We start from the raw sequence: 84,123 nt of genomic DNA on the forward strand, positions 1-84,123 counted from the left end.
GACGCCGAGCGCCTCGGCCATGGCGGCGAGCCGCGCCGGCTCGACGCGGCCGAGCGCCTGGCCGATCTGGTGGTCAAAGTCGCGGGAATCTGAGGCGAAACGCCGGATTTCCATATTTTTACCGTCATGGCCGGGCTTGTCCCGGCCATCCACGTCTTGCAAGAAGTGGTAAGGATTCGTGGATGCCCGGGACAAGCCCGGCCATGACGACGGAACGACGGGATAGAGCATGAGACTGCCGCGCGAGATCGGACCCATCCACTTCGTCGGGATCGGCGGGATCGGCATGAGCGGCATCGCCGAGGTGCTGGTCAATCTCGGCTATGCCGTGCAGGGTTCGGACGCCGCGGACAATTACAATCTCGAACGGCTGCGCAAGAAGGGTGCGAAGGTCTCGGTCGGCCACAAGGCCGAGAACGTCGACGGTGCCGAGGTCGTCGTCGTCTCCTCGGCGATCAAGCGCGACAATCCGGAATTGATGGCGGCGCGGGCGCAGCGCATTCCCGTGGTTCGCCGCGCCGAGATGCTGGCCGAGCTGATGCGGCTGAAGAGCTGCGTCGCCATCGCCGGCACCCATGGCAAGACCACGACGACGACCATGGTCGCGACGCTGCTCGATGTCGGCGGTCTCGATCCCACCGTCATCAATGGCGGCATCATCAACGCCTACGGCTCCAACGCGCGGCTCGGCGCCGGCGAGTGGATGGTGGTGGAAGCCGACGAAAGCGACGGGACGTTCCTGAAGCTTCCGGCCGAGGTCGCGATCGTCACCAATGTCGATCCCGAACATCTCGATCACTTCAAGACCTTCGACGCCGTGCAGGACGCCTTCCGGCACTTCGTCGAGAACCTGCCGTTCTACGGCTTTGCCGTGATGTGCATCGATCACCCGGTGGTTCAGAACCTCGTCGGCAAGATCGAGGATCGCCGCATCATCACCTACGGCGAGAATCCGCAGGCCGATGCGCGGCTGGTCGATCTCACCGCCGGTGGCGGCGGCTCGAAATTCAAGGTCGTGATCCGCAACCGCAAGGCCGGCACCGCGCACGAGATCGCCGATCTCGCGCTGCCGATGCCGGGCCGGCACAACGCATCCAATGCGACGGCGGCGATTGCGGTGGCCCACACGCTCGGTATCTCCGACGACAAGATCCGCGCCGCCATCGCTGGCTTCGGCGGCGTGAAGCGGCGTTTCACCAAGACCGGCGAGTGGAACGGCGTCACGGTCATCGACGATTACGGGCACCATCCCGTCGAAATCGCGGCCGCGCTCAAGGCTGCGCGCGATTCCTACAACGGCAAGGTCATCGCGGTGGTGCAGCCGCATCGCTATACCCGCCTGCAATCGCTGTTCGAGGAGTTCTGCACCTGCTTCAACGATGCCGATGCGGTGGTCGTCGCGGAGGTCTACGCCGCGGGGGAAGCGCCGATCGAGGGCATCGATCGTGATCATTTCGTCGCGGGGCTGCGCGCCCACGGCCATCGCCAGGTGATCCCGCTGCCGGGAGCGGCGGATCTCGCCGGAATCGTCAGGGGCATCGCGAAGCCGGGCGATCTCGTCGTGTGCCTCGGCGCCGGCAACATCACGCAATGGGCTTATGCGCTGCCGGACGAGCTGAAGGCGCTGGGATGACCATGCGCGCGTGTCATTCCCTTCCACATGCGATGGGCTCCTGCCGGGGCGGCATCCTCACATGAACTTTCCGGACATCACGCCCTCGCTCAAATCTGCGATGCCTGATCTCCGCGGCCGGTTGCTCGCCAACCAGTCGCTGGCCGAGCTCACCTGGTTTCGCGTCGGCGGTCCCGCGCAGGTGCTGTTCACGCCGGCGGACGAGGACGATCTCGCCTATTTTCTCGCGCATCTCGACGGCGACATTCCCGTCCATGTCGTCGGCGTCGGCTCCAACCTGATCGTGCGCGACGGCGGCCTGTTCGGCGTGGTGATCCGGCTTGCGCCGCGCGCCTTCGGCGATGCGACCGCGAGCGGCGATGTCGTCACCGCCGGCGCGGCCGCGCTGGACAAGCGCGTGGCGGAAGTCGCGGCCTCAGCCCATATCGGCGGGCTCGAATTCTTTTTCGGCATTCCCGGCACCATCGGCGGCGCGCTGCGCATGAATGCGGGCGCCAATGGCGGCGAGACCAAGGATGTGCTGGTCGAGGCGAGCGGCGTCGGCCGCGACGGCAGCAAGCACGTCTTCGCAAACGCCGACATGAAATTCGTCTACCGCAGCAGCGGCGTCGATCCCTCCATCATCTTCACGTCGGCGCGCTTTCGCGGCGAGATCCGGGACGCGGAAACGATCCGTGCGCGCATGGCGGAGGTGCAGGCTCATCGCGAGACCGCACAGCCGATCCGCGAGAAGACGGGCGGCTCGACCTTCAAGAATCCGCCCGGCCATTCCGCCTGGAAGCTGATCGACGCGGCGGGTTGCCGCGGCCTTCGCGTCGGCGGCGCGCAGGTCTCCGAGATGCACTGCAATTTCCTGATCAACACGGGCGATGCGACCGCGCACGACATCGAGACGCTGGGCGAGACCGTGCGCGAGCGGGTGAAGGCGAATTCCGGAATTGAGCTACACTGGGAAATCAAGCGGATCGGGATTTCCCTTAACAATCCTTCCGGGGCGACGCGTTAGCATCGGACCCGAATTCTCGAGCTTGCGGGTTCGCGCCTTGCGCGATCCGGAATGACCAAACGCGAGGCAGCGAATGCGCATCACCATCCTCTTCGGCGGCTCCAACCGCGAACGTCTGGTTTCGGTCGCCTCGGCCCAGGCGCTGCATCAGGCGCTGCCGGAGGCCGATCTGTGGTGGTGGGACGTCGAAGACAACGTGCACACCGTCCAGTCGAAGCAGCTCCTCGAGCACGCGCGTCCCTTCGAGGACGAGTTCAAGCCGGGCACGCGCGGCATTCCGCTCGCGCAGGCGCTGGACCAGGCCAAGGCGGAAGGGCGCCTTCTGGTGCTCGGCCTGCATGGCGGACGTGCCGAGAACGGCGAATTGCAGCTGATGTGCGAAGCGCGCGGCGTGCCGTTCACCGGTTCGGGCTCGGCCTCCTCGCATCTCGCCTTCGACAAGATCGCGGCGAAGCATTTCGCCGCGCTCGGCGGCGTGACGCCGCCGGCGAACATCGCGCTGGACCAGATCGACGCGGCCTTCGCCGAATACGGCCGCCTGATCGCCAAGCCCGCGCGCGACGGATCGAGCTACGGCCTGATCTTCGTCAATGCGAAGCAGGATCTCGTCGCGGTCCGCAATGCCGCCAGGCACGAAGACTATGTGATCGAGCCCTACATCGCCGGCGTCGAGGCGACCTGCGGCGTGCTGGAGCGGCCGGACGGTTCGATCGTCTCGCTGCCACCGATCGAGATCATTCCGGGCGAGGGCAATTTCGACTACGCCGCGAAATATCTCCTCAAGTCGACCCAGGAGATCTGCCCCGGCCGGTTCACACCCGAGGTCACCGCGACGCTGATGGATCACGCGATGCGGGCGCATCGTGCGATGTCCTGCACCGGCTATTCCCGCTCGGACTTCATCGTCTCGCCGAAGGGCCTGGTCTATCTTGAGACCAACACGCTGCCGGGGCTGACGAAATCCTCGCTCTATCCGAAGGCGCTGAAGGTCGAGGGCATCGCCTTCGTCGCTTTCCTGCACGGCCTGATCGAGCTCGCCGAGGCGCGGGTCCGGAAATAATTAGGATTGGTTAACGGCCGGACGGGCGAAACCGGGCACTTTGGTGGCCGAAACCGGTAAAATGCCAGACATCGCGGCATAAAGGCCTCACAAGACGGGGCAAAAAGCATCTCCCGTTAACGAATTTTACCTTTTGTTTACCAGGAAGGCCGAAGGTTAACGCTGGCGGCGCATATGGCGCTTTGGCTGCCGGCGCGTGAGCTGTCGCGGGTGTTCCCGCCGTCAGCAAGCGCTTGGAGGGGAGAGGCTTCTTCTGCTGAAGACCAAAACCCGGCCCGGCAAGTCCGAGACGTCATGTTCGCCAGGTCCCGCGTGGTGTTGCGGGCAAACTGTTGACGAGCTCGTGCAATGGATGGTGCAGGAAGCCTCACCCGGTCGCTTTTCAGATCGCTGAGGCCCCAAGCTGATCTGAAGGCGGCCGCTGTCGGAGCGGTCGTGCTTCTGCGCGAGTGGGCGCAGGACAGGCGCGAGGCCGCCAGGGAAAAGACCAGGATCAGGGCGAGGGCGAAAGCCGTCGTCGAACGTGAGCCGCAGCCGCGCGTGGTCGCGCTGGTCGAGCGCTATATGCCGCGCCGGGTCGGGATCAGCATGACCGTGCTGCTCCTGGTCGGAAGCTGCGGCCTCGGCATCGTCAAGGGCGGCCATCTCCAGGACTTCATCACTGCCGTCAGCGATGCCCGCAATGCCCTGGCCAATTCGGCCGGGTTCCGCATCACCTCGGTCGTGATCAACGGCCGCAAGCAGCTCAGCCAGGACGAGATCCTCGCGATCGGCGGCGTCAGCGGCCGGTCGTCGCTGCTGTTCCTCGACGCCGACGACGTCCGCGACAAGCTCAAGGCCAATCCCTGGATCGCCGACGCAACCGTGCTGAAGCTCTATCCGGGCCAGCTCATGATCGACATCACGGAGCGCAAGGCGTTCGCGCTGTGGCAGGAGGCCGGGCGGCTCTCCGTCATCGCCGACGACGGCGCGGTGCTCGAGCCTTATGTCTCGCGACGGTTCCTGTCGCTGCCGCTCGTGGTCGGCAAGGGCGCCGATACCCAGGCCCGTGATTTCCTGGCGCTGCTCGCGCGCTATCCGCAGGTGAATGCGGTGACGAAGGCCGTGATCTTCGTCGGCGAGCGCCGCTGGAACCTCAGGCTCAAGGACGGCCTCGACGTCCGCCTGCCCGAGCAGGACGTCGGCAACGCGCTGGCCGCGCTCTCCAGGCTCGACAAGGAAGACAAGCTGTTCTCCCGCGACATCGTCGCCGTCGACATGCGCCTGCCCGATCGCCTGATCGTGCAGTTGTCCGACGACGCGGCGAAGGCGCGCGAGGAACAGTTCAAGGACAAGAAGTCCAAGAAGAAGGCCGGAGATTCCGCATGACCGGCCTCGATCGCACCCAGACGCCGAAAACGCGCCCGATGCCGCACAAGCGTGGCGGCCTCGTCGCCTGCCTCGACATCGGTACCAGCAAGATCGCCTGCATGATCGCGCGGCTGAAGCCGTCGGCGCCGAGCGAGGCGCTGCGCGGCCGCACCCACGCGGTGGAACTGATCGGTTACAGCCAGATCCAGGCGCGCGGCATGAAGGCCGGTGCGGTCGTCGATCTCGGCGAATGCGAGCAGGCGGTGCGCCAGGCCGTCGCGCTCGCCGAGAAGATGGCCAAGGTGCGGGTCGAGTCCGTGCTGCTGTCGGTGTCCGGGGGCAGGCTGTCCGGCCAGCTCGTCGAAGCCGCGGCCGACATTCGCGGCGGCGCGGTGACGCCCGCCGACGTCAGCCGCGTCACCTCCACCGGCATGCGCCACGCCACCGGCGATGGCCGCACGGTGCTGCATGCGCTTCCGGTCGGCTACACGCTCGACGGCGTCAAGGGCATCCGCGATCCCCGCGGCATGGTCGCGCGCCAGTTCGGCGTCGACATGAACGTCGTCACCTGCGACGCCACGGTGGCGCGGAACCTGATGCTGGCGGTGGAACGCTGCCACCTCAACGTCGAGGCGATGGCTGCGAGCCCTTACGTGGCCGGCCTGTCGGTGCTCACCGACGACGAGGCCGATCTCGGCGCCGCCGTGGTCGAGATGGGCGCGGGCACCACCACGATCGCGGTCTATGCCGGCGGCCGTTTCGTGCACGCGGCCGGTTTTGCGGTCGGCGGGCAACACATCACGATGGATCTCGCGCGCGGACTCTCGGCGACCATTGCCGATGCCGAGCGAATCAAGACGTTATATGGGACCGTCATCACCGGCGGTTCGGACTCGCGTGAGCTGATGTCTGTGCCGACAGCCGGTGACGAGCAGGATCTGCCGCAGATCGTCTCTCGCGCCACAATCGCCAACATCGTCAAGCATCGTGCCGAGGAAGTCTTCGAGATGGTTCGGGACAAGTTGAAGGATTCGCCCTTCGCGGCAGAGCCCAAGGGCCGTGTCGTGCTCTCGGGTGGCGCCTCCCAGCTCACCGGCCTCGTCGAACTCGGAACGCAGATTCTCGGCCGGCCGGTACGGGTCGGACGTCCGCTCGGCTTCGGCCGGCTGCCCAACGAGGCGAAGAACGCCGCGTTCGCTGTGCCGGCCGGACTACTGGTCTACCCGCAATATGTTCATCACGAACATGTCGAACCGCGGCATACGCGGCAGCAGGTCAAGACAGGGACCGGCGGTTATTTCGGAAAGGTCGGACGATGGCTACGCGAGGGCTTCTGATGACTGCATTTCCGCAATCCCGATTTTCACCAACTCCCGCGGCCGCCGGCCGGGGCGAACCCACGCGCGCGTGATCGAGAGGCAACCATGACCATCAGCATCAATGTTCCTGATATTCACGAACTGAAGCCCCGGATCACCGTGTTCGGCGTCGGCGGCGCCGGCGGCAATGCCGTCAACAACATGATCACGGCGGGCCTGCAGGGCGTCGATTTCGTGGTCGCCAACACCGACGCGCAGGCGCTGACGATGTCGAAGGCGCAGCGCATCGTGCAGATGGGCACGGCGGTCACGCAGGGCCTCGGCGCGGGTTCGCAGCCGAACGTCGGCGCGGCGGCGGCGGAAGAGGTGATCGACGAACTGCGCGACCATCTCTCGGGCGCCAACATGGTGTTCGTCACCGCCGGCATGGGCGGCGGCACCGGCACCGGTGCGGCTCCGGTGATCGCCAAGACCGCGCGCGACATGGGCATCCTCACCGTCGGCGTCGTCACCAAGCCCTTCCACTTCGAGGGCGGCCGCCGCATGCGCACCGCTGAAGCCGGCATCAACGAGCTTCACAAGGTGGTCGACACGCTGCTGATCATCCCGAACCAGAACCTGTTCCGGGTCGCCAACGAGAAGACCACCTTCGCCGACGCCTTCGCGATGGCCGACCAGGTGCTCTATTCGGGCGTTGCCTGCATCACCGACCTGATGGTCAAGGAAGGCCTGATCAACCTCGACTTCGCCGACGTCCGCGCCGTCATGCGCGAGATGGGCAAGGCGATGATGGGCACGGGCGAAGCCTCCGGCGACAAGCGCGCGCTGACCGCCGCCGAAGCCGCGATCGCCAACCCGCTGATCGACGACTCCTCGATGAAGGGCGCCAAGGGCCTCCTCATCTCCATCACCGGCGGCAAGGATCTCACCCTGTTCGAGGTCGACGAAGCCGCGACCCGTATCCGCGAGGAAGTCGACCAGGACGCCAACATCATCGTCGGCGCGACCTTCGACGAAGCGCTGGACGGCCTGATCCGCGTCTCGGTCGTTGCCACCGGCATCGAGCAGGCCGCGATCGCCCGCAACAGCCAGGCCTCGAGCGCCCCGGTCGCGAACGCCGCACCGCAGGTGCAGCAGGCTCCCGCCGTTCCGGCCGCCGCTGCCGAGAGCCGTCTCGCCGACCTGACCGCGCGGCTCCGCGCCGACAACCAGCGTCTGGCCGAGCGCGCCCAGAAGCTGGAAGCCCAGGTCCCGGCCGCCGCGCCGGCCCAGGCGGCGCCGATCGCGCCGCGTCCCAATGTCGAGCGCGCCGCCCTTGCGGCCATCGCCGCGGCTGTTGCCCCGGAAGTGCCGCAGGCGCAGGCGCCGGTGCAGCCGGCCTCCTACGGCGACGTCACCGTGCGCCCGATCGCGCAGAAGCCCACGCTGTTCCCGGAGCCTGAGCAGGCCCCGATCGCGATGCACGAGCCGATGACGCCCGAAACCTTCATTCCCCCGCAGGCCGAGCGTCCTCCGGTCCGCGCGCCGCGGATGCCGCGAATCGAGGAACTGCCGATGCCGGCCCAGGCCGAGTTGCGCCAGGCCCGCGGCGAGGTCGAGGAGGAGACGCCCCAGAAGAGCCGGCTGTCGCTGCTGCAGCGACTCGCCAATGTCGGCCTCGGCCGTCGCGACGAGGAGAGCGAGCCGCCGATCGCCGCCCGCACCGCAGGTCCCGCGATGCCGGCACTGCCGGAGCGCAAGCCGCAGAAGACCGTGGCGCAGCAGATCGCGGCCAGCGAGCCGGTATCCGAGTATGCCCGCCGTCCGGCGCCGCAGGGTCTCGACATGCACGGACGTCCCGCGCCTGTTGCCCCGGCGCCACAGGGAGACGACCATCTTGATATCCCGGCCTTCCTGCGGCGGCAGGCGACCTGAGGATTGTTACAATAAGGCAGATGCAAAAGGTCCCGGCGGGAAGCTCGCCGGGACCTTTTCTTTTCCGGTTCCATCTGACGGGATCGTGTCGTCAAGCGACTGATTTTAAATCATTAATTATGTATTCGGTGGTTCAGTAAAGCTACGGATAACGGCTTCAAACACCGGCGCAATTTGGTTAAGCCTTGGCGCGAATACGGCAGGTTTGGGGTAACAATCGGTAAAAAAGCGTGAGTTGGCGCTGTTTGAGGCAGTGACTATGGTTCGCCGTGACTTGGGGATACGGAGATTCGGGCGGTCGATTTCGGTCGATGCGTCGGGTCTTGTAGAAGTCGCAGTGGGTCGTAGTGGGGCGGGTTCCTGATGAAATTTAGCCGGCAAACAACGCTTCGTGCGCAAGCCTCCGTGGCAGGCGTAGGCGTTCACTCCGGTCTTCCCGTCACTCTTACCCTCGGACCTGCGCCTGTCGACGCGGGTCTTGTTTTTGTCCGCACCGGGCTCGAGGGAAGCGACCGGGAAGTTCAGGCGACTGCCGACCAGGTGATCGCGACCGATTTCGCCACCGTTCTCGGTGATCGCAACGGCCCGCTGGTCTCCACCGCCGAGCATGTGCTTGCTGCACTGCGGGGCATGGGCGTGGACAACGCCACCATCGAGATCGACGGTCCGGAAGTCCCGATCATGGACGGCAGCGCCGCGGCCTTCATCGCGGCGATCGAGCAGGCCGGCATCGTCACCCAGTCGGCGCAGCGCCGCTTCATCCAGGTTCTGAAGCCGATCTCGATCAAGCTCGGCGATTCCTTCGGCGAGATCCGGCCCTACGCCAACGGGTTCCGCGTCGAGGTCGAGATCGATTTCACCAATCCCGTGATCGGCCAGCAGAGCTACGCTTTCGACCTGAACCCGGAACGGTTCCGTCGTGAAGTCGGCCGCGCCCGGACCTTCGGCCAGATGTGCGATGTCGCGCGTCTCTGGAGCGCGGGCTATGCGCTCGGTGCCTCCTTCGACAACACCGTCGTGTTCGACGACGAGCGCCTGCTCAACACCGAAGGCCTGCGCTACGCCGATGAGTGCGCCCGCCACAAGGTTCTGGATGTGATCGGCGATCTCGCGCTGGCCGGCCTGCCTCTGCTCGGCGCCTACCGCTCGATTCGCGGTGGCCACAAGCTCAATCACGCCGTGCTGACCGCACTGCTCGCCGACCGTACCGCCTGGCGGGTGGTCGAGGGTGAAGCGGCCCGCCGCACCACGCGCCCCGTCGTCGAGGTCGGCAGCGGTATCGTCGGCGGACGGATCGCCGCGGCCTACGGGCCGGACGTCTCCTGAGAGACCTGTTGTCGCAGGCGTTCTCCCCTGGAAACTCCTGGTAACCATGATCGACTAGCATTGCGGCACGTTCGCCTTAATCCGGGCGAAATGCCTGCCTATCCGGTTGGTTAACGATCGTTTTTCGGTTACACCGGCGTGGTCGCATGGCAGGCACCACGGTCACATTTCGCGCCCATGACGGGGTTCATGGGCTGGCGAGCCACCGCATCACAGGGCGTCAGGTCTCAAATTCATGTCGGCACAGCGTATGACGCGCGGATATTTCGCAGGTTCGCCCCAGGCCCGTGGGCTGCTTCAGGCTGCCACCTTGTTGATGCTCGCGCTGCCGCTTGCCGGCTGCGGCACCGGCGACCTCTGGGACAAGTTCACCTCCAAGGACGACACCTTCGTCGAGGAGCCCGCCGACAAGCTCTATAATGAGGGCCTGTACCTCATGAACGAGAAGAAGGACATGAAGGCGGCGAACAAGAAGTTCGAAGAGGTCGACCGCCAGCATCCCTATTCCGACTGGGCGCGCAAATCGCTGCTGATGTCGGCTTATTCGGCCTATCAGGGCGGCGACTATGACGGTTGCATCGGTGCGGCCACCCGCTACGTCACCCTGCATCCGGGAAGCCCGGACGCGGCCTATGCGCAGTACCTGATCGCAGCTTCGCATTACGACCAGATCCCGGACATCAGCCGCGACCAGGCCCGGACCGAGAAGGCGATCGCCGCGCTCGAAGAGGTGGTGCGCAAATATCCGACGTCCGAATACGCGACCTCCGCCAAGGCCAAGATCGAAGGTGCCCGCGACCAGCTGGCCGGCAAGGAAATGAATGTCGGCCGCTACTACATGCAGAAGCGCGACTACACGGCCGCCATCAACCGCTACAAGGCGGTGGTGACCCAGTATCAGACCACGCGCCACGTCGAGGAGGCGCTGTTCCGGCTCACCGAGGCCTATATGGCGATCGGCATCGTCGGCGAGGCGCAAACCGCCGCTGCCGTGCTTGGGCACAATTTTCCCGACAGCCGCTGGTACAAGGACGCATATAATCTTGTAAAATCCGGCGGTCTCGAACCGAGCGAGAATCAGGGGTCCTGGATCAGCAGGTCCTTCAAGAAGTTGGGCCTCGGCTAGGAAATCTGGTTCCATGCTGGCGCGTCTGTCGATCCGTGACATCGTCCTGATCGAACGGCTCGATATCGAATTCGCAACCGGCCTCGCGGTTTTGACCGGCGAGACCGGTGCGGGCAAATCCATCCTGCTCGATGCCTTTGCGCTGGCGCTCGGCGGCCGCGGCGATGCCGGCCTCGTGCGCCACGGCGCGGAGCAGGGACAGGTCACCGCCGTTTTCGATATCCCCAAGAATCACCCTGCCGCGAAGATCCTGGCCGAGAATGGCCTGGACGACACCGGGGAGATGATCCTGCGCCGGGTTCAGCTCGCCGACGGCCGCACCCGTGCCTTCATCAACGACCAGTCGATCAGCGTGCAGACGTTGAAGTCGGTCGGCGCCGCGCTGGTCGAGATCCACGGCCAGCACGACGAGCGCGCCCTGGTCGATGCCGCCACCCACCGCCGCCTGCTCGATGCCTTCGCCGGCCTGGAAAAGGACGTCGTCGCCGTTGAGACGCTGTGGGAGACGCGCCGCACCGCGAACACCGCGCTGGAGGAGCATCGCGCCGGCATGGAACGCGCCGCGCGCGAGGCCGACTATCTGCGCCATGCCTCCGACGAGCTGAAGCAGCTCGCGCCCAAGGACGGTGAAGAGACCTCGCTCGCCTCGCGCCGGACCACCATGATGCAGGGCGAGAAGATCGCTTCCGACCTGCGTGAGGCCCAGGAAGCGGTCGGCGGCAACCATTCGCCGGTCGCAACGCTCTCGGCCGCGGTTCGCCGGTTGGAGCGGCGCGGCGTCAACTCGCCGGCGCTGGTCGAGCCGGCGGTGAGGGCGATCGACACGGCGATCAACGCGCTGGAGGAGGCCGACCAGCATCTCCAGGCCGCCCTCGCGGCAACCGACTTCGACCCGGCCGAGCTCGAACGTATCGAGGAGCGGTTGTTCAGCCTGCGTGCCGCGTCCCGCAAATATTCGACGCCGGTGGATGGCCTCGCCGCGCTCGCCGCCAGATATGCCGCCGACGTGGTGCTGATCGATGCCGGCGCCACGCAGTTGAAGAAGCTGGAGCAGGCCGCCATCGAGGCCGATGCGCGCTATGCGACCGCGGCCAAGAAACTGTCGCTGGTGCGGCAGAAATCGGCGGAGAAGCTCAACAAGGCGGTCAACGCCGAGCTGGCGCCGCTCAAGCTCGAACGCGCGAAGTTCATGACCCAGGTCGAAACCGACGAGAGCGTACCGGGGCCGCAGGGCTTCGATCGCGTCGAGTTCTGGGTGCAGACCAATCCGGGCACCAAGCCGGGGCCGCTGATGAAGGTTGCCTCCGGCGGCGAGCTGTCGCGCTTCCTGCTGGCGCTGAAGGTCGTGCTGTCCGACCGCGGCTCGGCACCGACCCTGGTGTTCGACGAAATCGACACCGGCGTCGGCGGCGCCGTGGCGGATGCCATCGGTGCGCGGCTGGCGCGCCTCGCCGGCAAGGTGCAGGTGATGGCCGTGACCCACGCCCCGCAGGTCGCCGCGCGCGCCGACCAGCATCTGTTGATCTCCAAGGATGCCCTCGACAAGGGCAAGCGCGTCGCCACGCGCGTCAACGCGCTCGCCGCCGACCACCGCCGCGAGGAGATCGCCCGTATGCTCGCCGGCGCCGAGATCACGGCCGAGGCAAGAGCCGCCGCGGACCGACTGCTGCGGGCGGCGACGGCTTAGCCCTGCATCGTCATTCCGGGGCGATGCGAAGCATCGAGCCCGGAATCTCGAGATTCGAGGCTAGGGTCTCGAATCCGTGCCAGAGCAGCCTTCTCACCGGCGGATCGACTCGTACAGATCGGCCCAGTTCGGATTATCCTCCTCGATCAACTGGGTTTTCCAGGTCCGTCTCCACGTCTTGAGCTCCTTCTCGCGTGATATCGCCGAGATTGGATCGTCATAGGCTTCGAACCAGACCAGCCGCATAATGTTGTATCTGGCTGTAAAGCCGGGGACTGCCTTGATTCGATGCTCGTGGATGCGCGTGCGAGGTCCCTGGTGACGCCGACGTAGATTGCCCCATCGCGGCGGCTTGCTAGAATATAGACGTAATGGGCCATGAGCCCCCGCCCGAACGATTTCGTCATTCCGGGGCGCACGAGGTGCGAACCCGGAATCTCGAGGTTCCTGGTCTGGTCCTTCGGACCATCCCGGAACGACGAGCTATAACTTTAAGTATGATGGCAAGAGCAGCAAAATCCAAAGCAAAGCCGCTTCGCGACGTCGCCGATCTCACCAAGGCGCAGGCCAAGGTCGAGCACATGCGGCTCACCCTCGAACTCGAGGGCCATGATCGGCGCTACTATCAGGACGATGCGCCGACGGTCACCGACGCCGAATACGATGCGCTGCGCCAGCGCTTCAACGCGATCGAGAAGCGCTTTCCTGAATTCGTCAGCGCGGACTCGCCTTCGCAGAAGGTCGGCGCCGCGCCATCGGGGCGTTTCAGGAAGGTCCGGCATGCCGTTCCCATGCTGTCGCTCGACAATGCCTTCGCCGACGAGGACGTCCGCGACTTCGCCGGCCGTATCGCGCGCTTCCTCAAGCTCGCCGACGACAAGATCGATTTCTCCGCCGAGCCGAAGATCGATGGCCTCTCGATGTCGCTGCGTTACGAGGGCGGCGAACTCGTGACCGCGGCGACGCGCGGCGACGGCGCGGAGGGCGAGGATGTCACCGCAAACATCCGCACGCTCGAAGACGTGCCGCAAAAGCTGAAGGGCCGTAACGTCCCCGAGATATGCGAGGTGCGCGGCGAGGTCTACATGACCAAGAAGGCGTTCCTCGCGCTGAACGAGCGCCAGAAGGCGGCCGGAGACACCATCTTCGCCAATCCGCGCAATTCGGCGGCGGGCTCGCTCCGGCAGAAGGACCCGGCCATCACCGCCTCGCGTCCGCTGGGCTTCTTCGCCTATGCCTGGGGCGAGATGAGCGCGATGCCCGAAGGCACGCAGAGCGGCATGATCCACTGGTTCGAGCGCTGCGGCTTCCGGACCAATCCGTTGACGAAGCTCTGTCACTCCGTCGAGGAGCTGCTCGCCTTCCATCATGCGATCGAGGAGCAGCGCGCCGAGCTCGACTACGACATCGACGGCGTCGTCTACAAGGTCGACCGCATCGACTGGCAGGAACGGCTCGGCTTCGTGTCGCGCACGCCGCGCTGGGGCATCGCGCACAAATTCCCGGCCGAGCGCGCCATGACAGTGCTGCGCGACATCGAGATCCAGGTCGGCCGCACCGGCTCGTTCACGCCCGTCGGCAAGCTGGAGCCGGTCGGCGTCGGCGGCGTGATCGTGCAGAACGTGACGCTGCACAACGAGGACTACATCAAGGGCATCGGCAACAAGGGCGAGGTCCTGCGCGAAGGACGCGACATCAGGATCGGCGATACCGTCGTGATCCAGCGCGCCGGCGATGTCATCCCGCAGATCGTCGACGTCGTCCTCGACAAGCGGCCCAAGGCTGCGAAGGAATTCCACTTCCCGAAGAAGTGCCCGTGCCCGCTGCACACCGACGTCACGCGGGGAGAGACGGCCGCTGGCGAGGAGGAATCCCGCGCCCGCTGCACCGGCGAGTTCGCCTGCCCCTATCAGAAGATCGAGCACCTCAAGCTGTTCGTGTCGCGGCGTGCCTTCGACATCGACGGCCTGGGCGAGAAGCAGCTTCAGTATTTCTTCGACGAAGGCTGGGTGAAGGAGCCCGCCGACATCTTCACGCTGGAGAAGCGCAATTCGAAGCTCAAGCTCGAGGACATCGAAGGTTACGGCGCGACCTCGGTGCGCAATCTGTTCGGCGCCATCGAGAGCCGGCGCAAAATCGCGCTGGAGCGTTTCGTCTATGCGCTCGGCATGCGTCATGTTGGTGAGACCACGGCGCTGGCGCTCGCCCGCGGCTACGGCTCCTGGGACGCCTTCCATGACGCCTGCCTGAAGGTCGCCAAGGGTGACGAGGAGGCGATGGCCGAGATGGACGCGCTCGACCAGATCGGCGACACCGTGATCAAGAGCATCGCCGACTATTTCGGCGAGAGCCACAATCGTGGCATCGTCGAGCGCCTGACCAAGGAAGTCGAGATCGTCGACGCCGAGAAGCCGAAGAGCAACTCGGCCGTCGCCGGCAAGACCGTGGTGTTCACGGGATCGCTGGAGAAGATGACGCGCGACGAGGCCAAGGCGACTGCCGAGCGGCTCGGCGCGAAGGTTTCGGGATCGGTGTCGAAGAAGACCGACCTCGTCGTCGCCGGTCCCGGCGCGGGCTCGAAGCTCGCGGACGCCAACAAGCACGGAGTCCAGGTGCTGACCGAGGACGAGTGGCTGAAGCTGATCGAAGAGTGAGGCGCGCTTCGGTTTCCACGGCCTCGCCGTGATCATCCGCGAGCGCGGATGATCCAGTATTCCAAAGACGGCGCGAGGATGCGGAGTAGGTGCGGTATGACGGACGCCTCGCTTTCGCGGGCGATGACACCGAGCGTGTTGTGACGGCGGACGCGCACAGCCCTCACATCATTCCGGTCTCTTCCTCCTCCGCCTGCTCGATCAGTTCCTCGCTCACCACCAGTTCGCGGCGGGGGACGACGAAGATCATCATGCAGGCGCAGAGCAGCGAGATGGCGAGGACCGCCGAGGTCAGCGGCAGGGTCGTAGTGGAGTGGCCGCCGAGATAGGCGCCGAATTGCGACATCAGCGCGCCGATGCCTTGCTGCAGGAAGCCCATTGCGCCTGACGCGGTGCCGGCGGCTTCGGGACGGATGCTGATGGCGCCGGCGGCGGAGTTCGCCATCACGAAGGCGTTGCCGACCATCACGATCATCTGCGTGCCGAACAGCCAGGCGGGTGCCTCGTTCCAGCCGGTAAAGCTCCAGAGCAGGTTCAAGAGGCTGCCGCAGAGCTGCAGACCAAGCCCGAACCAGATCAGCTTCTCCAGCGAATGCCGCGGCGCGAAGCGCACGCAGAGGAGATTGCCGACGAGATACGCAAAGCCGGTCGTCGCGAACCACGCGCCGTATTCGGCGCTGGTCCGTCCCATCTGCGTGACGACGATGTAGGGGCCGCCGCCGGCGAAGGTGAAGATGATCTGGGACGCCAGTACCTGGCACATCACATAGCCGATAAAGGCGCGGCTCTTGATCAGCGTGCCGACGTCGCTGCGAAAGCCGCCGCTGCCGACGGCACGGTCCCGGCGTGTCTCGGGTAAGGCGATCGCGATGCCGACCGCGACCGCGATCGCGGCGAATGTGACGGCATAGAAGATCGCGCGCCAACCGAACGCGGTTTCAATGAGACCGCCCGTGAGCGGCGACACCATCTGGCCGATCATCAGGGCGGCGACCACGAGGCTGATCATGGAGGCGACGCGGTCGCGCTCGTAGATGTCGCGGATGATGGCGCGGCTGACCACCATGCCGGAGGCGCCACCGAGCGCCTGGAAGAAGCGCGCGGCGATCAGTTGCGGCAGCGTCTCCGCGAAGATGCAGGCGACACTCGCCGCCACCATCAGCGCGAGACCCGAGAGAAGCACTGGGCGCCGGCCGAACTTGTCCGACAGCGGCCCCATGGTGAGCTGCGAGAGTGCGATGCCGACCATGTAGAGCGACACCGTCATCTGCGCGATCGAGATATCGCTGCCGAAACTGGTCGCCAGGATGGGTAGGGCCGGAACCAGAATGTAGAGCGAGATCGGCGCGATCCCGGTCATGACGACGAGCAGCAGCAACACCACGCGCGAAGTCGCGATGTTCCGTGTTGCCGCGTCCGGCGGCCTGCTGATCATGCCGTGCATGCGTGTCCGTCTCTCGAAGTCGAATCGGACTGTAGCTTGCTCGCACAAGACGAATATCGGCGTTTCGGAATGCGGCTATACCGATTCCGGGACTGTTATCATATCAGTGCGCAGGAAGCCGTCATTTGACGGACAAGCGTGGCTGGGAATGCGCCAAGTCGCTAAGATCGCGGGCAAAAGGCGGTTGAGCCTTGCGCCAACCGCGTAGTGCCATGCGAGGGCCGTTTAGGCCTTCAGCTCCGCCGTCGCCTGGTCCAGCCACGCCTTCGTCGCCTCGTCCAGCGCCGGCCGCACCTCGGCCCTGACGCGGGCGTGGTAGGCATTGAGCCAGTCGAGCTCGTCGCGGTTCAGCATCCCGACCTCGATCAGCCGGCGGTCGATCGGCGCCAAGGTCAGCGCCTCGAACGCGTTCATCGATTTCTCGGCGCCCGGAATGTCGGCGGCGACCACCAGTTCGAGGTTCTCGATGCGGATGCCGAAACCGTCTGTCTTGTAGTAGCCGGGTTCGTTGGAGAGGATCATGCCGCGCTTGAGCGGCGTGGTGCCGAGCTTCGAAATGCGGGCCGGTCCTTCGTGCACGCTGAGATAGCTGCCGACGCCGTGGCCGGTGCCGTGCTCGAAATCGACGCCGGCGGCCCAGAGATATTGCCGCGCCAGCGTGTCGAGCTGCGCGCCCGTGGTGCCGTCCGGAAACACCGCGCGCGCGATCGCGATGTGGCCGCGCAGCACGCGGGTGAAACGGTCGCGCATCTCCTCCGTCGGCTCGCCCACCGCCATGGTGCGGGTGACGTCCGTGGTGCCGTCTTCATATTGCGCGCCGGAATCGATCAGCAGCAGGTCGCCGCGTGCGATCCGCCGGTTGCTCTTGCGGGTGACGCGGTAGTGCACGATGGCGCCGTTCGGTCCGGTGCCGGAGATGGTCGGAAACGACACGTCCTTCAGGGCGCCGGTGTCGCGGCGGAACGTTTCCAGTGCTTCGACCGCGTCGATCTCGGTGAGCTTGCCGGTCGGCGCTTCGCGGTCCACCCAGGCCAGGAAGCGCGCCAGCGCCACGGCGTCGCGCCGGTGCGCCGTCTTCGTGCCCGTGATCTCGGTCGCGTTCTTGACCGCCTTCAGCAGCGCGATCGGATCGCTGCCGCGCACCGGCTTGCCGCCGGCGCCTGCGATCAGCCGGCTGAGCGCGTCGGCCGCGGTGGCGTTGTCGAGCGCGATCGCGGCCCCGCTCCTGGCGAGCGCCATCAGGGTCGGCGCCATCGCGTCGGGCTCGCGCACGTCGGCGGATTGCTCGAGATGATCGCGCGTCAGGTTGGAGAGCTTGCGGTGGTCGATGAACACGGTCGGCCGGCCGTCCTTCGGCACCAGCGCGTAGGACAGCGGCAACGGCGTGTGCGCGACGTCGGCGCCGCGGATGTTGAAGGTCCAGGCCACGGCATGGCTGTCGGACAGCACCAGCGCGTCGACGCCCAGCCTTCCGATCTCGGTCCGGATCTGCGCCAGCTTGTCGGCCTCGGCGACCCCCGCATATTGCAGGCCGTGCACGGCGACCGGCGCGACCGGCGGCGGCGGCCGATCCGGCCAGACGGCGTCGACCGGATTGCTCTCGACCGCGACCAGTTCGGCGCCGGCCTTGGCGCAGGCGGCTGACAGGCGCTCGGCTGCCGAAAAAGTGTGCAGCCACGGGTCAAATCCTAGGCGGTCGCCGGGCTTCAGGTGCGCCGACACCCAGCTCTCCGGCGGCGGATCGATCAGCGATTCGACGGCCCAGGCCCTGGTGTCGACCTGCTTGGACGCCTGAAGCGTGTAGCGGCCGTCGACGAACACGGCGGCCTCCCGGACGAGAACCACCGCAAGTCCCGCCGATCCCATGAAGCCGGTCAGCCAGGCGAGCCTCTCTTCCGACGGCGCCACATATTCGTTCTGCTGCTGGTCGGCGCGCGGAATGACGAAACCGGTCAGCTTGCGGCGGGCGAGCTCTTCACGGAGCGCGGCAAGACGCGCCGTCAGTGCGACGCCGGCCTCGGGCTCCTCGAACGTCTGGAAGTGCGCTTCGAACATGGTGGATCCAATCTAGGACCGTGGGGATGAGTCCGCAATGTAGACGCATTCGCGGCGCATCTGGCATGGACTGTGCTTGAAAAAGTTCCGCTTGAGTCGAGTGGAGCGTAAGGGATGCGGCAGTTGCGCTTCGTCCTGATAACAGGGAAATTCGAGCAAGTGTTTCTACTCAACGACGAGGGGATACACGATGCCTGCGTTCATGTTTGAGAAGATCTCGCCGCCGGTCCGCCGCGTCCCGGCCGCCACGACACCGAAGAAGCCGCGCGGCGTCATCAGCCAGATGATCGACCGCTTTTCCGAGCGCCGCGCCCGTCGTGCCTTGCAGGGCGAGCGTCTGCCGATCCGAAGGGACGACAACAAGCCGTCAGAGTAGGCGTCCTCTGTCTCAATCTTCGCGTTGAGTCGCTTGCCGCGCAAGCGTCCCGAAGGGCGAGGCCATGATCGGGGCTGCATGTTCGAGACGGCGTTTGCGCGCCTTTCCACCATGAGGACCGGAAGCCGCAGGGCTGCGGCGCCGAAGCGGTTTAGCTCCTCAGTTCATCCCACCTTGCGCAGCAACAGGCTGCTCCACCCCTCGATCCGCAGGTGCCGCACCGGCACGAGGCCGCGCGCGCGATAGGCGGCGATCACGGCGGGCGCCTGGTGCGTCAAAAGGCCCGAGAGAATGACGCGTGCGCCCGGCGCCAGGTGACGCGCCATCGGGGTCGCCAATAGCCGTAACGGATTGGCAAGGATGTTGGCCAGCACCAGGTCGAACGGACCGGCCTTTCCAAAATCCGGTGCGGCGAAACCTGTGGCGCGGATTACCCGGACATGGTTGCCGGTTTCGTTCAGCGTCGCGTTCTCGGCGGCCACGCGCACCGAGGGCGGATCGATGTCGGAGGCCAGCACCGCGCGGTGCAGAGCCTTCGCCGCCGCGATCGCCAGCACGCCGGTTCCCGTGCCGAGGTCGAGCACGCGTCTGGGCCGCGCGCATTTCAGGACATGGTCAAGCAGGAGTAAACAGCCACGCGTCGTACCGTGGTGTCCGGTGCCGAACGCGAGGGCCGCCTCGATCTCGATTCTGAGCTTGTTCGGCGCCACACGGTCGCGGTCGTGGCTGCCGTGCACGACGAAGCGGCCGGCTGGAACCGGCACGAGATCCTCGAGGCTCGCGCGGACCCAGTCCTTGGCTTCGACCGTGTCGAAGACGAGCGTCGCGGCGATCTCGTTTCCTGCTGAAGTTGCAACGAGTTCGCGCAGCAATCCCTGGTCCGGCGCTTCGGCGAAATGCAGCGTCACGTCCCATTGTCCGTCCGGTCGCTCGAAGGCTGCGACCGCAGCATCGCCCTCGAAGAAGATCTCGGTGAGCACGTCGACGACACGCTTGGACTCGGCTTCGTTGCCGATCGAAAAGCTGGCGCGGTGGGTGGGAGAAGGCTCCATCTAGGCGGCTCGCTGCATCGAATTTCCGGGATTTTTACCTTTAACTTTCCGCATAACTTGCACCCTCCCAGTTAACCAGACCGTAGGTTGTACCCCGTAATTTCCCGGCCGTTGGAAACAACCAACACAACTTGAAATGAAAATGGAGGCGAGTCTTGAAGCGCATGGTTAAGAAGTTCTGGTCCGATGAGTCCGGTGCGACCGCGATCGAATACGGTCTGATCGCAGCCGGTATTGCTCTGGCGATCATCACCGTCGTCAACAGCCTGGGCACCACGCTGAACGAGAAGTTTGGTTCGATTAGCACCTCCTTGAAGTAATTTCCGCCCCGCATTCCCAGCGGGACTATTTTCTTCTTATTTGGCTGCTTTCCGACGGACGCCCGCAGGGGGGATGAGCCCCCTGCGGGCGACGTCGTTTCTGGGAGGGGGTAGGCGGTCCGTCCACAGGCTGTCCGCCGCCTGTCCTGATGCTCTCCACCGGCTTGTCCCGGCGTTGATCCCGGGTTTCCCACCGCTTTTCCGCAGGCAGTTCAGGCCCGCCGGGCCCGGACCTCCACCGTCTCTTCACAGCTTTTCCGACAGGCTCGCCCACAGCCCATCCACAGGCCTATCCACGGCCGGTGAACAGGGCGCGGTGATCGCGCAGAATGACCTGCGCCGCGTTGTGGCCGGGCGCGCCGGTGACGCCGCCGCCGGGATGGGCGCCGGAGCCGCAGTGGTAGAGGCCCTTCACCGGCCCGCGATAGTCGGCATGTCCCAGCATCGGCCGCGCCGAGAACAACTGGTTCAGGGTCAGGGCGCCGTGGAAAATGTCGCCGCCGAGCAGGCCGAATTGTCGTTCGAGGTCGAGCGGGGACAGGATCTGGCGGCAGAGCACGCTCGCGGCAAAGCCCGGCGCGTACCCGTCGACCGTCGCGATCATGAGATCGGCGACCTCCTCGCGGTGATCGTCCCAGGACCTTCCGCCCGGCAGTTCGGGCGCGACATGCTGGCAGAACAGGCTCGCGACGTGTTTGCCGTCCGGCGCCAGCGTGGCGTCGAGCGTGGATGGAATCAGCATCTCGACGACGGGTGAACTGCTCCAGCCCCGTGCGCGCGCATCGAGCCAGGCGCGGTCCATATAGCCGAGGCTCGGCGCCAGGATGATGCCCGAGGTGAGGTGATCGCCGTCGCCCGGCAACGCCGTGAAGGAGGGCAGGCGATCCAGCGCCACGTTCATGCGGAAGGTGCCCGAGCCGTTCTTCCAGTTGCGGATGCGGGCGAGGAAATCCGCGGGCAGGGCATCGGCCGCGACCAGCCGGGTGTAGAGCAGCTTCGGATTGACGTTGGCCACGACATATTTCGCGCGATGGGTCGTGCCGCTGTCGAGGACCACGCCCACGGCGCGGTCGCGTTCGACGATCACTTCGCGCACGCCCGCATCGGTGTCGATCGCCACACCCCGATCGCGCGCGGCGCGCGCCATCGCCTGCGTGATCGCGCCCATGCCGCCGATGGCGTGACCCCAGACGCCCTTCTTGCCGTTCACTTCGCCGAAGGCGTGATGCAGCATCACATAGGCCGAGCCCGCCGCGTAGGGGCTGGCATAGTTGCCGACGATGGCGTCGAAGCCGAACAGTGCCTTGACCAGATCGTGCTCGAAGCGCTCATCCAGCATCTCGCCGGCCGAGCGCGTGAACAGATCGAGCAGGCTGCGGCTCTGCTCCAGCGTGAGGCCGCGCAGGATGCTGCCCGTCTTCCACGCATTGACGCCCTCGCGGATCGCGGCCGTGCCGAAGCCCTCGACGAGGTTCGGCGGCGCGCGCAGGACGAACTGCCGCAGCACGTCCGCGATGTCCTCAAGCTCGCGCGAGAAGCCGTCCAGCGCGGCGGCGTCGTGCGCGCTGAGCCGCGCGACGGAGGCTTTCGTTCGCCCTTCGCCGGTGAGGAGATAGCTGCCGTCGGGGGCAGGAAGGAAATTCTGCGCGCGCCGCTCGACGATCCGCAGGCCGTGCTCGGCCAGCTTGAGGTCGCGGACCACCTGCGGATTGAGCAGGCTCACGGTGTAGGCCGCGACCGAATTGCGGAAGCCGGGGTGGAATTCCTCCGTCACGGCCGCGCCGCCGACCTCCTTGCGGCGCTCGACCACGCGTACGCGCAGGCCCGCCATCGCGAGATAGGCGGCGCAGGTGAGGCCGTTATGGCCAGCGCCGATGATGATGACGTCGGTTTCGGTCATGAAAGGTTCAAGGTCCAACTCACCGTCATTCCGGGACGTGCGAAGCGCGAATGATGGAGCGCCATCGCCCGCCGGAGAATCAAGAGGTTCCGGGTTCGATGCTTCACATCGTCCCGGAACGACGTTCTATATCAAGCATTCCTCGCTGCAACATCACGACAGCCTTTATTGCCCGTTCAGGCGCCTTGTGCTCCATTGCGCGCGTCCGGCGCCCGCCGGGGGAATTATCCGACGCGTTGGCCCGCGCGGACCGGTGCCCAACTCGCCGGAAACGCTTTCGCTGGAGCATCCATGGACTCGATCGTGCAACCCGCCGCCACGGAGCAGCCGTCCTCGTCGCGCAACCGGCTGCTGCTGACGGTCTACACGGCCGCGATCTTCGTCAGCGCCCTGCTGCTGTTCTCGGTACAGCCGCTGTTCACGAAAATGGTGCTGCCGCGTCTCGGCGGCTCGCCGGCGGTGTGGTCGGTGGCGATGGTATTCTTCCAGTCGCTGCTGCTGGCGGGCTACGCCTATGCCCATCTGCTCATGCAGGTGAAGAACCGCGTCGTCCCGGTCGTGGTGCATCTGGTGCTGCTGATCGCCGCCTTCGTCACGTTGCCGCTCGGTATCGCCGGCGCCTATGGCGAGCCGCCGGCCTCCGGCTATGCGTTCTGGCTGCTCGGCCTGTTCGTGGTCTCGATCGGGCTGCCGTTCTTCGCGCTCGCCGCCAACAATCCGCTGCTGCAGGCCTGGTTCGTCCGCACCGGCCATCCCGATGGGCGCGACCCCTATTTCCTCTACGCTTCCTCCAACATCGGCAGCTTTCTCGCGCTGTTGTCCTATCCGTTCCTGCTCGAGCCGATGTTCACGCTGCATACGCAGAATCGGCTCTGGACCGGCGGCTATGGCCTTCTGATCCTCCTGATCGCGGCCTGCGGCGTCCTGCTGTTGCGCTCGCCCAGATCCGCGGCGGCCGTGGTGCAGACCGAGGATGCGAATGCGCCGGCTCCCGGTGTCGTGACGCGCCTGCGCTGGATCTTCCTCGCCGCGGTGCCGTCCGGCCTGCTGATCGCGGTGACCGCGCACATCTCGACCGACGTCGCCGCGGCGCCGCTGCTCTGGGTGCTGCCGCTGTCGCTGTACCTCCTGACCTGGGTGGTGGTGTTCCAGTCGCGCCCGCTGCTGCCGCACAAATGGATGCTGATGCTGCAGCCGGTGGCGATTGCCGGCGTCATCGTCCTGCTGGCGTTCGGCGGCGAGCAGAATCTGTTGCTGACGCTGGGCGGTCATCAATTGTGCTTCTTCGTCATTGCCATGGCCTGCCACGGCGAGTTGGCGCGGACCCGGCCGGCGGCCAGATATCTCACCGGCTTCTATGTCGCGCTGTCGTTCGGCGGCATGGTCGGAGGGCTGTTCGCGGGGCTGGTCGCGCCCTTCACCTTCTCCTGGATCGCTGAATATCCGATCCTGATCGCCCTTGCCGCGCTGTGCCGGCCTGCGGCGAACGAGCGCCTCGCCGGTGTCGTCAAATGGTACTGGCTGGCGCTCGCCGCGCTCGCGATCGCTCTGGTTGCGCCGTCCTACACCACAGGTGAACTGTCGGCCTGGTTCGAGGATCACCGCGTCTGGATTGCCGGCGCGGTCGGCGTGCTCGCCGCGCTGCTGGCATTGGCGCTCAATGCCGGCCGATGGAAGATCTTCGCGACCGTCGCGCTCGCGCTGGCATTGATCCGCGTCTATCCGGCGGACGAAGGCCGGGTCGTTACAGTGCGCAGCTTCTTCGGCGTCCACAAGATCGTGGTCACGCCGGGCGGCTATTTCCACGTTCTGATGCACGGCACCACCATTCACGGCGCCGAGCGCTTCCGCAACAATGACGGGACGCCGGTCGCCGGCCGGCCGGAGCCGATCACCTACTACCACAAGGACGGCGGTATCGGTCAGGCCATCACGGCGATCCGCGAGCGCAAGGGCGCGCCGCTCAAGGTCGCCGCGATCGGTGTCGGGTCGGGCACGCTCGCCTGCGCCGCCGAGCCGGGCGAGAGCTGGAAGTTCTTCGAGATCGACCAGTCCATGGTCGACGCCGCGCGTGACCCGAAGAACTTCCGCTACATCTCGAGCTGCATGCCTGACCTGAAACCGGTGATCGGCGATGCGCGGCTGACGTTCGCCAAGGAGCCCGACGGCGTCTACGACCTCATCATCGTCGATGCCTATTCGTCGGATGCGATCCCGATCCACCTCGCCACGGAAGAGGCGATGAAGATCTACAAGGACAAGCTCGCCCCGCATGGCGCCGTCGTGATGCACGTCTCCAACAGGCACCTCGATCTCGAGCCCGTGGTGGTCGGCATTGCCGACGCCAACGATCTGAAGAGCTGGGTCTACAACGAGGATTCGGGCCGGGACGCCGACTACATCTTCTCCACCGACGTGGTCATCTCCGCGCGGGAGGCGGCCGATGTCGGCAGCATCGCCTCGTCCAAGGTGTGGGAGGAGACCGACGCCGACGAGAAGGTGCGGGTCTGGACCGACGATTATTCCAACATTCTGGGCGCGCTGTACCGGCGCCTCAAGAATGGAGAGTAGGACGGTCCCGCAGCGCGCGGCCTCGAGCCAAGAGATCCTACGGCGCGACCGGCGTCCCCGCCGGCAACGCAATTCCCTTCTCGCCCGCGACCTGTCGCAGCAAATCGGGCCGGTCCGATATGATGCCGTCGACGCCGAGCTCGATCATGCGTGCGATGTCGTCGCGCTTGTTGACCGTCCACACCACGACGCGCAGTCCGAACGTATGGGCTTCGGACACCAGCGCCGCGTTGACGTCGCCGAAATAGGGTGACCAGATCGCGCCGCCCGCGTCCTTGATCGTGCGCGGCAGCGAGCCGCCGTGGTCGGCCGGATTGAAACCGGCGGTCCAGCTGGTGGCCTTGTCGAGCGCAATCGTCGGCTCGGTCCCTCGCTGCAGCGTCAGGTACACGGTCGGAATCGTCGGCGCCCGTTGCTGGACCAGAAGCAGAGTTCGCCAATCGAACGACTGGATCGTGACGCGGCCGGAAAATCCCTCGGCCTCGATCAATCCCAGCAGCCTGGTAACGAAGTCTTGCGGGGGAAGCGACTCGTCCGGACGGTTCGGATCGATCTTGGTCTCGATGTTGAAGCGGATCTGGCTGTTGCCGGACTTGCGCACAAGCGCGAACAGCTCTTTCAATGTCGGGATGCGCGTCCCCGGCACCGCGCGTTGATCCGGAAATTGTCGTGCATAGGCACTGCCGGGCCGGATCTGGCCGACATCGTAGGTTCTGACGTCGGCGAAACGCAGTTTCACGAAAGGCGTGCCGGGCGCGCTGACGTACGCACCGCTTGCATCCCGCGCCAGATCCGGGTTGAGCCCGCGCTCGTGCGACACGACGACCTCGCCGTCGGCGGTGATGCCGACGTCGAGCTCCAGCGTGTCCACGCCCATCGACAGCGCATTGGCGAAGGCGGGCAGCGTATTTTCCGGCATCAGCGCACGCCCGCCGCGATGGGCCTCGATATCAAATCCCTTATCCGGTCTCATATCCGATCCCATGGCGTTTCCCGCAGTGAGAACCGAGATCACAGTCAAGATGGTCGCAGCACGTGACGGCATGGCGGGTCTCGGGGCAAGTCCAAAGGCGGGATGTTCAGCGCGTTCATGTGCAGATTGGCACGAATTCCCGCGGTCGACAGCGGCAATCGCCGCCCGTATCCTGCCAAAATTGCCATTTGACGCGTGTGACGGGATTTTTGCATGAGCCGCGCCCGCCTATCTGCCCTGATTGTTGTTGTCCTGCTGGCCAGCGCGCCGGCCGCCGCCCAGCGCGGCAACGATTTCGATTCGCTGCTCGCCCAGATGAATGCGGCCACGCAGACCGGCCGATGGGCCGACGGGCTGGTCGCCGCGCAGACGCTCGAGAACCTGGTGCGCCGACGGCAGGGCGCGGACAACATGAACTATGCCGGCGTGCTGCATAACGAGGGAATGTTCCTGCACAATCTCGGCCGCTACCCGGAAGCCGTCGACAAGCTCAACGCCGCGCTCGCCATCAAGCTCCGCAGCAACGACGTCGCCTCGGCGTTGCGCACCTCCAACGTTTTGGTCGGGGCGCTCGGCATGCTCGACCGCCGGGCCGAGGCCACGACGGTGGCGGAGCGGGCGCTGGCACTCGGCACCGGGGCGTTCGGCGCCAACGACGTCCGCCTCTCCGACACGCTCGCCGCGCTCGGCGGATTGGCGCGGGACAAGGAAAATTACAGGGAAGCGGCCGGCTATTTCGAGCGCGTCCTCGCCGGATTGCAGGGGGCGAATGCGCCGCCGGCCGAAATCGCGTCCGCGATGGACAATCTCGGCGACGTCTACGGCTTGCAAGGCCGCTTCGACGATGGCGAGCGCCTGTTGAAGCAGGGGATCGAACTGCTCGACCGCAGTTTTGGCAGCAATGCGGAGGGGGCGCCGAACTACGACAAGATGCTCAACGACCTCGGCAACCTCTATCTGGATGCGGGGCGTCTGGCCGACGCCGAAGCCACCATGCGGCGCGCGCTGGCGATCACGCGGGCGCGCAGTGGCGACGCGCATCCGAACTTCGCCGCCACGACGGGCAATCTCGCGACGGTGCTGGAGCACGCGGCGCGCTATGCCGAGGCCGAAAAGCTCTATCAGCAGACGCTCCAGGCCTATGAGCGGATCTTTGGGCCGAACCATCCCACCACGGCGATCGGGTTGAACAACCTCGCCAACGTCTATTCGGCGCAGGGCAAGAACGAGGCGGCCGCAGGCCTGCAGGAGCGCGTGCTCGCGATTTACGAGAAGGCGTTCGGCCCCGACAGTCCTGATGTCGGTCGCGCCCTCAACAATCTCGCCAACAGCTATGCGAGCCTCGGCCGCAAGGACCAGGCGCTCGGTCTCTACCGCCGTTCGCTTGCGGTGATGGAGCGCAAGTTCGGCGAAGGCAGCGGCGCGAGCGCGCTCGCGGCTGGCTCACTCGGACAGGCGCTGCTCGATGCCGGCCAGACCGACGAGGCGCGGCCCTATCTGGTGCGCTGCCTCGAGATCGACGAACGCATGCTCGGCGGCTCGCATCCGCAATTGATCAAGGATCTGCGCGCCGTCGCGCTGCTCGATCTCAAGACGGGCAATTTGACCGAAGCGCGCAGCCGGCTCGATCGCGCGCTGGCGATCGCCCAGGACAAGCTCGGGCCGCGTCATCAGGACACCATCGCGACCCTGATCAATCTGGCTGACGTCGACCGACGCGAAGGCAAATGGCAGGACAGTCTGGCGCGGCTGCGGCCCGCCGCGGCCGCGCTCAATGCGCAGCGGAATTCGCAATTCACGCGTTTCACCGAGATCGATCCCTGGCTGATCGACGCGATCTGGCGCGTCTCGGACGGCAAGCCCGATGCTGCGGCCAGGGACGAGGCCTTCGGCGCCGCGCAGCGGGCACATGAGACCAAGGCGGGTGCGGCGCTCGCGCAGATGGCGGCGCGCTTCGGCGCGGGCAATGATGCGGCCGCGGAACTGGTGCGACGGCAGCAGGATCTCAAGGCCAGCCTCGATACGCTCGACAAGCGCGTCACCTCCGAGCTCGGCCAGCCGGACGGGAAGCGCAACGACACGCTGGTCACGAGCTTGCGCGCGCAGACGGCGCAAACGCAAAAATCGCTCGCTGACGTGACGGCTCAGCTCGACCGCAGCTTTCCGGCCTATTCCGAGCTGTCCAATCCGCAGCCACTGTCGCTCGCTCAGGCGCAGGGCTTGCTGAAGCCGGATGAAGCGCTGGTGTCGTTCGTTGTCCTCGCTGACAGGACCTATGCCTTCGCGGTGACACGCGAGGCGGGCGTGGTGCGCCAGATCGCGCTGGGCAGCCGCGATCTCAACGAGCGGGTCGCTCATCTGCGGCAGGGGCTCACGGACCCGGAAGGAGCCCAGTCGTCATTCGACCTCGATGCGTCCTTCGCGCTCTATTCGGCGCTGTTCGATCCGATAGCCGCCGACGTCGCCGGCAAGCCGAAACTGCTGATCGTGCCGGCCGGCGCGCTCACCAGCCTGCCGTTCCAGGTGCTGGTGACCAAGAAGCCTGACATGACCTCCGCCGACCGCGAACGACAGGCGGCATGGCTGCTGAACGACCGTGCCATCACGGTGCTGCCGTCGGTGCCGAGCCTGCGTGCGCTGCGCAGCCTGGCCAAGGCGTCGCGCGCACAGAAGCCGTTCATCGGCTTCGGCGATCCGGTGTTGCAGCGGTCCTCCGGCGAGAGGCGGGCGGGACGCAACGTGCAACCCTACCAGAGCTATTATGACGGCGCCGCCGTCGATCTCGACCGCTTGCGCACCGGCCTGCCGGCACTGCCGGAAACCGCGGGCGAGCTTCAGGCCGTGGCGCGCGCACTCGGCGCCTCGCCGCAGGACGACGTCAAGCTCGGCCAGGCCGCGACCGTGACCAGCGTCAGCCAGCTTCCGCTCGACCAGTATCGCGTCGTCGATTTCGCGACCCACGGGCTCGTCGCCGGCGAGGTCAACGGCCTCAGTGAGCCCGCGCTGGTGCTCACCTTGCCGGATCGGCCGACCGGCGACGACGACGGCCTGCTCACCGCGAGCCGCATCGCAAAGCTCAAGCTCGATGCGGATTGGGCTGTGCTGTCGGCGTGTAATACAGCCGCCGGCGAAAAGCCGGGCGCGGAGGGCCTGTCCGGCCTCGCACGCGCGTTCTTCTATGCCGGCGCACGCGCGCTGCTGGTATCGCACTGGCCGGTCGATTCCGATGCGGCGGTGCGCCTGACCACGGGGGCGTTCTCGGAACTCACCGCGCATCCCGGCATCGGCCGCGCCGAAGCGCTGCGGCGCTCGATGCGGGCCCTGATCGCGGACCGCTCGTCGCCGCGCAATGCCGATCCTGCCGTCTGGGCACCGTTCGTCCTGGTCGGCGAGGGCGGTTGACGGCCGGCGAGGAAGGCCGAAACTGACGGCCATTGGGTCCGGGAACGGTTCACATGCGTATCTTGATCGCGATGACGGTGGCGCTCATGATCGGACAGGCAACGGCCGCGGACGTATTGTCCGGAGCCAATCTCTACGCCGACGTCGAGCGCTACGCTTCGTTCGGCCTGCATCGGTTCGGATCGCCCGGCGACCGCGCCACCGCCGACTGGATCGCCGGCGAATTGAAACAGGCGGGATTCGACGTCGGCTTCCAACCCGTCGTGCTTGGCCGTCAATATGTCGTCGAGCGGGCCAGCGCGGAGTTGGCCGGCATGTCGGTCGAGGCGACGCCGTTCTGGTGGCCGCCGGAGGACAAGGCGAGCTTCCATCTCTCCGCACCGCTCGCGCGCGAGGGCGACGTCACCGGGAAGATCCTGTGGATCGACCTGCCGTTCGATCGCGGCGCCTATCTCGGCCCCGCCCATCGCGCGGCGATCACCGAGGCCGCGGCCAGGAAGCCGGCGGCGATCCTGCTGATGATCGGCAATCCCGCGGACGACCGCTTCGCCTACAACGTCACGCAGGAGGATGCGCCCTGGCCGGTGCCGGTGATGGTCGTCGGTGCGAAGGTGCGGGCGGCGTTCGAGCGCGCGCTGACGTCAGGCACACCGGTGACGCTCGATGCGATTGGCCATTACCAGCGCGATGTCGCGGGCCGCAACGTCGTCGCCGGGATCGGAAGCGGGCCGACCATCGTCGTCTCCACGCCGATGACCGGCTGGTACAGTTGCGTGTGCGAGCGCGGGCCGGGCATCGCCAACTTCCTGGCGCTCGCGCGCACCGTCGCCGCGGAGAAATGGCCGGCGCATTTCGTCTTCATCGCGACGGCCGGCCATGAGATCGGCCATGGCGGCATGGAGCTGTTCCTGAAACAGGGCGCGCCGGCGCCCAGGGACACCCTGGCCTGGATTCATTTCGGCTCGTCGAACGCGTGTTACGCCGTCGCGGAAGGCGTCCGCAGTGAGCAGCCGGAGGCGGAGCGTTATCTCGTGCTGAGCAAATCCGCCGTTGAACTGACCAATGAGACCTTTGCCGGGATCGAGGCCAGGCGTCTGGTGACGGAGAAGCAAGCGGTCGGCGAGCTGCGCGATGTGCACGCGGCGGGTTACGCCAACTTCATCGGCATGGCCGGTCGTCATCACAGCTTCCACACGCCATCGGACGATCTCGGCGCGACCGGGGCAGAGATTCTCGAGCCGGTCGCGCGCGCCTTCGTCGATGCGGCGCGGAAGATCGTCGAACGCGGCGAGGCCGCGTTCAGATAGCGTCAGTTCTGATAGTAATAGCCGCGCGGCGGATAGTACTGGCGCGGCTGCTGCTGATAGTAGCCCTGCTGGCCATAGCCCTGGTCGTACGTCGGCTGCGGAAGCTGCTGATAGGCTTGCGTGCCATAGGGGCGGTTGATCGGGCGTGGCGCCGGATAGCGCGCGCCGGTGTCGCTGCCGTCGGCCGGATAGATGTAGTTGTCGTCCTGCGGCATGTAGCGCCGAGCCGGTGGCGTCAGGTTCACGGGATCGCCGCTGGTCGCGTATTGCTGCTCAGCCGGCTGTACGCCACGCGCGACCGCGTTGCCGTTGCGGCCGCGCGGATTGCGCGCCAGAGCCACCTGTGCGGAGCCGGTGAGGCTGACCGTGGTGTTGAGCACGCCCTGCTCCTGCACCAGCGCATAGAGCGTCGATGCATTCTGGCGCGACAGCCGGACGCAGCCATGCGAGGCCGGCGTGCCGAGCCTGCCGACGGAGTCGGTGCCGTGGATGGCGTGCCCGACCTTGGTGAAGAAGATCGAGTGCGGCATCGGCGCGTCGTCGAATTCCTTGGAATAGTGGTCCTCTTCCATGCGGAAGGCGCGGAACGAGCCGTTTGGCGTCTCGCGCGAGGGAATGCCGGTCGATACCGGCCAGTGGTAGCGGGTGACGCCGTCGACGACGACGGTCATCTGCTGATTGTCCTTGTCGACGGTAATGTCGACCTTGGCCTGCGCGGTGCCCGCGCTCAAAAGTATCAGGGAGGTGAACGCAACGACGAGGGAACGCATTTGACTTCTGGCCTCCGGCCTGTTCACGCAGGCGCCGCGGCTCTCCGTCCCCCGGCGTGCACTATGCCTGCAATCCGGCTTTCGTTCCAGCGGCCCTGCTGCCCATCGTTAACGTGAAGCCGGGCGTAAGCAAGTGTGCTTTGGGCCGCGGCATCGGCGCCGGCGCTGACATTTTCGCGAGCGAAGGCGCCTCCGCGACGCCGACAATTCGTCATAAAGGCGCAACCATTTGACCGTCCCGGGCGTTGGGATGTGCCTACCTCGACAGGCGGCCGTCGCCGCCGTTTCCTTTGGGACTGAAGATGAACAAAGCTCGTATTGCCGCCGCACATCTGCCGGCCGGTCTACCTTTCCGCCTGCTTCTCGCCTCCGCCGCCATCCTTCTCGCGCTCTTGTGCGTGCCGCACGCCGGTCACGCCCAGGGCATCGTGCGCGGAGCCCAGGAAGGCTCCTACGAAGGCAATCGTATCGCCGGCCCGGTGGGTGGCGCTGTCGGCGGCGTCGTCGGCGCGGGTGTCGGCGGTGCCGTCGGCGCGGTCGAGGGCGTGCTCGGCATCCCCCACCACTATCACCATTACTGCCGCGGCTATTACGACGGCTATCACCGCTTCCACTGCTATCGGTAATGCACCGACGCCGTACCGGGGCGCGCGCGTAGCGTCCCGGAATGCGGCGCGGTCAGTTCTTCAGCCGGTAGCCCGTGCGGAAGATCCACCAGATCACGACCAGGCAGATCATCAGAAACGCCAGCGTCATGGCGATGCTGACGGACACGCTGACATCGGCGATCTCGTAGAAGCTCCAGCGGAAGCCTGAGATCAGATAGACGACGGGGTTGAGCAGCGCCACGGTGCGCCAGCCCGAGGGCAGCATGTTGACCGAGTAGAAGCTGCCGCCGAGGAAGGTCAGCGGTGTCACCACCAGCATCGGGATCATCTGCAGCTTTTCGAAGCCGTCGGCCCAGATGCCGATGATGAAGCCGAACAGGCTGAATGTGACGGCCGTGAGCACCAGGAAGGTCAGCATCCAGATCGGATGATGGATGTGCAGCGGCACGAACAGGCCGGCGGTCGCCAGGATGATCAGGCCGAGGATGATCGATTTGGTCGCGGCCGCGCCGACATAGCCGAGCACGATCTCGAAATGGGAGATCGGTGCCGACAGGATCTCGTAGATGGTGCCGACGAATTTCGGGAAGTAGATGCCGAACGAGGCGTTGGCGATGCTCTGCGTCAGCACCGACAGCATCACGAGGCCCGGCACGATGAAGGTGCCGTAGCTCACGCCGTCGACCTCGCTGATGCGCGAGCCGATCGCGGCGCCGAACACGACGAAATAGAGCGAGGTCGAAACGACGGGCGAGACGATGCTTTGCAGCAGCGTGCGCCAGGTGCGCGCCATTTCGAACAGATAGATGGCGCGGATGGCGCGATGGTTCATGACGTCCTCACGAGGTCGACGAAGATGTCCTCGAGCGACGATTGCGTCGTGTCGAGATCGTTGAAGCGGATGCCGGCGTTGCGCAGGTCTCCGAGCAGGCTGGTGATGCCGGTGCGCTCGCCCTTGGTGTCGTAGTCGTAGACCAGCTCGGTGCCGCCCTCGCGGAGGTCGAGCCTGTATTGGGCGAGGCTGTCGGGCAGCGTGCTGAGCTTGTCCTGCAGGTGCAGCGTCAGCCGCTTCTTGCCGAGCTTCTGCATCAAGGTCGCCTTGTCCTCGACCAGCACGATCTCGCCCTTGTTGATGACGCCGATGCGGTCGGCCATCTCCTCGGCTTCCTCGATGTAATGCGTGGTGAGGATGATGGTGACGCCGGACTGCTGCAGGCCCCGCACGACTTCCCACATGCCCTTGCGCAGCTCGACGTCGACGCCGGCGGTCGGCTCGTCCAGGAACAGGATCTGCGGTTCGTGCGAGAGCGCCTTGGCGATCATCACGCGGCGCTTCATGCCGCCGGAGAGCGTGATGATCTTGCTGTCCTTCTTCTCCCAGAGCGAGAGGTCCCGCAGCACCTTCTCGATATGGGCAGGGTTCTTCGGCTTGCCGAACAGGCCCCGCGAGAAGCTCACGGTCGCCCACACGCTCTCGAAGGAGTCCGTGTGCAGCTCCTGCGGCACGAGGCCGATCAGCGAGCGCGCCTTGCGGTAGGAGACCTGGATGTCCTCGCCGCCGACGGTGACCCTGCCTTCGCTCGGATTGGCGATGCCGCAGATGATGGAGATCAGCGTGGTCTTGCCGGCGCCGTTCGGGCCGAGCAGCGCGAAGATCTCGCCGCGCCTGATGTCGAGATTGATATTTTTCAGCGCCTTGAAGCCGGACCCATAGGTCTTCGACAGGTTGGCGACGGAGATGATGGAGGACATGATGGCCGGAGGCTGGGGAGGGAGCTGGAACCGCCCCGTTGGGGCGGTCAGCGGAGCCCTGAAATAGGAATGGACTTGCCCGCTCGCAATTGCCCGGAGAAAAATGGTCTCAAAACAGGCTGTTCAGTGGCAGGTTCCGGGCAACTGTTGCGCAACAGTCACGGGCTGCGGCTAAGATGATCCCTCACGCGGCTCTTTGTTGCGTCTGCGAGCAGGGCATGGCTACGATTCCGGCCTATCGCGAAGCGTATGTCCCCAGGGAAAAGATCGATGAGACCAAACGGCCGTTACGCAGCCGGCGCCAGCCAGTTGTCCGCTATCCGGGCGTGGGCGATATGCCTGCTCCTGCTGTCCGCTGCTGCCATCAGCCCCACCACCGCCAGGGCTGCCCCGAGCCAGGCTGCGGCGACGACCCATGTCTACCTGCTTCGCGGCGTGCTCAACATCTTCTCGCTCGGGCTCGACACCATCGGCTCCCGGCTCGAGGCGCAGGGCATCCCCGTGACGGTGGCCAATTTCGTGTCCTGGTCCTCGCTCGCCGATGAAGCCGCGGCCAATTACAAGGCGGGCCGCCTGAAGACCATCGTCCTGGTCGGCCATTCCTCGGGCGCGACCGCGCTGCCCGACATGATCGCCAAGCTCAACCGTCTCGGCGTGCCCGTGAAGCTCGCGATCGGCCTCGACTCCGTGTTCAAGACCAAGCTGTCGACCGGCGCCGAGCGCTACATCAACATCTATATCGGCGACGGCCCGGGCGAGCCGGTGAAGCGCGCCGACGGCTTCCGTGGCAAGCTCGACAATGTCGACGTGCGCGGCACCGGTGTCGGCCACATCACGATCGACAAGAACGAGGTGATCCAGCGCCGCGTGATCGCCGAGATCGACGCCGCGATCGCGCGCTCGCGCGGTCCGGCAGCACCTATCGCCGGTCCCGGCGCACCGCCGCGTCAGGCGCGTTCGGCCGCCGCGACGGCGCCCGCCAGGAACTGAAGCTTTCGCCCGCATTGGGTGATCCGATCATGCCGCGGCCGACTTGATTGTCGGCCGCGGCATTGTCTTGTCCGGGCGGTGAGGCAGCGCTGCTGAGCGCGAAAAGGGCCCGCTGCGACAGCAGCGAGCCCTGTCCGGGTGGTGATCGCGACGGCCTATTTCTTCTCGGGCACCCAGGTGGTGCTGGCCTTGTCGTATTTGAATCCCGGTGCTTCCTTCAGCGTGTCCTTGGTCTCGTCGATGGTCAGCCACCATTTGTCGTTCTTCTTGGCGGTCTTCACCGCGGTGAAGGGGACGATGACGTCCTTTTCACCGGCGCCGAGGAAGCCGCCGACGCCGAGAACGAGGCCGGTGATCTTGCCGGACTTGTCGACGAGCACATCGTCGACGTCGCCGATCTTGCTTTCCTTGGGATCGTAGACGGCCTGCTTGTAGTAGTTCGTCACCGTCCAGCTTTCAGCCGGTGCCGACTTCACGGTGGTGGTGGCTGCGTGCGCAGCGGTCACGGCGGCAACTGCAGCAGCACATGCCAAAGCGATCTTCTTCATCTTGGTCCTCCTCAACCATTGATCGCGGTGGCAACTGAAAGATTTGGCAAAGGTTCCTCGGATGCGCGGCTGATGGAACCCCGCATTCGATCGGGTGTTGTTGCACCACGGCCCACGCGGCCGCGGGACGGGGCTGCGACGCATGAGAGACTTCCAGTGCCCGTCGTGTCGACAGGCCGTGACGTTCGAGCACGTTGCGTGCGCCAACTGCGGTGCCGGGCTGCTGTTCGATCCGTCACGCATCGGCATGCTTCCGTCGTCCGACAAGATGCCTTGCAGCAATCGCAATCTCATCGGCTGCAACTGGTGCACCGAGGGAGCCGACCCCTTTTGCGGCTCCTGCCGGCTCACACGTACGATTCCCAATCTCGGCAGCCCCAGAAACATCATGCTGTGGCGGCGGATGGAGGAGGCCAAGCGCCGTCTTCTCTACGATCTCGCGCGGCTGCGGCTTCCGCTGGCATCGCGGCACGGCGTGCCGGTGGCCTTCGATATCCTCTCGGACGAGACGAGCCCCATTCTCACGGGGCATCTCGCCGGCCTCATCACGCTCAATCTTGCGGAAGCCGACGATGTCGAGCGCGAAGCGCGGCGCGTGGCGTTTCGCGAGCCGTACCGCACCTTGCTCGGCCATTTCCGGCACGAGATCGGCCATTTCTATTGGGACTCGCTCGTCCACGGCACGACGCTGCAGGCCCCCTTCAAGCTGATCTTCGGCGACGAGACCCACGACTACCAGGCCGCGATCAGCAGCTATCATGGCCGCATCGATCGCTCCTACGATCGCACGGGCTTCATCAGCGAGTACGCGACGTCCCATCCCTGGGAGGACTGGGCCGAAACGTTCGCGCATTTCCTGCACATCGTATCCACGCTCGATTCGCTCGCGGGCCTGCCGTTGTCGCTGGAGGAGCGCGCCCGACAGACGCTGACGGATCCCTATCTGGAGAGCGACTTCGAGGCGCTCCTGGCGTTGTGGACGCCGCTCGCCCGCGGCATCAACGAAATCAACCGGTCGCTCGGGATGAGCGATGCCTACCCGTTCGACATCTCTCCGGCGGTGAAGGGCAAGCTGCATCTCGTGCACATGGTGATCACCGCGTTTCGCGAGCAGCAGAAGCTGGTGGTGGCGAACGTCGCGCAGGCCTGGTAGCCGGCGCCTACGCCGCGACGTCGACAGTTTGCCCCTTCAAAATTGTTCGCCGAGCAAGCGCGCCCCTCCTTCAATCGGATGACGACAAAAGCAGCGTCGTTTGACATCCATGTTCGTGGCTCTCCCCGCTGTCTTGGAGGGGCTATGGGGGATGACCGCCTCGTTTCCGGTCATCGCGCGCAACGAACGGGATTGAACATGAGGACATTTGCAGCGGCCGCCATACTCGTGGCTCTCGGGCCGGTGGCCGCATCGGCTGCCGATCTGGCATACAAGGCGCGTCCCGTGGCCGTCGACCCCGGCTTCAACTGGAGTGGTTTCTACATCGGCGTGAACGGCGGCTATGCCTGGAATCAGGCCAGCGATGTCGCAGTGTCCGGCTCCCGCCTGATTACCGCCTCGCAGCCGTTGGTCGTCCCCTTCGCCGTCGGAGATCTGCGTCCGCAAGGTTATCTCGTCGGCGGACAGGCCGGCTGGAATTACCAGTTCGGCATGGGACTGGTCGGCGTCGAAGCCGACTTCGATTTCGCTGATATCAAGGCTTCTCGCGACGTCGACCTCCCCGTGGGAGCGCCGGGAGTGCGCACCAGCGCGAGCGAGAAGATCAATTTCTTCGGCACCCTGCGCGGTCGTCTCGGCGCAATCGTATCACAGCGGCTGTTGCTGTTCGTGACCGGCGGTCTCGCCTACGCCAACATCAAGGACAACGCCAACGTCAGCGAGTTCTTCAACCAGGCGGTGCTCGGGCGCCAATTCATCGCGAGCGCCTCTGACCTCCGCTATGGGTGGACGCTCGGCGCGGGTGCAGAGTGGGCCGTGGCGAGGAATTGGAGCGTCAAGGGCGAATATCTCTATTACGATCTCGGCCACCGGACCATCGCCGGCCCGCAGACCAATCCCATCGGTTCGGATTTCGGGACCTACAGCTTCTCGACCCGTGGGAACATCGTGAAGGCGGGCCTGAACTACAAGTTCGATGCGGCCGCTCCGGCCGCCGCGCGCGACTGATTCCGCCCGAAAATCCGGTTCGGCTGCGGCGCGAGGTGGCGGACGGCCCCGCGCCTGCCGATGCCCCAAAAACCGCCAAATCGGCCGTCACTAAGCGCCCCGGGCGGAGGCCTCTGCCTCCCGTGGCGGGACTGCTGGACTGATGGTTGATCCAAGGCGAATCGTCGTGCTGGCAGCGGTCGCGCTGCTCGCCTTGAGCCCCGGCATTGCCGCGGCGGCACCCGCCAAGTCGAAATCCGCCGCGACCCATGCCGTGGCGCCGCCGCCTCCTCCGTCTCCACCGCCCGAGCCGCTGCCGCCGCCGAAAATCTATCTGTTCCGCGGTGCCATGGGGCCGATCTTCTCGACCGGCATGGATCGCCTCAGCGAGAAGCTGACGCAGGCCGGCTTCTCCGCCGACGTCTACGAATTCACCTTGTGCCGGCTGATCGGCAACCGCGTCATCTCCAGCTACAAGGAGAAGGCGGCGCCGATCGTGCTGATCGGCCATTCCATGGGCGGGCTGTGCTCGATCGTCATCTCCGAGATGGCGGCCAAGGAGAACATTCCGATCAGCCTCGTGATCGCCATCGATCCCGCGCATGCCACCGGTGACGTGCCGCTCAACGTCGAGCGCTTCATCAACATCTTCCTGTCCGACAGCGTCCTCGGCGGCGGCGACGTCGTGGCCGTGCCCGGCTATCGCGGCCACTATGCCAGTTACGACCTGAAGGAAAATTCGCGCGTCAGCCACATCAACATCGAGAAGTCCGACGACATCCATCGCCAAATCCTCGAGATGGTGACGCAGCTGCCGCGCATCCCGGCGCAGACCCAGGCCGATGCGGTGCCGCTGCGCTATCTGGTGCCGGGGGATACGCTGGTGGAGTTGTGGGACTCCGGCGTCCGGGTGCCCGTGCGCACCGGCGACACCATGGAGAGCATCGCAGCGGCCCACCACGTGCCGGTGTGGACGCTCGCGCAGAGCAATTCGCTGGCCGAGAACGCGCCGCTCGTCCCCGGCCAGTCCATCGTCGTGCCGCGTCATCTGACGCCGCCCGAGCCGACCGCCGCGATGGCGATGCCGCCGCCGGCGCGGCGGTAGTTTCCCCGGCCTGCCCGATCGAGGCGCGCCCTGGCAGCTATGCGCGGGAGGCCCGGCGGGCTATGACATCCGCCTGAACAGCAGGTGTGATGCGATGACCGATCAGAGGCCGTTGAGCGATTTGCGGGTTGCCGTTGCCGGACTGGGCTCGATAGGCACCAAGATCGCGGCCGCGCTCGACCAGGGCATCGAGGGGCTGACGCTGGCGGCTGTCGCGGTGCGCGATCCCGCGAAACATCAGGCCTTCCTCGGCGGCCTGCGCCGCCCGCCGCGGGTTCTCGCGGTCGAAGAGCTCGGCGATGCCGCCGATATCGTCGTCGAATGCGCCCCGAGCAAGCATCTGCGCGCGATCGTCGAGCCCGCTGTGAAGCGGGGCAGGGCGGCCGTGGTGGTCAGTGCCGGCGCGCTGCTCGAGAATTCCGACCTGATCGATCTCGCCCGGGCCAATGGCGGCCGCATCATCGTGCCGACCGGCGCGCTGATCGGGCTCGACGCCGTCAACGCCGCCGCCATCGGCACCATTCATTCCGTCAAGATGGTCTCGCGCAAGCCGGTCGACGGCTTGAAGGGCGCGCCCTTCATCGTCGAGAACAACATCGACATCGATCATCTGCGCGAGCCGCTCAAGCTGTTCGAGGGCAGCGCGCGCGAGGCCGCGAAGGGTTTTCCGGCCAATCTCAACGTCGCGGTTGCGCTCTCACTCGCGGGCATCGGGCCCGATCGCACCATGGTGCAGATCTGGGCCGACCCGGGCGTGACCCGCAACGTGCATCGTATCGAGGTCGAGGCGGATTCGGCGCGGTTCTCGATGTCGATCGAGAACGTCCCATCCGAGAACCCCAAGACCGGGATGATCACCGCGCTGTCCGTGATCGCGCTGCTGCGCAAGCAGCGCGCGACGCTCTGCGTCGGAACGTGAGCCTTACGCGCCGGTGACGCGCCAGATCACGTTGCCGACGTCGTCGGCCATCAGCAACGACTTCTTGTCGGGACCAATCACGACGCCCACCGGCCGGCCATAGGACTCTTTCTCGTCCGGAGCCAGGAAGCCCGAGAGGATGTCGCGACCGGGGCCGGAAGGCTTGCCGTTCTCGAACGGGATGAACACCAGCTTGTAGCCGGACAGCTTGCTGCGATTCCACGAACCGTGCTGGCCGATCACCATGCCGTCGGGGAAGTCCGGAAGCGTGCCCGCAGGCATCCAGCACAGGCCGAGCGAAGCGGTGTGGCCGCCGAGCGCGTAGTCCGGCTGAAGCGCCTTGGCGACCATCGCCGGATCCTGCGGCACACGATCGTCCACCGTCTTGCCCCAGTAGCAATAGGGCCAGCCGTAGAAGCCGCCGTCGCGCACCGAGGTGAGATAGTCCGGGGGCGTCTCGTCGCCGAGGCCGTCGCGCTCGTTGACGACGGTCCAGAGCACACCGGTGTTCGGTTCCCAGGCAAGCCCGACGGGATTGCGCAGGCCCGCGCCGAAGATGCGATGCGTGCCGGCGACGAGATCGAGCTCGTAGACCGCGGCGCGGCCTTCCTCGACCTCCATGCCCATCTCGGCGATGTTGCTGAGCGAGCCGACACCGGCATAGAGCTTCTTGCCGTCGGGGCTGGCGAGCAGGCTGCGTGTCCAGTGTCCGCTCGGCTTGAACGTGGTGAGCCTCTTGCCGGGGGCGGTGATGCGATCGGCACCTGCGACATAGGGAAACGCCATCACGCCGTCGGTGTTGCCGACATAGAAGGTGTCGCCGACCAGCGCCATGCCGAAGGGCTGGCTGAGATTCTCCATGAAGGCGCCGCGTTGCTCGGCGACGCCGTCGCCGTCCCTGTCACGCAGCAGCGTGATGCGGTTGGCGCTGACGCCGAGAGCGGCCGCGCGCCGCATCGTCGCCTGCATCGCATAGTGAAACACGGTGCGCGGCGCGCCTGCGATCTGCGTCGCCTCCGCGATCAGCACGTCGCCATTGGGCAGCACCTCGATCCAGCGCGGATGGTCGAGGCCGGCCGCGAACGCATTGACCTTGAGCCCGGGTGCGGCGATCGGCTTCTGTCCCTCGCTCCAGCCCCGCGCCGTCGGCATCTTCAGTGTCGGGATCGCTCCTTGCGGCTTCGCTTCGGGAATGGCCGGGGTCTGGCCCCAGGCCGGCGCGGGCTCGGTGCCCGAGAGCCGCCGCCACTGCAGCGCGATGCCGCCGAGGAGAGCAACGAACTGCGCGAAAATGCTGGAAAAGGTCATGCAAAGCCCCCGTTTCGCGCGCATCCAACTTGGTGGCGGGGCAAACGTCAACCACCGCGGTACGCGGCCGTCGTCCACGACGGCGGAATGGCAGCCGACCGAATTTGCATGGGGCTATGTCGGCGGCCTTCGGCGCGCCGACAGCGATGTGCCGGACGCCGGCTTTAACTCAGCGGGGCGACAGGAACGGGATGATCATCGGCACGCGGCGGCAATAGGCGCCGTAGGCGTCCTCGCCGAGCTCCTTGGAGAGGAACACCTCTTCCATCCGCCCCTTCTGCCACATGCCGAGCGAGATCAGGATCGCGCCGAGCATCGCGGTGACGGTACCGACCGCGATACCCGTCACCAGCATGCCGAGGATCAGGCCGGTGTAGATCGGATGGCGTACGATGCCGTACGGGCCGGTGTCGATGACCCGGTGGTCTTCCTTGTGCGTGATGGTGTTGGACCAGAACTGTCCGAGGTGCAGCCGTCCCCACCAGGTGAAGGAGATGCCGGCGAGCACGATCAGCGCCACGATGTAGACGCCGGTATCGCTGAACACCCACAGCGGCTTCTCGCCGAGCACTTCGGCGGTCCAGGGCGTGAACAGGATGCCGCCGACCAGGATCGGGATGCGATAGCGGCCGGACTCCAGCGTCATCACCTGTTTCTGGGTGCGGCCCTGCCAGAACGAGGCGCCGACCCAGCTTGCGAGCCAGGCGAGCCAGATCAGGGCGAGCAATTGTGTCGGCCAGGTCGTGGTCCATCCACCCCAGGCGACAGAGAGAAGCTTACTAAAATCAAAGGACATGAAGGTTCTTTGCGTTAGGCGGCGGCTTCAGCCCGCGCGCGAGGAGAGCGCGTGATGCTTGATGGCGCCGGCGGGCTGCTGGCCGTTGCGGACGAGCAGGTGGGTGATGGTTTCACGCAGCACGGGCTCGATCGGGCGTGGCGAGTATCCGAGTTCGGTGCGCGCCTTGCCGATCGACAGGTCGCTCGCGGCGAGTGCGATACGCACGCCCTCGGCGGTGCCGTTGGGCGGCCGGCGGGTGAGGTGGTCGGAGATGTATTCGAGCATGATGGCCGAGAACTCGGCGAGCCTGCCGGGAACGACGACCGGAAACTGCCGCCGGCCGCTCATCGCGGACATCATCCGCAGGATGCGGCCGAGCGGAACGCAGTCGCCGCCGAGGATATAGCGCTGGCCGATGCGGCCGCGCTCCATCGTTAGCACCAGGCCCGTGGCGACGTCGCGGACATCGACGAGGTTCACCAGGAAGTTGAGGTGCGGCTGGACCTTCTTTTGCAGGAAGTACCAGAGCATCGCTGTCGGCGGCGTCAGATTGTGGTCGGCTGCGCCGATCGGCATGGTCGGCGTGCCGATCACCAGCGGAAACCCCGCGGCTGCGGCCTTCGCCGCGTGATGCTCGGCGAGCGACTTCGACCGCGTGTAGGCGCCGGGCATCGCGTCGGCGGGCTGGAGCGCCTCCTCGGCGGCAACGCCGTTGAGGCTGGAATAGGGGAACAGGATCGATTCCGTCGAGCAGTGCAGGAAGCGCGAGATGCCGCGCTTCATCGCAGCCGCGAGGACGATCTCGGTGCCGCGGCAATTGACGTTGTGGAAGTCCTGCTTGTTGGCGACCCACATCCCGGGAAGACCGGCGAGGTGATAGACCTGATCGACACCGGCAAGCGCGGTATCGACCGCGGCGTCATCCAGCACCGAGCCGTGGACATAGTCGACATCTGCGTTTGCCGTGGCCGGCGGACGGACATCGAGAACACGTACCCGCTGCCCACGGGCGCGGAGCGCTTCTACGAGATGCTGTCCGATGAAGCCACTGCCACCGGTAACCAGTACAAGAGCCATGAAGAAAGTTTGCTGTTCCGCTCTGGAAGCTATCGGGTTGAAAGGGAATTGGCCGGAAGAGGCGCGAGAATCGCGGCAAGGTCGCGACGGAAGCCCAACGCAATGAATAATTTCGCCATAACAAACATAGGTCCAAGAAGAAAATGAGTGGGGTGGTCGACCATCGATGGCTGCCGCTCCTCGAACACCTTGTGGCCGACGATCTGGGCCGCGACTCCCAGCGCGATCAGCACGGCAAAAATCGACCACATCATGGCGGTCGAGACCTGATTGCCGATCGCGGTTGCGACCGAAAGCAGCACGACAGACGCGGCGAGGATGCCGAATCCGATCCCCGCGTCCAGCATCAGCCAATATACGAGCACCGGCAGCGCCAGGATCACCGCCAGGCTCACCTCGACGCCGAAGAGAGGGATAGCGACCCGCGTCAGCGGCAGCACGGCTCCGGTGAAGAGCAGGAGAATACCGACCACGTGCATCGCGCAGTTCCAGGGATCGCGATGATATTCGACGTAGTCGGCCAGTTGGCGTTGAAAATAACCAGCCATCTCGGTCTCGTGCAGCATGGGGTCGGGAAGGACGAAAAGAGCCTATAGCACCTGATCGAGCGGTGCACAAACCTGCGCAATTGTCGCGCGAAACCACGCTGTTGCGCTGTGAGACAGGTCACAAAACGGTCAAGACTTCAAAGGGTTCCGCACGGCGCCGAAGTGCGTGCGCTCAATGCTTCTTGGCGGGCTTTTTCGCCGCAGGCGCGGGGGCCGCAGCCGGGCGCGCGGGCTCGTCCTCGGGCAGCTTGGCAAAGGTCAGGATTTGCAACTGGCCGTTGACGGCCGAGGTCGGCTTGGCGCGGTCGAGAAACTGCTCCTCACCGAGGCCGATCGGGTGCAGCCGCTTGGTCGAGATCTTGAACGTGTTGACCAGCACGTCGCGGATCGCGTCGGCCCGGCGCTGGCTCAGGATCGCGTTGGCCTCGCGCGTCTTCGAATTGGATTCGACATGGCCGACGATCAGGAACGTGTAGGGCAGCAGCGACGAATGAACCAGCGCGTCCGCGATGCGGCCGACGGTCTGGTAGGATGCCGGCTGGATGATCGGCGTGTCGGCGTCGAACTGGATCTGCGCGTTGAACGCGGGCAGCTTGGCGAGATCGGGCGCGATCAGCGGCCGGTTCACCGGACCGGGATCGTTCTTGATCCTGGCCCTGGCGCGCTCCATCACCTGTTGCTTCAGCGCCGGCAGGTCGACCTCCGCGGCTTCCTCGAAATGATCGAGCTTGCCGATGATGTCGTCGCGGGTCGGCGACGCCGTCTGCGCGCCGGCTGTCGCCGCGAAGACGGAGAGGCCGAGCGCGATGCCGATTGCGGCCGTGGAAAGCCGGTTCGCGCGCATCAGCGATACCCCGCATCGTCGACGGCCTTCAGGCAGTTGCTGCTGATGCCCTTTTGCGTCGAGACCAGGCAGGGGATCGATTTGCTGGTCTCCTTGGTCGAGCCGCCGCAGACCTTGACGATCTCGCGCTGGCAGGCGTTCGCCACCGTGACGCGCGCGGCGACGCGCTTCTGGATCGCGTCGAAGGCGCCGAGATAGTCGCTCTGGCACTGCTGCGACAGCACATCCCTGTTGCGGGACAGGCACTCTTTCAGGCGGGTCGAGTCCGGGTTGACGCCGCGGCAATTGGCGACGATTTCCGCGCCGCAGCTCTTCGCCAGCAGGCCGATCGAATCGCCAAAGCTCATGGTTTCCGCCGCCGCAAGCGACGGCATCCCAAATGCGAGCAAGATCAATGTGACGGAGCCCCGGACCATGGGTGCATCTGATACGGGGAAGTTCGCGGTGGTCAAGGGGCGTGGACGGAAGAAAGGTGGCGGCGTAACGCCGCCGCAACAGGTGGGGGCGCTCAGGCCCGCTGCACGAAGCTGTCCACCACCTTCTTCTCACCGGCCTTGTCGAAGGCGATGGTGAGCTTGTTGCCGTCGATCTTGGTGACGCGGCCATAGCCGAATTTCTGGTGGAAGACGCGGTCGGAGAGCGAAAATTCCGAGGTTGTGCCGGTGGATTTGGCCACCAGCTCGCCCTCGATCGTCAGGGGGCCGCGGCGGCGCGAGGAGAAGCTGCCGAAATCGGGCGAGGACGATGCGGAGGAAAACGTCGCGGCCTGTTCCTCGAATCCGCCCTGTCCGCCGCCATTGCGTCCGCCGCCGCGATTGCGGTTGGCCTGGGCGCGCTGCCAGCCCGGGGTCGAATAGCTGGAGCCGAACGACTCCATGTCGTCGAAGCGCGAGGCGCCGTAGCCGCCGGTGCCGCCCCAGGCCGAGCCGCCCTTGGATTCCGTGATCTCGACATTGGCCGCCGGCAGTTCGTCGAGGAAGCGCGAGGGGATCGTGGTCGACCAGGTGCCATGGATCCGGCGGTTGGTCGCGAAATAGATCATGGCGCGGCGCCGCGCGCGGGTCAGCCCGACATGGCCGAGCCGTCGCTCCTCCTCGAGGCCGGCGCGGCCCTGTTCGTCCAGCGTGCGCTGGCTCGGGAACAGGCCTTCCTCCCAGCCCGGCAGGAACACGTTGTCGAATTCGAGGCCCTTGGCCGAATGCAGCGTCATCAGCGACACCGCGTCTTCCTCGGCGCCGCCGTCGCGGTCCATCACCAGCGAGATGTGCTCGAGGAACCCCTGCAGGTTCTCGAACTCCTCCATCGAGCGCACCAGTTCTTTGAGGTTCTCCAGCCGGCCCGCGGCATCCGCCGAACGGTCCTTCTGCCACATCTCGGTATAGCCGCTCTCGTCGAGCACGATCTGGGCGAGGTCGGTGTGGGCGGTGACCTCGCGCTGGGCGCGCCAGCGATCGAACTGGACGACGACGTTGCGCAGCGAGCCGCGCGCCTTCGGCTTGAGCTCGTCGGTCTCGACCACGGCGCGCGCGGCCTCGAACAGGGGAATGCGGCGCTTGCGGGCGTGGTCGTGCAGCATCTGCACGGTGGCGTCGCCGAGGCCACGCTTGGGCACGTTGACGATGCGCTCGAAGGCGAGGTCGTCGGCCGGCGAATTGATGACGCGCAGATAGGCCAGCGCATCGCGGATTTCGGCGCGCTCGTAGAAGCGCGGACCGCCGATCACGCGGTAGGGCAGGCCGAGCGTAACGAAGCGGTCTTCGAACTCGCGCATCTGGTAGGACGCGCGCACCAGGATTGCGATCTCGTTCAGCTTCTCGCCCTGGCGCTGCAGCTGCTCGATCTCCTCGCCGATGCCGCGGGCTTCCTCTTCCGAATCCCAGGAGCCCGTGACCGTGACCTTCTCGCCGTCCTGGTCCTCGGTGCGCAGCGTCTTGCCGAGGCGGCCTTCGTTGTGCGCGATCAGATGCGAGGCGGCGGCGAGGATGTGGCCGGTCGAGCGGTAATTGCGCTCGAGGCGGATGACCTTGGCGCCGGGAAAATCGTGCTCGAAGCGCAGGATGTTGTCGACCTCGGCGCCGCGCCAGCCATAGATCGACTGGTCGTCGTCGCCGACGCAGCAGATGTTCTTGGTGGGGCCTGCGGGCGCGACCGTCGTTCCGGGATGCGCCGAGGGCGCAGATCCGGAATCTCCAGTCGGGGGCTCATCTGCGGATTCCGGGTTCGGCTCTTCGAGCTGCCCCGGAATGACGGCTTTGCTCGAAGACGGCGCCTGCGACAGCAGCCGCAGCCAGAGATATTGCGCGACGTTGGTGTCCTGGTACTCGTCGACCAGGATGTATTTGAAGCGATGCTGGTACTGCCGCAGGATATCCGGGTGCTCGCGGAAGATGCGGATGTTCTCCAGCAGGAGATCGCCGAAATCGGCGGCGTTCAGGATCTTCAGCCGCTCCTGGTAGCTCGCATAGAGCTTGCCGCCCTTGCCGTTGGCGAACATCGCGGCCTCGCCCGAAGGCACCTGCGACGGCATCAGGCCGCGGTTCTTCCAGCCGTCGATGAGGCCGGCCAGCATGCGTGCCGGCCAGCGCTTGTCGTCGATGCTTTCGGCCTGCAGGAGCTGCTTGAGCAGCCGCACCTGGTCGTCGACGTCGAGCACGGTGAAATTGGACTTGAGCTGCGCCAGCTCGGCATGGAAGCGCAGGATGCGGCCGCCGATCGAGTGGAAGGTGCCGAGCCACGGCATGCCCTCGACGGCGTGGCCGAGCATCTGGCCGAGACGATGCTTCATCTCGCGCGCGGCCTTGTTGGTGAAGGTCACCGACAGGATCTCGGCGGGGCGGGCGCGGCCCTGGCTCAGGATGTGCGCGATGCGCGTGGTCAGCACGCGCGTCTTGCCGGTGCCGGCGCCGGCCAGCACCAGAACCGGGCCGTCCAGCGTCTCCACCGCCTCGCGCTGTTCGGGATTGAGCCCGGTCAGGTATTTCGGCCCCACCGAGGCGCGCGCGCGTGCGGCGATGCCGCCAGCCGCGGGCTGATGGTCGGGGACGCTCTGGGAGGTGAGTTTGTTCGGCTCGGTCATGCGAATCATTTGTCCGACGATGGCACCGCGCCGTCGTGGGAGGGAGCCTTCATAACAGGGATTGTTGGCTATATGGGGCGGCGGGCAGGGGTTTTCCACGTACGCCGCAGCCCGATTTGTTCCTATCGGGCGCGCGAATTTCCGCCGGCCGGGGAGCGGAACCTTCGTTCCCGCCCAGAGATTGTCTGCGCAGGCAAGGCGTGGCGGCGAGCCGCCCCGCAGACAGACATCAAGACAGAGGTTTCACCATGCTTGGCTGGGTTGTGACGTTTCTGGTTATCGCATTGATCGCTGGCATTCTGGGCTTCGGCGGCATCGCCGGCGCTTCGATCGAAATCGCCAAGATCATCTTCTTCGTCGCGATCGTGCTGTTCCTGGTTTCGGCCGTGGTCGGAATGGCGCGGGGCCGCAGGGTTTAGCGGCGCAAGTCCCTCATGGTGAGGAGCGGAAAGCGCGCCTCGAACCATGAGGCCACGACAGTGGCCCGCATCCTGCGAGATCGTCTTCGCAGGGTCCGGATAAGGGCCTGAAGCCGGCACGCAACTACCGCTTCGAGGGCATCGCGACGCTTCGGCCGATGCCCTCGGGCCGCGTCACCGCGCTGTGAGCCGTGACGAAGCCCGCAATCCTCTCGCGTATGTCCGAGGGAAACGCGGCCACCTTCCGCGAGCCCATGTCGATGTGCAGCGACATATTTTCGGAGGTGGCCGACAGCCATCCCTCGGTCGCGTGCCGCAGCTCCTGGAACGTGTGCAGTCGCTTGTCGTCGGCTTCCAGCAGCCAGACCGAAACCTGCACGGGATCACCGAGGTGGATCTCGCGCAGATACCGCACATGGCATTCGGCGGTGAAGGTCGAGCCGTTGCGCTCCTTCATGTAGCCCGGCCCGATCCCGAGCTGCAGCCACATCTGGTCGATGGCCCGGTCGAACATCACGTTGTAATAGGCCATGTTGAGGTGGCCGTTATAGTCGATCCATTGCGGCTCGATCTGCATGATCGAGGCGCGGAACGGTTCGGCCTTGGGCGTATCGGCGGTCATCTCGGGGTATGTCCTTCCCTCACCAATTTTGTCCCGACACAGGTCCGATCCCTTGACTTGACCGGGCATATGTCCTTTGCCACGGTCTTCTGTCGGGAGGATTTTCCGTGGGTACGACCATCACCAATAATCCGCCGCGGCCGGAGCCGAAAGCCCTGGCGAGCGCGCTGGAACAGCTTGCCGCACGCTTCGGCAACCGCCTCATCACCTCGCAGGCCGTGCGCGAACAGCACGGCCATACCACCACGTGGATCGCCAACCAGCCGCCGGACGGCGTGGTGATGGCGCAGGAGACCGCCGACATCCAGGACGTGGTGCGGATCTGCGCCAAGAACCGTGTGCCCGTCATCGCCTTCGGCACCGGCACCTCGCTGGAGGGCCAGGTGAACGCGCCGGCAGGCGGCATCTCGATCGACCTGCGCGACATGAACAAGGTGCTCGCGGTGCATGCCGAGGACCTCGATTGCGTGATCCAGCCCGGCGTGACGCGCAAGGCGCTCAACGAGCATCTGCGCGACCAGGGCCTGTTCTTTCCGATCGATCCCGGCGCGGACGCCTCCCTCGGCGGCATGGCCTCGACGCGGGCCTCCGGCACCAACGCGGTGCGCTACGGCACCATGCGCGACAACGTGCTGGCCCTGAAGGTGGTGCGCGGCGACGGCGAGATCATCACGACCGGCACACGCGCCAAGAAGTCCTCGGCGGGCTACGACCTGACGCATCTGTTCGTCGGCGCCGAGGGCACGCTCGGCATCATTTCGGAACTGACCATCCGCCTGCGCGGCATCCCCGATACGATCGCGGCCGCCGCCGTGTCGTTCGAGACGGTGCACGGCGCCTGTCAGGCGGTGATCCTGGCGATCCAGACCGGCATTCCCGTCGCGCGCATCGAGCTGCTCAATGCCGCGCAGGTGAAGGCCTGCAACGCCTATTCGAAGCTGACGCTGCCGGAGACGCCGCTGCTGCTGATGGAATTCCACGGCAGCGAGATCGAGGTGGCCGAGCAGTCGAGGGCCTTCGGCGAGATCGCGAAGGAGTGCGGTGGCGGCGACTTCTCCTGGACCACCAAGCCCGAGGATCGCTCGAAGCTGTGGCAGGCGCGCCACGACGCCTATTGGTCGGTGAAGGCGTTGCGTCCCGGCGACAGCATCGGTGTGGTCGCCACCGACGTCTGCGTGCCGATCTCGCGCCTGGCCGACTGCGTCAGCGAGACCGAGGACGATTTGAAGCGACTCAATCTCCTCTCGCCGATCGTCGGCCATGTCGGTGACGGTAATTTCCACTGCTCGCTGGTCTGCGACGTCAACGATCCCGGCGAGATGGCGCGCGGCGAGGAATTCATGCACCGCCTGGTGGAACGTGCGCAGGCGATGGACGGCACCTGCACCGGTGAGCACGGCATCGGGCAGGGCAAGCAGAAATACCTCGAGGCGGAACTCGGGCCTGAAGCGCTCGATGCGATGCGCGCGCTGAAGAAGGCGCTGGATCCGCTCAACATCCTCAACCCCGGCAAGATCGTGCCGCAGGCGTAGCGCGCGCCATTGCCTGCGTTTATGCTCGCTCCGTCATCACGGGGCGGGCAATGCGGTGGTTTGCGCGCAAGTCGCAACAGGACATCTGGGACGAGGCGATCGAGTGGCCGCTCGGTGACATCGAGGCTGCCGAGCGCATCCGCGCCATCTGCGAGGCCGCCGTCGCCAGCGCCGTGGGTGCCGCGCGAAACGACCCGCCTGAAAGCGAGCGCTATGAACGTGCCGCCAAGGTCGCGATGGAAATCGCGATGAAGATCTCGGACGGGCTGATGCGCGACGACGCGGTCCGGCGCATCGTCGACCTCTGCATGAAGGCCGGCGACGTCAAGACCGCGCAGATCCTGCTTCGCGCGATCCACGCAAGCTGGATCCGCGAAGCGGCGCTGCGCGATCATCCGGTACTGGCTTCGTGAAGTCTTGCCATGAGGAAGGCGCGCTCCCTCTTTCGCCTGCGGGGGAGGTCGGGGAGAGGGTGTCTCCGCAACGGCACCATCCCCACGAGGAGAAAACCCTCACCCGGCGCGACGTGCCCCCGTTCCGCAAGTGGGAGGCGTTGCAGCGAGTGCGCGGCTCAGCCGGTATGACCTCGCGCTAATAATTCGTTTTCGCCAGCTTGTGGACGGCCTCGTCGACGCTGCGGAAGACATGGTCCCGCGGCAGCGCATCGAACAATCTGAAGCGCTCGAACGCGTCCTGGGCGCGTACCGATTCCAGCCGCGCCAGCGCGACCGTGACGCCTTGCTCGCCGCATGCCTTGAAGACGTCGAGCAGGATCTGGGCGGCGGTGAAGTCGATCTCGACCATGCCGCTCGCCTCCAGCACCAGCAATTGCGGCGCGTTCGTGCTGAGAACCTTGGTCACGTCGCTGCGGAAGCCCGGCGCATTGAGGAACGACAGCGGCGCCTGCAGCCCGATCACGGCGACGCCGGCGATGCGCTCGCCGGTGATGTGCGGATGGGCCGGCCACCAGATCGTGGTGCCGGGCACGCGCTCGAACTCGACGAGCCTCGCGCGCGTCGTGCTCCAGATGCCGTGCAGCAGCGACAGCACGATGCCGAGGAATGCGCCCTGCTGGATCGGCAGCACGATGATCAGCGCAGCGGTCGCGACGATCAGCAGGAATTCGCTGAAGGATTGCCGGTAGATCGTGAGGATCTGTTTTACGCGGACGATCCGCAGCGCCACGAACAGCAGGATGCCGCCGAGCGCGGCGTCCGGAACGTGCCGCAGCAGCCCGGTCCCGAACGCGAGCAGCGCCAGCACGATCACGGCTGCGGCAAGACCTGCGAGTTGCGATTGTCCGCCGGTTTCCGCGACGATGCCGGTGCGGGGCGGGCTGGCGTTGACCGGAAAGGCGCCGAACAGGCCGGCCAGCACGCTGCCGGCGCCGGCGCCGAGGAAATCGCGGTCGACGTCGGCGGGCTTGTCGGGATCGGACGGGAACGACCGCGTCGTCGCGGCGGTCTGCACCATCACCACGACGGTGATCACGAAGGCGAGCGGCACCAGATGCACCCATTGCTCCGGCGCGAGATCGGGCAGGGTCGGTCGTGGCAGTGTGCCCGGCACTTCGCCGACGACGCGGACACCCTTGCTTTCGAGGCCGAGCGCGATTGCGGCCAGCGTCGCGGCGACGAGCCCGATCAGCGCGCCTGGAATTTTCGCGCTGACCTTCTCCGAGGCGAACACCACGGCAAGGACGCCGAAGCCGATGCACAGCGTGAAAGGATTGGTCCGGCCGAGTTCGGTCGCGAGCACGCCGATGCGATCGAGCGTCGGTCCGCTCGGCGATTCCAACCCGAGCACGCCCGGCAATTGCGACACGATGATGTGCACGGAAATGCCGGCGAGGAAGCCGACCATCACCGGCATCGAGAGCAGATTGGCGATGCCGCCGAGACGGAAGGCGCCGCCCGCGAGCATCATCGCGCCGACCATGAGAGCCAGCGCGATCGCCATTCCCTGATATTCGGTCGAGCCGGCGGCGGCCAGCGCCGCGAGCCCGCCCGCGAAGATCGGCGTGATCGTGGAGTCCGCACCGCAGGACAGGAAGCGATTGCCGCCGAGCAGCGCAAAGCCGAGCGAACCCGCCATGAAGGCGAAGAAGCCGATCTGCGGCGGAAATCCGCCGAGCCGCGCGGTCGCCATCTGTTCGGGTATGGCGATCGCGGCGAGGGTCAGCCCGGCGATCAGGTCGCCGGGCAGGGCATAGGACGCGAGCGACCGGAACAGCGGCCAGGCTGTCTTGGCGTGAGCGTCGTGCGGCATCGATGGCGGCTCCCGGAAAGGCGTGCGTCGGCCGACCAGACTACAGCATTTCCCGGGAAGGGAAGCAGAATGACGCCCATTCCGCGATGCGCATGTCCGGGATGCGCCGCCATGCCGGGATCCGGAAGGACGAGATCAAACAGGCATAAGCCCCGGCTCTGCAGCGCACAGCGGAAGAGCGCTACGCTGCGTCCCGGGCAGGAGAGCCTCGGCTCATTCCTAGTCGGCAGCAATATCCGGTGGTGATGTCCGGGTGCGCGTGTCAGGCGCAGTGTCAAGTGCCAAGTAGCCGGGTGATGATGGCGCCGCAATTGCTTCTCTGCGTCATGGCGAGCGCAGCGAAGCAATCCGGAATCCCAGCGCGGCGACAGCCCGGATTGCTTCGCTGCGCACGCAATGACGGATGACGTGCCTGTCCTTGGCGGATCGCCTCAGTATCCGTTGCGATAGCCGCCACTGCGGCCCATCTCGCCGCCGCGTCCGCCCATGCCCATGCCGAGGCCGATCCCCACGCCGATGCCGACGCCTTGCATGACGGCTCCGGGCGGAGGGCCGGGGGGCGGTGCGCGCTCGACGACCTCGTCATCGGGCGGTGGTGCGCGTCGGCGCTTCGGCGGCGTATCCGCGACCTTGCGCTTCGGCGGCGTGTCGTCGACGCGTTTCTTGATGGTCGGCGCCACCGCCGGATTGACCGGCGTGGCCGGCGGCGTCGCGCACGGACAGGTCGGCGCCATCGCGACGGCGACCGGGGCGGGCACGGCCGCGACCGTCGCCGGCAGCACGTAATTGCGGTTCTGCACCCGCAGCAGCAGCCTGCGCGCGGTTGCGGCCAGATCGCTGTTGTCCCAATTGACGAGATAGGCCTCGAACGAAGCGCGGGTGTTGATCGCGACGGCGCGCTCCCAGGCCAGCATCTGGCGCCGGCGCTCGAGCACCGCGCGTAGACTCGGCGTATGGACGTCCTGTGCGTACAACTCGATATAGGCCTGATAGGCCGGCACCGTGTCGTCCGCGATCACGAGCTCATAGGCCGCGCCGGGCGCCTTGCCCTGCAGATCCCTCCGCCAGTCCTCGACGCTGCGCGTGCCGCTGGCGAGCGCCATGGCGGATGCGCCGGGCGTGGAAGCTGGCTGGGCGCCGCTATCGCCGAAGAACTTGAAGTCGGTCGTCAGCGACGAGCTCTCCCAGGGAATCTGCCGTCCGTCCGTCGACTGCGCCACGGCGATGCGGATGCGCTTGAACATCTCCTCGATCGGGATGTTCGGCTGCCTGGCGACGGAGAGCACCGCGGTCGTATAGGGACTGTCCGCGCCGGAACCATCTTCAGCCTCCGCGCCGGGCGAGGTCGAATAGGAGATGAAGGAGCCGGGCGCGCCCGCCTTGGTATCGACGATCGCGAGCCCGTGGCCTGCGCCGCTGAGCGCGGGGAACGGATTGTTGCGGCAGGCATCGAGCATGAAGATGCGTGCCCGCGTCGGCAGCGCGCCGAGCGTGTTGAGCAGGTCGTTGAGCCGCACGCCCTGGAGCGGGATGTCGGCTTCGCGCTTCGGATCGAGGTCGACCGGCACCAGATAATTCTCGCCGTCGATCTGCAGGCCGTGGCCGGCATAGAACACGAGAGCGACGGTGTCGGCGCCGCTGGCACTGACTCTGCCGGCGAAATCGCTGATCGCCTGCCGCATCTCGTCCTGATTGAGGTTCGGTGCCGTCGTGACGGTGAAGCCGGCATTGCCGAGCAGCTCGGTCATGCCCTTGGCGTCGTTGGCGGCGTTGGGCAGTTCCGGCACGGTGCGATAGGCGGATTGGCCGATCACCAGTGCGAGCCGCGCTTCGGCCGCGGCGTGGGCCGTCGTCATCAACTGCGCGAGGGCGACAAGGCTGGATGCCAGCAAGAGATTGCGGAGGACCGGACGGCGCATGGTGTCACCTCCATCGGCAATACGCGCGAGGATGTCACTTTTTCTAGATCGTTGCCATGATTCTGTCTGTGCGCTGGATCACGTGGCGGCTGCGGCAAAATGGGGCAGGGCATCTGCCGCAAGGCAGTTGCATCGGTCCGACGCCATCAATGTGAATCGCGCATTGATCCATGCTCCAATTGGATCGATTTTCCGGGAGCGCGACGAAGGTCGTTCGCGCGTCGTGCTCGCGACGATGCGCCGGCGAAAATCACCCGCAGATATCGCTGTTCCGGCGCCGGCGTGATCGACGCTCTCGTCAGCTCCGGTGCTTGCGGCTGCGGGGCCTCGACCCGCGTCGCACCCTTGCCTCTGTCGTCGCTTTGGCCATACAGTCGATGCAACAGGTTGCGACAACGATCGCGGCCGCAAACAAAAAATGCCTGGGGAGAGACCGCACCATGACAATCGTATCCGTCAGCCGTCGCGCATTCATCAAGTCGTCGACGGCGGCGACCGCCGGCCTGGTGTTCTCTCCCGCACTGATCGGCCGCGCCGAAGCCGCGACGGTGAAGCTGAAATGCTCCTCCTCGCTGCCGAACGATCCCAAATACGCCAACGGCCGCGTCTACTACGACAACCTCGTCAAGAGCCTGAAGGCGAACGGGCTCGGCGAGCAGGTCGAGGTCGCCTTCTTCCCCGACAACCAGCTCGGCCAGGAGATCGACGTCATCAATTCGGTGAAGCTCGGCGTCATCGACCTCATGGTCTCGGGCTCGTCGATCTCGGCCAATCTGGTGCCGCTGGTGGGCACCTACGACCTCGGCTTCCTGTTCTCGAGCTTCCCGCAGCAGACCAAGGCGTTCGACGCCGGCGCCGCCAAGCCGATCGAGGACGCGCTGCTCAAGGGCGGCAACATCCGCATCATCGCCTGGGCCTATAATTTCGGCTCCCGCAGCGTGTTCGCGAAGAAGCCGGTGAAGACGCCGGAGGATCTCGCAGGCCTCAAGATCCGCACGCTGCCGAACCCCGTCATCACGGAATGCCTGCGGCTGATGGGAGCCGCCGCGACGCCGCTGGCGTTCGGCGAGATCTACACGGCGCTGCAGGCCGGCGTGCTCGACGGGCTGGAGCACGATCCGCCGACGATCCTGGCCAGCAAGTTCTTCGAAACGGCGAAGTTCTACGCGCTGACGCAGCACAATTTCTCGCCGCTGGCGGTCTATTTCAGCGACATGACCTTCAACCGCATGGATCCGAAGCTGCGCGAAGGCTTCCTCGATGCCGCGAAAAAGGCCGCGATCGACACGCGGGCCCATGGGCTGGCGGTCGAGAAGGAAGCGCTGACGACCCTGACCGAGAAGGGCGTGACGGTGGCCGAGTGCGACCGCGAGGCGTTCAAGAAGCGCGTCGCGCCGCAGACCGAGAATTTCATGAAGGCGCGGCCGGAATCCAAGGCCGTCATCGACATCATCCGCTCGACGCAAGCCTGAGGCATCGATGACGGGCGCCGCGTCTCTCCCGGGCGGCCGCCACGGGAGCATTACCCTGCTGCTTCGCTGCAGCGACGCGATCGCAGCCATGCTGCTGGCCGCCGATCTCGTCGTGGTGTGCGCCTCCGTGCTGCTGCGCTTCTTCTTCAATGCACCGGTCGAATGGTCGGATGATGTCGCGCGAGGCTTGATGGTCGGTTCCGCCTTCTTCGGCGCGGCGAGCGCGCTCGCGCGCGGCGAGAATGTCGGCGTGTCGTTCTTCCGCGATCTGCTGCCGGCACGGTTTCGTGCGCTGGTCGATGCCGCGAGCGCGCTGCTGATCGTGCTGATCGCAGGCTACGTCGCCTACAACGCGATCAAGCTGGGTTCCCTGACGGCAGGCCAGACCACCGGGTCGGGCCTGCCGCTGGAGCTGACGTTCTATCCGATGGGCGTCGGCGCGCTGTTCATGACCGTGTTTGCGATCGATCATCTCTGCGCGCGGCCGCTGCCCGACATCGCGAAGGGCTTCTTGGCCATCGCCCTGCTGACCGGCCTCTATCTGGCATGGGACTATCTGTCGCCGTCCTCGGTGCCGTCGGCGGGCACGCTGATGCTGATCGGCTTCTTCGCGACGCTGTTCGGCGGCCTGCCGATCGGGTTTGCGCTGGCGCTGGCCGCGTTGATCTTCATCTGGGTCGAAGGCGCGCTGCCCGGGGTCATCTTCGCGCAGCAGATGGCGCGCGGCATCGACAATTTCGTCCTGCTCGCGATCCCGTTCTTCATCCTCGTCGGCTATCTCATGGAAGCCAACGGCATGTCGGTCCGCCTGATCGAGCTGTTGCAGCGCGCGGTGGGGCGCATGCGCGGTGGCCTCAATGTCGTGATGGTGACCTCGATGGTGCTGTTCTCCGGCATCTCGGGCTCGAAGATGGCCGATGTCGCCGCGGTCGGCTCGGTGCTGATCCCGGCGGCGCGCCGATCGAAGCAGAATCCGGGCGGCGCGGTCGCGCTGCTCGCGGCATCCGCCGTGATGGCGGAAACCATTCCACCCTGCATCAACCTGATCATCCTCGGCTTCGTCGCCAACCTGTCGATCGGCGGTCTCTTCGTCGCGGGCCTGTTGCCGGCGGCGCTGATGGCGCTGGTCCTGATCGCGGTCTCGATCATCTTCGGCAAGCGTCCCGCAGCGGCGGAGGAGGTCGAGCCGCAATTGCCGGTGTCCGGACTCTGGAGCGGCGCCATCGCCTCGTTCGGCCTGATCTTCATGATCTTCTTCGGCTTCAAGAGCGGCTTTGCGACGGCGACCGAGATCTCGGCCTTCGCGGTCGCCTATGCGATCGTGGTCGGCAGCCTGGTGTTCCGCGAGCTCACCTTCAAGTCGGCCGCGCACAGCTTCGTGCAGGCGGCGACACGCGCCGGCCTCGTGCTGTTCATCGTCGCCGCCGCGCAGTCGCTCGCCTTCACGCTGACCCTGCAGCAGGTGCCGCATGCGGTCGGCGATTTCATGCTCGGCCTGTCCAAGACCAGCGGCACTTGGCTGTTCATCCTGCTCGCGATCGCGGTGCTGATCGTGATGGGCTCGGTGCTGGAAGGTGCGGCCGCGCTCATCATCTTCGGGCCGCTGCTGCTGCCGGTGGCGGTGCAACTTGGCATCGATCCCCTGCATTTCGGCGTGGTGCTGGTGATCGCGATGGGCATCGGGCTGTTCGCGCCGCCGCTCGGGCTCGGCCTCTACGGCGCCTGCCTGATCGGCAACGTGCCGATCGAGCAGACGGTGAAGCCGATCATGGGATACCTCGGCCTCCTGTTTCTCTGCCTGCTCGTGATCGCCTTCGTGCCCTGGCTGTCGACCGCGCTGCCGCGGGCATTCGGATACTGAAGGAGTGCTGCCGTGAAGGTCCTGCTCGCTCATACGCCGGAGATGCGCCGCAACTACTACGGCGATCGCAGTCTGAATGGCCTCCGCGCGGTCGCGGACGTGATGCTGCACGAGGGTGATCAGCCACTCGATACCGCGAGCCTCGTGCAGGCGGCCGGTGATGCCGACATCATCGTGGCCGACCGCATGACCGAGGGCCGTGGTGAGGTCTTCGCGCAATTGCCGCATCTGCGCGCCTTCGTGCGCTGCGCCGTCGACATCCGGAACGTCAATGTCGATGCGGCCTCTGCCGCCGGCGTGCTGGTGACCCGCGCCGGTCCCGGCTTCGTGCAGGCCGTCGCCGAACTCGCGCTCGGTTTCATGGTCGATCTGTCGCGCGGCGTGTCGCGGACCACGGCGGATTACCAGGCCGGCCGCAAGCCGGAGGCACGGATGGGCCGCCAGCTCGCGGGCAGCCGCATCGGCATCATCGGCTATGGCAGCATCGGCCGCTACCTCGCCGAGGTGGCGAAGGTGCTGCGCATGGAGGTGCTGGTGTCCGATCCCTTCGCGACCGTCGACGACAAGGAGATCAGGCAGGTGCCGCTCGATGCGCTGCTGGCTGAATCGGACTACGTCGTCTGCCTCGCCATCGCCAACGAGGACACCGAGAACCTGATCGGCGAGGCGGCTCTGGCGCGCATGCAGAAGCACGCCGTCTTCCTCAACCTCTCCCGCGGCAATCTCGTCGACGAGACGGCGCTGGCCAGGGCGTTGATGGAGCATCGGATCGCGGGAGCGGCGATGGATGTCGGCCGCGCGCCCGACCAGATGCCGACACCGGAATTGGCAAAGCTCCCCAACGTCATCGCCACACCCCATGTCGGCGGCCTGACGCCGCAGGCCATCGAATACCAGTCGCTGGAGACGGTGCGGCAGGTCGAGGCGATCGTCAGAGGCGACGTCCCGCAGGGCGCGGTCAACGCCGACCGCTGGGCGCGGCGGCCCTGAATTGCCGGTTCAATCTCCGCGAAGCGAAAGGGCCGGGATCGCGCGGGCACTTCGTTAACTAAGCCGCGCAATGCGGGATGGCCGGCCTTTGAAATTGTGCAGTTCTTAACCCCGTCCTTGTCCGATCAGTATCCCGGCGGCTCAACCACAGGTTCGAGTCGTCGCGCCGAGGGGGACTTGCGGATCAAGATGGGTGGTCGTGATCAGAATGATCAAGATCGGAAGCGTGTGATAGAACGGAGGCGTTCCGCGTCGGCGCCCGGGCTCTATCGTCCTGCGCTCATCGCTGCCTGTGTCGGCCTGCTGTTCTCGCTGGTGGGCGCGGCCGCGGTCGCGCGGTGGGAGACCCGCGTCAACAAGAGCGAGTTCGACAGCGCGGCCGAAACCGAAGCCATCGTCATGCAGAACGGCATGAACGAGTACATCGGCAGGCTGGTGGCACTGCGGACGCTGTTCGAGTCCGCCAACGGCGACGTGACCCGCAGCGAGTTCGAGACCTTCTCCACCCGGTTGTTCGAGCGGCATCCCGGCATGCTGCGCGTCGCCTGGCTGCCGCGGATCAGTCGCGCGGAGCGCGACGGCTACGAAGCCGCAGCGATCGCCGACGGCGTCGCGGGGTACCAGATCAGGTCGCTCGGGAAGGACGGTTTCGCCGTCGCGCCCGAGCTCGACGAATATTTTCCCGTCTTCTTTTCGACGCAGCCGAAGACATCGGCCGTCTACGGCATGGATTACGCGACCATCCCGGATCGCCGCGCGGCGCTCGAGCGCGCGCGCGACAACGATCGGATCGCGGCCACGCCGACCATTCTCTACCAGCCGCGAGAGGCCGGCCGGCTACCGGACGTGCTCGTCGCCGTTCCCGTCTACGCCAGGGGCGCGCCGCGCGACACGACCGCGGATCGGCGGCGCAATCTCTCGGGCTATGTCATCGGCATCTTCGACCTGCCGCTGCTGATGCAGGCCATTCGCGCCAATGCCGGCGCAAATCTCGCCGTCAGCGTCAACGTCTATCCGCCGGCCTCGGGACAAGCCGGCGCCGACGATGCCTTGCCCGATTATTCGTCGGCGGCGGCCGCTCCGCAGTCGATGCGCGCCGTCGCGCGGCGCCTGCACTGGTCCGGCGTTCTCAGGATCGGCGATGCCGGTTGGCGGGTGCGCGCGATGCCGACGCCCGGCGGACCGATGCAGACGGCCTATGACCGTGCGATCGGGGTTCTCATCGTCGGCATGCTGCTCACGCTCTCGCTGTCGGCCTACCTCATGCTTGCCGGCCGCAATTCGCGGCGGCTGGCGCTTGCGAACCGGAAGGTGCTGGAGCTCGCGCAGTCCGACATCCTGACCGGGCTGCCGAACCGCGCCTTCTTCCTGGCCCGGCTCGACGAGCTCAACGGCCGCAAGGATGCCGGTCCGGGCTTCTCGATCCTGATGCTCGATCTCGACCGCTTCAAGAACGTCAACGATTCCCTCGGCCACAGTGCCGGCGACGCGCTGCTGCGCCAGGTGGCGCTGCGCCTGAAATCCGCGCTGTGCGAGAGCGACGTGCTGGCACGCCTCGGCGGCGACGAGTTCGCCATCATCCAGGAGGGCTGCGCGGACCGCCGGGCCTCCTCCACCGAGCTGGCCGCACGCATCGCCAAGCTGGTCGCCGAACCCTTCCTGCTGCCGGGCCATCGCGTCGAGATCGGCACCAGCATCGGCATCGCGATCGCGCCGGAACACGGCCGCGACCAGGAGCAATTGCTCAAGAAGGCCGATCTGGCGCTCTACCGCTCGAAATCGCTCGGCCGCAACTGCTTCACCATCTACGACGAGGCGATGTCGGCCGAGCTCGAGGCGCGCAACACGCTGGAGGGCGATCTGCGCGACGCCATCTCGCGTTGCCAGCTCGAGGTGCACTACCAGCCGTTCGTCGACGCCGGCAGCGGTGAACATTGCGGCTTCGAGGCACTGGTTCGCTGGAGGCATCCGAGCCGCGGCCTGATTCCGCCGGACCAGTTCATCGCCCTTGCCGAGGAGACCGGGCTGATCGTTCCGCTCGGCGAATGGGTGCTGCGGCGCGCCTGCGCCGATGCGGCGTCGTGGCCGTCCGACGCCAGGATCGCGGTGAACCTGTCGCCGGTGCAGTTCAAGGAAGCCGATCTGTTCGACGTGATCCGGGCTGCGCTGCGTGATGCCGGCCTGCCGCCGGAACGGCTCGAGATCGAGATCACCGAGTCGGTTCTGCTGGAACGCGGCGTCGAGAACCACGCCTTCATGGAGCGTCTCAAGAGCATCGGCATCGGGCTTGCGCTCGACGATTTCGGCACCGGATATTCGTCGCTGAGCTATCTCACCGTGTTTCCGTTCGACAAGATCAAGATCGACAAGTCGTTCATCCGCAACCTGACGCATCAGCCACGCAGCTCGGCCATCATCTCCTCGATCGTGACGCTCGCGCGCGGCCTCGACATGTCCGTCACCGCCGAGGGCGTCGAGACCCGCGAGGAGTTCGAGCGCCTGCAGTCGCTCGGCGTCAACTTCGCGCAGGGCTATCTGTTCGGGCGCCCGCAGCCGATCGGCCAGATCGCGTTCGACGCTGTGCCGCAACCTTCGCAGCGCGACGCCGCCTGAGGCCGCGCGAGGGGCATGCGCGAAAAGCGCTTGACCCGGACACCCCCAGATGGTCCGAAGGATCGTCCAGGGATGAAACACACAGACATGCGGCTTCCTTTCTTCTACGGCTGGGTCGTGGTCGCGGTGACCTTCGTCACCATGGCCATCGGCGTCAATGCGCGCACGGCCTTCTCGCTGTTCTATCCGCCGATCATCGCGGAGTTCGGCTGGGAACGCGGTGTCACGGCGGGCGCCTTCTCCTTCGGCTTCGTGGTGTCGGCCGCGGTCAGCCCGCTGATCGGCCGCCTGATGGATCGCGCCGGTCCCCGCGCGGTGATGGAGCTCGGCGTCGTGCTGATGGGCGGCGGATTGCTGCTGGCGCCGCTCACGAGCGCGCCCTGGCATCTCTACGTCACCATCGGCGTCATGGTCGGCGCCGGCAGCGTCTGCCTCGGCTATTCCGGCCAGTCGCTGTTCCTGCCGAACTGGTTCATCCGCAAGCGCGGCTTCGCCATCGGCATCGCCTTCGCCGGCGTCGGCATCGGCTCGGTGACGCTGCTGCCCTGGGTGCAGCACATGATCGAGCACACGGGCTGGCGCACCGCCTGCACGGCGATGGGCCTGCTCGTCCTGATCGTGCTCGCGCCGGTCAACCTGTTCCTGCGCAAGCGGCCCGAGGACATGGGTCTTCAGCCGGACGGTGACGCCGCTCCGTCAGCGGGCGCCGCGAAACCGGTTTCCAATGTCGTCGATCCGGTCTGGGCCGCGACGGACTGGACGCTCGCCCGCGCGCTCGCCACCGCGCGCTTCTGGTGGATCGCGCTCGGCTATTTCTGCGGCCTGTACATCTGGTACGCCGTGCAGGTGCACCAGACCAAATTCCTGCTCGACATCGGCTTCAGTCCGAACGTCGCGGTCTGGGCGCTCGGTGTCGTCAGCCTGCTCGGCATTCCCGGACAGATCCTGCTCGGGCACGCTTCCGACCGGATCGGGCGGGAATGGGTCTGGGCGATCAGCTGCTGCGGCTTTGCGATCTGCTTCGCGGCGCTGATGGCGCTGAAGTTCGCGCCGTCGTTCTGGCTGATCTATCTGATGGTGTTCACGCAAGGCGCGCTCGGCTACGGCCTCACCTCGATCATGGGCGCGGTGGTGTTCGAGATCTTCCAGGGCAGGCACCAGGGCAGCATCTTCGGCACGATCATGCTGGCGGCGCTCGCGGGCGGCGCGGCGGGGCCCTGGGTGACCGGCTTCCTCTACGACCGGACCGGCGACTACACGCTCGCCTTTGCCATCGCCGTCGTCGTGAGCGGATTGTCGGCGCTCTCGATCTGGCAGGCCGCGCCGCGCAAGGTCAGGGCCGTGGCCGGCCGGCTGGACAAGCTCCAGCCCGAAACCGGCGCGGGATAGTCCGCACGCATCGAATTGCGATCGATGCCTTCGCCGACTGTTAAGCATGTCGCGGCTTGGCGGCCCGCCGGCCGGGTTGCAAGAACATCTTGGACACCATCGGAGCGCTAGTTTCGGACCGATTGCCGTATCTCACGACGCCTCCGGATCGAAAGATGTCCGCCTCCGATTGCCTTGCGACCGAAACTTCGGACGTGCTGCTGGCCGCGCTCGATCGCGCCGAGGACGGCATCGTCATCGTCGACGATGCGCGACGCATCACGCATTTCAATTCCGGCGCGGAGCGGATCTGGAAGCTGAATCGCGCCGAGGTGCTCGGTGCCGACGCGGGCGTGCTCACCCTCAAATGTCTTCAGGCCGATCCGGCCGCGGACTTTCGCGACGAGATCAGCCTGGCGCGGAACGACGGCAGCCGGATCAAGGTGCTGGTGTCGCTGTCGTCGGTGACGCTCGATGGTGCGAGCCATCGCATCGTGTTCGCGCGCGACGTCACCGCCGAGGCCGAACGCCGTGTCAGGATCGGGCTCCTCAACGCGGTGTCGGACCAGACCAACCGTGCGGTGATCATCACCGACACCGAGCAGAACATCCGCTACGTCAATTCGGCGTTCACGACGCTGTTCGGCTACAGCAATGCCGAGGCCGAGGGGCGCCGCGCGACCGAGCTCATCGCCGGACGCCAGACCGATCGCAAGGCCGTCGCCAAGCTCGTCCAGCGCCTGATGAACGGCGGCCGCCGTGGCGAGGCCGAGGTGCTGGTCTACGACAAGGACGGCGAGGAGATCTGGGTCTGCGCCCGGATCGATGCCTTCCGCGACAAGAAGGGCCGGGTCAAGCACATCTTCGCGCTGCTCGAGGACATCACCGAAACCAGGCAATTGCGCTCGCTCCAGCAGCTCATCATGGGTGCGCTCGCGGATGAGGTGCCGATCACCGAAATCGCCGACCGGCTGTGCCGCCGCGTCGAGACCATCGCGCCCGACGTCGTCTGCTCGCTGCTTCATGTCGATGCCGCGGGGCTGGTGCATCCGCTCGGCGGCCCGAGCCTGCCCGAGGACTACTCCCGCGCGCTCGACGGCATCGCGATCGGTCCCAATGTCGGCTCCTGCGGCACCGCGGCCTTCTACGGTGAGCCGGTGCTCGCAACCAATCTCGACACCGATCCGCGCTGGCAACCCTACAAGGCGCGCCCGCTCGAGGTCGGCCTGCGCGCCTGCTGGTCGACGCCGATCAAGGCCAAGGACGGCCGGGTCATCGCCACCTTCGCCTTCTATTTCCGCGAGCCGCGCGCGCCCAGCAAATGGCACCGTCGGATCGTCGAGGCCTGCGTCAGCCTCGGCGCGTTCGCGATCGAGCGCAAGGAGGCGCGGGCCGAGATCGCCCGGCTCGCCTATCACGACATCCTCACCGGCCTGCCGAACCGCGCGCAGCTCCGGCACCTGATCACGATGGCGATCGAGGCTTGCCCGACCGGCGGCCACGTTGCGCTGGCCTTCCTCGATGTCGATCACTTCAAGGACGTCAACGACACGCTGGGCCACGCCGCGGGCGACGAACTCCTGATCCAGCTCGCCCAGCGCCTGCGCGAGCATATCGGTCCGGAGGACATGCTGGGACGGCTCGGCGGCGACGAATTCGTCGTCCTGCTGCCGCAGCGCGACGCCGGGAGCGCCGAGCGTGTCGCGGCCGGCATCACGGAGGCGCTCGCCGCGCCGCTGCGGCTCGGCTCGAAGCTGATGCCGATGTCGGCAAGCATCGGCATCAGCCTCTATCCGGATCACGCCACCGACATCGACACGCTGATGCAGCAGGCCGACGCCGCGATGTACATGGCCAAGCAGGCCGGCCGCTCGACCCATCGCCTCTTCAGTGCCGAGATGAACGGGCTCACCGAGCAGCGGCTCGCGCTGATCGCAGCGCTCCGCCGCGCGATCGCCGAGGGAGCGCTGACCCTCAGCTACCAGCCGCAGATCCGCAGCCACGACGGCGCCATCCACGGCGTCGAAGCGCTGGCGCGCTGGCACGATGCCGCGCTCGGCGAGGTCTCGCCGGCGAAATTCATTCCGCTCGCCGAGGAATGCGGCCTGATCGAGCACATCGGCCTGTGGTCGGTGCGCGAGGCCTGCCGGCAGATGGCGAGCTGGCGCCGCGACGGGCTCGACATTCCCTGCGTGTCGGTGAACCTGTCGCCGATCAATTTCCGCAATGTCGCGCTCGCCGCGCGGCTGGCCGACATCCTCGCCGAACACGACCTGCCGCCGGAAACGCTGATGCTGGAGATCACCGAAGGCACGTTCATGCAGGACGGCGCCTCCGCGCTGGAGACGATGCATGCGATCCGTGCGCTCGGCGTCGGCCTCTCGGTGGATGATTTCGGCACCGGCTATTCGAGCCTCAGCCGGCTCGCGCATCTGCCGATCCGCGAATTGAAGATCGACCGCAGCTTCATGCGCGACATCGAAAGTGATGCAGGGGCGCTCGCGATTGCCACCGCCGTCGTGCGCGTCGGGCAGGGGCTCGGCATGACCGTCGTCGCCGAAGGCGTCGAAACCGAGGGACAGCGCAGGATGCTGGCCGAGCTCGGCTGCGACGTCCTGCAGGGCTTCCTCTATGCTCCGGCGCTCGCACCGGCCGTGTTCGAAGGCTGGCTGATCGAGCACGCCGCCGAGCAGGCGAGGGCGATGCCCGGGCGGCTCGACCTGGCGCCGGCGGCCGCGGTCAAGCGGTCGGCGTAGTCGCGACTACGACGTGCGATCGGCGCGCGGGCCAGCCGTTGCGGCGAACAACTCCCGCCGGCCCGGGATACCCTTAGGTGGTAGACAAGTGGCCGCGGGGCGAAAGCCCGGTTCAACCTGGGCGCGATCCCTTCAGGCAGATGCCCGGCCGGCATCCGGCCGGGAGGCGTCAGGCATCGGAAGCCCGTGACTTAGCGGTCGACATTCCCAAAAGCCAAGATCATTATCCCAGCAGACGTCGCGGCAAACAGCGACGCTACAGGGAGAGAACTACATGCGTTGCTGCATCACGGCGGCGATTGCCGCCGCCTTTGGCCTCATGTCAACCGCGGCCTCCATGGCCGCCGACAAGCAATACGATCCCGGCGCCAGCGATACCGAAATCAAGATCGGGCAGACCATGCCCTACAGCGGACCCGCGTCGGCTTACGGCACGCAGGGCAGGGCCGAGGCTGCCTACTGGAAGATGATCAACAGCCAGGGCGGGATCAACGGGCGGAAGATCACGTTCCTGAGCATGGACGACGGCTACAGCCCGCCGAAGACGGTGGAGCAGACGCGCAAGCTCGTGGAGCAGGACGAGATTCTCGCCGACATCGGATCGCTGGGGACACCGACGAATTCCTCCATCCAGAAATACCTGAACGGCAAGAAGATCCCCCACATCCTGATTTCCACCGGCGCCTCGAAGTGGAACGACCCCAAGAACTTCCCCTGGACCACGCCGTTCTATCCGCCCTACGCGCAGGAAGCCAAGATCTACGGCAAGTACATCCTCAAGGAGCTTCCCAACGCCAAGATCGGCGTGATCTATCAGAACGACGATTTCGGCAAGGACTACCTGAAGGGCTTCAAGGAAGGGCTCGGCGACAAGGCCGATCTCATCGTCAAGGAGCTCAGCTACGAAGTCACCGATCCCACGATCGACTCGCAGATCGTCAATCTGAAGTCGGCGGGCGCCGATGTCCTGATGACGATCACGACGCCGAAATTCGGCGCGCAGGCCATCCGCAAGGTGAACGATCTCGGCTGGAAGCCGACGCATTTCATCGTGTCGGTCGCAAGCTCGATCGGCGGCGTGCTCGAGCCGGCGGGATTCGAAGCCTCCACCGGTCTCATTACCGCGCTGGCGACCAAGGTCGTCGGAGATCCCGCCTGGGATTCCGATCAGGGCGTGCAGGACTATCTCGAGTTCATGAAGAAGTGGTACCCCGAGGGAAATCCGATCGATGGCAGCAACCAGATCGGTTACACGTCCGCGCAGTTCACGGCCATCATCCTGAAGAACTGCGGCGACGTGCTGACGCGCGAGAACGTGCTGAAGCAGGCCACGAACCTCAGCAAGGTATCGCTGCCGCTGTTCCTTCCCGGCATCACGGTGTCGGTGTCGCCGACGGACTATTCCACCTTCGACACCTTCAAGCTCGCCAAGTTCGACGGCAAGACGTGGAAGTTCTTCGGAGAGAACCTCAGCACCGCCTCGCGCTGAAGCGACCGGTTTCCCAAGCGAGGGGCGCAGCGATGTCGCTGCGTCCCGACGAGCTAGCACTTGCGACGCTCCTTGCCCCGACGATGGAATCGCGTTCGGCACCTCCATCGACACGCTGCGGGCGCGTGATATTCCTGCAAATCACACGCCGGCACCGGCGGTCCCTCAGGGCTCGTCGAACGCAGCGACGCTGGTTGCCGCGTGCGCGCGCGAAGCTTGCGCCGTCCTGGTCGGCGGTGTCAGCCGGCATTCTGAGACATCACCAGTTCGAACACCGTCGCTCCCTGCGGAATGGACTGCGCGCGCCCGCGTTGTCGACCAAGGGCCTTGGGCGTCTGTCTGCGACGCGGAGGGACGGCTGTGGCCCAGCAAAGAGCGCGTCCTTGCCGGCCTTACTGCCTCCTAAATCCGCGATCGCCCGCGGCGCCTGTCCGCGCGCCGCCTCCGGATTAATCAGCGCTGCAGCCAAAAGGCGCCCGGATGAGCAGGAAGGTTGGTTGACAATGCAAATAAATCGTACGTAAAATATAGACGAAATACATGTAAAGAAGGTGCAAGTCCTCGATGACCGACTCTGTTTCGCCTTACCCGCTTCCGAACACCGGCTCCCTCGTCCGCCTTGCGTCGTCGTCGAATCTCGACGCCGTCGTGGCGATGAGCCCCGAAAACTTCGCCTACGCGACCGGCGCCTACATCATGACGGTGCGGGACATCAGGCCACGCCAGGCTTTCGCCGTGCTGCCCGCCAAGGGTGATCCTGCCGCCCTGGTGTGCAGCATCGAGCGCCAGCAGATGCAGGTCGAGAGCTGGATCAAGGACATCCGGGTCTATACCGAATTCGTCGACGAGCCGGTCGACGCGCTGGCCGCGTTGTTGAAGGACAAGGGAATTACGTCCGGGAAGATCGGAATCGATCTCGATTATCTGCCGGTCAATTCGTACCAGCGGCTGCGCAGCCTGCTGCCGAATCTCGAGTTGGTCGATACGCATCCCGTGATCTCTGCGGTGCGGGCGATCAAGTCGAACGACGAGATCTCATTTCTCGAGAAGACGACCAAGCAGACTCACCGCGCCGTGCTCGATGCCATGAGCGCGTCGAACCTCGGCGAGACCGAGCGCGTGATGGCCAACCGGATCGCGACGGGCATCATCAACAACGGCGCTGACGGCATCCGCTTCCTGGTGTTCGGCAGCGGCCAGCGGTCGTCGCAGACCCACGCGCTCGCAAGTGACAAGATCCCGCAGCCGAGCGAGATCATCCGCCTCGACGTTGCCGGCACCTACGGCGCCTGGTGCAGCGATCTGGCGCGAACCTATTCCACCGGCAAGCCCACGGCGCTGCAGTCCGACACCTACGCGGCGCTTTGGGAGATCCAGACCGCCACCATCAACATGGTGCGTGCCGGCATGCCGGCCGAAGAGCCCTTCTATTACTGCAAGGAGCGGTTCGAGAAGGCCAAGTTGAAATTCACGATGCCACATATCGGGCACAGCCTCGGCGTCGAATTGCACGAAAGCCCGCTGCTGCGGCCCGGCGAGAAGCGCAAGCTCGAGGCGGGCATGGTCATCAACATCGAGCCGCTCATCACGGACTCCGCGGGCGAGACCTATCATCTGGAGGATCTGTTCGTGGTCACGGACAACGGACCGCGCCTCCTGACCCTGGGCTTCGCGCCGAAGCAGATTCCGGTGATCGGACAGCCGATCCCGCGCTAGGGAACGACGGACACGCGAGGGATCCCTGCTTCGCCGTTTGCCGAGGCGAGCAGAGCCGCTATACAGGCAACTCCTGATGCAATGGGAGATGCCTAGGTGGCGCGAGGGAAGCAGGGATCCGACAAGACGACGAAGCCGGGGAAAGTCTCCGGCGAGATGCCAATCGATCCTCGAGCAAGATCGATGACCCAGTTCGAGCTTGCTCTCGTGGTCGTGCACAACGCGTTCTCGCAATGGACGGTCCGTTGCGGCGCGGCGGTGGGCGCCGGGCGCTTTTCCTCCTTCGACCTTCTCATCATCGGCTTCCTGAATTCGCGCGACCAGAAGGTCCGCGCCGCCGATATCGCGTTCGCGCTCAAGATCGAAGACACCTACACGGTTCAATACGCTCTCAAGAAGCTCGCGACCGCGCATCTGGTCGAGAGCCAGCGCGTCGGCAAGGAAACGCTGTTTCAGCTGACGTCCGGGGGCAGGGATCTCTACAAGCGATATTCGATCGTGCGCTCCAATTTCCTGCTCGACGCCGTCGCGATGCTGTCTGCGAACGATCTCGATCTCGATCGTCTCGCAAGCGTTCTCCGGACCATTTCAGGCATCTACGAGCAGGCCGCGCGAAACGCGTCGTCGCTCAACGTCGGCGAGGAAATCGATCTCGGAGAGTGAGGCGTCTTGTCGCGCAGGCAGCTTCGGCACGTGTGCTGCGCAGCAAATGGCATGCAGTATGCGAATAATTTGTGCGTAATTTACGCGTAAGATAATCAAATATTCTTGACCACCCCGGAAGGCTCTGCCACGCTCGCGTTCATTAACGGGAGAGTTCTGTCATGTGGGCGCCTTTGAAGGGACTATTTGCTTCGGTCGTGATCGCATCCGCGGCCGCTACTGCGCAGGCGGAGACCTTGTCGATCGGTCTTGCCAGCTTTCCGGAATCGCTGCAGCCGGGCTTGTCGACCAACGTCTCGCTGAACGTGAACCGGCAGATGATGGACGGCCTCACGGCGCGCGATAACGCCGGCAAGATCGTTCCGGGCCTCGCCGAGAAGTGGGAGGTGCTCAACGACACCACGGTGCGCTTCCATCTGCGCGAAGGCGTCAAGTTTCACGACGGCTCGGCGTTCTCGGCCGAAGACGTGAAGTACACGATCGATCACGCGCTCGATCCCAAGAACGCCTATGGAATGCTCGGGCGCATCAGCGCGATCACGGAAGTGAAGATCGTCGATCCGAAGACCGTCGACATCGTGACGGCCAAGCCCTTCCCAACGCTGCCGGTGGCGCTGGCCGACATTCTGATCGAGCCGAAGCTCTATGCGGAGAAAGTGGGCGCGGAAGGACAGCGCCGGAAACCGGTGGGAACGGGCCCGTTCGAATTCACCCGCTACGTTCCCGGCGATCGCATCGAGCTGAAGGCCAATCCCAGCTACTTCGCGGGCAAGCCGTCGATCGACAGTGTCCTGCTCAGGTCCATCCCGGAGGCCGCCACCAGGATTTCCTCGCTGCTGGCCGGCGAGACGCAGATCGTCGAGGAGGTTCCGGTGGACCTCGTGCAGCAGGTCGAGGGCAGCTCCGCTCTCAAGATCAATTCCGTCAACACGAGCGTCGGGCTGGTGCTCACCTACGACGTGACCAAGGCGCCGTTCGACAATCCCAAGGTTCGTGAGGCGCTCGACTACGCCGTGGACAAGGAATTGATCCTGAAGGAAATCCTGAAAGGCAAAGGCGAGGTCTTGCAGGGGCAGCTCCTGACCTCGACCACCTTCGGCTTCAACTCCGCCGTCAAGGCGCGGTCGTTCGATCCGGCGAAGGCCAAGAAGCTCCTGGCGGAAGCCGGCTATCCGAACGGCTTTTCCACCAGCATTTCGACCATGTCGGGCCGGTATCTCTCGGACGTCGACATCGCCAACGCGGTGTCCGGCATGCTGAACGACGTCGGCGTCAAGGTCAGCATCAACGTGATGGAGCCCGGCATCTTCCTGAAGAACCTCGGCTCGCCCGCGCGCGAACTTGGACCGATCTACATGATCGGCTGGTACTCCTTCGGCGACGCCGATTTCGCGATGACCTGGTACACCGGCAACAACCGCCGGACGGCCTGGAGCAACCCGGAGTTCGACAAGCTGTTCCTGGCGGCACGCTCGACCAACGACACCGAAGCCCGCAAGGCCGCCTATGATCGCATGGACGAGATCCTGCACGCGGAGAACCCGTCGATGTTCCTGTTCGGCGTTCCCACCATCTACGGCGTCAGCAAGAAGCTCTCCGGCTTCGATGCGCCTGCCGATCGCGTGCTCAGGCTCAACAAGGCCAAGCTGAACTGACGGATCAAGCAACGATAGCGGAGCCCTCGCGATGTTCGGATATCTCTGGCGGCGGCTTCGCTATCTTCCTGTGTCGTTGCTGCTGGTCCTGTTCGTGACCTTCAGCGTTCTTCGGTTGACCGGCAATCCGGTCGACATCTATCTCGACATGAACCGGACGCCCGAGCAGGTCGCGGCGCTGACGCAGAAGCTTCAGCTCGACCGGCCCCTGATCGTCCAGTTCGGAATCTACCTGCGCGACGTCGTGCAGGGCGATTTCGGGGAGTCCCTGCAATTCGGCGTTCCCGCGCTCGAAGTCGTGCTGGATCGTCTCGGAAATACGCTCGAGCTGGTGGCGGTCGCGCTGGCGCTGGCCGTGATCCTCGGCATTGCCGGCGGTGCGATCGCGGCGCTCCGGCGCGACAAGCCGACCGATGTCGTGATCTCCTTTCTCGCCGTGCTCGGCCAGTCGATGCCGAGCTTCTGGCTCGGCATCCTCCTCATCCAGTTCTTTGCCCTGCGTCTGGGATGGCTCCCGACCTCGGGCCAGGGCGGCATCTCGCACATCGTGCTTCCCGCGCTGACGCTCGCGGCCTATCTGATCCCCAACTTCATCCTCATCACGCGCACCGGCGTGATCGAGACCTCGAGCGAGCAGTTCGTGGTGACCGCACGGGCCAAGGGCATTCCCGCGGCCCGCGTGCTCCTGGTCCACGTCCTGCCGAACACCCTCAATCCGATCCTGAGCTTTCTCGGCCTGCAGCTCGGCAAGCTGATCGGCGGCTCGATCATCACCGAGAGCATCTTCGCGTGGCCCGGGATCGGCCGGCTGATGGTCTCCAGCATCTTCCAGCGGGACATCCCCGTCGTGATCGCGGCGATCTGCATCATGTGCATCGCGATCGTGCTGGCCAATCTGCTGGTCGACGTGGCGCTGTCGCTGCTCGATCCGCGAATTCGCGAGGCCTGATCCGTGACCGCCGCAAAAGCCAAGATCGTCATCGGCAGCACCGTCATCCTGGTGATCGTCCTTGCGGCGATCTTCGCGCCGCTGATCGCACCGCATGATCCCTACCAGCAGCAGGTGGTGTTCCGTCTCAAGCCGCCGGTCTGGATGACCGGCGGGTCGTGGCGCTTCCCGCTCGGCACCGACAGCTACGGCCGCGACATCCTCTCCCGCCTGATCTTCGGATCGCGCTTGTCCATCCTGGTCGGCGTCGCCTCGGTCGTGCTGTCGATGCTGATCGGCACCACCGCCGGCGTGCTCGCGGGCTATGTCGGCGGCAAGACGGAAGAAGTCATCATGCGGACGGTTGACGCGCAGACCGCGTTTCCGGACGTGCTTCTCGCCATCCTGTTCGTCGCCGCGCTCGGCGGAAGCTTCTTCAATCTGATCGTGGTGCTCGGAGTGTCGGGCTGGATGGTCTATGCGCGCATCATGTTCGGCCTCACGCGCAGCCTGCGCGAGCGCCCGTTCGTGGAGGCCGCTGTCTCCTTCGGCGGACGCAGCGGCTACATCATGCTGCGGCACATCCTGCCGCAGCTGGTGCCGGTGCTCACGGTGGTGGCGACCCTGCAGGTCGGGCAGATGATCCTGCAGGAAACGGCGCTGTCCTTCCTGGGGCTCGGCGTCCCGCCGCCGGCGGCGACCTGGGGCAACATCCTGGCCGAAGGACGCGACCGGCTGTTCCTCGCGCCTTGGATCGCCAATTCCGCCGGCATCGCGATCGTCACGCTGGTTCTCACCATCAACATCTTTGGCAACGGGCTTCGAGAATGGCTGGATCCGAAGAGCTGACGGTGTCCGCCCGCGCGCATGGCGAGGCCGGCGGTGCGGCGGACGATCGTCTCCTGTCCGTGCGCGACCTCAAGGTCACGTTCCTGTCGCGTCACGGCGCGGCGCTGGCCGTCAAGGGTGTCGATTTCGACCTGTCGCGCGGCAAGGTGCTCGCCATCGTCGGTGAATCCGGCTGCGGCAAGAGCGCGACCGCGATGTCGTTGATGCATCTGCTGCCGCGCCGCACCGCCCGCACCGAGGGGCGCATGCTGCTGCGGGGCAGGGACATCGGCGGGCTCGCCGAGCGCGAGATGAACGACGTCCGCGGCAAGCAGATGGCGATGATCTTCCAGGAGCCGATGACGTCGCTGAACCCGTTGCTGACGATCGGATACCAGCTCAGCGAGCCGATCCGCTATCATCTCGGCCTCGACCGCGAGGCGACGCGGCGGCGCGCCGTCGAACTGCTCGACCTGGTGGGAATTCCCGCCGCGGAGCAGATCATGCGCAGCTATCCGCACCAGCTGTCTGGCGGAATGCGCCAGCGGGTCATGATCGCGATGGCGCTGAGCTGCGATCCGGACATCCTCATCGCCGACGAGCCGACGACCGCGCTGGACGTCACGATCCAGTCGCAGATCATCGAGCTGCTGCGCGGGATCCAGCGCCGTACCGGCATGTCCGTCATCATCATCACGCACGACCTCGGCGTCGTATCCGAGTTCGCCGACGAGGTGATCGTCATGTATGCGGGGCGCATCGTGGAGAGCGGATCGGTCGACGAGGTGCTCGAAGATCCCCGGCATCCCTACACCGACGGCCTGCTGTCCAGCATCCCCGACATCGAGGACGACGGCGAGCGGCTCCTCACCATTCCCGGCAACGTGCCGAACCCGCGCACGGTGATGTCGGGATGCTGGTTCCATCCCCGATGCGGGCGCAAGAGCCAGCAATGCGAGCGGGACGTTCCCGCGCTGGCGTCCATCGACGCCGCCGCATCCCGGCGCGTCGCCTGCTTCCACCCCGTCAAGCCAGGCGATTCCCTGGCGCAGGAGCTCTGAGATGGCCGATGCCGGCCCGCTGATCGAAGTGCGCAGCCTCCGCAAGAACTTTCCCGGCGGCGCCAATGCATGGGGCAAGAGCAAGGGCATGGTCCAGGCCGTCGCGGACGTGTCGTTCGACATCCGGCGCGGCGAGACCCTCGCGCTCGTCGGTGAATCCGGTTGCGGCAAGTCGACGCTCGGACGGCTGCTGCTGCGGCTGATCGAATCCACCGCGGGCTCGATTTCGTTCGACGGCCGCGATCTCACTGCCATGACCGGCGAAACGCTGCGGCGCGCGCGGCCGGACTTCCAGCTGATCTTCCAGGACTCCGGCAGCGCCTTCAATCCGCGCATGCGGATCTCCGCCATCGTCGAAGAGCCGCTCAGGATCATGGGAAAGCCGGCCGCCGAGCGGAAGGACAAGGTGCTGTCGCTGCTGCAGAACGTGGGGATCGACCGCAACATGGTCGATCGCTTTCCCCACGAATTCTCCGGCGGGCAGCGCCAGCGCATCGGCATCGCGCGGGCTCTCGTCTCCGATCCGAAATTCGTCGTGTGCGACGAGCCGGTCTCGGCGCTCGACGTGTCGATCCAGGGGCAGGTCGTCAATCTGCTGATGGACCTGCAGCGGGATTTCGGGCTGACATATCTGTTCGTGTCGCACGATCTGCGCGTGGTTCGCCACGTATCGGACCGGGTGGCCGTGATGTATCTCGGCGGGATCGTCGAAATCGGTCCTTGCAAGGAGCTCTACGAGCGTCCCCGCCACCCCTACACGAAGGCGCTGCTGGCCGCGATGCCGCGCAAGCGCCGCGAGGAGCAGCCGAAGCCGGCGTTCGTCGGCGGCGACATTCCGAGCGCCAGGAATCCGCCGAGCGGTTGCCGCTTTCACACGCGCTGTCCGATCGCACAGCCCGTCTGCTCGCAGGAGCGGCCGTCATTGCGGCCGGATGGCGCCGCCCATCAGGTGGCCTGTCATTTTCCGGACTAGCGCGGCCGGGGCGAGCATCGCGCCGGACGTCTTCACTCCGAAGCCAGCCCGGTGCTGCGCCTGAGATCGATGATCGCGCGCAGGAAGCTGTCGGCGGGCGTCGTCTCCGGATCGATCAGCCGGTGCAGGCGGAAGCCGTCCTCGAGCGCCAGCACGATGGAGGCCATCCATGGCGGATTCAGCTTGTCGTTCCGCCCGTTGCCCTTCAGCGTGGCCTCGACGATGTCGGCGATCAGCTTGCGGCGCGCGCGCAGGCGCTTGGCAAGCTCGGGCCGCCGCTTCTCGGCGCGCGCGACATAGAGGATCATCTCGATGTGCAGCAGCGGCGAGCGGCCGAGCGGGTCCTGCCTGCTGCGATCCATCGTCTTCAGCGCCGCGATGAAATCGTCGAGATTGTCGTGCTGCGCCAGGATGTCGAGGTTGCGACGGATCGACTGCTCGACATGATCCTCGATCATGGCGATGATCAGCTCGTCCTTGCTCGCGAAATTCGAATAGAACGCGCCGCGGGTGAAGCCCGCCGCCGCCGCGATCGCCTCGATGCTGGCGCCGCCGATGCCGTCCTCCTCGAACACGCGCGCGGCCGCCTCGAACAGCTTGTCGCGCGTGTCGTCCCTGGTCGGCCTGGTTCTCACCCTTGACATCGGCGCAGTTTAGGGCAGAATGCAACTCGATACAACAATGTATCGAGTTGATAATTCCAGGGATGGTTACGCCGGGCGTCGGGGCCGCCCCGCGTATTCGTTTCATGCGGCAACCGGTTCGAGGTCACCATGAACGAGCAAGTGCAACCCGCAGGCGGCGGTCCGTTGTTCAACCCGTTGTCGCCGGACTTCATCCGCGATCCCTATCCGCATTACGAACGGCTGCGGACGGTCGATCCGGTCCACGTGACGCCGTTCGGATCGTTCCTCGCCAGCCGCCACGCCGAGGTCAGCCTCGTGATGCGCGACAAGCGCTTCGGCAAGGACTACGTCGACCGCACCAAGCGGCGCTACGGCCCGCAGATCATGGACGAGCCGGTCTTCCGCAGCATGAGCCACTGGATGCTGCATGCCGATCCGCCCGATCACACGCGCCTGCGCGGCCTCGTGGTGAAGGCCTTCACCGCCCGCCGCGTCGAGGACATGCGCCCGCGCATCCAGGCGATCGTCGATCAGGCCATCGATGCCGTGATCGAACGCGGCCACATGGACCTGATCGAGGATTTCGCCTTCCGCCTGCCGGTCACCATCATCTGCGACATGCTCGGCATCCCCGAAGAGCATCGCGAGGTCTTCTACAAGAGCTCGCGTGACGGCGGCCGCCTGCTCGACCCGGTGCCGCTCTCGCCCGAGGAGATCAAGAAGGGCAACGAGGGCAACCTGATGTCGGAGATGTATTTCCGGCAGCTGTTCGACCTGCGCCGCCGCAATCCCGGCGACGATCTCATCACCCAGCTCGTGCAGGCCGAGGAAGACGGCAACAAGCTCACCAACGAGGAGCTGACGGCCAACATCATCCTGCTGTTCGGTGCCGGCCACGAGACCACCGTCAACCTGATCGGCAACGGCCTCCTGGCGCTGTTCCGCAATCCGGACCAGCTCGCGCTGCTGAAGGCACGGCCCGAGCTGATGACGAACGCGATCGAGGAATTCCTGCGCTACGATTCTTCCGTGCAATTGACCGGGCGCGTCACGCTGGAAGACATCGACGATCTCGGCGGCGTCAGGATCCCCAAGGGCGAGACCGTGCTGTGCCTGCTCGGCTCGGCCAACCGCGATCCGGCGGTTTATCCCGATCGGCCCGACCGGCTCGACATCACCCGCCAGAATGTGAGGCCGCTGTCGTTCGGCGGCGGCATCCATTTCTGCCTGGGTGCCCAACTGGCGCGGATCGAGGCCGAGATCGCCATCGCCACGTTGCTGCGGCGGCTTCCCGATCTGCGGATCGACGACATCGAGAACCCGGAATGGCGGCCGACCTTCGTGCTGCGCGGCCTGAAGCGGCTGCCGGCGAGCTGGTGACGGCCGGTGGGCGCTGCTTCCGCGAGGCGCTCCTCCTCGACCTGGGGCGCCCGCGCAAGGGCGGCCGCCTCGAAGGGTGGCGGGTGAAAGCGGGGCCTTCCATGGTTCGGGACGGCGCCTTGTGCGCTCCTCACCATGAGGGGCCGATTTCGCACGGGCATTAACCTCCGCGCGCAACAGTCGCTGTGACTTCGCCACACTTCCCCTTATATAAGAGCCTGTTCCGGCGCGCCTGAAGGTCTCTGAAACCGAGGTTTCGAAGCCAGGGTTTGGCCCGGGTGCCGGTTTGGCCGAGGGGAGACCCGTGCAGACGACGCTGCTCGGATTGGCGATAGCCTTCATCGTTGCGCTGCTGGCCGCGTTGATCGGGCCTTACTTCATCGACTGGAACCAGTTTCGGCCCCAGTTCGAGGCGGAGGCGACGCGGATCATCGGCGTGCCGGTGCGGGTCGCGGGCGAGCTGGATGCGCGGCTGTTGCCGGCGCCGACGCTGCGGCTGCGCTCGGTCACCCTGGGCGGCAACAATGATCGCGGCCGCCTGCGGGCCGACAAGCTCGACGTCGAGTTCAGCCTCAGCTCGCTGATGCGGGGCGAATGGCGCGCCACTGAGCTCACGGTCAACGGCATGGCGGTGGATCTCGGCCTCGACGCCAAGGGGCGGGTCGACCTGCCGTCCATGGCGAGCGGCAGCTTCGACCTGGCCTCGCTGGCGATCGAGCGGCTGAACCTCACCGGCCGCATCGCCCTGCACGATGCCGCAAGCCGCGCGACGCTGGAATTGAACGACATCGCCTTCGCGGGCGATGTGCGCTCGCTGGCGGGCGCGGTGCGGGGCGACGGCAATTTCTCCGTCGCCGGCACGCGCTATCCGTTCCGCATCTCTTCCGGTCCGAGCGCCGATGGCAGTGCCACGCGCCTGCACGTCAACATCGATCCCGGCGAGCGTCCGATCCAGGCCGATCTCGACGGCGTGCTGGCCTTCGAGAACCGTGCGCCGAAATTCGACGGCACGCTCGCGCTGGCCGTGCTTCCGGCCGGCAAGCCCGGCGCGGCCGGCCCGACGCCGTGGAAGCTGAGCGGCAAGCTCAAGGCCGATCCGGCCGGTGCCAAATTCGACCAGCTCGACGCGAGCTACGGCGCCGGCGATGCGGCGCTGAAGTTCGGCGGCAACGGCGATCTCAGATTCGGCAGCGCGCCGCTGCTGCGCGCGGTGCTGGCGGCGCGCCAGCTCGACGCCGACAAGCTGACCGGCAAGGACGACGCTGAACCGCTGCGCATCCTGCCGGCCCTGCGCGCCGGCCTTGCGGCCATCCCGCAAGCGCCGATCCCGGCGCAGATCGAGTTCAGCTCCGAGCAGATCATGCTCGGCAGCCGCCCGCTCCAGAACATCACGGCCGAGCTGCAGACCGACGGCAAGTCCTGGACGTTCCAGCGGCTCGACCTGCGCGCGCCCGGCATGACCCAGATCGCCCTGAATGGCGCCGCACCTGGCTCCGACAGCTTCAGCGGCCGCCTCAGCGTCGAATCCTCCGATCCCGACACGCTGGTGGCGTGGCTGCTCGGCCGCGGCGACGTCAACCGGCGCAGCACGAGGCCGCTGCGGCTGAACGGCGATGTCACGATCGCGTCCAACCATCTCGCGATCGAGAAGCTCAAGGCCGAGATCGAAGGCGGCGCCGTCGAAGGACGGATCGCCTTCGCGCAGACGGGCGCGAACAAGGGCTCGCGGATCGACGCCGAGCTCAAGGCCGACCGTCTCGATCTCGATGCCGCCGCGAGCTTCGTGCGCGCGCTCGCCGGACCGCAGGGCGCATGGCCCGAGGAAGCCAGGCTTTCGCTCGATGTCGGCCGCGCGATCTCGGCCGGCCAGGAACTGCGGCCGTTCGCGGCGAAGCTCGGCTACGGTCCGGCCGCGTTGTCGCTGGAGCAGTTGCGCTTCGGCCAGGCGAGCGGCGTGACCACGGAGGCGAGCGGCAGCTTCGACCGTGCCGGCGCGACCGGCCGGCTCGCGCTGAAATCATCGGCGAACTCGCTCCGCGAGCTCACGGCGCTGATCGAACCGATCGCACCGGCGATCCGCGCGCGGCTCGATGCCGTCACGCCTTTGCCCGGCGCGACCCGGCTGAAGCTCGATGTCAGTCTCGACAAGAATGCCGAGCATGCCGACCGGCGCGATGCGCGCGCCGCGCTTGATCTCGACGCGCCGCAGCTCAAGGCAACCGCGACGCTCAGCGCGCAGGCGCTCGCCGCGGCGGTGGACGGCATCGACATCGACAGGCTGCGCAACAGCGACTTCACGCTGGACTCGAAAGTGTCGTCGCCGCAGGCGGGGACGCTGCTGACGCTGCTCGGTCTCGACCGCGCGATTGCCGCGGGTGAGGGCGCCTCGCAGTTCGAGGGCAAGCTGAGCGGCGCATGGCGCCGGCCGCTGCAGCTCAATGCGAAGCTCAGCGGCGGCGGGCTGGACGCGGATGCACAGGGCAGTGTCGAATTGTCCGGCGCGGAGCCGAAGGCCGGCGTGAATCTGCGCGTGCGCAACGCCAATCTGGCGCCGCTGCTGGGAGCCAGCCCGGCCGAGAAGTCCGCGCAGAATGTCAGCCTGTCCTCGCGGGTGAATCTCGTGGGCAACCGCCTGACCTTCGACGATCTCGACAGCACCGTCGCCGGCTCGCATCTGCGCGGCCATCTGGCGATGACGCTGGACCAGGACAGGAGCGTCGACGGCGAGGTGGGACTGGATACGCTCGATCTTGGGCCCGCGCTCGCGGTCGCTCTCGGCGCGGCCGGACGCGACGCCGATCAGCCGTTGCGGGCGGGACTTCTCGGCGGCTGGCGCGGCCGCGTCGCTTTCCAGGCGTTGCGCGGCGGCTTGCCCGGCGGCATCGAGCTGCGTCCCGTCAGCGGGACGGTCAGGAGCGACGGACAATCGCTCTCGCTCGACGCGCTCAAGGGTGGCATCGGCGGCGGCGAGATGGCGGCCAGCCTCGATGCCGCGAACGGCGCCAACGGCCTTGCGCTGAACCTGCGTCTCGATCTCGCCCATGTCGATGCACAGATGCTGCGCTATCGCGATCTGGCGCTGCCGAAGGGGCGCGCCTACGTTCAGATGGCGCTGACGAGTCAGGGGCGCAGCGTCGCGGCTTTGACCGGCGCGCTCGCCGGCAACGGCACGGTGTCGCTCGAATCGGCCGAGATCGCCGGCCTCAATCCCCGCGCCTTCGAGATCGCCATCCGCGCCAGCGATGGTGGTCAGGTGCCCGACGACAACCGGCTCCGGCAACTCGTCGAGCCCGCCTTGTCGGCCGGGCCGATCGCTGTTGCGGCGGTGCAGATTCCCTTCACCATCCGCGACGGCCGCCTGCGCGCCGGCCCGACCACGCTGGAGGCGAAGAACGCCCGCGCCGTCGTCTCCGGCGGTTACGACATCCCCGCCGATCAGGCCGACTTCCGCGCGAATCTGACGCCGATCATGAACGGGCTCTCGGGCGCGCCGCCGGAAATCCAGCTGTTCGCGGCAGGTCCTCCCGACAGGCTGAGCCGGACCGTCGATCTCGCGCCGCTGTCCTCGTGGCTCGCGGTGCGCACGATCGATCGCGAGACGCGCCGGCTGGATGCGATCGAGCGCGGCGAACCACCGCCGGCCACCGCCGCGCTCCCGACGCTGGTCGCTCCCGACCCGGTGCCCGAACCAGCCTTGACCGACGTGCCGTTGCCGGGACGCGATCCGCGCCGCACGCCGCCGAAGCCGAAGGCGGTGCCGACGCCGAGGCCGGCGCCGCAGGCGGCTCCCGTCGTATCGAGCCCCCCGCTCGCGAGCCAGCAGGTCACGCCATTGCCGCCGCCGATCGAGGTGAGACCTGCGCCGGGCCCGCCGCCGCCGAAGCCGAGGCCCAAGCCGCCGATGGTTCTCACTCCGTCCAATCCGTAGAACTACGCAGGCTCGCCGCGGCCATCCTGACGTGCGTCCGAGGCGGGCTCACCATGAGGGATTGATGAGCGCCCGCCGCACGCGGATGTCTCGAAAGATGGGCGCAAGTGAGCCTGTCGCCACGCTTTTTCTCATGCGCGATGGCCCTGTGGTGCCGGGGGACGGAGCTCGCCTTGCGCGCCGGTCAACACATCGGCTCGGAATTTAATGAATTTTGCCCGGCAAAACTGATTTGCCGATTTTACTGAATTCTCGCGTTTGATGACTAGCGTCGGTTCCATAGGAATTCGGCGTCCTGCCAGCAGCGGTGGGGCGGCTCGCCAAGAACTGGTCAAGATTTGGGGTTGATGGAATGGATGGGGCGAAATCGCTTCTGCAGGATCTCGACGACGCGATTGCGCGGGGCACGGATGAAAGCCGGGCGCGGGCGTTGTGGCACGCAACTGACCTCCTGATCACCGGCCGCTACAGCAACGACGAGATCAGCATGTTCGGCGAGGTCATCGGTCGGCTCGCCGACGAGATCGAGGTGGCCGCGCGTGCCCAGCTCTCGGAATTGATGGCGGCCTGCGATCACGCCCCGCTCAGCGTCATCGCGCAGCTCGCGTTCGACGACGAGATCGCGGTGGCCGGACCGGTGCTGCGCGACTCGAACCGTCTCGACGAGAAGATGCTGATCGAGAACGCCATGACCAAGGGACAGGCTCACCTGCTTGCGATCGCCCAGCGCAGTTCGATCGGCGAGGCCGTGACCGACGTACTGGTCGAGCGCGGCAATCAGGACGTCGTGACGTCGGTCGCCCGGAACGAAGGCGCGCGCTTCTCGGGCTCGGGTCTGCTCCACATGGTCCGGCGCGCCGAAGGCGACTCGATCCTCGCCGAGCAGCTCGGCCTGCGCAAGGACGTGCCGCGGCACATCTTCCAGCAGCTCATCGCCAAGGCGTCAGAGGACGTCCGTCGCCGGCTCGAGAGCGAGCGGCCCGAGATGATGGCGCAGATCCAGAGCTCGGTGACCGAGGTCACCGGCGATCTCCAATCCAAGTTCGGCCCGTCCTCGCGCAGCTACTTCGTGGCCAAGCGCGTGGTGACGACGCAGTACCGGCAGGGCAATCTCAACCAGGATTCGATCGCGAACTACGCGCGCCAGCATCGCTTCGACGAGGTCCAGATCGGCCTGTCGCTGCTCTCCGCGCTGCCGGTCGACGTGATCGAGCGCGCGCTGATGGACCGCAATCGCGAGATGTTGCTGGTTCTGTGCAAGGCGCTCGACTTCTCCTGGGACACGACCATGTCGCTGCTCTTCCTCGGCGCCAAGGATCACCTGATCACGGCGCGCGAACTCCAGGACAGCGAGCGCGAGTTCGGCCGGCTCAAGATCGAGACGTCCCGCAGCATTCTGAAATTCTACCAGTCGCGCAAGAACAGCGTGACGGCCGATACGGCCGGTGGCCGGCAGGCCGAACTCCAGATGCATTGAGTCGTATCCGGGAATTCGAAGGGAGTGTTTGCAATGTTGCCTCAATTCGGCACCGCAGCCCGCAAGAGCCTGAAGACCAATCTCGACAAGGCTTCCGCCGCCGACGCCGGTGGTGGAGCCCCGGAGAAGGCGTCGGTGGACGCTGCCTGGCTCGTCCTCGAAGCCGCCAACGATCTCGGCGACCAGGCTGCGGTTGACGCCTGCCGCCGCGTCATCGACGCCGAGCTGAACGGGACCGTGGCGCGCGGCGCGGATCTCGATCTCGTCTTGGGATATTTCCGGTAGACGCCCGTCGTCCGACTGGAGCGCAGCGCCATCTGCTGTGCTGCTATGGCGCTGCACGTCCAGACGATACAAAAAGGCCCCGCCGAAGCGGGGCCTTTCCTTGTTTCACCGCGTGAGCGCCCGTACCGGACGCCCTCATCATCGCAGCTTAATCATCCCAGTGATGGCGGCGGATCACGACGCCGCGATCGTAGTCGCGATCGGAGTGGTACCATCCATGGTGCCAGCCGCGGTCGTGGTCGTAGAAGCGGGCGCGCGGACCGTCATAGCGGTCGCCGTAGTAACCACCATTATCGCCACCGACGTAGATGCCGACGCCGGCCGCATTCGCGATGGTGGGGACACCGATCGCAAGCGTCGCTGCCGCCACGAGAGCGTAAGTCAGCTTCTTCATCTGTTCCTCCTCCTCTTGCATCGTCGCGGGTCAACGAATGCCGCGCGTGCCTGTTGCAGGAACCCCGCAGAAACTTTCTTGAACAGAGGTTCATGTTTCGAGATTTCGTTCCGCCGAAGCCACCGACCCCGGGGAACACGGAACACGAATGCTTCACGGAACGAGTTGGAACATCCGCGGCGCGCGCGGCCCTAGACGAGGTCCCCGCTTGCGGAAGCCGCGTTGCGCAAGCGCCCAATCCAGATCGTATGCCTGCCGCATTCGGGATCCTCGACGGCATGATCGACAATCTCGAAGCCGTTGTCGTCGAGCAATTGGCGATATTCACTCGGATCGAGGCTCGCGTGATAGAGCGGCTCGCCCTCGAAGGTCCCGATGGCTTCCCCGAAGGAGGGGCCGCTCGTGAACATCAGAACTGCGCCGGCAGCGGCATGCCGCCGAAAGATCGGAAACATCCGGCGCTGATCATCGTGGTTCAAATGGAAGAAGCTGTTCCAGGCCAGCAGGCCGTCGAACGTGGCGTCCAGGTCCAGGGTGCGCATGTCCGCGACGTGCCAGGTCGCTTCGGCAAAGCGGCCTTTGGCGATCTCGATCATTTCCGGAGCGGCATCGATTCCCGTGACGGCGCATCCCGAGTCCAGCAGATGGCGCGCGATCGGCTCCCCAGGACCGCAACCGATATCGAGCACGCTCGGTCTGGCGGGCATCCGTGCGACGAACCGATCGAGCCATTTGCGCTCGGTCAAATGCCGTCCTCGCTGCTGCAGCCACGCCTTCGCGTGGCGGCGATACAGTCCCACGATGTTGTCCGCGTCGGCGTTCATTCGGCGTCATCCAGGCGCGGCAGACGATGTCGGGTCATGGCCGATGCGGTTGTCATGGCCGGATTCGGTAGATCACGACATCTTCGCCGCGATGCGTCGTGCTCTTCTCGAGGATGTAGTTCGACTTCTCCAATACGCGGCGCGAGGCGCCGTGACCGACATGGACCAGGCCGATGAGCGACGGCAGTTCGAACTTTGCCAGGCCGATATCGGTGAGCGCGCTCGCGATTTCGCCCGCAAGTCGCTGGCCCCAGAATTCGCGCTTGAACGTGTAGGCGATCTCGATCTCGTCGATGTCGTCCACGATGATGTGTCGGAGGCCCGCCCGCCCGGCGAATGATCCGTCTGCCGTTCGCAACACCCACAGCCCGAAGCCGTGTTGGTCCCAATGGGCCATGTTGACCGCGAGATATGTTCGGGTCGCCTCCGCCGATCGCACGCCGCCGAGATAGCGGGACACGTCGGCATCGAGATGCAGCGCGACGAGATCGGCGAGGTGATCTTCGCGCAGCTTCTCGGCGGTCAGTCTCTGGGTGCGGAAGTGGTCCATGGGCAGCGATGCGTTGATGCCTCGGGGGCGAGCGTCGCGAGCCCGGTCATCCGATGATGCCATCGTGCCGCTGTTTTGCCCGACGGGTCAACCGGTCCGGACCGAGGCCCGCATGGAGCGCCGCGCGATCCGGCATCAACTCATTCGCGGGTGTTTCCGGATGCCGCGGCCTGCCGGCGAACACCGCGTCTAGCCGCACGCCGGCTCTGTCCGGATCACGATCCCTTTCGTCGCCAAGTCAACGCCTTGGCCGCCGTCACCGCGCATCAAGCCTGCGACCCCAGGCTACTGTGCATGGGGTTGTTTTCGCAAATTTGGTCTTTGGGCGGGGGCTACCCCGCGCCGAGCGCGACGGCGACGTTGTAGGTCAGGAGGCTCGCGGCATAGGCGAGCACCAGCATGTAGGCGAAGGTTGCCACCATCCAGGTCCAGCCTCCGGTCTCGCGCCGGATCACCGCCAGCGTCGAGGCGCATTGCGGCGCGAAGATGTACCAGGCCAGCATCGACAGCGCAGTGGCCAGCGACCATTTCGTCGCCAGCACCTGGCCGATCTGCTCGGCCGCTTCCTTGCCGCCTTCGATCGCATAG

Annotated in this window: 66 protein-coding genes and 2 pseudogenes; 42 read left to right on the forward strand and 26 right to left on the reverse strand. The window is 66.0% G+C overall.

Going from position 1 to position 84,123, the window contains the following annotated elements:
* Positions 1-231 (reverse strand): hypothetical protein (locus tag QM712_RS19075; protein ID WP_415024682.1); only part of this gene is annotated, 231 nt, incomplete at its 3' end.
* Here QM712_RS19075 and murC point away from each other — a divergent pair.
* The 9 genes from murC to recN all read left to right on the forward strand — a co-directional run bounded on the left by murC (position 230) and on the right by recN (position 12,421).
* Positions 230-1,633, forward strand: a complete 1,404-nt coding sequence (murC, locus tag QM712_RS19080; protein WP_415024683.1) for a UDP-N-acetylmuramate--L-alanine ligase — start codon at positions 230-232, stop codon at positions 1,631-1,633. The two genes, QM712_RS19075 and murC, sit on opposite strands and share 2 nt — an antisense overlap.
* Before the next feature lie 61 nt (positions 1,634-1,694).
* A complete protein-coding gene (murB, locus tag QM712_RS19085; protein ID WP_415024684.1) occupies positions 1,695-2,639 on the forward strand; it encodes a UDP-N-acetylmuramate dehydrogenase in 945 nt (314 codons plus the stop codon).
* A 73-nt stretch (positions 2,640-2,712) separates the two neighbouring features.
* Positions 2,713-3,699: a D-alanine--D-alanine ligase family protein gene (locus QM712_RS19090; RefSeq protein ID WP_415024685.1), complete on the forward strand. Its 987-nt coding sequence runs from the start codon at positions 2,713-2,715 to the stop codon at positions 3,697-3,699.
* 348 nt (positions 3,700-4,047) lie between these two features.
* Positions 4,048-5,067, forward strand: coding sequence for a cell division protein FtsQ/DivIB (locus QM712_RS19095; protein ID WP_415024686.1), 1,020 nt, complete (start codon positions 4,048-4,050; stop codon positions 5,065-5,067).
* On the forward strand, positions 5,064-6,386 hold the full coding sequence (ftsA, locus tag QM712_RS19100; protein WP_415024687.1) for a cell division protein FtsA: 1,323 nt from the start codon (positions 5,064-5,066) through the stop codon (positions 6,384-6,386). The genes QM712_RS19095 and ftsA overlap by 4 nt, the downstream gene beginning before the upstream one ends.
* Positions 6,387-6,473: 87 nt before the next feature.
* Positions 6,474-8,282, forward strand: a complete 1,809-nt coding sequence (ftsZ, locus tag QM712_RS19105) for a cell division protein FtsZ (protein WP_415024688.1) — start codon at positions 6,474-6,476, stop codon at positions 8,280-8,282.
* 363 nt (positions 8,283-8,645) lie between these two features.
* Positions 8,646-9,608, forward strand: a complete 963-nt coding sequence (gene lpxC, locus QM712_RS19110) for a UDP-3-O-acyl-N-acetylglucosamine deacetylase (protein ID WP_415024689.1) — start codon at positions 8,646-8,648, stop codon at positions 9,606-9,608.
* A gap of 235 nt (positions 9,609-9,843) precedes the next feature.
* A complete protein-coding gene (locus QM712_RS19115; RefSeq protein WP_415024690.1) occupies positions 9,844-10,734 on the forward strand; it encodes an outer membrane protein assembly factor BamD in 891 nt (296 codons plus the stop codon).
* A 13-nt stretch (positions 10,735-10,747) separates the two neighbouring features.
* A complete protein-coding gene (gene recN, locus QM712_RS19120) occupies positions 10,748-12,421 on the forward strand; it encodes a DNA repair protein RecN (protein WP_415024691.1) in 1,674 nt (557 codons plus the stop codon).
* Between the two features lie 93 nt (positions 12,422-12,514).
* Here recN and QM712_RS19125 read toward each other — a convergent pair.
* Positions 12,515-12,801: pseudogene (locus QM712_RS19125) on the reverse strand (GIY-YIG nuclease family protein).
* A 120-nt stretch (positions 12,802-12,921) separates the two neighbouring features.
* On the opposite strand from QM712_RS19125, the gene ligA reads away from it, so the two are divergent.
* A complete protein-coding gene (gene ligA / locus QM712_RS19130) occupies positions 12,922-15,075 on the forward strand; it encodes an NAD-dependent DNA ligase LigA (RefSeq protein WP_415024692.1) in 2,154 nt (717 codons plus the stop codon).
* 163 nt (positions 15,076-15,238) lie between these two features.
* Here ligA and QM712_RS19135 read toward each other — a convergent pair whose 3' ends face one another.
* Together QM712_RS19135 and QM712_RS19140 are read right to left on the reverse strand one after the other, a co-directional pair.
* Positions 15,239-16,519, reverse strand: a complete 1,281-nt coding sequence (locus QM712_RS19135; protein ID WP_415024693.1) for a multidrug effflux MFS transporter — start codon at positions 16,517-16,519, stop codon at positions 15,239-15,241.
* A 225-nt stretch (positions 16,520-16,744) separates the two neighbouring features.
* Entirely contained in the window at positions 16,745-18,574 is a 1,830-nt protein-coding gene (locus tag QM712_RS19140; protein ID WP_415024694.1) for an aminopeptidase P family protein, read from the reverse strand.
* A 190-nt stretch (positions 18,575-18,764) separates the two neighbouring features.
* Here QM712_RS19140 and QM712_RS19145 point away from each other — a divergent pair, with 190 nt between their 5' ends.
* Positions 18,765-18,950: a hypothetical protein gene (locus QM712_RS19145; protein ID WP_415024695.1), complete on the forward strand. Its 186-nt coding sequence runs from the start codon at positions 18,765-18,767 to the stop codon at positions 18,948-18,950.
* A 164-nt stretch (positions 18,951-19,114) separates the two neighbouring features.
* Here the strand turns inward: QM712_RS19145 and QM712_RS19150 are convergent, their stop codons facing one another.
* On the reverse strand, positions 19,115-20,002 hold the full coding sequence (locus QM712_RS19150; protein WP_415024696.1) for a 50S ribosomal protein L11 methyltransferase: 888 nt from the start codon (positions 20,000-20,002) through the stop codon (positions 19,115-19,117).
* A gap of 164 nt (positions 20,003-20,166) precedes the next feature.
* Here QM712_RS19150 and QM712_RS19155 point away from each other — a divergent pair, with 164 nt between their 5' ends.
* On the forward strand, positions 20,167-20,322 hold the full coding sequence (locus tag QM712_RS19155; protein WP_415024746.1) for a Flp family type IVb pilin: 156 nt from the start codon (positions 20,167-20,169) through the stop codon (positions 20,320-20,322).
* Between the two features lie 289 nt (positions 20,323-20,611).
* On the opposite strand, the gene QM712_RS19160 is transcribed toward QM712_RS19155, so the two are convergent.
* Positions 20,612-22,222, reverse strand: a complete 1,611-nt coding sequence (locus tag QM712_RS19160) for a phytoene desaturase family protein (protein ID WP_415024697.1) — start codon at positions 22,220-22,222, stop codon at positions 20,612-20,614.
* Positions 22,223-22,513: 291 nt separating this feature from the next.
* Here QM712_RS19160 and QM712_RS19165 point away from each other — a divergent pair, with 291 nt between their 5' ends.
* A complete protein-coding gene (locus QM712_RS19165) occupies positions 22,514-24,793 on the forward strand; it encodes a spermidine synthase (protein ID WP_415024698.1) in 2,280 nt (759 codons plus the stop codon).
* 37 nt (positions 24,794-24,830) lie between these two features.
* Here the strand turns inward: QM712_RS19165 and QM712_RS19170 are convergent, their stop codons facing one another.
* Positions 24,831-25,838, reverse strand: a complete 1,008-nt coding sequence (locus QM712_RS19170) for a glycerophosphodiester phosphodiesterase (RefSeq protein WP_415024699.1) — start codon at positions 25,836-25,838, stop codon at positions 24,831-24,833.
* Between the two features lie 141 nt (positions 25,839-25,979).
* Here QM712_RS19170 and QM712_RS19175 point away from each other — a divergent pair, with 141 nt between their 5' ends.
* Positions 25,980-29,168, forward strand: a complete 3,189-nt coding sequence (locus tag QM712_RS19175; protein ID WP_415024700.1) for a tetratricopeptide repeat protein — start codon at positions 25,980-25,982, stop codon at positions 29,166-29,168.
* A gap of 53 nt (positions 29,169-29,221) precedes the next feature.
* Entirely contained in the window at positions 29,222-30,475 is a 1,254-nt protein-coding gene (locus QM712_RS19180; RefSeq protein ID WP_415024701.1) for a hypothetical protein, read from the forward strand.
* Positions 30,476-30,477: 2 nt separating this feature from the next.
* Here QM712_RS19180 and QM712_RS19185 read toward each other — a convergent pair whose 3' ends face one another.
* A complete protein-coding gene (locus QM712_RS19185; protein ID WP_415024702.1) occupies positions 30,478-31,245 on the reverse strand; it encodes a L,D-transpeptidase in 768 nt (255 codons plus the stop codon).
* A 302-nt stretch (positions 31,246-31,547) separates the two neighbouring features.
* Between QM712_RS19185 and QM712_RS19190 the strand changes: the two genes are divergently transcribed.
* The gene (locus QM712_RS19190) at positions 31,548-31,871 is read left to right on the forward strand and encodes a hypothetical protein (RefSeq protein ID WP_415024703.1); all 324 of its coding nucleotides are present in this window, start codon (positions 31,548-31,550) and stop codon (positions 31,869-31,871) included.
* Positions 31,872-31,923: 52 nt separating this feature from the next.
* On the opposite strand, the gene QM712_RS19195 is transcribed toward QM712_RS19190, so the two are convergent.
* Both QM712_RS19195 and QM712_RS19200 read right to left on the reverse strand, forming a co-directional pair.
* A complete protein-coding gene (locus tag QM712_RS19195; RefSeq protein ID WP_415024704.1) occupies positions 31,924-32,685 on the reverse strand; it encodes an ABC transporter permease in 762 nt (253 codons plus the stop codon).
* The gene (locus QM712_RS19200) at positions 32,682-33,605 is read right to left on the reverse strand and encodes an ABC transporter ATP-binding protein (protein ID WP_415024705.1); all 924 of its coding nucleotides are present in this window, start codon (positions 33,603-33,605) and stop codon (positions 32,682-32,684) included. Before QM712_RS19200 ends, QM712_RS19195 begins: the two co-directional genes overlap by 4 nt.
* A 270-nt stretch (positions 33,606-33,875) precedes the next feature.
* Here QM712_RS19200 and QM712_RS19205 point away from each other — a divergent pair, with 270 nt between their 5' ends.
* Positions 33,876-34,595, forward strand: coding sequence for a hypothetical protein (locus QM712_RS19205; protein WP_415024706.1), 720 nt, complete (start codon positions 33,876-33,878; stop codon positions 34,593-34,595).
* A 155-nt stretch (positions 34,596-34,750) separates the two neighbouring features.
* On the opposite strand, the gene QM712_RS19210 is transcribed toward QM712_RS19205, so the two are convergent.
* The gene (locus tag QM712_RS19210) at positions 34,751-35,143 is read right to left on the reverse strand and encodes a PRC-barrel domain-containing protein (RefSeq protein WP_415024707.1); all 393 of its coding nucleotides are present in this window, start codon (positions 35,141-35,143) and stop codon (positions 34,751-34,753) included.
* A gap of 142 nt (positions 35,144-35,285) precedes the next feature.
* On the opposite strand from QM712_RS19210, the gene QM712_RS19215 reads away from it, so the two are divergent.
* The 4 genes from QM712_RS19215 (at position 35,286) to QM712_RS19230 (ending at position 39,307) form a co-directional block, all read left to right on the forward strand.
* Positions 35,286-36,296: a putative zinc-binding metallopeptidase gene (locus QM712_RS19215; RefSeq protein WP_415024708.1), complete on the forward strand. Its 1,011-nt coding sequence runs from the start codon at positions 35,286-35,288 to the stop codon at positions 36,294-36,296.
* A gap of 198 nt (positions 36,297-36,494) precedes the next feature.
* Entirely contained in the window at positions 36,495-37,304 is an 810-nt protein-coding gene (locus QM712_RS19220; protein ID WP_415024709.1) for an outer membrane protein, read from the forward strand.
* Between the two features lie 142 nt (positions 37,305-37,446).
* A complete protein-coding gene (locus tag QM712_RS19225) occupies positions 37,447-38,388 on the forward strand; it encodes a LysM peptidoglycan-binding domain-containing protein (RefSeq protein WP_415024710.1) in 942 nt (313 codons plus the stop codon).
* 94 nt (positions 38,389-38,482) lie between these two features.
* A complete protein-coding gene (locus tag QM712_RS19230) occupies positions 38,483-39,307 on the forward strand; it encodes an aspartate dehydrogenase (RefSeq protein WP_415024711.1) in 825 nt (274 codons plus the stop codon).
* A gap of 3 nt (positions 39,308-39,310) precedes the next feature.
* On the opposite strand, the gene QM712_RS19235 is transcribed toward QM712_RS19230, so the two are convergent.
* From QM712_RS19235 to QM712_RS19265, 7 genes are all read right to left on the reverse strand, one after another.
* The gene (locus QM712_RS19235) at positions 39,311-40,615 is read right to left on the reverse strand and encodes a PQQ-dependent sugar dehydrogenase (protein ID WP_415024712.1); all 1,305 of its coding nucleotides are present in this window, start codon (positions 40,613-40,615) and stop codon (positions 39,311-39,313) included.
* Positions 40,616-40,784: 169 nt separating this feature from the next.
* Positions 40,785-41,411, reverse strand: a complete 627-nt coding sequence (locus tag QM712_RS19240) for a methyltransferase family protein (RefSeq protein ID WP_415024713.1) — start codon at positions 41,409-41,411, stop codon at positions 40,785-40,787.
* 27 nt (positions 41,412-41,438) lie between these two features.
* Positions 41,439-42,470, reverse strand: a complete 1,032-nt coding sequence (locus QM712_RS19245; RefSeq protein WP_415024714.1) for an NAD-dependent epimerase/dehydratase family protein — start codon at positions 42,468-42,470, stop codon at positions 41,439-41,441.
* A gap of 29 nt (positions 42,471-42,499) precedes the next feature.
* Positions 42,500-43,036, reverse strand: coding sequence for a DUF962 domain-containing protein (locus tag QM712_RS19250; protein WP_415024715.1), 537 nt, complete (start codon positions 43,034-43,036; stop codon positions 42,500-42,502).
* Between the two features lie 154 nt (positions 43,037-43,190).
* Positions 43,191-43,862 (reverse strand): OmpA family protein, encoded by a 672-nt coding sequence (locus tag QM712_RS19255; RefSeq protein ID WP_415024716.1) that lies wholly within the window; start codon positions 43,860-43,862, stop codon positions 43,191-43,193.
* Positions 43,862-44,278: a hypothetical protein gene (locus tag QM712_RS19260; protein ID WP_415024717.1), complete on the reverse strand. Its 417-nt coding sequence runs from the start codon at positions 44,276-44,278 to the stop codon at positions 43,862-43,864. The genes QM712_RS19255 and QM712_RS19260 overlap by 1 nt, the downstream gene beginning before the upstream one ends.
* Positions 44,279-44,370: 92 nt before the next feature.
* Entirely contained in the window at positions 44,371-46,947 is a 2,577-nt protein-coding gene (locus QM712_RS19265) for an ATP-dependent helicase (protein WP_415024718.1), read from the reverse strand.
* A gap of 239 nt (positions 46,948-47,186) precedes the next feature.
* On the opposite strand from QM712_RS19265, the gene QM712_RS19270 reads away from it, so the two are divergent.
* Positions 47,187-47,357, forward strand: a complete 171-nt coding sequence (locus tag QM712_RS19270) for a DUF1328 domain-containing protein (RefSeq protein ID WP_415024719.1) — start codon at positions 47,187-47,189, stop codon at positions 47,355-47,357.
* A 124-nt stretch (positions 47,358-47,481) separates the two neighbouring features.
* On the opposite strand, the gene QM712_RS19275 is transcribed toward QM712_RS19270, so the two are convergent.
* On the reverse strand, positions 47,482-47,979 hold the full coding sequence (locus QM712_RS19275) for a thioesterase family protein (RefSeq protein ID WP_415024720.1): 498 nt from the start codon (positions 47,977-47,979) through the stop codon (positions 47,482-47,484).
* Between the two features lie 107 nt (positions 47,980-48,086).
* On the opposite strand from QM712_RS19275, the gene QM712_RS19280 reads away from it, so the two are divergent.
* A complete protein-coding gene (locus QM712_RS19280; protein WP_415024721.1) occupies positions 48,087-49,511 on the forward strand; it encodes an FAD-binding oxidoreductase in 1,425 nt (474 codons plus the stop codon).
* Positions 49,512-49,561: 50 nt separating this feature from the next.
* Entirely contained in the window at positions 49,562-49,924 is a 363-nt protein-coding gene (locus QM712_RS19285) for a hypothetical protein (RefSeq protein ID WP_415024722.1), read from the forward strand.
* 178 nt (positions 49,925-50,102) lie between these two features.
* Here QM712_RS19285 and QM712_RS19290 read toward each other — a convergent pair whose 3' ends face one another.
* Both QM712_RS19290 and QM712_RS19295 read right to left on the reverse strand, forming a co-directional pair.
* Complete coding sequence (locus QM712_RS19290) at positions 50,103-51,779, reverse strand: SulP family inorganic anion transporter (protein WP_415024723.1); 1,677 nt, start codon at positions 51,777-51,779, stop codon at positions 50,103-50,105.
* Positions 51,780-52,210: 431 nt separating this feature from the next.
* Positions 52,211-53,698 carry a caspase family protein gene (locus QM712_RS19295; protein WP_415024724.1) on the reverse strand — a complete coding sequence of 496 codons (1,488 nt, stop codon included), beginning with the start codon at positions 53,696-53,698 and terminating at the stop codon, positions 52,211-52,213.
* 440 nt (positions 53,699-54,138) lie between these two features.
* Between QM712_RS19295 and QM712_RS19300 the strand changes: the two genes are divergently transcribed.
* The 14 genes from QM712_RS19300 to QM712_RS19365 all read left to right on the forward strand — a co-directional run bounded on the left by QM712_RS19300 (position 54,139) and on the right by QM712_RS19365 (position 74,071).
* Positions 54,139-55,170: a TRAP transporter substrate-binding protein gene (locus QM712_RS19300; RefSeq protein ID WP_415024725.1), complete on the forward strand. Its 1,032-nt coding sequence runs from the start codon at positions 54,139-54,141 to the stop codon at positions 55,168-55,170.
* Positions 55,171-55,177: 7 nt separating this feature from the next.
* On the forward strand, positions 55,178-57,031 hold the full coding sequence (locus tag QM712_RS19305) for a TRAP transporter large permease subunit (RefSeq protein WP_415024726.1): 1,854 nt from the start codon (positions 55,178-55,180) through the stop codon (positions 57,029-57,031).
* Positions 57,032-57,043: 12 nt separating this feature from the next.
* Positions 57,044-58,021, forward strand: coding sequence for an NAD(P)-dependent oxidoreductase (locus QM712_RS19310; protein ID WP_415024727.1), 978 nt, complete (start codon positions 57,044-57,046; stop codon positions 58,019-58,021).
* 189 nt (positions 58,022-58,210) lie between these two features.
* On the forward strand, positions 58,211-60,634 hold the full coding sequence (locus QM712_RS19315) for a putative bifunctional diguanylate cyclase/phosphodiesterase (RefSeq protein WP_415024728.1): 2,424 nt from the start codon (positions 58,211-58,213) through the stop codon (positions 60,632-60,634).
* An 87-nt stretch (positions 60,635-60,721) separates the two neighbouring features.
* On the forward strand, positions 60,722-62,023 hold the full coding sequence (locus QM712_RS19320; protein ID WP_415024747.1) for an MFS transporter: 1,302 nt from the start codon (positions 60,722-60,724) through the stop codon (positions 62,021-62,023).
* A 155-nt stretch (positions 62,024-62,178) separates the two neighbouring features.
* Positions 62,179-64,758 carry an EAL domain-containing protein gene (locus tag QM712_RS19325; protein ID WP_415024729.1) on the forward strand — a complete coding sequence of 860 codons (2,580 nt, stop codon included), beginning with the start codon at positions 62,179-62,181 and terminating at the stop codon, positions 64,756-64,758.
* Positions 64,759-65,032: 274 nt separating this feature from the next.
* Positions 65,033-66,247: an ABC transporter substrate-binding protein gene (locus QM712_RS19330; protein ID WP_415024730.1), complete on the forward strand. Its 1,215-nt coding sequence runs from the start codon at positions 65,033-65,035 to the stop codon at positions 66,245-66,247.
* Between the two features lie 564 nt (positions 66,248-66,811).
* Positions 66,812-67,963 (forward strand): M24 family metallopeptidase, encoded by a 1,152-nt coding sequence (locus QM712_RS19335; RefSeq protein ID WP_415024731.1) that lies wholly within the window; start codon positions 66,812-66,814, stop codon positions 67,961-67,963.
* A gap of 183 nt (positions 67,964-68,146) precedes the next feature.
* Complete coding sequence (locus QM712_RS19340) at positions 68,147-68,626, forward strand: winged helix DNA-binding protein (RefSeq protein ID WP_415024732.1); 480 nt, start codon at positions 68,147-68,149, stop codon at positions 68,624-68,626.
* A 161-nt stretch (positions 68,627-68,787) separates the two neighbouring features.
* Positions 68,788-70,281: an ABC transporter substrate-binding protein gene (locus tag QM712_RS19345; RefSeq protein WP_415024733.1), complete on the forward strand. Its 1,494-nt coding sequence runs from the start codon at positions 68,788-68,790 to the stop codon at positions 70,279-70,281.
* 31 nt (positions 70,282-70,312) lie between these two features.
* A complete protein-coding gene (locus tag QM712_RS19350) occupies positions 70,313-71,230 on the forward strand; it encodes an ABC transporter permease (protein ID WP_415024734.1) in 918 nt (305 codons plus the stop codon).
* A gap of 3 nt (positions 71,231-71,233) precedes the next feature.
* On the forward strand, positions 71,234-72,058 hold the full coding sequence (locus QM712_RS19355; protein ID WP_415024735.1) for an ABC transporter permease: 825 nt from the start codon (positions 71,234-71,236) through the stop codon (positions 72,056-72,058).
* Entirely contained in the window at positions 72,037-73,098 is a 1,062-nt protein-coding gene (locus QM712_RS19360; RefSeq protein ID WP_415024736.1) for an ABC transporter ATP-binding protein, read from the forward strand. Before QM712_RS19355 ends, QM712_RS19360 begins: the two co-directional genes overlap by 22 nt.
* Position 73,099: 1 nt before the next feature.
* Positions 73,100-74,071 carry an ABC transporter ATP-binding protein gene (locus tag QM712_RS19365; RefSeq protein WP_415024737.1) on the forward strand — a complete coding sequence of 324 codons (972 nt, stop codon included), beginning with the start codon at positions 73,100-73,102 and terminating at the stop codon, positions 74,069-74,071.
* Between the two features lie 32 nt (positions 74,072-74,103).
* On the opposite strand, the gene QM712_RS19370 is transcribed toward QM712_RS19365, so the two are convergent.
* Positions 74,104-74,715, reverse strand: a complete 612-nt coding sequence (locus QM712_RS19370) for a TetR/AcrR family transcriptional regulator (protein WP_415024738.1) — start codon at positions 74,713-74,715, stop codon at positions 74,104-74,106.
* A gap of 129 nt (positions 74,716-74,844) precedes the next feature.
* Between QM712_RS19370 and QM712_RS19375 the strand changes: the two genes are divergently transcribed.
* The 4 genes from QM712_RS19375 (at position 74,845) to QM712_RS19390 (ending at position 81,767) form a co-directional block, all read left to right on the forward strand.
* Positions 74,845-76,077: a cytochrome P450 gene (locus QM712_RS19375; protein WP_415024739.1), complete on the forward strand. Its 1,233-nt coding sequence runs from the start codon at positions 74,845-74,847 to the stop codon at positions 76,075-76,077.
* A gap of 304 nt (positions 76,078-76,381) precedes the next feature.
* Entirely contained in the window at positions 76,382-80,005 is a 3,624-nt protein-coding gene (locus tag QM712_RS19380) for an AsmA-like C-terminal region-containing protein (protein WP_415024740.1), read from the forward strand.
* Between the two features lie 352 nt (positions 80,006-80,357).
* Positions 80,358-81,482, forward strand: coding sequence for a DUF2336 domain-containing protein (locus tag QM712_RS19385; RefSeq protein WP_415024741.1), 1,125 nt, complete (start codon positions 80,358-80,360; stop codon positions 81,480-81,482).
* A 33-nt stretch (positions 81,483-81,515) separates the two neighbouring features.
* The gene (locus tag QM712_RS19390; protein ID WP_415024742.1) at positions 81,516-81,767 is read left to right on the forward strand and encodes a hypothetical protein; all 252 of its coding nucleotides are present in this window, start codon (positions 81,516-81,518) and stop codon (positions 81,765-81,767) included.
* A gap of 148 nt (positions 81,768-81,915) precedes the next feature.
* Here the strand turns inward: QM712_RS19390 and QM712_RS19395 are convergent, their stop codons facing one another.
* The 4 genes and pseudogenes from QM712_RS19395 to QM712_RS19410 all read right to left on the reverse strand — a co-directional run.
* Positions 81,916-82,161, reverse strand: a complete 246-nt coding sequence (locus QM712_RS19395) for a hypothetical protein (protein ID WP_415024743.1) — start codon at positions 82,159-82,161, stop codon at positions 81,916-81,918.
* 191 nt (positions 82,162-82,352) lie between these two features.
* On the reverse strand, positions 82,353-82,985 hold the full coding sequence (locus QM712_RS19400) for a class I SAM-dependent DNA methyltransferase (RefSeq protein WP_415024744.1): 633 nt from the start codon (positions 82,983-82,985) through the stop codon (positions 82,353-82,355).
* A 52-nt stretch (positions 82,986-83,037) separates the two neighbouring features.
* Entirely contained in the window at positions 83,038-83,535 is a 498-nt protein-coding gene (locus QM712_RS19405) for a GNAT family N-acetyltransferase (protein ID WP_415024745.1), read from the reverse strand.
* 332 nt (positions 83,536-83,867) lie between these two features.
* Positions 83,868-84,123: pseudogene (locus tag QM712_RS19410) on the reverse strand (ferrous iron transporter B); the annotation flags it as partial.

The organism is Bradyrhizobium sp. (assembly GCF_047605465.1).
GTDB lineage: Bacteria > Pseudomonadota > Alphaproteobacteria > Rhizobiales > Xanthobacteraceae > Bradyrhizobium.

Excerpts from the sequence above, each read along its gene's own strand:
- QM712_RS19190 (WP_415024703.1), top strand. The coding sequence starts at position 31,548 with ATGAACAAAGCTCGTATTGCCGCCGCACATCTGCCGGCCGGTCTACCT.
- QM712_RS19160 (WP_415024697.1), bottom strand. The coding sequence starts at position 22,222 with ATGACCGAAACCGACGTCATCATCATCGGCGCTGGCCATAACGGCCTC.
- QM712_RS19205 (WP_415024706.1), top strand. The coding sequence starts at position 33,876 with ATGAGACCAAACGGCCGTTACGCAGCCGGCGCCAGCCAGTTGTCCGCT.
- QM712_RS19150 (WP_415024696.1), bottom strand. The coding sequence starts at position 20,002 with ATGGAGCCTTCTCCCACCCACCGCGCCAGCTTTTCGATCGGCAACGAA.
- QM712_RS19340 (WP_415024732.1), top strand. The coding sequence starts at position 68,147 with ATGACCCAGTTCGAGCTTGCTCTCGTGGTCGTGCACAACGCGTTCTCG.
- QM712_RS19390 (WP_415024742.1), top strand. The coding sequence starts at position 81,516 with ATGTTGCCTCAATTCGGCACCGCAGCCCGCAAGAGCCTGAAGACCAAT.
- QM712_RS19385 (WP_415024741.1), top strand. The coding sequence starts at position 80,358 with ATGGATGGGGCGAAATCGCTTCTGCAGGATCTCGACGACGCGATTGCG.
- QM712_RS19090 (WP_415024685.1), top strand. The coding sequence starts at position 2,713 with ATGCGCATCACCATCCTCTTCGGCGGCTCCAACCGCGAACGTCTGGTT.
- QM712_RS19270 (WP_415024719.1), top strand. The coding sequence starts at position 47,187 with ATGCTTGGCTGGGTTGTGACGTTTCTGGTTATCGCATTGATCGCTGGC.
- QM712_RS19155 (WP_415024746.1), top strand. The coding sequence starts at position 20,167 with ATGGTTAAGAAGTTCTGGTCCGATGAGTCCGGTGCGACCGCGATCGAA.
- recN (WP_415024691.1), top strand. The coding sequence starts at position 10,748 with ATGCTGGCGCGTCTGTCGATCCGTGACATCGTCCTGATCGAACGGCTC.
- ftsA (WP_415024687.1), top strand. The coding sequence starts at position 5,064 with ATGACCGGCCTCGATCGCACCCAGACGCCGAAAACGCGCCCGATGCCG.
- QM712_RS19210 (WP_415024707.1), bottom strand. The coding sequence starts at position 35,143 with ATGAAGAAGATCGCTTTGGCATGTGCTGCTGCAGTTGCCGCCGTGACC.
- murC (WP_415024683.1), top strand. The coding sequence starts at position 230 with ATGAGACTGCCGCGCGAGATCGGACCCATCCACTTCGTCGGGATCGGC.
- QM712_RS19235 (WP_415024712.1), bottom strand. The coding sequence starts at position 40,615 with ATGACCTTTTCCAGCATTTTCGCGCAGTTCGTTGCTCTCCTCGGCGGC.
- QM712_RS19215 (WP_415024708.1), top strand. The coding sequence starts at position 35,286 with ATGAGAGACTTCCAGTGCCCGTCGTGTCGACAGGCCGTGACGTTCGAG.
- QM712_RS19195 (WP_415024704.1), bottom strand. The coding sequence starts at position 32,685 with ATGAACCATCGCGCCATCCGCGCCATCTATCTGTTCGAAATGGCGCGC.
- ftsZ (WP_415024688.1), top strand. The coding sequence starts at position 6,474 with ATGACCATCAGCATCAATGTTCCTGATATTCACGAACTGAAGCCCCGG.
- QM712_RS19250 (WP_415024715.1), bottom strand. The coding sequence starts at position 43,036 with ATGCTGCACGAGACCGAGATGGCTGGTTATTTTCAACGCCAACTGGCC.
- QM712_RS19275 (WP_415024720.1), bottom strand. The coding sequence starts at position 47,979 with ATGACCGCCGATACGCCCAAGGCCGAACCGTTCCGCGCCTCGATCATG.
- QM712_RS19325 (WP_415024729.1), top strand. The coding sequence starts at position 62,179 with ATGTCCGCCTCCGATTGCCTTGCGACCGAAACTTCGGACGTGCTGCTG.
- QM712_RS19300 (WP_415024725.1), top strand. The coding sequence starts at position 54,139 with ATGACAATCGTATCCGTCAGCCGTCGCGCATTCATCAAGTCGTCGACG.
- QM712_RS19360 (WP_415024736.1), top strand. The coding sequence starts at position 72,037 with ATGGCTGGATCCGAAGAGCTGACGGTGTCCGCCCGCGCGCATGGCGAG.
- QM712_RS19405 (WP_415024745.1), bottom strand. The coding sequence starts at position 83,535 with ATGGACCACTTCCGCACCCAGAGACTGACCGCCGAGAAGCTGCGCGAA.
- QM712_RS19365 (WP_415024737.1), top strand. The coding sequence starts at position 73,100 with ATGGCCGATGCCGGCCCGCTGATCGAAGTGCGCAGCCTCCGCAAGAAC.
- QM712_RS19115 (WP_415024690.1), top strand. The coding sequence starts at position 9,844 with ATGTCGGCACAGCGTATGACGCGCGGATATTTCGCAGGTTCGCCCCAG.
- QM712_RS19095 (WP_415024686.1), top strand. The coding sequence starts at position 4,048 with ATGGATGGTGCAGGAAGCCTCACCCGGTCGCTTTTCAGATCGCTGAGG.
- QM712_RS19135 (WP_415024693.1), bottom strand. The coding sequence starts at position 16,519 with ATGCACGGCATGATCAGCAGGCCGCCGGACGCGGCAACACGGAACATC.
- QM712_RS19295 (WP_415024724.1), bottom strand. The coding sequence starts at position 53,698 with ATGCGCCGTCCGGTCCTCCGCAATCTCTTGCTGGCATCCAGCCTTGTC.
- QM712_RS19220 (WP_415024709.1), top strand. The coding sequence starts at position 36,495 with ATGAGGACATTTGCAGCGGCCGCCATACTCGTGGCTCTCGGGCCGGTG.
- murB (WP_415024684.1), top strand. The coding sequence starts at position 1,695 with ATGAACTTTCCGGACATCACGCCCTCGCTCAAATCTGCGATGCCTGAT.
- QM712_RS19345 (WP_415024733.1), top strand. The coding sequence starts at position 68,788 with ATGTGGGCGCCTTTGAAGGGACTATTTGCTTCGGTCGTGATCGCATCC.
- QM712_RS19285 (WP_415024722.1), top strand. The coding sequence starts at position 49,562 with ATGCGGTGGTTTGCGCGCAAGTCGCAACAGGACATCTGGGACGAGGCG.
- QM712_RS19255 (WP_415024716.1), bottom strand. The coding sequence starts at position 43,862 with ATGCGCGCGAACCGGCTTTCCACGGCCGCAATCGGCATCGCGCTCGGC.
- QM712_RS19140 (WP_415024694.1), bottom strand. The coding sequence starts at position 18,574 with ATGTTCGAAGCGCACTTCCAGACGTTCGAGGAGCCCGAGGCCGGCGTC.
- QM712_RS19225 (WP_415024710.1), top strand. The coding sequence starts at position 37,447 with ATGGTTGATCCAAGGCGAATCGTCGTGCTGGCAGCGGTCGCGCTGCTC.
- QM712_RS19350 (WP_415024734.1), top strand. The coding sequence starts at position 70,313 with ATGTTCGGATATCTCTGGCGGCGGCTTCGCTATCTTCCTGTGTCGTTG.
- QM712_RS19400 (WP_415024744.1), bottom strand. The coding sequence starts at position 82,985 with ATGAACGCCGACGCGGACAACATCGTGGGACTGTATCGCCGCCACGCG.
- QM712_RS19240 (WP_415024713.1), bottom strand. The coding sequence starts at position 41,411 with ATGTCCTTTGATTTTAGTAAGCTTCTCTCTGTCGCCTGGGGTGGATGG.
- QM712_RS19170 (WP_415024699.1), bottom strand. The coding sequence starts at position 25,838 with ATGCCGTCACGTGCTGCGACCATCTTGACTGTGATCTCGGTTCTCACT.
- lpxC (WP_415024689.1), top strand. The coding sequence starts at position 8,646 with ATGAAATTTAGCCGGCAAACAACGCTTCGTGCGCAAGCCTCCGTGGCA.
- QM712_RS19200 (WP_415024705.1), bottom strand. The coding sequence starts at position 33,605 with ATGTCCTCCATCATCTCCGTCGCCAACCTGTCGAAGACCTATGGGTCC.
- QM712_RS19330 (WP_415024730.1), top strand. The coding sequence starts at position 65,033 with ATGCGTTGCTGCATCACGGCGGCGATTGCCGCCGCCTTTGGCCTCATG.
- QM712_RS19260 (WP_415024717.1), bottom strand. The coding sequence starts at position 44,278 with ATGGTCCGGGGCTCCGTCACATTGATCTTGCTCGCATTTGGGATGCCG.
- QM712_RS19145 (WP_415024695.1), top strand. The coding sequence starts at position 18,765 with ATGCCTGCGTTCATGTTTGAGAAGATCTCGCCGCCGGTCCGCCGCGTC.
- QM712_RS19180 (WP_415024701.1), top strand. The coding sequence starts at position 29,222 with ATGCGTATCTTGATCGCGATGACGGTGGCGCTCATGATCGGACAGGCA.
- QM712_RS19230 (WP_415024711.1), top strand. The coding sequence starts at position 38,483 with ATGACCGATCAGAGGCCGTTGAGCGATTTGCGGGTTGCCGTTGCCGGA.
- QM712_RS19335 (WP_415024731.1), top strand. The coding sequence starts at position 66,812 with ATGACCGACTCTGTTTCGCCTTACCCGCTTCCGAACACCGGCTCCCTC.
- QM712_RS19315 (WP_415024728.1), top strand. The coding sequence starts at position 58,211 with ATGGGTGGTCGTGATCAGAATGATCAAGATCGGAAGCGTGTGATAGAA.
- QM712_RS19370 (WP_415024738.1), bottom strand. The coding sequence starts at position 74,715 with ATGTCAAGGGTGAGAACCAGGCCGACCAGGGACGACACGCGCGACAAG.
- QM712_RS19305 (WP_415024726.1), top strand. The coding sequence starts at position 55,178 with ATGACGGGCGCCGCGTCTCTCCCGGGCGGCCGCCACGGGAGCATTACC.
- QM712_RS19185 (WP_415024702.1), bottom strand. The coding sequence starts at position 31,245 with ATGCGTTCCCTCGTCGTTGCGTTCACCTCCCTGATACTTTTGAGCGCG.
- QM712_RS19265 (WP_415024718.1), bottom strand. The coding sequence starts at position 46,947 with ATGATTCGCATGACCGAGCCGAACAAACTCACCTCCCAGAGCGTCCCC.
- ligA (WP_415024692.1), top strand. The coding sequence starts at position 12,922 with ATGGCAAGAGCAGCAAAATCCAAAGCAAAGCCGCTTCGCGACGTCGCC.
- QM712_RS19395 (WP_415024743.1), bottom strand. The coding sequence starts at position 82,161 with ATGAAGAAGCTGACTTACGCTCTCGTGGCGGCAGCGACGCTTGCGATC.
- QM712_RS19245 (WP_415024714.1), bottom strand. The coding sequence starts at position 42,470 with ATGGCTCTTGTACTGGTTACCGGTGGCAGTGGCTTCATCGGACAGCAT.
- QM712_RS19290 (WP_415024723.1), bottom strand. The coding sequence starts at position 51,779 with ATGCCGCACGACGCTCACGCCAAGACAGCCTGGCCGCTGTTCCGGTCG.
- QM712_RS19165 (WP_415024698.1), top strand. The coding sequence starts at position 22,514 with ATGGACTCGATCGTGCAACCCGCCGCCACGGAGCAGCCGTCCTCGTCG.
- QM712_RS19320 (WP_415024747.1), top strand. The coding sequence starts at position 60,722 with ATGCGGCTTCCTTTCTTCTACGGCTGGGTCGTGGTCGCGGTGACCTTC.
- QM712_RS19175 (WP_415024700.1), top strand. The coding sequence starts at position 25,980 with ATGAGCCGCGCCCGCCTATCTGCCCTGATTGTTGTTGTCCTGCTGGCC.
- QM712_RS19375 (WP_415024739.1), top strand. The coding sequence starts at position 74,845 with ATGAACGAGCAAGTGCAACCCGCAGGCGGCGGTCCGTTGTTCAACCCG.